Source organism: Myroides odoratimimus (genome assembly GCF_004337635.1).
Taxonomy (GTDB): Bacteria; Bacteroidota; Bacteroidia; order Flavobacteriales; family Flavobacteriaceae; genus Flavobacterium; species Flavobacterium odoratimimum.
Window position 1 is genome coordinate 3067718 of the sequence record NZ_CP037427.1, and the last position, 115343, is coordinate 3183060.

General features: G+C 32.4%; 102 protein-coding genes, 1 other RNA gene and 2 pseudogenes (2 of these 105 running past the window's edge). 42 read left to right on the forward strand and 63 right to left on the reverse strand.

Annotated elements, in window-relative coordinates:
• Both E0Z07_RS13835 and aroB read right to left on the reverse strand, forming a co-directional pair.
• A protein-coding gene (locus tag E0Z07_RS13835) for a type III PLP-dependent enzyme domain-containing protein (protein ID WP_006258807.1) crosses the window boundary here: on the reverse strand, nt 1-809 show its 5' portion. 589 nt of this gene lie to the left of the window's left edge; 809 of the gene's 1398 nt are visible here — the first part of the coding sequence; it begins with the start codon at nt 807-809; its stop codon lies off the left edge, out of view.
• Nucleotides 810-1183: 374 nt separating this feature from the next.
• Nucleotides 1184-2251: a 3-dehydroquinate synthase gene (gene aroB, locus E0Z07_RS13840; protein WP_006258806.1), complete on the reverse strand. Its 1068-nt coding sequence runs from the start codon at nt 2249-2251 to the stop codon at nt 1184-1186.
• A 365-nt stretch (nt 2252-2616) separates the two neighbouring features.
• Between aroB and E0Z07_RS13845 the strand changes: the two genes are divergently transcribed.
• Both E0Z07_RS13845 and E0Z07_RS13850 read left to right on the forward strand, forming a co-directional pair.
• Nucleotides 2617-2847: a hypothetical protein gene (locus tag E0Z07_RS13845; RefSeq protein ID WP_006258805.1), complete on the forward strand. Its 231-nt coding sequence runs from the start codon at nt 2617-2619 to the stop codon at nt 2845-2847.
• On the forward strand, nt 2837-3163 hold the full coding sequence (locus E0Z07_RS13850; protein WP_006258804.1) for a type II toxin-antitoxin system RelE family toxin: 327 nt from the start codon (nt 2837-2839) through the stop codon (nt 3161-3163). The genes E0Z07_RS13845 and E0Z07_RS13850 overlap by 11 nt, the downstream gene beginning before the upstream one ends.
• A gap of 13 nt (nt 3164-3176) precedes the next feature.
• Here the strand turns inward: E0Z07_RS13850 and E0Z07_RS13855 are convergent, their stop codons facing one another.
• From E0Z07_RS13855 to E0Z07_RS13885, 7 genes are all read right to left on the reverse strand, one after another.
• The gene (locus E0Z07_RS13855) at nt 3177-3608 is read right to left on the reverse strand and encodes an arginase family protein (RefSeq protein WP_225602627.1); all 432 of its coding nucleotides are present in this window, start codon (nt 3606-3608) and stop codon (nt 3177-3179) included.
• A gap of 869 nt (nt 3609-4477) precedes the next feature.
• Entirely contained in the window at nt 4478-6436 is a 1959-nt protein-coding gene (locus E0Z07_RS13860; protein WP_006258802.1) for an OmpA family protein, read from the reverse strand.
• Between the two features lie 29 nt (nt 6437-6465).
• Nucleotides 6466-7398, reverse strand: coding sequence for a PorP/SprF family type IX secretion system membrane protein (locus E0Z07_RS13865; RefSeq protein WP_006258801.1), 933 nt, complete (start codon nt 7396-7398; stop codon nt 6466-6468).
• Nucleotides 7399-7406: 8 nt separating this feature from the next.
• Complete coding sequence (locus E0Z07_RS13870) at nt 7407-8699, reverse strand: gliding motility-associated C-terminal domain-containing protein (RefSeq protein ID WP_016361646.1); 1293 nt, start codon at nt 8697-8699, stop codon at nt 7407-7409.
• Between the two features lie 16 nt (nt 8700-8715).
• A complete protein-coding gene (locus E0Z07_RS13875) occupies nt 8716-11253 on the reverse strand; it encodes a hypothetical protein (RefSeq protein WP_225582016.1) in 2538 nt (845 codons plus the stop codon).
• Between the two features lie 10 nt (nt 11254-11263).
• A complete protein-coding gene (locus E0Z07_RS13880; RefSeq protein ID WP_006260399.1) occupies nt 11264-11770 on the reverse strand; it encodes a hypothetical protein in 507 nt (168 codons plus the stop codon).
• A gap of 2 nt (nt 11771-11772) precedes the next feature.
• Nucleotides 11773-19320 (reverse strand): beta strand repeat-containing protein, encoded by a 7548-nt coding sequence (locus tag E0Z07_RS13885; RefSeq protein WP_131540852.1) that lies wholly within the window; start codon nt 19318-19320, stop codon nt 11773-11775.
• On the opposite strand from E0Z07_RS13885, the gene tnpA (E0Z07_RS13890) reads away from it, so the two are divergent.
• From tnpA (E0Z07_RS13890) to tnpC (E0Z07_RS13900), 3 genes are read left to right on the forward strand one after another with little or no spacing between them, the layout of a single operon-like run.
• Nucleotides 19272-19562, forward strand: a complete 291-nt coding sequence (gene tnpA / locus E0Z07_RS13890; protein WP_058699130.1) for an IS66 family insertion sequence element accessory protein TnpA — start codon at nt 19272-19274, stop codon at nt 19560-19562. The two genes, E0Z07_RS13885 and tnpA (E0Z07_RS13890), sit on opposite strands and share 49 nt — an antisense overlap.
• Complete coding sequence (gene tnpB / locus E0Z07_RS13895) at nt 19562-19900, forward strand: IS66 family insertion sequence element accessory protein TnpB (protein WP_081048718.1); 339 nt, start codon at nt 19562-19564, stop codon at nt 19898-19900. The genes tnpA (E0Z07_RS13890) and tnpB (E0Z07_RS13895) overlap by 1 nt, the downstream gene beginning before the upstream one ends.
• 49 nt (nt 19901-19949) lie before the next feature.
• On the forward strand, nt 19950-21524 hold the full coding sequence (tnpC, locus tag E0Z07_RS13900) for an IS66 family transposase (protein WP_058699129.1): 1575 nt from the start codon (nt 19950-19952) through the stop codon (nt 21522-21524).
• 502 nt (nt 21525-22026) lie between these two features.
• Here the strand turns inward: tnpC (E0Z07_RS13900) and E0Z07_RS13910 are convergent.
• Nucleotides 22027-22602 (reverse strand): hypothetical protein, encoded by a 576-nt coding sequence (locus tag E0Z07_RS13910; RefSeq protein ID WP_006260367.1) that lies wholly within the window; start codon nt 22600-22602, stop codon nt 22027-22029.
• Between the two features lie 703 nt (nt 22603-23305).
• On the opposite strand from E0Z07_RS13910, the gene E0Z07_RS13915 reads away from it, so the two are divergent.
• The 10 genes from E0Z07_RS13915 to E0Z07_RS13960 all read left to right on the forward strand — a co-directional run bounded on the left by E0Z07_RS13915 (nt 23306) and on the right by E0Z07_RS13960 (nt 36820).
• Nucleotides 23306-23659: an ISAon1 family transposase N-terminal region protein gene (locus E0Z07_RS13915; RefSeq protein WP_006260368.1), complete on the forward strand. Its 354-nt coding sequence runs from the start codon at nt 23306-23308 to the stop codon at nt 23657-23659.
• Nucleotides 23646-24632, forward strand: a complete 987-nt coding sequence (locus E0Z07_RS13920) for an ISAon1 family transposase (RefSeq protein ID WP_131540853.1) — start codon at nt 23646-23648, stop codon at nt 24630-24632. The genes E0Z07_RS13915 and E0Z07_RS13920 overlap by 14 nt, the downstream gene beginning before the upstream one ends.
• A gap of 301 nt (nt 24633-24933) precedes the next feature.
• A complete protein-coding gene (locus E0Z07_RS13925) occupies nt 24934-26256 on the forward strand; it encodes a tyrosine-type recombinase/integrase (RefSeq protein ID WP_131540854.1) in 1323 nt (440 codons plus the stop codon).
• Nucleotides 26257-26276: 20 nt separating this feature from the next.
• Nucleotides 26277-27320, forward strand: coding sequence for a hypothetical protein (locus E0Z07_RS13930; protein WP_131540855.1), 1044 nt, complete (start codon nt 26277-26279; stop codon nt 27318-27320).
• Between the two features lie 123 nt (nt 27321-27443).
• Nucleotides 27444-27719, forward strand: coding sequence for a helix-turn-helix domain-containing protein (locus tag E0Z07_RS13935; protein ID WP_131540856.1), 276 nt, complete (start codon nt 27444-27446; stop codon nt 27717-27719).
• A 4-nt stretch (nt 27720-27723) separates the two neighbouring features.
• Nucleotides 27724-30129, forward strand: a complete 2406-nt coding sequence (locus E0Z07_RS13940; RefSeq protein ID WP_131540857.1) for a primase-helicase family protein — start codon at nt 27724-27726, stop codon at nt 30127-30129.
• Nucleotides 30130-30455: 326 nt separating this feature from the next.
• Complete coding sequence (locus E0Z07_RS13945) at nt 30456-31046, forward strand: hypothetical protein (RefSeq protein ID WP_131540858.1); 591 nt, start codon at nt 30456-30458, stop codon at nt 31044-31046.
• Nucleotides 31047-31237: 191 nt separating this feature from the next.
• Entirely contained in the window at nt 31238-32824 is a 1587-nt protein-coding gene (locus tag E0Z07_RS13950; protein ID WP_131540859.1) for a type I restriction-modification system subunit M, read from the forward strand.
• Nucleotides 32825-32827: 3 nt separating this feature from the next.
• The gene (locus tag E0Z07_RS13955) at nt 32828-33970 is read left to right on the forward strand and encodes a restriction endonuclease subunit S (protein WP_131540860.1); all 1143 of its coding nucleotides are present in this window, start codon (nt 32828-32830) and stop codon (nt 33968-33970) included.
• Between the two features lie 12 nt (nt 33971-33982).
• On the forward strand, nt 33983-36820 hold the full coding sequence (locus E0Z07_RS13960) for a type I restriction endonuclease subunit R (RefSeq protein WP_131540861.1): 2838 nt from the start codon (nt 33983-33985) through the stop codon (nt 36818-36820).
• A 131-nt stretch (nt 36821-36951) separates the two neighbouring features.
• Here the strand turns inward: E0Z07_RS13960 and ssrA are convergent.
• Nucleotides 36952-37350, reverse strand: a transfer-messenger RNA (tmRNA) gene (ssrA, locus tag E0Z07_RS13965).
• Nucleotides 37351-37570: 220 nt separating this feature from the next.
• Between ssrA and E0Z07_RS13970 the strand changes: the two genes are divergently transcribed.
• Nucleotides 37571-38779, forward strand: a complete 1209-nt coding sequence (locus tag E0Z07_RS13970; protein WP_006260370.1) for an NAD(P)-dependent oxidoreductase — start codon at nt 37571-37573, stop codon at nt 38777-38779.
• A 51-nt stretch (nt 38780-38830) separates the two neighbouring features.
• Here the strand turns inward: E0Z07_RS13970 and E0Z07_RS13975 are convergent, their stop codons facing one another.
• From E0Z07_RS13975 to E0Z07_RS13990, 4 genes are all read right to left on the reverse strand, one after another.
• Complete coding sequence (locus tag E0Z07_RS13975) at nt 38831-40366, reverse strand: serine hydrolase domain-containing protein (RefSeq protein WP_006260371.1); 1536 nt, start codon at nt 40364-40366, stop codon at nt 38831-38833.
• 320 nt (nt 40367-40686) lie between these two features.
• Nucleotides 40687-41535 carry an aldo/keto reductase gene (locus E0Z07_RS13980; protein ID WP_006263629.1) on the reverse strand — a complete coding sequence of 283 codons (849 nt, stop codon included), beginning with the start codon at nt 41533-41535 and terminating at the stop codon, nt 40687-40689.
• A 323-nt stretch (nt 41536-41858) separates the two neighbouring features.
• Complete coding sequence (locus tag E0Z07_RS13985; RefSeq protein WP_006260373.1) at nt 41859-42659, reverse strand: helix-turn-helix domain-containing protein; 801 nt, start codon at nt 42657-42659, stop codon at nt 41859-41861.
• A 73-nt stretch (nt 42660-42732) separates the two neighbouring features.
• Nucleotides 42733-43854 carry a hypothetical protein gene (locus tag E0Z07_RS13990; RefSeq protein WP_006260374.1) on the reverse strand — a complete coding sequence of 374 codons (1122 nt, stop codon included), beginning with the start codon at nt 43852-43854 and terminating at the stop codon, nt 42733-42735.
• Between the two features lie 101 nt (nt 43855-43955).
• On the opposite strand from E0Z07_RS13990, the gene E0Z07_RS13995 reads away from it, so the two are divergent.
• A complete protein-coding gene (locus E0Z07_RS13995) occupies nt 43956-44432 on the forward strand; it encodes a GNAT family N-acetyltransferase (RefSeq protein WP_006260375.1) in 477 nt (158 codons plus the stop codon).
• A 425-nt stretch (nt 44433-44857) separates the two neighbouring features.
• Complete coding sequence (locus E0Z07_RS18060) at nt 44858-45028, forward strand: hypothetical protein (protein ID WP_006260376.1); 171 nt, start codon at nt 44858-44860, stop codon at nt 45026-45028.
• Between the two features lie 121 nt (nt 45029-45149).
• Here the strand turns inward: E0Z07_RS18060 and E0Z07_RS14000 are convergent, their stop codons facing one another.
• From E0Z07_RS14000 to E0Z07_RS14060, 13 genes are all read right to left on the reverse strand, one after another.
• Complete coding sequence (locus E0Z07_RS14000) at nt 45150-45554, reverse strand: hypothetical protein (RefSeq protein ID WP_006260377.1); 405 nt, start codon at nt 45552-45554, stop codon at nt 45150-45152.
• A 106-nt stretch (nt 45555-45660) separates the two neighbouring features.
• Entirely contained in the window at nt 45661-46062 is a 402-nt protein-coding gene (locus E0Z07_RS14005; protein WP_006260378.1) for a RidA family protein, read from the reverse strand.
• Nucleotides 46063-46157: 95 nt separating this feature from the next.
• Nucleotides 46158-47603 carry a TSUP family transporter gene (locus tag E0Z07_RS14010; protein ID WP_006260379.1) on the reverse strand — a complete coding sequence of 482 codons (1446 nt, stop codon included), beginning with the start codon at nt 47601-47603 and terminating at the stop codon, nt 46158-46160.
• Between the two features lie 243 nt (nt 47604-47846).
• Nucleotides 47847-49490, reverse strand: coding sequence for an NADPH-dependent assimilatory sulfite reductase hemoprotein subunit (locus E0Z07_RS14015; protein ID WP_006260380.1), 1644 nt, complete (start codon nt 49488-49490; stop codon nt 47847-47849).
• Between the two features lie 11 nt (nt 49491-49501).
• Entirely contained in the window at nt 49502-51190 is a 1689-nt protein-coding gene (locus E0Z07_RS14020) for a diflavin oxidoreductase (protein WP_006260381.1), read from the reverse strand.
• A complete protein-coding gene (gene cobA / locus E0Z07_RS14025) occupies nt 51180-51992 on the reverse strand; it encodes a uroporphyrinogen-III C-methyltransferase (RefSeq protein WP_006260382.1) in 813 nt (270 codons plus the stop codon). Before cobA ends, E0Z07_RS14020 begins: the two co-directional genes overlap by 11 nt.
• A gap of 12 nt (nt 51993-52004) precedes the next feature.
• Nucleotides 52005-52916, reverse strand: coding sequence for a cysteine synthase A (gene cysK / locus E0Z07_RS14030; RefSeq protein WP_006260383.1), 912 nt, complete (start codon nt 52914-52916; stop codon nt 52005-52007).
• A gap of 28 nt (nt 52917-52944) precedes the next feature.
• On the reverse strand, nt 52945-53727 hold the full coding sequence (locus E0Z07_RS14035) for a serine O-acetyltransferase (protein WP_006260384.1): 783 nt from the start codon (nt 53725-53727) through the stop codon (nt 52945-52947).
• Between the two features lie 16 nt (nt 53728-53743).
• A complete protein-coding gene (locus E0Z07_RS14040; protein WP_006260385.1) occupies nt 53744-54979 on the reverse strand; it encodes a sulfate adenylyltransferase subunit 1 in 1236 nt (411 codons plus the stop codon).
• A gap of 19 nt (nt 54980-54998) precedes the next feature.
• Nucleotides 54999-55901, reverse strand: a complete 903-nt coding sequence (gene cysD, locus E0Z07_RS14045) for a sulfate adenylyltransferase subunit CysD (RefSeq protein WP_006260386.1) — start codon at nt 55899-55901, stop codon at nt 54999-55001.
• Between the two features lie 20 nt (nt 55902-55921).
• Nucleotides 55922-56629 (reverse strand): phosphoadenylyl-sulfate reductase, encoded by a 708-nt coding sequence (locus E0Z07_RS14050; protein ID WP_006260387.1) that lies wholly within the window; start codon nt 56627-56629, stop codon nt 55922-55924.
• A 64-nt stretch (nt 56630-56693) separates the two neighbouring features.
• Nucleotides 56694-57110, reverse strand: coding sequence for an RrF2 family transcriptional regulator (locus E0Z07_RS14055; protein WP_073144814.1), 417 nt, complete (start codon nt 57108-57110; stop codon nt 56694-56696).
• A 556-nt stretch (nt 57111-57666) separates the two neighbouring features.
• Nucleotides 57667-58356, reverse strand: a complete 690-nt coding sequence (locus E0Z07_RS14060) for a hypothetical protein (protein ID WP_006260389.1) — start codon at nt 58354-58356, stop codon at nt 57667-57669.
• 114 nt (nt 58357-58470) lie between these two features.
• Here E0Z07_RS14060 and E0Z07_RS14065 point away from each other — a divergent pair, with 114 nt between their 5' ends.
• Entirely contained in the window at nt 58471-58800 is a 330-nt protein-coding gene (locus E0Z07_RS14065) for a winged helix-turn-helix transcriptional regulator (RefSeq protein ID WP_006260390.1), read from the forward strand.
• Nucleotides 58801-58866: 66 nt separating this feature from the next.
• Nucleotides 58867-59112 carry a VF530 family protein gene (locus tag E0Z07_RS14070; protein WP_006260391.1) on the forward strand — a complete coding sequence of 82 codons (246 nt, stop codon included), beginning with the start codon at nt 58867-58869 and terminating at the stop codon, nt 59110-59112.
• Nucleotides 59113-59194: 82 nt separating this feature from the next.
• On the opposite strand, the gene E0Z07_RS14075 is transcribed toward E0Z07_RS14070, so the two are convergent.
• The 5 genes from E0Z07_RS14075 to E0Z07_RS14095 form a co-directional block, all read right to left on the reverse strand.
• A complete protein-coding gene (locus E0Z07_RS14075) occupies nt 59195-60025 on the reverse strand; it encodes an IS5 family transposase (protein WP_006261049.1) in 831 nt (276 codons plus the stop codon).
• Between the two features lie 89 nt (nt 60026-60114).
• Complete coding sequence (locus E0Z07_RS14080) at nt 60115-60369, reverse strand: hypothetical protein (protein ID WP_006260392.1); 255 nt, start codon at nt 60367-60369, stop codon at nt 60115-60117.
• A gap of 60 nt (nt 60370-60429) precedes the next feature.
• Entirely contained in the window at nt 60430-61239 is an 810-nt protein-coding gene (locus E0Z07_RS14085) for a porin family protein (RefSeq protein ID WP_006260393.1), read from the reverse strand.
• A 38-nt stretch (nt 61240-61277) separates the two neighbouring features.
• Nucleotides 61278-65717 carry an MBG domain-containing protein gene (locus E0Z07_RS14090; protein ID WP_115283924.1) on the reverse strand — a complete coding sequence of 1480 codons (4440 nt, stop codon included), beginning with the start codon at nt 65715-65717 and terminating at the stop codon, nt 61278-61280.
• A 316-nt stretch (nt 65718-66033) separates the two neighbouring features.
• Nucleotides 66034-67707, reverse strand: a complete 1674-nt coding sequence (locus tag E0Z07_RS14095; protein WP_006260168.1) for a tetratricopeptide repeat protein — start codon at nt 67705-67707, stop codon at nt 66034-66036.
• A 134-nt stretch (nt 67708-67841) separates the two neighbouring features.
• On the opposite strand from E0Z07_RS14095, the gene E0Z07_RS14100 reads away from it, so the two are divergent.
• The 4 genes from E0Z07_RS14100 to E0Z07_RS18135 all read left to right on the forward strand — a co-directional run bounded on the left by E0Z07_RS14100 (nt 67842) and on the right by E0Z07_RS18135 (nt 71263).
• Nucleotides 67842-68141 (forward strand): ArsR/SmtB family transcription factor, encoded by a 300-nt coding sequence (locus E0Z07_RS14100; protein ID WP_006260167.1) that lies wholly within the window; start codon nt 67842-67844, stop codon nt 68139-68141.
• 77 nt (nt 68142-68218) lie between these two features.
• Nucleotides 68219-69184 carry an LLM class oxidoreductase gene (locus tag E0Z07_RS14105; RefSeq protein WP_006260166.1) on the forward strand — a complete coding sequence of 322 codons (966 nt, stop codon included), beginning with the start codon at nt 68219-68221 and terminating at the stop codon, nt 69182-69184.
• 676 nt (nt 69185-69860) lie between these two features.
• The gene (locus E0Z07_RS14115) at nt 69861-71048 is read left to right on the forward strand and encodes a calcium:proton antiporter (RefSeq protein WP_006260165.1); all 1188 of its coding nucleotides are present in this window, start codon (nt 69861-69863) and stop codon (nt 71046-71048) included.
• 11 nt (nt 71049-71059) lie between these two features.
• Nucleotides 71060-71263, forward strand: a complete 204-nt coding sequence (locus E0Z07_RS18135) for a hypothetical protein (RefSeq protein WP_158437114.1) — start codon at nt 71060-71062, stop codon at nt 71261-71263.
• Nucleotides 71264-71368: 105 nt separating this feature from the next.
• Here E0Z07_RS18135 and E0Z07_RS14120 read toward each other — a convergent pair whose 3' ends face one another.
• The 4 genes from E0Z07_RS14120 to E0Z07_RS14135 are packed head-to-tail and all read right to left on the reverse strand — an operon-like array spanning nt 71369 to nt 77951.
• Nucleotides 71369-72118: an endonuclease/exonuclease/phosphatase family protein gene (locus E0Z07_RS14120; protein WP_006260164.1), complete on the reverse strand. Its 750-nt coding sequence runs from the start codon at nt 72116-72118 to the stop codon at nt 71369-71371.
• Nucleotides 72073-72954 (reverse strand): endonuclease/exonuclease/phosphatase family protein, encoded by an 882-nt coding sequence (locus E0Z07_RS14125; protein ID WP_006260163.1) that lies wholly within the window; start codon nt 72952-72954, stop codon nt 72073-72075. The genes E0Z07_RS14120 and E0Z07_RS14125 overlap by 46 nt, the downstream gene beginning before the upstream one ends.
• On the reverse strand, nt 72948-74684 hold the full coding sequence (locus E0Z07_RS14130; protein ID WP_006260162.1) for a RagB/SusD family nutrient uptake outer membrane protein: 1737 nt from the start codon (nt 74682-74684) through the stop codon (nt 72948-72950). The genes E0Z07_RS14125 and E0Z07_RS14130 overlap by 7 nt, the downstream gene beginning before the upstream one ends.
• Before the next feature lie 9 nt (nt 74685-74693).
• Nucleotides 74694-77951, reverse strand: a complete 3258-nt coding sequence (locus E0Z07_RS14135) for a SusC/RagA family TonB-linked outer membrane protein (protein ID WP_058699598.1) — start codon at nt 77949-77951, stop codon at nt 74694-74696.
• A 706-nt stretch (nt 77952-78657) separates the two neighbouring features.
• Here E0Z07_RS14135 and E0Z07_RS14140 point away from each other — a divergent pair.
• Genes E0Z07_RS14140 through pstB form a run of 4 tightly spaced genes read left to right on the forward strand, consistent with a single transcriptional unit; the run spans nt 78658 to nt 81975 of the window.
• On the forward strand, nt 78658-79500 hold the full coding sequence (locus tag E0Z07_RS14140) for a substrate-binding domain-containing protein (protein WP_006260160.1): 843 nt from the start codon (nt 78658-78660) through the stop codon (nt 79498-79500).
• A gap of 1 nt (nt 79501) precedes the next feature.
• Entirely contained in the window at nt 79502-80392 is an 891-nt protein-coding gene (gene pstC, locus E0Z07_RS14145) for a phosphate ABC transporter permease subunit PstC (RefSeq protein WP_006260159.1), read from the forward strand.
• Complete coding sequence (gene pstA / locus E0Z07_RS14150) at nt 80382-81239, forward strand: phosphate ABC transporter permease PstA (RefSeq protein WP_006260158.1); 858 nt, start codon at nt 80382-80384, stop codon at nt 81237-81239. Before pstC ends, pstA begins: the two co-directional genes overlap by 11 nt.
• Nucleotides 81229-81975, forward strand: coding sequence for a phosphate ABC transporter ATP-binding protein PstB (pstB, locus tag E0Z07_RS14155; RefSeq protein ID WP_006261292.1), 747 nt, complete (start codon nt 81229-81231; stop codon nt 81973-81975). Before pstA ends, pstB begins: the two co-directional genes overlap by 11 nt.
• 99 nt (nt 81976-82074) lie before the next feature.
• Here the strand turns inward: pstB and E0Z07_RS14160 are convergent, their stop codons facing one another.
• Nucleotides 82075-82245, reverse strand: a complete 171-nt coding sequence (locus E0Z07_RS14160) for an NAD(P)-dependent oxidoreductase (protein WP_262491720.1) — start codon at nt 82243-82245, stop codon at nt 82075-82077.
• 85 nt (nt 82246-82330) lie between these two features.
• On the opposite strand from E0Z07_RS14160, the gene E0Z07_RS14165 reads away from it, so the two are divergent.
• Nucleotides 82331-82879, forward strand: a complete 549-nt coding sequence (locus E0Z07_RS14165; protein WP_006261294.1) for a GNAT family N-acetyltransferase — start codon at nt 82331-82333, stop codon at nt 82877-82879.
• 3 nt (nt 82880-82882) lie between these two features.
• On the opposite strand, the gene E0Z07_RS18065 is transcribed toward E0Z07_RS14165, so the two are convergent.
• The 3 genes from E0Z07_RS18065 to E0Z07_RS14180 are packed head-to-tail and all read right to left on the reverse strand — an operon-like array spanning nt 82883 to nt 84122.
• Nucleotides 82883-83041 (reverse strand): hypothetical protein, encoded by a 159-nt coding sequence (locus E0Z07_RS18065; protein ID WP_016649356.1) that lies wholly within the window; start codon nt 83039-83041, stop codon nt 82883-82885.
• Nucleotides 82996-83481: a hypothetical protein gene (locus tag E0Z07_RS18290; protein WP_006261295.1), complete on the reverse strand. Its 486-nt coding sequence runs from the start codon at nt 83479-83481 to the stop codon at nt 82996-82998. The genes E0Z07_RS18065 and E0Z07_RS18290 overlap by 46 nt, the downstream gene beginning before the upstream one ends.
• 20 nt (nt 83482-83501) lie before the next feature.
• Nucleotides 83502-84122 carry a hypothetical protein gene (locus E0Z07_RS14180; protein WP_006261296.1) on the reverse strand — a complete coding sequence of 207 codons (621 nt, stop codon included), beginning with the start codon at nt 84120-84122 and terminating at the stop codon, nt 83502-83504.
• Between the two features lie 234 nt (nt 84123-84356).
• Between E0Z07_RS14180 and E0Z07_RS14185 the strand changes: the two genes are divergently transcribed.
• Nucleotides 84357-85040 carry a CPBP family intramembrane glutamic endopeptidase gene (locus E0Z07_RS14185; protein WP_006261297.1) on the forward strand — a complete coding sequence of 228 codons (684 nt, stop codon included), beginning with the start codon at nt 84357-84359 and terminating at the stop codon, nt 85038-85040.
• Here the strand turns inward: E0Z07_RS14185 and E0Z07_RS14190 are convergent.
• Together E0Z07_RS14190 and E0Z07_RS14195 are read right to left on the reverse strand one after the other, a co-directional pair.
• Nucleotides 85030-85719 (reverse strand): hypothetical protein, encoded by a 690-nt coding sequence (locus E0Z07_RS14190; protein WP_006261298.1) that lies wholly within the window; start codon nt 85717-85719, stop codon nt 85030-85032. The two genes, E0Z07_RS14185 and E0Z07_RS14190, sit on opposite strands and share 11 nt — an antisense overlap.
• Nucleotides 85720-85901: 182 nt before the next feature.
• Complete coding sequence (locus tag E0Z07_RS14195) at nt 85902-86456, reverse strand: lipocalin family protein (RefSeq protein ID WP_036496835.1); 555 nt, start codon at nt 86454-86456, stop codon at nt 85902-85904.
• A 217-nt stretch (nt 86457-86673) separates the two neighbouring features.
• On the opposite strand from E0Z07_RS14195, the gene E0Z07_RS14200 reads away from it, so the two are divergent.
• Nucleotides 86674-87672 (forward strand): OmpA family protein, encoded by a 999-nt coding sequence (locus E0Z07_RS14200; protein WP_006261300.1) that lies wholly within the window; start codon nt 86674-86676, stop codon nt 87670-87672.
• 168 nt (nt 87673-87840) lie between these two features.
• On the opposite strand, the gene E0Z07_RS14205 is transcribed toward E0Z07_RS14200, so the two are convergent.
• The 5 genes from E0Z07_RS14205 to E0Z07_RS14220 form a co-directional block, all read right to left on the reverse strand.
• Entirely contained in the window at nt 87841-88605 is a 765-nt protein-coding gene (locus E0Z07_RS14205) for a hypothetical protein (RefSeq protein ID WP_006260147.1), read from the reverse strand.
• 129 nt (nt 88606-88734) lie between these two features.
• Nucleotides 88735-88872, reverse strand: coding sequence for a hypothetical protein (locus tag E0Z07_RS18070; RefSeq protein ID WP_006260146.1), 138 nt, complete (start codon nt 88870-88872; stop codon nt 88735-88737).
• A gap of 88 nt (nt 88873-88960) precedes the next feature.
• A complete protein-coding gene (locus E0Z07_RS14210; protein ID WP_006261302.1) occupies nt 88961-89779 on the reverse strand; it encodes a GLPGLI family protein in 819 nt (272 codons plus the stop codon).
• A 216-nt stretch (nt 89780-89995) separates the two neighbouring features.
• A complete protein-coding gene (locus E0Z07_RS14215; protein WP_006260144.1) occupies nt 89996-90784 on the reverse strand; it encodes a PhzF family phenazine biosynthesis protein in 789 nt (262 codons plus the stop codon).
• An 18-nt stretch (nt 90785-90802) separates the two neighbouring features.
• Nucleotides 90803-91333 (reverse strand): NAD(P)H-dependent oxidoreductase, encoded by a 531-nt coding sequence (locus E0Z07_RS14220; RefSeq protein ID WP_131541094.1) that lies wholly within the window; start codon nt 91331-91333, stop codon nt 90803-90805.
• Nucleotides 91334-91435: 102 nt separating this feature from the next.
• Here E0Z07_RS14220 and E0Z07_RS14225 point away from each other — a divergent pair, with 102 nt between their 5' ends.
• Nucleotides 91436-91810, forward strand: coding sequence for a winged helix-turn-helix transcriptional regulator (locus E0Z07_RS14225; protein WP_016649346.1), 375 nt, complete (start codon nt 91436-91438; stop codon nt 91808-91810).
• A 5-nt stretch (nt 91811-91815) separates the two neighbouring features.
• Here the strand turns inward: E0Z07_RS14225 and E0Z07_RS14230 are convergent, their stop codons facing one another.
• The 6 genes from E0Z07_RS14230 to E0Z07_RS14255 all read right to left on the reverse strand — a co-directional run bounded on the left by E0Z07_RS14230 (nt 91816) and on the right by E0Z07_RS14255 (nt 97887).
• Nucleotides 91816-92064, reverse strand: a complete 249-nt coding sequence (locus E0Z07_RS14230) for a hypothetical protein (RefSeq protein ID WP_006260141.1) — start codon at nt 92062-92064, stop codon at nt 91816-91818.
• Between the two features lie 182 nt (nt 92065-92246).
• Nucleotides 92247-93269 carry a cytochrome-c peroxidase gene (locus E0Z07_RS14235; RefSeq protein WP_131540862.1) on the reverse strand — a complete coding sequence of 341 codons (1023 nt, stop codon included), beginning with the start codon at nt 93267-93269 and terminating at the stop codon, nt 92247-92249.
• Between the two features lie 79 nt (nt 93270-93348).
• A complete protein-coding gene (locus E0Z07_RS14240; RefSeq protein ID WP_006260139.1) occupies nt 93349-94215 on the reverse strand; it encodes an MbnP family protein in 867 nt (288 codons plus the stop codon).
• Between the two features lie 25 nt (nt 94216-94240).
• Nucleotides 94241-96229 carry a TonB-dependent receptor domain-containing protein gene (locus E0Z07_RS14245; RefSeq protein WP_006261307.1) on the reverse strand — a complete coding sequence of 663 codons (1989 nt, stop codon included), beginning with the start codon at nt 96227-96229 and terminating at the stop codon, nt 94241-94243.
• A gap of 5 nt (nt 96230-96234) precedes the next feature.
• Complete coding sequence (locus E0Z07_RS14250) at nt 96235-97131, reverse strand: hypothetical protein (protein WP_131540863.1); 897 nt, start codon at nt 97129-97131, stop codon at nt 96235-96237.
• 426 nt (nt 97132-97557) lie between these two features.
• Complete coding sequence (locus tag E0Z07_RS14255; RefSeq protein ID WP_131540864.1) at nt 97558-97887, reverse strand: hypothetical protein; 330 nt, start codon at nt 97885-97887, stop codon at nt 97558-97560.
• A gap of 484 nt (nt 97888-98371) precedes the next feature.
• Between E0Z07_RS14255 and E0Z07_RS14260 the strand changes: the two genes are divergently transcribed.
• Nucleotides 98372-98899, forward strand: a complete 528-nt coding sequence (locus tag E0Z07_RS14260; protein ID WP_006260134.1) for a hypothetical protein — start codon at nt 98372-98374, stop codon at nt 98897-98899.
• Between the two features lie 88 nt (nt 98900-98987).
• Here E0Z07_RS14260 and E0Z07_RS14265 read toward each other — a convergent pair whose 3' ends face one another.
• A complete protein-coding gene (locus E0Z07_RS14265; RefSeq protein ID WP_131540865.1) occupies nt 98988-100787 on the reverse strand; it encodes a WG repeat-containing protein in 1800 nt (599 codons plus the stop codon).
• Complete coding sequence (locus tag E0Z07_RS14270) at nt 100784-102001, reverse strand: hypothetical protein (RefSeq protein WP_006260130.1); 1218 nt, start codon at nt 101999-102001, stop codon at nt 100784-100786. Before E0Z07_RS14270 ends, E0Z07_RS14265 begins: the two co-directional genes overlap by 4 nt.
• A 253-nt stretch (nt 102002-102254) precedes the next feature.
• Here E0Z07_RS14270 and E0Z07_RS14275 point away from each other — a divergent pair, with 253 nt between their 5' ends.
• Nucleotides 102255-103271: a PTS transporter subunit IIC gene (locus tag E0Z07_RS14275; protein ID WP_006260128.1), complete on the forward strand. Its 1017-nt coding sequence runs from the start codon at nt 102255-102257 to the stop codon at nt 103269-103271.
• Between the two features lie 181 nt (nt 103272-103452).
• Here the strand turns inward: E0Z07_RS14275 and E0Z07_RS14280 are convergent, their stop codons facing one another.
• Nucleotides 103453-103854 carry a hypothetical protein gene (locus E0Z07_RS14280; RefSeq protein WP_233445984.1) on the reverse strand — a complete coding sequence of 134 codons (402 nt, stop codon included), beginning with the start codon at nt 103852-103854 and terminating at the stop codon, nt 103453-103455.
• A 133-nt stretch (nt 103855-103987) separates the two neighbouring features.
• Here E0Z07_RS14280 and E0Z07_RS14285 point away from each other — a divergent pair, with 133 nt between their 5' ends.
• Both E0Z07_RS14285 and E0Z07_RS14290 read left to right on the forward strand, forming a co-directional pair.
• Nucleotides 103988-104302 carry a transposase gene (locus E0Z07_RS14285; RefSeq protein ID WP_016361605.1) on the forward strand — a complete coding sequence of 105 codons (315 nt, stop codon included), beginning with the start codon at nt 103988-103990 and terminating at the stop codon, nt 104300-104302.
• Nucleotides 104303-104352: 50 nt separating this feature from the next.
• Nucleotides 104353-105063, forward strand: a complete 711-nt coding sequence (locus E0Z07_RS14290) for a DDE-type integrase/transposase/recombinase (RefSeq protein ID WP_262711050.1) — start codon at nt 104353-104355, stop codon at nt 105061-105063.
• On the opposite strand, the gene tnpC (E0Z07_RS14295) is transcribed toward E0Z07_RS14290, so the two are convergent.
• Genes tnpC (E0Z07_RS14295) through tnpA (E0Z07_RS14305) form a run of 3 tightly spaced genes read right to left on the reverse strand, consistent with a single transcriptional unit; the run spans nt 105027 to nt 107279 of the window.
• The gene (tnpC, locus tag E0Z07_RS14295; RefSeq protein WP_058699129.1) at nt 105027-106601 is read right to left on the reverse strand and encodes an IS66 family transposase; all 1575 of its coding nucleotides are present in this window, start codon (nt 106599-106601) and stop codon (nt 105027-105029) included. The two genes, E0Z07_RS14290 and tnpC (E0Z07_RS14295), sit on opposite strands and share 37 nt — an antisense overlap.
• Nucleotides 106602-106650: 49 nt before the next feature.
• Nucleotides 106651-106989 (reverse strand): IS66 family insertion sequence element accessory protein TnpB, encoded by a 339-nt coding sequence (gene tnpB, locus E0Z07_RS14300; protein ID WP_081048718.1) that lies wholly within the window; start codon nt 106987-106989, stop codon nt 106651-106653.
• A complete protein-coding gene (gene tnpA, locus E0Z07_RS14305) occupies nt 106989-107279 on the reverse strand; it encodes an IS66 family insertion sequence element accessory protein TnpA (protein ID WP_058699130.1) in 291 nt (96 codons plus the stop codon). Before tnpA (E0Z07_RS14305) ends, tnpB (E0Z07_RS14300) begins: the two co-directional genes overlap by 1 nt.
• Here tnpA (E0Z07_RS14305) and E0Z07_RS18295 point away from each other — a divergent pair.
• On the forward strand, nt 107231-107557 hold the full coding sequence (locus tag E0Z07_RS18295) for an IS3 family transposase (protein WP_233445985.1): 327 nt from the start codon (nt 107231-107233) through the stop codon (nt 107555-107557). The two genes, tnpA (E0Z07_RS14305) and E0Z07_RS18295, sit on opposite strands and share 49 nt — an antisense overlap.
• Before the next feature lie 19 nt (nt 107558-107576).
• Here E0Z07_RS18295 and E0Z07_RS14315 read toward each other — a convergent pair whose 3' ends face one another.
• Nucleotides 107577-109628 (reverse strand): TonB-dependent receptor domain-containing protein, encoded by a 2052-nt coding sequence (locus tag E0Z07_RS14315; protein ID WP_233445986.1) that lies wholly within the window; start codon nt 109626-109628, stop codon nt 107577-107579.
• A 355-nt stretch (nt 109629-109983) separates the two neighbouring features.
• Between E0Z07_RS14315 and E0Z07_RS14320 the strand changes: the two genes are divergently transcribed.
• Complete coding sequence (locus E0Z07_RS14320) at nt 109984-110700, forward strand: hypothetical protein (RefSeq protein WP_131540867.1); 717 nt, start codon at nt 109984-109986, stop codon at nt 110698-110700.
• A gap of 158 nt (nt 110701-110858) precedes the next feature.
• Here E0Z07_RS14320 and E0Z07_RS14325 read toward each other — a convergent pair whose 3' ends face one another.
• Together E0Z07_RS14325 and E0Z07_RS14330 are read right to left on the reverse strand one after the other, a co-directional pair.
• Nucleotides 110859-111626, reverse strand: coding sequence for a methyltransferase domain-containing protein (locus E0Z07_RS14325; RefSeq protein WP_016649335.1), 768 nt, complete (start codon nt 111624-111626; stop codon nt 110859-110861).
• 241 nt (nt 111627-111867) lie between these two features.
• Nucleotides 111868-112269 (reverse strand): annotated as a pseudogene (locus E0Z07_RS14330) (MFS transporter); the annotation flags it as partial.
• Between the two features lie 67 nt (nt 112270-112336).
• On the opposite strand from E0Z07_RS14330, the gene tnpA (E0Z07_RS14335) reads away from it, so the two are divergent.
• From tnpA (E0Z07_RS14335) to istA, 4 genes and pseudogenes are all read left to right on the forward strand, one after another.
• A complete protein-coding gene (gene tnpA / locus E0Z07_RS14335) occupies nt 112337-112624 on the forward strand; it encodes an IS66 family insertion sequence element accessory protein TnpA (protein WP_131540868.1) in 288 nt (95 codons plus the stop codon).
• A complete protein-coding gene (gene tnpB / locus E0Z07_RS14340; protein WP_115660758.1) occupies nt 112624-112962 on the forward strand; it encodes an IS66 family insertion sequence element accessory protein TnpB in 339 nt (112 codons plus the stop codon). Before tnpA (E0Z07_RS14335) ends, tnpB (E0Z07_RS14340) begins: the two co-directional genes overlap by 1 nt.
• Before the next feature lie 49 nt (nt 112963-113011).
• Nucleotides 113012-114499, forward strand: a pseudogene (tnpC, locus tag E0Z07_RS14345) (IS66 family transposase); the annotation flags it as partial.
• A gap of 136 nt (nt 114500-114635) precedes the next feature.
• Nucleotides 114636-115343, forward strand: partial view of an IS21 family transposase gene (istA, locus tag E0Z07_RS14350; protein ID WP_006260108.1) — the 5' portion only. The gene runs 840 nt beyond the window's last position; 708 of the gene's 1548 nt are visible here — the first part of the coding sequence; it begins with the start codon at nt 114636-114638; its stop codon lies off the right edge, out of view.

Consider the following 115343-nt stretch of genomic DNA (forward strand, 5'->3'; position numbering starts at 1 on the left):
GAATCTTTAATAGGGAATCCTCCTCCGATATTTAAACTATCTAATGTAGGACATTCTTTCTTTAAAGTGATATAAACTTTCAAACATTTTACTAATTCATTCCAGTAATACGCAGTATCTCTAATACCTGTATTGATGAAAAAGTGAAGCATCTTAAGTTCTACCTTAGGATTTTCAGCAATTTGTTTTCTGTAGAATGGTAAGATACTCTTGTACCCTATTCCTAAACGTGAAGTATAGAATTCAAACTTTGGAGATTCTTCAGAAGCAATACGAATACCGATTTTAAACTTCTTGTTGATTTGTTCTTGTAATAGATCAAGCTCCTCATAGTTATCAATAATAGGAATAGTATTCTCGTGTTTATTATTGATTAGATTTGCGATATTATCAATGTATTGCGCACGTTTAAATCCGTTACATAATACGAATGTATCTTTGTTGATCTTACCAGTCTCTAATAAATTCTCTACAATGTTTACGTCAAAAGCAGAAGATGTCTCTACGTGGATATCATTCTTGAATGCTTCATTAAGTACATAAGAGAAGTGAGAACTTTTAGTACAGTAGCAGTAGTAATAGTTTGCTTTGTACTTATTCTTTTCCATCGCTTTTCTAAAGATAGTCTTTACATTGCTAATGTTCTCAGAGATTTTAGGTAAGTAAGTGAATTTTAATGGTGTTCCGTATTTTTCAACTAACCCCATTAAATCAATATTGTGAAATTGAAGATTATCTTTGTTTAATTTGAATTCTTCTTGAGGAAAATAAAAAGTTTGGTTGATTAAGTCAACATATTTTGTGTTCATGTCTTTTTCTTTTAATAATGGTTAAAAAAATTCTTTCTCAATTAACTTGATTGTCTTGCATCTAAATTAGTCAATTATTATCGGACTAGATAGTTATGCCTTCATAAAAACAATCAAAATTAAACTACATTGATTTTCAAACTCGAATATTGGCAAATACTATTGGCAACTTATCTCTGAATCTAAACGAATTAAGAGCCTCCTTAGAATACTTGATAATGCCATATACATAATTGGCCTTTTGTCTGATGACAAAACGCCTTACTTTGTGTCTTGCAGACACACAGAATCTAATATATAAAACATCTATTTTCACGACCGCAAATGTAACAAAATATTGGAATGAAAAAGGAAAAAGTAATTGTTTTTGAACCTTAATTCAAATAAGCCTCTAACCCCTTTACTACTAACTCTTTGCTCACTTCTATATCATAGATAGCAGAGCCTATTTTATCTAATAATACACAACGTATATTACCACCGTAGTTCTTTTTATCAAACTTCAACCACTCTAACGAGTTTTCGATGTCTTCACTTGACAGTTCTACAACGCCATATATAGTGTGTGTAGTTTCTTTTATATCTAAATATTCTACCTCTGTTAAATAGCCCAATTCTTTAGAAATATAAGCCTCCGCTACCATACCTAGTGCAACAGCTTCTCCATGAAGTAACGTCTCTTTATCTTCATTCATTAAGTAATAACTCTCTACGGCATGACCTACCGTATGTCCAAAGTTTAAAATCTTGCGAAGACCATGTTCCTTTGGATCCTGTGTCACCACAGTATTCTTAATGGTTACTGAATGATGAATAAGCGTTTCTAAATCATTAAAATCAACATTCGCAATATCCTTAAGATACGCATAATATTTGGCATCAAATATCAAGCCGTGCTTTAACATTTCAGCATATCCAGCCTTAATTTGTCTAGCCTCTAAAGTTTCTAAGTAATTTACATCGATGATCAGCATCTTAGGCATAGCGAATGCACCTATACAGTTCTTGATACCATTTAAGTCCACTCCAGTCTTTCCTCCCACAGAAGCATCTACCATGGCTAATAATGAAGTAGGAATGTTGATAAAGTCTATTCCACGCATAAATATAGAAGCGATAAAACCTCCCATATCTGTAATCACCCCACCTCCTACAGTGATAATGATACTCTTGCGATCTCCTCCTAGTTCTAACATAGTCTGGATCACACCAGCACAAGTATCTAATACTTTATTCTCCTCACCTGCTTCTACCTCTATTATTTCGAAGGGCACATCTGTAGGCAAGTTACTTAAAAAATAAGGCAAACAGTGTTCATAACAATTAGAATCCGTCAAGATAAAAAGCTTACTATAGCCATTGTTATTTAAATATGAACCTAAATGTTCGTATCCTTCTTGTCCGAATAAAATATCGTAATGCTCTGTTGTTATGTTTTCCATTTTATATTATTTATGCTATACAAAATAAAGTATAAATATTTGAAATATGAGTGCTAATATGTTTTTTTAACGATTTAATAGTAGAGCAAGAAAATGCTTGTGTTTTAAAGCTATTATAAATACTATTTTTTTTTAAATCACTTAAAATGTATAGTATTTATTTCTAGATATTAATAAGGATAGAGGCAAATGATAAATTAGTTTTTTTACAGCCAAATTTGTAATTTTGTCTGTATATTTAATATTATAAATTTGATTTTTTACTATAAAAATAGTTGAGTCAAAATTAAAGATCCGTTAGTGACTTTTCTTCTTAAAAGAATTCACATAAATAACTAATAGTATAATTTTTAAAACATTAAGCCATGATAACTAATGATGTATATATCGTAGAGCCTTCTACACCTGAAGAAGCTAAAGCTCTTAAGGCTTTTGCTAAGGCTTTAAAAATAAAAATTACAAAACAAAATACTGAGGACACAGATTCAAAAGAAGATATTAAAACAAATTTAAAACAAGCTGTAACAGAACTTAATTTAATAAAAGAGGGAAAACTTAAAGGGATCTCTGCCAAAGATTTATTGGATGAGTTATAATATTATAGCAACTCCTAAGTTTCTAAAAGAAGCTAAAAAGCTTGGAAAGAAATACCATTCATTGAAAGAAGATCTTTCTCTTTTAATTGAAGAATTACAACAAAATCCCATGCTCGGAACTGCAATAGCTAATAATTGTTATAAAGTACGCATAGCTATAAAGTCTAAAGGTAAAGGTAAAAGTGGCGGAGCTAGAGTTATTACACATCTTGTAATCGAAAATGATAATATCTATTTGCTTTCTATTTATGACAAAAGTGAATACGACTCAATAAGTGATAGTGAGATTAAAGAGTTACTTAAACTAATAAAATAACAGCCCCCCTTTCTTAAAGAAACGTTTCTATAATATCTCTTACATTCTCAATAAACTCATTAGTATAAACACCTAAAGGATCTAAGTCTGGATCAAGTATCGCGATCTCCAATCCCACACATCTTTTATCCTGAACCAAAGGTTTAAGTATTTCTTTTAACTCCCTATAGCTCAACCCGTCTTCTTGTATACAGTCTACCACAGGCATTATCTTATCGTTTAGGACATCCACATCTAAATGAATAAAGTACCCGTCTAAATCATACTCTTCAGCGCGCATCAAAAAATCTGACACAACTCTCTTTATACCATAATTTCTTAATTTAGACAAAGGATAATAAACAACCTTAGACTCTTTTATAGGCTTTTCATATTCTTCGTCATACTCTCTATTCCCAACACAAAACACGTATTTTTCTTCAATATAAGGCTTGTTGTTTTGAATATTAGTAAGACGTTCATGACCAGTATAATACCAATTCTACCTCCTACACCCTCTTTTGTCCTATCTGTTTTTTTACTACCTTTGCCTACAGTAAAGGCTTTGACTCAATGGCTATTATTGAGAATATTCTTCTATTCAAAGTCTGGTACATCTCACTAAAAAGAAAGCACAAATCACAGCTTTCAAAATCTCAACTTTAAAATTTTAACAAGTTTTTTAACATCGTAAATTCACTGCGAATCGAGTATTCATGCGGTCTCCGTTGTGGTTTGTTCGGAAGGTGTTCGGAAAACACCCCCTCTTTCCGAACACTTTGCAAAGAACTTCCGAACAACGTCCAAACAACCTTCCCGAAAGCCTTGCTGTCACTAGCTTTACCACGTGCTTAGATACGCTAAAAAAAGCTTAAATGTTAATATTTTTAACAACTGTGATTTGTCCTGTTTTTAGAATTTATAGTGGTTGCAATATTCTCACAATGAGATAATTATGGCCTATTAATTTTACTAGGCATACCTAATTAAAACTAATATGTAGGCTTCCTTGGATCTTTATTGATAAATATGTTTGATTTTTTAGAGATTCTCTTCACAGATATACTAACAAAAACATGTTCTATTTCATGTCCTAAAGTTTATTTCCTAATTCTTTAGATGTATATTATTTTTCCTTAATCATTATAACCATAATATACACTTGATGTATTTTAATTTTTTGATAATAGTTTATTAAATAAAAAAGCTCCCTTCACAGGGAGCTTCTTAGGCTAATACTGTTGTTTTAGATCCAACAGTGGGGATCGGTCGAAAAAAAAAATTGATTTGTTGTTTTATTAAACTACGTATTCAAAAATTGATATTTTAAAAAGTCTAGAGTTCGATAATTATAAACTCGCTACGTCTATTTAACTGATGTTCCTCTACAGAACATGGCACTCCATTGCTACACTTATTCTGTAGCTGTGTCTCTCCATATCCTTCTCCTGTAATTCTACTTCTCTCAATGCCTTGATTCACCATCCACTCTACTGTAGACTTAGCTCTGCGATCTGATAACTTAAGGTTGTAGTCATCATTTCCTCTACTGTCAGTATGTGAGCGAACATCTATCTTCATCGTTGGGTATTCTTTTAATACCTCTACTACTTTGATTAGCTCTGCCGCTGCATCTGGGCGAATATTAGATTTGTCAAAGTCGAAGTAAATAGGATTTAGCTTAAGCTTCTTAAATAAGTCATCGTTTACTGTCACTGGTTCTAAAGTCTTCTCTAGTCCGATATCTACTCGTTTTACTCCTTGTTGACGTTCTACGATAAATACAACTTCAACTGTATTATACTCCTCTTTCTCAGCTTTAATACGGTATTTCCCTCCACAATCTAATAAATTAGACAGATAATATCCTTTTGCATCTGTGATTATCGTATCTGTCTGCTGATAAAGAGCATCTGATAAAATCACTCTAGCATTAACTAATGGCTCTTTAGTCACCTTGTCATACACTATTCCTTCAAGGGCTTGCTTACAAGGTTTTTCTTTAAAGAAATAGATATCATCTCCTCCACTAGCCCCTGGTCTATTAGAACTTATAAATCCCTTGTGAGATTTGCTGTCTATATACAAACCGAAATCGTCAGATGGACTGTTAATTGGCGTTCCCATATTAGCAACTTGACCAATGCTTCCATCTACATTAATCTTAGCTACAAACATATCTAATCCTCCTAATCCAGGATGACCATCTGATGCAAAAAACAAGAAGTAGTCTTCTGATATAAATGGAAAAGTTTCTCTACCTGCTGTATTTACTTTAGCACCGATATTCTCTACATTGCCATACTCCCCTGTAGGATAAATAGCTACTCTAAAGATATCTGATTGCCCCAATGTTCCTTTTCTGTCTGAAGAAAAATAAAGCCACTTACCATCCGGTGTCAAACTAGGATGGGCTGTATTGAAATAATCCGAGTTAAACGGAAGTTCCAATACTTGTCCCCACAAGCCATCCGCGCCTTTAGTGGCTTTATATATTTTTAATAAAGATGATTTGTCCTTATTGTTTCTTCTCTTTCCCTTTTCACTAGAGTTATTTCTAGTAAAGTACATCGTATTACCATCCTTTGTAAAGACAGCTGTTGCATCATTTACTCTAGAACTTATCTCTTTAGCGAACTGCTTAGGCTCTGAGAAAGTCCCATCAACGTTAATCGTACTACTGTACAAGGCTGTAAAACTCTCATTAGTCCACTCATGAATAGCCTTATCTACTTCTTGATTACGAGCTGATGTAAAAATTAATTCATTGCCTAATATAGCAGCTCCATAATCCGAAAACTCTGTATTAATACTCAAAGCCTTTATATTATACAAATCTTGTTTGTCTTCTATCTTTTGCAAGTAATCCTTATTCTCTTGAAAAAGTTGTGCTCTAGAATCGTTTGCCTCTAATTTAGAGAATTCCTCCATTTTTTGCTTAGACTTGTCATAACTCTCAACAGATTTAAGCGTCTGTGCATAACGATAGTAATATTCTGATGGAATTGGCTCTTTTCCTTTATCGCCATACTCTCCATCAAATAGTGTTTCATACCACTTATTAGCCTCAGGTAACTTTCCATTAAAATAATAAGCATCGGCTAACTTCTTTAGCATATCTGCATTAGTATATCCCTTGTTTGCGATGCGCTCATAAATCTTAATTGCATCTACATAAGCCTGAGTTTGATATTCCTTATTCGCTTTCTTCTCTGCTACTTTCTGTCCATAAGTACTAATACCTACGAAAAGCAACATTGTCAATAAGCTTATTTTTAATAGCTGTTTTTTCATAGTTTCTCTTTCTTTATAGCTAATTTTCCTTAGAAGAATCGCGGTGCATTAATTGTACTACGACGATTAAATAGTTCAAATCTTAAGAAGATTTCGTGTGATCCTGAGTTATAACGTTGAAGAGCAGTAGTCTCAAAGTCATAAGAATATCCTACAAATAGATTTTCATTGACTTGGAATCCTGCCAAGGCGCTCACTGAAGCATCCCAACGATAAGCTCCTCCTAAAGTAAATTTATCATAGAATAAAAAGTTAGCTGTTAAATCAACCTGTAATGGTGCTCCACTTACTGCCTTAACTAAAGCTGCTGGCTTAATTAACAAGTTCTCACTCACATCGAATACATATCCTCCCATTAAGTAGAAGTGCATCTTCTGACGCATCGTCGTGATGTCGTTATCATCATAGCGATCCGTAGTTAAGAAGTTCGGAACTGATAACCCTACATAAGCTTTATCAGAGTATAAATAAACCCCTGCTCCAATATTAGGATTAAACTTATTATTAATATTCTCTTGACTTACAGGATCAGTAGGATTATGTATGTTAAGCTTTGTATAATCAACACTTAATAGATTAGCAGTCGCTTTTAACCCGAATGCTAATTTATAATCAGCGTTTAAGTCAATAGCATAAGCTAAATCTACAGAGATATTATTCTCATCCATCGCTCCTAGACGATCATTGGTAAAGTTCACTCCTAGTCCTAATCCACTTTCTCCAAGAGGTGTAGACACAGACACATTTGCTGTCTTAGGTGCTCCATCTAGCCCTACCCACTGTGTTCTATACATCCCAAACACGTTTAATGTCCCACGACTTCCTGCATAAGCTGGGTTGATCATATTAGTATTATACATATATTGGGTATACTGTGGATCTTGCTGAGCTTGCATAGTTTGGAAGCAGCCTATTAGCAATAGACTGATTCCAAATTTCTTTATATTTTGTTGAATACTCATAACTCTTTTTACTTATTACTTTCTAAATGTAGATAACCCGATTTCTTAATCATACGAGAGCCACTAGCGTCTTTATACTCATAACTTACGATGTAGAAATAAGTACCTGTAGGTAATTTCTCCCCTTTATTTACAGTAACACGTCCATCAGAGTATCCTCTAAACACATTACCTGCACTGTCATAACTCTTCGTATCATATACCTTAACTCCCCAACGGTTGTAAATCTCTACTGTATTATTAGGGAATCTGTTAATATTATCTATAATAAAGTAATCATTCTTACCGTCTCCATCAGGAGAAACAAGGTTATAAATAACGATATCTCCGTCTAAGATTAGATCTGTATTCACAGTAGCTAATGTAAAGAATCCGTACCCTTTAACACTAGTAGGTGTAGTGATCTCTTTTTTCTCTAGATCCACTACTCCTCCTTCGTCTACCCAAAGCTGTTGCTTAGCATCCCATCGTACGATGTGTAATTCTTTCTCTGGGTTCACTAATAACTCTTTTGGTGTAGTACGCTCATCCCAACTTAACGTCAGCATGATATCTCCTTTGCTGTTATCACTTCCTTTATCTACTGTCCAGTACTCGCGCTCATCTAATAAATTAATCACTCCTGACTTTGCACTACGCGCTCTAAAGAAGTTCTTATCGTCTAAATTATACTTCCCTTCATACGCATCCTTTACATGCTCAGGAGCAGTGATTCTAGCATAACGGTATAGTCCTTTATCTCCTTTAGGGTATTGGAATTCCTCATTACCTATCTTCTCTACATAGCCTTCTGCATGGCTTTTATCTGTTGGATGAAGTGCTTTTGCTCCTTGGTGGAAGGTTAGCATCCCTGCTAGTGAATCTACCTTAATAATACCATCTTTAAAGTCTACACTACCTCTTACGTTAGCCTCGTTCTTTAGGTCAAAGGCCATGTCTTTAGTTGAATTGTCTAGTACTACATTAAAGAAATTAGAAGGTTGGCTTCCTGTGATATGTTGAGCTCCTTTTGCTTCTTCAAAAGGAGTGAACACAGCTTTAGAACCTTTGGCGTTAGTGCTGTGATCATATATATTGTCATTGTTAAAGTTGCTGTAGTAATAAACCGTTCCATCATTCTTTACATACCCTTCTTTTGTATTGTCAAAATCATAGATAGTAGACATGACTCCTCCTTCGGCTATCGAAATCTTTCCTTGGTTTACCATTACTTGGTCTTTCTTAGCTTGCTGGGCTACTACTGTAGCTGGCAATGCTAAACCTAATAAAGCAACTGATTTATATAATTTTCTTGATTTCATAGTTTTTATTTTATAATTAATTAGCTACTGCTTGATTTAACAACATCGGATTAGTAACAGCAGAACAATCATTTACTTTGATCTCAAACTCATTTGATGTGTCTGAACATTGATTGTTAGTTACATTTAATCGAATGCGTAAACCATTTAATTCTTTACTAGCATGACTAACTTTAATTGTTTTTCCCTCAAGAATAATTCTATTTGAAAAAGTAGTATTATCTAATTCTTTCCAATTTGTTGTTCCAGTTGTAGTGTATTCCCATTTATAATTTGAAACATTTGTAGTTATAGATACTTTAGCAGAGTCAAAGTTTTCACAAATCACAATATTGTCAATATCCTTACTTACCTCTGGCAAGGCATTAATCACAATAGTAAATTCTTTTTTAGGACCTATACATCCATCTTTTCCCTCTGCTACAAAATATTTATAAGTACCTACAGCAGTTGGACTAGGAACATCTGATAATTCAACTTGATTACTATCAAAATAAACCAATTCATAACCTTTATCTTTTCCTGTAGCAGATAACTCATTTTCTAATACTAAAGGCTCTCCAAAACATAACTCTGTATTCTTAGCAATAGGTGAAGTAGTTACTTTTTCAATACTGATTTCTAACCTAGCATAACAACCATCCTCCATATCTGGTACCATCACATAATACATTTTTCTACTGCCATCACTGTTAACTGAAAAATCTCCAGTTACTAAACCATCATTAGATGTATAACTTGTCGGTACTTTACTATAAAACTTAGCTCCAGGAGGATATATATTTATAATTTCACTTCTATCAAATCCTGTTGTTGGTACAGAACAAAAAGCCTTAAATTGCATAATTCCATCTTCTACAGGAGGGTTACAGTTTTGCAAGAAGTCTGTTGTAACACTTATCTTAGAAATAAAATCATCATAAACAGGACCTGCACAAACTCCGTTTCCATAATCTCTCACTAAGTCTGAGTTTACCTTTGATTTTGATGTAGCTCCTTCTCCTGATATTTTACCATTGATCTTTACATCTAATCCACACACATTGGTAGATAACAATACACAATTATCAGATACTCTAAATCTATATTTTAATTGCGCTAACAGCTTTTCTTTTGTTGTATCTAAAGGTAAATTTCCAATATCCCAAACAATTTTACCCCCTGCTGTAACACTTGGATCATTTGTACCTCCAGTAGGGGGTACCCAAGTAACACTTCCTGATGCATCTAGATCTGGCACTATCTCCGCATCTAAGAAATGTAGATTAAAAGGTACAGGTATTTCAATTTTAGAATTATTAACTGCTTCTGTTCCTTTGTTATAAACATCTAGCTCAAATTCAAACTCTTGCCCAGGAGTGATTGTTCCATTATTTAATGGTTTTACACCTCCATAATTAGTTGCTTTATTCTCTCCTACTACATCAGGAACATAAGCATCTACAGCAAACACTATATTAAATATGATGTATGTATCTTGATTTGATCCATATGAAAATGAAGTTGATGACTGATTATTTCCTATGATTTGATTACTAGTATTATTTAACTCAAACATAGAAATATCCATTCCTGTATTATTGATTAAGTTTGGATTTCTTGGGTTTCCTCCTGTATGAATTGAAGAATTAAAAAAGTTATTAGTAGAGTTACCTCCATGGCTTAAGTCTTGATAGCTATTAGAATTTCTTTTTTGAATCTTAAAATAGTCCCCAGAGATATCCTCATCTCCTTCACCCGCCATCATTCCAATTTTTACATTTACATCTCCATTTTGGGTAGCTCTAAAACCACTCACTGGTAAAATAGCTGCACCTGTTCTTTTAACCATATAACCATAACCATCAAAAACAGTAATATCTCTCCACTTCATCGAAGTGTTTTTATAAATAACAACCATTCCCCATCCTCCATAGAATCCAGTTCCTCCTCCTTTCCCTTCTTTTAAGGCAATGTCAGCCACAAAATAATTTGAAGCCCCATGTTCACGAACATAATCAGTTACATCAGCATAAGCCGCATACATAGCTCCTTCTGATGTAGAGGGGTAATATATATCAGTATCTTTTGCTGTTATTTGTATATATGATTGGTTTTTAGCTTTTAACTTAACTTTACGTTTATCCAATCCGTCGAAAGTCAATGGACTATTTGTATTCCTAACATCTATATCATGAGCACGTCCCGTCCAATATAAGCCTGCATATACAATTTCAGTACATTCACCACCTGGTAGAATTAGTTCTGCAGAAGATGAATTTATCGTATTTCGATCATTGTCAATGTCTACATAGATCATCTCATTATTATTTCCCCCTTGCTTTCCACTATTTGCATAATTTTTTAAAGTAAGGTTAGTATTACCAATCATGGTAAAATCTCCTTGCAGATTATAATTCTTTACATTAGTATAAGGCATTGGAGCCTTCGGTGACTCACGTGGTTTAAAATCTTTTACAACTTGTGCATACCCCAAGTTACTTCCTAGTACTAAAAAACTTAATAATAAGAGAGTTGATAGATAAGCACTTATTTTTTTTGAATATTTTTTCATAGCTTTTCCATTAACTTGGTTGATCCATTGTTGAATACAGAATTTCAACATCTTGTTTTTCGTTTAACTTTTGTAATAAATCAATAAACTCTGTTTTAATTAACTCTTTATCTAATTCTCGATATGATCTAATGTAGATGTATTTAAGACTTTCTAATTGAATAATTAAATCTTTGGGAACAACAATTTGCTGCTTTCCATCCCATTTAATATTTATTAAAATAACCTCTTTTAATTTATCTTTATAAACATTGCTTAAACCAATAAAGTCACTAGTGTCTTCAATAGACATTTCAACTATCTCTTTAGAGTTTCCTTGGTGAATTTTAGCTTGCTTATCAAATGCTATAAACATAGAGGTTGGTGCACCATTAGCTAGGTAATTAAGATCATTAGCTTGTGAATCAGTTAATTTAATAAGTTTCTGATTGTATTCGAAAATAGCACTTTGTGCTTGTGCTTTGATTCCAAAGCACAAGCCAAAAGCTATTATTATATATAAAATATTATTTTTCATAATTAATTATCTTCATTAACAGAGAATACAATGTTTATAAAGCTTCCTATATTTACATTAGCGGTATCATTTACTTTATATGTCATTAATCCTTCTGCATTAATACTTACAATAGTAAATACTCCTTCTGTTGCATAAGTCACATGAAAACCTAGCTCTGATGCAGGTAAAACTGGTAAAGCTGATGCTCCAGTACTACTCATTACAGGGCTTCCAAATTGTTTCTTATAAATAGCATACATATCTATTGTACCTGTACGAGTTGTATTATTATATGTAACGCCTTCTTGTTGGGCTTGACTCTCTGCTGTAGGAACCATTACTGAAGGCATATAGAAGAACTTAGGCATCGCTGCTTTTAAAGCTTTTATAACGTCTCCGTTTTTATCTACTGCTAATAAATGCTGAGTAACCCCTTCACTTTCATTAACTGCTTGCGTTTTTTTCTTATCAAGCCCCGTTAAAGCAAGCGTATTATCAGTAGTAGTATTAATAGCTGTTTTTTTAGTTAATAAACCTCCTAATTGGATATTAGTATCTGCTTTAGTAAGTCCATTATTAGCTGTAACTATCTCCCCTACATCAGTCTGGTTTTTCCAAGTAGGAACTCCTGTATTATCTGTAACCAATACTTGATTATTACCTGCATTAGCTATGTCTTCTGGTTTTATCGTTCCGTTTTGGATATGATCTGTTGTAATTTTATTATTAGCAATATTTAGTTTGACATCAGTTAATAATGATTTAGTAGCTGTTGTTGCTATTGCATTACTATCAGTACCTATAACAATTACACCATCTGTTGTTAATGTTTTAGCATCAACTACCTTATCAACTGTTACATCTGGTGTGCCTGGAATCCAAGCTTGTGTTGTTTGGTCATAAATTAAGGTTTGTGCATTAGAAGGTTTAGTATCACTAACTGGCGTACCTTGGATAGCTTGTACTACTGTTTTACCTTCTTTTAGTACAGCATCTCCTTCTAAAATTAACTCTGCCTCTTCTCCATTAACAGAACTTACTATAGCTGTTTCCCTAGTTACAAGGGTATTAGAAGTAGCAGACTTTTTATTAACCCACTTAGTTGTAGCTGTATCTCCTGTTCCTTCTGTTACTAAAATTTGTCCATCTGTTCCTGGTTTAATTTTGTCAGTCGTAATTCCTTTATCTGCAATTTGGATACCGGCATCAGCTAATAACTTATCAGTTCCATTTGCTCCTGTTACAAACTCAAGTCCTCCTGCTAACGATAAATCACCTTTTGTATTATCTACTGTAGTTTTTAACTCTTCTAATGCCTCTTGTACATTTGTTGATGTAAAACCGTTATTACTGTTATCAAAGACAATAGCCTTAGCATTGGTATCAATACTTGTGATTGTATCTCCTTTAGCATTTTTAAAAGTATACACTCCGTCTAATACTTCTACTTTTGTTGTATTAGCATCAATGATAACAACATCTCCTGCTACTGTAGTATGGGTATAGGTACCGTCGTTATTATTTACTAATGTATCACTTGTTCCGTCTAACTTAGTTTTTAACTCTTCTAATGCCTCTTGTACATTTGTTGATGTAAAACCATTAGCGCTGTTGTCAAAAGCAATAGCTTTTGCATTAGTATCAATACTTGTGATTGTATCTCCTTTAGCATTTTTAAAAGTATACACTCCGTCTAATACTTCTACTTTTGTTGTATTAGCATCAATGACAACAACATCTCCTGCTACTGTAGTATGCGTATAGGTACCGTCGTTATTGTTTACTAATGTATCACTTGTCCCGTCTAACTTAGTTTTTAACTCTTCTAATGCCTCTTGTACATTTGTTGATGTAAAACCATTAGTGCTGTTATCAAAGGCAATAGCCTTAGCATTGGTGTCAAACGTTACTGGTGTGCCATCGCCATTGTCATAAGTATAAGTACCATCGTTATTATTGGTTAAGCTTCCTTTAGAAACTGTTCCTAATACTGTATTGTCATCCGATTTTAAAGTAATAGTTCCATCATTATTATCAACTAATGTTACACCTGCACCTGATCCTACTTTACTTAATAACTTATCAATTGCATCTTGTACATTATCTGCTCCTAACTTAGATTTACTATCATCAAAGGCAATAGCTTTTGCATTGGTATCAATAGAAGTGATTGTATCTCCTTTTCCATCTTTGAAAGTATACACTCCGTCTAATACTTCTACTTTTGTTGTATTAGCATCAATGATAACAACATCTCCTGCTACTGTAGTATGGGTATAGGTACCGTCGTTATTATTTACTAATGTATCACTTGTTCCGTCTAACTTAGTTTTTAACTCTTCTAATGCTTCTTGTACATTTGTTGATGTAAAACCGTTATTACTGTTATCAAAGACAATAGCCTTAGCATTGGTGTCAATACTTGTGATTGTATCGCCTTTAGCATTTTTAAAAGTATATACTCCGTCTAATACTTCTACTTTTGTTGTATTAGCATCAATGACAACAACATCTCCCGCTACTGTAGTATGCGTATAGGTTCCGTCGTTATTGTTTACTAATGTATCACTTGTCCCGTCTAACTTAGTTTTTAACTCTTCTAATGCCTCTTGTACATTTGTTGATGTAAAACCGTTAGTACTGTTATCAAAAGCAATAGCCTTAGCATTGGTGTCAAACGTTACTGGTGTGCCATCGCCATTGTCATAAGTATAAGTACCATCGTTATTATTGGTTAAGCTTCCTTTAGAAACTGTTCCTAATACTGTATTGTCATCTGATTTTAAGGTAATAGTTCCATCATTATTATCAACTAATGTTACACCTGCACCTGATCCTACTTTACTTAATAGATTATCAATTGCATCTTGTACATTATCTGCTCCTAACTTAGATTTACTATCGTCAAAAGCAATTGCTTTTGCATTGGTATCAATAGAAGTGATTGTATCTCCTTTTCCATTTTTAAAAGTATACACTCCGTCTAATACTTCTACTTTTGTTGTATTAGCATCAATGATAACAACATCTCCTGCTACTGTAGTATGGGTATAGGTACCGTCGTTATTGTTTACTAATGTATCACTTGTCCCGTCTAACTTAGTTTTTAACTCTTCTAATGCCTCTTGTACATTTGTTGATGTAAAACCATTAGTACTGTTATCAAAGGCAATAGCCTTAGCATTGGTGTCAAACGTTACTGGTGTACCATCGCCATTGTCATAAGTATAAGTACCATCGTTATTATTGGTCAAACTTCCTTTAGAAACAGTTCCTAATACTGTATTGTCATCTGATTTTAAGGTAATAGTTCCATCATTATTATCAACTAATGTTACACCTGCACCTGATCCTACTTTACTTAATAGATTATCAATTGCATCTTGTACATTATCTGCTCCTAACTTAGATTTACTATCGTCAAAAGCAATAGCTTTTGCATTGGTATCAATAGAAGTGATTGTATCTCCTTTTCCATTTTTAAAAGTATACACTCCGTCTAATACTTCTACTTTTGTTGTATTAGCATCAATGATAACAACATCTCCTGCTACTGTAGTATGGGTATAGGTACCGTCGTTATTGTTTACTAATGTATCACTTGTCCCGTCTAACTTAGTTTTTAACTCTTCTAATGCCTCTTGTACATTTGTTGATGTAAAACCATTAGTACTGTTATCAAAGGCAATAGCCTTAGCATTGGTGTCAAACGTTACTGGTGTACCATCGCCATTGTCATAAGTATAAGTACCATCGTTATTATTGGTCAAACTTCCTTTAGAAACAGTTCCTAATACTGTATTGTCATCTGATTTTAAGGTAATAGTTCCATCATTATTATCAACTAATGTTACACCTGCACCTGATCCTACTTTACTTAATAGATTATCAATTGCATCTTGTACATTATCTGCTCCTAACTTAGATTTACTATCGTCAAAAGCAATAGCTTTTGCATTGGTATCAATAGAAGTGATTGTATCTCCTTTTCCATTTTTAAAAGTATACACTCCGTCTAATACTTCTACTTTTGTTGTATTAGCATCAATGATAACAACATCTCCTGCTACTGTAGTATGGGTATAGGTACCGTCGTTATTGTTTACTAATGTATCACTTGTCCCGTCTAACTTAGTTTTTAACTCTTCTAATGCCTCTTGTACATTTGTTGATGTAAAACCATTAGTACTGTTATCAAAGGCAATAGCCTTAGCATTGGTGTCAAACGTTACTGGTGTACCATCGCCATTGTCATAAGTATAAGTACCATCGTTATTATTGGTCAAACTTCCTTTAGAAACAGTTCCTAATACTGTATTGTCATCTGATTTTAAGGTAATAGTTCCATCATTATTATCAACTAATGTTACACCTGCACCTGATCCTACTTTACTTAATAGATTATCAATTGCATCTTGTACATTATCTGCTCCTAACTTAGATTTACTATCGTCAAAAGCAATTGCTTTTGCATTGGTATCAATACTTGTGATTGTATCTCCTTTAGCATTTTTAAAAGTATACACTCCGTCTAATACTTCTACTTTTGTTGTATTAGCATCAATGACAACAACATCTCCCGCTACTGTAGTATGCGTATAGGTACCATCGTTATTGTTTACTAATGTATCACTTGTCCCGTCTAACTTAGTTTTTAACTCTTCTAATGCCTCTTGTACATTTGTTGATGTAAAACCGTTATTACTGTTGTCAAAAGCAATAGCCTTAGCATTGGTGTCAAACGTTACTGGTGTACCATCGCCATTGTCATAAGTATAAGTACCATCGTTATTATTGGTTAAGCTTCCTTTAGAAACTGTTCCTAATACTGTATTGTCATCTGATTTTAAGGTAATAGTTCCATCATTATTATCAACTAATGTTACACCTGCACCTGATCCTACTTTACTTAATAGATTATCAATTGCATCTTGTACATTATCTGCTCCTAACTTAGATTTACTATCGTCAAAAGCAATTGCTTTTGCATTGGTATCAATACTTGTGATTGTATCTCCTTTAGCATTTTTAAAAGTATACACTCCGTCTAATACTTCTACTTTTGTTGTATTAGCATCAATGACAACAACATCTCCTGCTACTGTAGTATGCGTATAGGTACCGTCGTTATTGTTTACTAATGTATCACTTGTCCCGTCTAACTTAGTTTTTAACTCTTCTAATGCCTCTTGTACATTTGTTGATGTAAAACCATTAGTGCTGTTATCAAAGGCAATAGCCTTAGCATTGGTGTCAATTTCTCCTATGACATCTCCTTGTGAGTTTTTAAACTCATATTTATTTGTAGTTGTATTTAAAGATACAGATACTTCTTTTGGATCAATTGTTACTCCTGTCTCTCCTAATTTTGGTTGACCATCAGCACCGATTTGACTCTCATTATAATAAGTAAAGGTCCCATTCGTATTTGGAATCAATAGAGTTACAGTCTCATTACCTTTTACTACTTCATCTAATGTTTTATAAATAACATTCCCTTGATCATCTGCTACACCTACACGATTATTTTCTCCTGTACCTGCATTTAATTTATCTGATGTAACTGCTTTATTACCTAATTTTTCATTAGTTATTCCTTCGTCTGCTACTTGAATAGTAACATCAGCTAATAATGCCTTAATCCCAGTGGTTTTAGCCAAAAATTCTAAACCACCAGACACTACCAAATCTCCTGTGGTACCAGCTACTTCTGTAATTTTATCTAATAATTTCTCTATAGCTTCTTGAACATTTGTTACTCCAAGATTTGTAGTATTATCATTATAAACAATTGCATTTGCATTTGCATCAATCTCTCCTATAACATCTCCTTGTGAGTTTTTAAACTCATATTTATTTGTAGTTGTATTTAAGGATACAGATACTTCTTTTGGATCAATTGTTACTCCTGTCTCTCCTAATTTTGGTTGACCATCAGCACCGATTTGACTCTCGTTATAATAAGTAAAGGTTCCATTGGTATTTGGAACTAATAAAGTTATAGTCTCATTCCCCTTAACAATAGTACTGAACTTTGAATTATCAACATTCTCAAACTTCTGAGTTACTTTATTCCACTCTTGGAAAATAACATCACCTGTTGTTTGGTCATAAACAATCTTAGTAAACCCTCCTTTACTCTCTGTGACATACTTGATATAATCATTGATTGTATTAAAGGTACGACCATCTACTTCTACTGGTTGTTTTACAATTGTTTCAAATTGATTTACAACACTTGATGGAATATCTACAAGTGTAGTGGTTCCGTCTTCACTTGTGTAGGTGTAAGTTCCATCTTGATTGTCCACTAAAGTAGTTATAGTCTCATTCCCCTTAACAATAGTACTGAACTTTGAATTATCAACATTCTCAAACTTCTGAGTTACTTCATTCCACTCTTGGAAAATAACATCACCTGTTGTTTGGTCATAAACAATCTTAGTAAACCCTCCTTTACTCTCTGTGACATACTTGATATAATCATTGATTGTATTAAAGGTACGACCATCTACTTCTACTGGTTGTTTTACAATTGTTTCAAATTGATTTACAACACTTGATGGAATATCTACAAGTGTAGTGGTTCCGTCTTCACTTGTGTAGGTGTAAGTTCCATCTTGATTGTCCACTAAAGTAGTTATAGTCTCATTTCCCTTAACAATAGTGCTGAACTTTGAATTATCAACATTCTCAAACTTCTGAGTTACTTCATTCCACTCTTGGAAAATAACATCACCTGTTGTTTGATCATAAACAATCTTAGTAAACCCTCCTTTACTCTCTGTGACATACTTGATATAATCATTGATTGTATTAAAGGTACGACCATCTACTTCTACTGGTTGTTTTACAATTGTTTCAAATTGATTTACAACACTTGATGGAATATCTACAAGTGTAGTGGTTCCGTCTTCACTTGTGTAGGTGTAAGTTCCATCTTGATTGTCCACTAAAGTAGTTATAGTCTCATTTCCCTTAACAATAGTGCTGAACTTTGAATTATCAACATTCTCAAACTTCTGAGTTACTTCATTCCACTCTTGGAAAATAACATCACCTGTTGTTTGATCATAAACAATCTTAGTAAACCCTCCTTTACTCTCTGTGATATACTTGATATAATCATTGATTGTATTAAAGGTACGACCATCTACTGTAATAGGTCCTTTAGTAATTATCTCTTCAAAATTATTAATTACGCCCCCAACAACATCAATAGCATAAATTCCTTTAGATAAATTTAAAGGATCAACATTAGAAGGAATAATATCATTATTAGCAATCAAGTATTCTTCTGAAACATAATACTGCTTATTAGCTACAGTAATAATCGCAGTTTTACTCTCATTTGCAGTAATTACTTCTTTAATAGAAACTTCTTTCCTTTCTCCTTCTTTAGTTATATATGTAAGTTTATCACCATCATAATAAACATTTCCTCCTACGTATCCACCCGACCAAGCCCATATTTCATAAGCTAACGTAAGGTAGTAAGTTTGCTTGAAATAATAAAGAGATGAGCAAACAAGAAATAATGTACTCTCATGTAGAGGATTGGAAAACAAGTGGATTAACGCAATCAAGATACTGTGAAAGTGTCGGAATTAAATTAGCAACCTTTAGTTATTGGGTGGTTAAGTATAAGGCAAAGTCAGAGTCAACGCAATTAGACAATAATTTTATAACTGTAACAAAAGGTCAAGTCATCAATACTCAGGAATATGAGATAGTATATCCCAATGGTGTAAAGTTACGTCTACAAACGGATAATCTTAGTGAACTATATTCATTAGTAAACTTAGTGTAATGTTTAGTTTGAGTAGTTCTAATCAATTTCATTTGTATAGACAAGCTTGTGATATGCGCAAGAGTTTTGATAGCCTTTGTGGACTTGTCCAGAATGAACTTAATCAAGTAGCTCATAGTGGAAGTGTCTATATATTTATCAATAGACGCTGTAATCAAATGAAGCTCTTGCATTGGGAAGCAGGAGGCTTTGTACTATACCACAAGCGCTTAGAACAAGGAACTTTTGCTTTTCCCACGCATAGTAAAGCTCAAATAAGTTGGACTGATTTAGTACTGATGATAGAGGGAATCCAGGTTATCAAAAGTAACCAAAAAAGGCGTTTTTTATTGAAGTAAAACAGGTTAAAACCTTGTATATTCTGGGCTTTTGACGTATTTTTACTTCATGGAAATAGACTTAGAAAACTTATCGAAAGAACAACTTTTGGCGCTTATAAAAAAGCAGTCTAAGACTATTTCCAAACAAGACAAAATAAATACTAAGTTAGAGCAAAAGACATCTAAGTTAGAGCAAAAGACATCTCAGCTAGAACAAGAAAAGCAAGAACTCCAACGCTTAGTAGATCTTTTACGACGCATGCAATTTGGACAAAAACGCGAGCGTTTCGAAGACCCTAATCAAACACAGTTACCTTTAGAGGTTCAGCAAGCAGTCCTGGAAGAACAAGAAGAAGTAATCAAACAAGAGATCACTTATTCTCGTCAGAAGAAAAAACATCCAGGAAGAGCTAAACTACCCGATCATTTACCTGTAGAAGAAATAGAAATCTACCCAGAGGGAGATTTATCTGATAAGATTTGCATTGGTAAAGAAACTACAGATGTCTTAGATTATGTTCCAGGTTACTTTAAAATAAAACGTTACATCCGATATAAATACGCCACGAAAGACAAAGACAATACGCAAATCAGTATTGCACTGCTTCCAGAGCGAATTATAGATAAAGGAATACCTTCTGAAGGATTATTATCTACAATACTTGTTGACAAATACGTAGATCACCTTCCGCTATATAGACAGAAGCAACGCTTTTCAAGAGAAAATATCGATATAGCTTCTTCTACTATAGATGGCTGGGCAGCTCAATGTATGGATGCTTTAAAACCACTATATGAAAAGCTTCTGCTGGACATCAAAAATGAAGGATATCTTCAAGTTGATGAAACCACCATCAAAGTCTTAGATGAGAAAAAGAAAGATAAATCTCATCTTGGGTATTATTGGGTGTATCACGCACCTATATCCAAACTCGTAATGTTCAATTACAGTCCCACACGTAGTGGTAGCGCTGCACTACCTGTATTAGAAAACTTCAAAGGATATCTGCAAACCGATGGTTATAGCGGATACAAAGCCTATGGAGCTAAGTCTGGTGTAGTTCATCTGGGCTGTTGGGCACACGCTCGTCGTGAGTTTGAAAGAGCTCTTGACAATGATAAGACAAAAGCACAGCATGTACTTGTAGAAATACAAAAACTATATGCTGTAGAAAGAAAAGCAAAAGAACAAAACTTAACCCCAGAGCAAATTAAAGAACTTCGATTAGAACAAAGCTTACCAATCATCAATGAACTGGGTAAATATATGTTTGTTCAAATGAAACTCGTACTTCCTAAAAGTCAAATAGGTAAAGCTTTTGCTTACTCACAAACTAGATGGGATAATCTTAGTGCGTACTTATATGATGGAAACTTACAGATAGACAATAATCTCATTGAAAATGTAATTAGACCAGTAGCTATTGGACGTAAAAACTATCTCTTTGCAGGATCACACGATGCAGCTCAAAGGGCGGCTATGGCGTATACGTTTTTTGCTAACTGCAAAAAGCACGATATTAATCCATACCAATGGCTTAAATATGTTCTAGAAAATATTCAATCTATCAACCACAAGAACATTACAGATTTATATCCTCATAACTATAAAACATTAAACTCAAACGTTGTAGAAGAATAATTATATCTCACAAGATGTACTTGCTCGGGTGCATACGAAGTCTGCACAAGAAGATAGTAACATACTAAAACATATAAAACTCCAAGAATAACACTAACAATAGCACTGTAATAATTAAATATCTTTATCTGTTCTATCTCTTCACTTATATAATAGAAATAGCCAATAATATAGATAAATGATAATAAGCTGACAATGTATTGTAAATAAAACAAGTACTTTGATCGATCAAATAGTACATAGAAAAAAATAGGTCCATTAAATAAATTTAATAAAATGGATATACAAAAGAATTCAGCTGTAGAAAGATAATTGTAAAGTAGCCCAACCAAAAAGTTAATAGACAATAAAATGCTAACTTCTACTAATCTTTTTTCATATTGGACAAAGAGTTTAATTCTCTTTATCAAAACAATATAAACAACAGCTATAACAAGGAATATAAAATAAAACATATAATAAATTATTGTAACTAATCTTATTTTTTAATAGATAACCTACATTAAAATACTCTTGTTGAATTATTTTCTTTTTTATACGAAATAAAATAGATTAAAATGCTAATAATAAATACTGTAAAAGCTATAATCTCAATTAAAATTGATGATTTAGCAGCAAATACTTCTAAGTCTTCAATATAATATTTAAGTATAAAGACTTGAGAAACTAAAAAAATTACTTTAAGAGTAAACAAGAAGAAAACAACATTTAATAACTCTCTAAAACCAATAAAAAGATTGAGAATATTAGCTTTATTAATCAAAACAAATAAACTAAAGATTACTGTATAAAATATAAAAACAGTAAATTCTAACCATGGTTGAAAGTTTAAAAAAAAAGTAAAACAAACAAGTGCATTTAATATTAAGAGCATTTTAACTTCATGTCCAAACACATTCTTATTTTTCTTAGCATAAACATTTAGTATAATGAAAAGAGAAATAAAAGGTAAGAAACTAAACTTGCTGTCTTGTTTTATAAGTTTAAATAAACCAATAGATAAAGCAGCTAGTGAATAAACTAAATTTATAAAAATCAAACTAAATCTAGTCTTAAAAAATATAAGTTCGTTTTTCATAAAATCTCTTTTTAATAGCACTACAAAGTATGTGAATTTTACACAAAAAACATTAAGAATAATCGCATTTAATGAATTAAATATTTTATATACACATATTTTTCCTTATAAATATCTTAAAAAAGTAGATTAAAAAAACATTATATATTTAATAGAATAAATCCTTAAAATAAAACCACATTGAAATAAGGAAAAAACTATAAAAGTGTAAATAATGTTAATTTAATTTTTTAACATATCTCTATCTACTTGTAACTACACAATCAGATGATCCTAATAAATTGAAACGTTATAGAATGTACTAAAAGTGACTATATACAACATCTATTAACTAAAAATAATCCATATCAGAAAAAGATCATGTATCAAGTATGATAGTTGTAAAAAATATAATTCATAATAATGATACAAACTTAACTTGAACATTAAATCATACATACTTTTTAATGAGCTTAAATTATACTAACTCTGTAAGAAAAAATAAGTTCAATCTAATTTCTGATCTTATAAAATAGTATTGTATAATCTTTAGGTACTAGTTTAAACAATTCATCATTCTATATCCGAAACTCTTTAAGTTTATAAGTAATTCAAATATGATATCTTTTAATAAAATTGGTTAAACATTTAAAATAAATCTAATATCTAAAATGGATCAACGTTAAAAGTTGGGGAGGAAAGTGTAAAATAATATCTTTGTGCTATGATGGATAGCCAAGAAATACTAAAACTAATCTTACCTACTTACTTAGTAGAACACTTCAATATTACTAAAGTAGAAGAATTAGAGACCAAACTACATATCTACTTTGAAGAGAAGAATGATTACGGAAATCAATGTGCTGAAAGACAGCTTATTTCTAAAGGTTTCCATAGTATGATTACTATTGAAGACTTCCCGTTACGAGGTAAATCAGTTAAACTACACGTACAACGTCGTCGTTGGACAGATAAACAAACAGGAGAAATTATATCACGTGATTGGAATATCATCGCAGAAGGAACACGAATGACTACAGAGTTTTCGGAGTTCTTAAAAAAAATTGGCCGATACTAAAGTACTTAGCTGTAAGGCTATTGGTGAATTATTTGGGGTTAAAGGAGAGAAGTTTCAACGCCAATACAAACATAAAACTAGTGGTTTCAAACAATGGGATCAACAAGAACATGCACAAGACTGGCTACTCTACCCAGAAAATATAACTAATCAGTTGTCCATAGACGAAGTATGTTTATCTATGGGAGAATTGTACACTATACTGACTTCTAAAGCAGGTAAAGGTCAGAAAAAGACCATTGTAGCGATAGTTAAAGGAACAAAATCAGATACTGTAATAAAGCATCTATCTAAACTACCTAAAAAACTTAGAGATAAAGTTACCGAGATTACTTTAGATATGGCAGGGGCTATGAAACAGATAGCTAAGAAGTGCTTCCCTAAAGCTGTGCAAGTAATTGATCGTTTTCATGTACAAAAGCTTGTAAGTGAAGCTGTACAAGATATTAGAATAAAATATAGATGGGCTGAGCTTGACGCTGAGAACACTGCTGTTTTAAAGGCTAAGGAAGAAGGCGTTATATATAATCCTGAAATACTTAGTAATGGAGATACTAAGAAACAACTTTTAGTTCGCTCACGTTCTCTACTTTATAAAAACCAAATTAATTGGACATCTGACCAACAAGAAAGAGCTAAGGTACTATTTGAATTATACCCAGAGATCAAACAAGCCTATCTACTTGCTAATAACCTTAGACAGATATATAATCTACAAATAGATAAAGAAATAGCTATGACTAAGCTAGCTCATTGGTTTAATGATATTGAAAAAGCTTCACTCAAACACTTTAGTACTGTTTTAAAGACTTTTAATGTACACTATAACGAAATCATCAATTACTTTATTAATAGAAGTACAAATGCTTCTGCGGAATCATTTAATGCCAAAATTAAATACTTCCGTATGATGTATAGAGGTGTTAGGGATAAGAAGTTTTTCCTTTTTAGATTAACTAGACTTTTTGCCTAGTCCCCAACTTTTGTCACTGATCCTCTAAAATACAGTTTTTAGTATCTATTGAATACAAAAAAAGCCTAACTATTTAAAAGTAAATAGTTAGGCTTTTTTCTGTGGAGTCGCCGAGAGTATTGCTAATGAAATTGTTTGAAATTATTTTAAACTAACTAAAACATAATTCTGTTATTAATCAGTATGTTACAAGTATAAATGTTTTTTAAAGTTACATTTTGTTTTAACTGATTTAATTTTTGTGTGCAAGTTGTGTGCAAATTTATTAAATTTGAGTTTATACATTCAAAAATATTTAATAATGTCTGCTGTAACATTCTCTTATCGTTCTACAAAAGAAAAAGCACCTTTAGAAGTTCGTTTATCATTTCGGATTGATGGAAGTAAAAACCCTTACTCTTTTTATTGTCGTTCTAAAATTATTGTTGAAAAAGTTTATTGGAAAAATTTACATACTAAAACTGATTTTCCTAACTACAGAGATATTGACAAACAAAATGAAGTAAAAGAAATAAAAAACAAGCAGTTTGCTATAAATGAAGAAATTGAAAATATCAGAACTCATATATTAACGGCTTTTGATTTAGTACCAAGCGATGAGGTTTTAAAAGTAGTAAATAAAAAATGGTTAGAATACCAAATTGATATTTATTACAACCCTCCTAAAACTGAGGAAGAAGAAGAACAGGCTAAAATTCCAACAGACTTAATCAGTTATATTGATTATTATTTAGACTATCGTAAACACGAAATTTCTGAATCATTACGTAAAAAAAACAATGTTGTTAAAAACAAATTGATTCGTTTTCAAAAGGAACGAAAAAAAACAATTTTGATTAAAGATGTCAACGATAAATTCAAACAAGAGTTTGTATCATATCAAAAAAATAATGGGTACTCTCAAAATACAATACAAAGAGAGTTAGTATTTATAAAGACCTTTTGCAGACACGCTTCATTTCAAGGCTTACAAACTCATCAACAAATGGAAGGTTTACGAATAGATAGAGAAAAAGTAACTCCTATTTATTTAACTTTTGAAGAGATAGAACAAATAAAAGAAACTAATAATTTACCTGAGTATTTAGATAATGCCCGAGATTGGTTAATAATTAGTTGTTATATGGGGCAAAGAGTATCGGATTTTATGCGATTTAAAAAAGATATGATTCGTATTGAAAGTAATGAGATGTTTTTAGAGTTTACTCAAGTAAAAACTAAAAAACCTATGACAGTACCAATACACCCAAAAGTTATTGAAATACTTGAAAAGAGAAACGGAGATTTTCCAAGACAAATATCAGATGTGAATTACAACTTATATATAAAAGAAGTTTGCCAACGAGCTGGACTTACACAAATTATAAGTGGAAGTAAAAAAGTAGAAACAGCACCAAAGAGTAAACAATATAGAAAAGTATCAGGAGAATTTCCTAAATATGAACTTATAACCTCCCATATTGGAAGGCGTTCTTTTGCAACTAATTTTTATGGAAAAATACCTACTACCTATTTAATTTATACCACAGGACACAGTAGCGAAGCAATGTTCTTAGCATATATCGGAAAATCTAATAAAGATTTAGCAAAAGAAACAAATAACTATTTTAAAAATTTAGGTTAATAAAATTAAACACAATTATAATGAAAGCTGAAGTTACAATCAAAAACAATTTTTATCTATATCTACACTTAAACGAAGATTTTAAAAAAGCATATAATGATTTAATGAATAAAAGTTCTTTATTTATAGAGTTTGAAAATGATATTGCTTTCATGTCTGAGTTTCAAAATGAATTTAGTAAAACTGACACTACTCCAAACGTTCATAAGTATTTAAGATTAATTTATACCGAAAAACAAATTTTGTCAACGATTTATAAAAGCCACGGTATCGACAGCAGAGGCGAATATACTCCTTTAGAAAGTGAATTAGACAAAAGAAAAAATCAACTTTATAAATTAATAAATGATAGTAAAGAACCTAAAGAATGTTACACTCACAAAATAGAGGAAACAAATATTTATAAACAATTTAAGGCTATAGAAGAAATTTTAAATCGTTTCAAAGAAATGAAAGGTTTTGATACGTCAGTAGATAGTTTAGTTAAACAAGCAGAAGAGTTTGGTAAAGGTTTAATTTCAGAAATACAAAATATAAATTACGAGCCGATAAGAAATAGAATAATTGAAGTTATAATAAAGGATAAAGAAAACTTTAATTCTTATCTAAATGGCTACAACAACAGAAATTTCAAGGCACAAGAGTTTAACGATAATTACGCAAAAGCTAAAATGTATTTAAATAATTATTTGAAACAAATTTTAGAAACAAAGAATCAACAAGTTAAAACTGAAAAGTTAGATGAATCTAAAAATATTAATATTTCTTTAGAAGATTTTTTATTCAATCCATCTGATAAACATAAAATACCTTTAATTGTTGAAAAATTTAAAAATGAAAAAGGTAAAAGTATGGCTATCGCCATTTATCTACTTAAAGAATTAAATATTTTTAATTATGAATTAAACAGCAAAACAAAAGGTAGAGCAAACCTTGCAATATTTCTTAATCCAAATATAAAAATGAATGGAGTAAATATGCATTTTACCTCTAACACTTATAATTTAAAAAGTTTATACCCAGATGATTTAAACCAAACAAAACAATGGTTAAATGGTTTATAATGGTCTAACCATTTACAACCATTTGATTTACTTTATTATACAATCAATTATATTCAATTTAGCATTTCCAATTGGAGGTAAAACCCTGACGAGGGTTAATGTTTAAGTTGAATATGAAATTAAATGGAGAATTTATTATTAAGTCCAATTAACACGGACACACTTATTGAAAAAATAGCTCAAAGAACAGCAGAACTATTAATTAATCAAACACCTCAACGTCAGGAAACCGAAAAAGAGGAACTTTTGACACGTTCAGAAGCAATGCAGTTTCTTAAAATTACCACTGCAACTCTTTGGAGGTACGAGAAGAAAGGTAAAATCACTTCACACGGTATTGGTGGGAAACGCTATTTTAAAAAATCGGAGTTAGAACAAAGTTTAATCCAAAAAAAATAGAGCTATGAGTACACAAAATACAAATAGCTCTAATATTCTTGTAGCTGAGAATATGAGTAAATATACGGATTTTATAACAGTATGGCAAACAGACTTTACTTCACGAATAAAACAAGCCTTAAACAGTCAAAAGCACGTTTTTACAATAAATGATGCTATTGAAAAAAGTGAAGGTAGACGTACACCTTTAGATAATGTATTTATAGAGCATTTTAAATTTATAAGCTTAAATCCATTAGGAAAAAACGATTACTTCAAGTATCTAAATAGTTATAAAAACGGTAAAAAGCTAGATGAAAAGTATTTTAAACACGATTTAGAATTATTACATCAATTATATAAAAAGGTAGATGAAAACCCAAGTTATACACCATTTTCAAAAAACAATTGGGAAAAGTACGTTTTGTTTATGCTTCTAAAGTTCACAGGTTTGTATGAACCCGAAAAAATGGACGAAGTTTTTAACGTTAAAATCGATGAAAATCGGGAATACAATCCAATAACATCTTTATCACGTCCTTTACGTGGAATGTTACCACCATCACTTAAATTAATAGAATTTGACATTTACAGAGCGTATCCAACTTTTATTGATTTAGAGTTAGATATTAGCCGAAATGAAGACGTTTACAGCTTAATAGACAAACGAAAGTTTAATAAACTAATAAATATTCATAATGAGATTGAAGGCACTTCAATTGAAAGCGTACGCAATGAATTAAGATGTGTTTATGATAATCGAGCTGATGAGGTTATAACAGAAAAACGCTTTTATAATAAAGGGCAAATGTTTCGAGATTTAACTAAATACGAAGCTCACTATATCAACGAATTTGTAAACGCTAATAACATTGTAAAATATGTACGCCTTCACGATGCAGTAATTGTTTTAGAAAATACAGAAATAACTCAAACAGAATTTGAAACGGTTAAATTTACTAGTAAAGAGGTAAAACCGCCAGCAGTTGTAAATGATATGAAAAGTTTTTATCAGATAGATGCAGATAATAAAGTAATTACCGAACCTGTATATTATAAAGAGTTTTTTGAACAAGAAAACTTTGTTCGAGTATCGGAACAGGATAATGACAAAGTAACCATTTTTAGAGATAGTAATAATGTGGTAATACCGTTTAATTATAAAACTGATACCGTTTCGTTTTTATCTAAAAACATAAACGAATACGACACGAGAGAGGTTGAAAACAAAATATCTAAAGACCATAACGGTATTTATAGTGGTTTTTTATTAATACCTCCAAAAGAACTTATTTACTATTCAGATTCAAAAAATGAATTTGGAATACCATTTAAAAATGGTTTTTGTAAATACACTAAAGGGGATGAACAAACGCAAATTTCAGGGTATAAAGAAGTAAACGGATTTTTTGCACAACATCCAACACAAGAAAAAAACTTTAAGTTTAAAGAATATGCTGAACCTTGTGAATTTGAACGTTTTCTTACTATGGTTTCAGTTGCAAAAGACCCATTAAGTGAACAGCTCACAGATGAAGAAGAAAATACAAGAATGCAGTTCTTTAAAATGTTTGGTTATTTATGCCATAGCTACAAAGACCAAAGTTTTAGCCCTGCAATCATTTTATCAGATGAGGGAGCTAATGATATTAGCCGAAAAGGCGGAAGAGGAAAAACTCTAATTACTAAAGCTTTACAGAATGTTAGAAATACCAAAATTAAAGGAGGTAATGAGTTTGATGGTAGTTACAGACACAAGTTTGCAGACCTTGAACAAGAACACAAAATCTATGTTATTGATGATGTATTGGCTGGTTTTAATTATGATGACCTTTATACTAATATTATTGGAGATATTACCTGTGAACGTAAAGGAAAAACAGCAATAACAATTCCTTTTAAAGATGCACCTAAATTTGTAATAACAACAAATTGGGCGGTTCGTTATGACACAGAAGCAACATCAACACATAGACGCTTTTTAGAGTTTAAATTAACTGATTATTTTAATCTTGATAATACACCTAATGATGTTTTTAACCATAGGTTATTTGAAGATTGGGATAATGAAGAATGGAATCGTTTTTACAATTTTGTTTATGCTTGTGTAGGTTATTATTTAGAGTTTGGTTTGGATGCACCGAAGTATGATAAAGAAGAAGATAATTTCAAAGCTCATTTCTCTAATAATGTAATTTTAGAAGAGTTTGAACGTGTTTTTAGCATAGTTTCAAGCAATAATAAAAGTTTTAATGTCAGTACCTTTATTCGTCAATACAAAGACCTTGAAAATCCTCTTAAAAATGAAGGTTATTTCCATAAAAACAACACTAAAAAATTGATTGATGTTTATATAAAATACAACAAATTAAACTTTGAGTACAATCAAGCGCAAAGAAAATGGTTTAATAAATCAAATTTTTATATGTAGTTGTAACAATTGTAATATAAAAACAATGCTAATTACGATTATAAATATCATAATGTATTGATAATCAATAGTAATTACGGTAGTGACAGTAAATAATAATGTATCGTGTGAAGAAAAATAATGTACTGAAAAAACAATGTACTTAATTTATAACTATAAAAGATACAGATTAACTGTCATTACCGTAAATCTAAAAATAAAGTGCTAAATAACAATATGTTATAATAAAAATGATTGTAACATCAATTGTAAACCTATTACATTGTTTACGAATGATAGAAAACCAAAGTTCTCTAAACATTTAGGTTTCAAAAAACAGAACAAACATGCCTAAAAAAAACACATTTCCAACTTTATATGATGAGGTTTTACAGCTAAACATTACCAAGCTTAAAGAATGGGAATACCTTAACCCTAACCAAATTCAAAATGGTACTATTAGCTGGAACAGAAACAAAGATAAAATTGCAAGTATTTCAGTAACAGCAAACACAAAAAACGAACAACCTTTTATTGAATTAGATTATAACTATAATGATAAACCCATAAATTATAAAATAAATTTAGTTCGTGTATCATCTAATTTAGGTAAAGGCTTTATTTGGTATTTTCTTTGTCCAAGAACAAATAAGCGATGCAGAAAAATGTATTTAGTAAATCGATATTTCGCACATCGTGAAGCTTTTAAAAACGCAATGTATGAAACGCAAACATATAGTAAACTAAACAGAGAAGTTATTAAAAAATTCAGTCCTTACTTAAAACAAGATAACCTTTACTCTGAATTATATAAAAAGCATTTCAAAAAAACCTATGCTGGCAAACCAACAAAAAAGTATTTACGTTTAATGAGAGAAATACAAAAAGGCGAAAGCATACCTTATGAAGAAATAAAAAAAAGTTATATTCGGTATTAGTTTATTAGATTAACTATTTACAGTTAGCCATATTTATTGTTTATAATTTACTCTTAAACTCTTGATGTAATAATCAGGAGTTTTTTATTGCTTTTAATTATTAGTTATAATACAGCTTATCTATTGGCATTAGTTTTTTGACTAATGTTCCCTTTTTTCTTATCTTTCACACTTAAATAAAAACACTAAAAATGTCTGAAGAACAAAAACGAATCCTAGAAAGCAAACTTTGGGATATTGCCAATATATTGCGTGGTAAAATGAATGCAAATCAATTTCAAGATTACATCTTGGGATTTATTTTCTACAAATACCTTTCAGAAAAAATATTGACAGAAGTAAACGAAGTATTAGCTCCTGATGGAATTACCTATTTTGATATAGAAGAAGGAACAACGCAAGGCGATGCTGATTTAGAAGAACTAAAAGCAATTTTAGTAGAAAAGGTTGGCTATTTCTTAAAGCCTTCTGAATTGTTTTCATCTATAGCTAAAAAAGGAAATGCAAAAGCAGAAGATGATAACGAAGAAAGTATTGACGTTTTTATCTTGGAAGATTTAGAAAAAGTTTTACGCAATATAGAACGTTCTACACTTGGAACTGAATCGCAAGATGATTTTGATAACTTATTTTATGATATTGATTTAAACTCGCAAAAAATAGGTAAAACTCCGTTAGAGCGTAACCAAACAATTGCGAAAATAATGAATGCTTTAAACGAAATTGATTTTGATTTAGCTAATACAGAATCGGATGTTTTAGGCGATGCGTACGAATATTTGATTGGTAAATTTGCCGAAGGTGCTGGACAAAAAGCTGGCGAATTTTATACACCTCAACAAGTTTCTACCATTTTGGCACAACTTGTAACTGCTGATAAAACTAAACTTAAATCGGTTTACGACCCAACGTGTGGTTCAGGTTCTTTACTTTTGCGTGTGGCAAAACAAGTCGATGAGGTTGGTCAGTTTTTTGGACAAGAAATGAACAGAACAACGTACAACTTGGCACGAATGAACATGATTTTGCACGATGTTTCGTATTTAAAATTTGATATTAAAAACGATGATACATTAGAGCGACCACAACACAAAGAACAAGAATTTGAAGCTATTGTTGCCAACCCTCCTTTTTCTGCTAATTGGAGTGCTAATCCTTTGTTTATGGACGACGAACGTTTTTCACAATTTGGAGCATTAGCACCAAAAGGAAAAGCAGATTTTGCTTTTGTACAACATATGTATCATCATTTAACCGAAAACGGAACAATGGCAACCGTGTTACCGCATGGCGTTTTGTTTAGAGGAAGTACAGAAGAAAAAATTCGTAAACATTTTATTGAAGAATTAAACGCTATTGATGCTGTAATTGGTTTGCCCGCTAATATTTTTTTTGGTACAGGTATAGCCACTTGTATTTTGGTATTAAAAAAATGCAGAAAAGACAACGAAAATATTTTGTTTATAGATGCAAGTAAAGGTTTTGAAAAACAAGGCAACCAAAACGTTTTATTGCCACAGCATATAAATGCGATTGTAGATACGTTTAAAAACAGAACAACGGTAGATAAATTTTCGTACTTAGCAACGCTTGATGAGGTACGCAGTAACGATTACAACTTAAATATACCTCGTTATGTAGATACGTTTGAAGAAGAAGAAGCGATTGATATTAATGTCATTGCAGAAGATATAAAACAGTTGGATATTGATTTACATGCCAACCAACAAACCATTGCCGATTTTTGTAAGCAACTAAACATTAATACACCTTTTTAAACGATGGAAAATTTACAACCAAAATTGAGATTCCCTGAGTTTAGAGAGGAATGGATTGAGAAAACTATAGGAAAAGTAATTAAATTTAGGAATGGAAAAGGACATGAAAAAGTAATTGATTCAAATGGAGATTTTATTGTTGTTAATTCAAAGTACATTTCTACTGATGGTTTTGTTTCAAAATATACAAATGAATTAATTTCACCTTTGTTTAAAAATGACATTGTTATGGTTATGAGTGATTTGCCAAATGGTAAAGCATTAGCTAAATGTTTGTTAATAGAACAAGATAACTTATATACATTAAATCAACGAATTTGTGCTTTAACCCCAAATCCACTTCAAAATAATCCATTTTTTTTAAAACACATAATTAGTAGAAATTCTTATTTCTTAAAATTAGATGACGGTGTTAATCAAACAAACTTGAAGAAAAACGAAGTGTTAAATTGTCCTTTAACTATCCCAACCCTACAAGAACAAACCAAAATCGCTGATTTTTTAGGTGCAGTAGATAAGCAGTTGGATATTTTAAACCAAAAGAAAGAAAAACTAAATCTTTACAAAAAAGGCGTAATGCAACAATTGTTTTCGCAACAAATCCGTTTTAAAGACGATAACGGAAACGATTTCCCTGATTGGCAAGAGAAAACGTTGGGCGAGGTTTTAAAATATACTCAACCTAATAAGTTTATTGTAAAATCAACAGATTATAACAATTTGTATAATATTCCTGTATTAACTGCTGGTAAATCTTTTTTATTAGGATATACGAATGAAACGGATAATATTTATAAAAATATACCTTGTATTATTTTTGATGATTTTACAACTTCAAGTCAATTTGTTGATTTTGAATTTAAAATTAAATCTTCTGCAATGAAAATTTTAAATACAATCGGAAATGATAACATAAAATTTTTATTTGAATTAATAAATACAATACATTTTCCAACAGGAGATGAACATAAAAGGTATTGGATTTCTGAATACTCGAAGCTCAAATTATCTATTCCAACAATAGAAGAACAAACTAAAATCGCCAATTTTTTATCTGCTATAGATAATCAAATAGAAGCGGTAGAAAACCAAATAACCAAAACAGAAACGTATAAAAAAGGATTATTACAACAAATGTTTGTGTAAATTTTACAACTTATGACTGCCCAATCAGAACAAGCACTAGAAAATAAAATGATTAAACAATTGGTTAGCAATGGTTACGAGCGTGTAAAAATTACTAACGAAGGTGATTTAGTTGTCAACCTAAAAAAACAACTAGAAAAGTTTAATCATACTACATATTCAGATTCAGAATTTAAGCAAATCTTAAATCATTTAACCAAAGCATTAAATCCGTTTGATAAAGCAAAGGTTTTACGAGATAAGTTTTCGTTTAAAAACGATGATAATGAAACCGTTTACGTGGATTTTTTAAACATGGAACATTGGTGCAAAAACGAATACCAAGTAACCCACCAAGTAACGATGCTCGGCAAATACGAAAACCGTTATGATGTTACAATTTTAATCAACGGTTTGCCATTGGTACAAATCGAATTAAAAAAACGTGGTTTAGAAATTAAAGAAGCGTTTAACCAAGTGTTGAGGTATCATAAACATAGTTACGGTGCTGGTTTAGGTTTGTTTCAGTACGTGCAATTGTATGTGATAAGCAACGGAGCAAATACAAAATATTACACCTACAGCAAAAACCAAGATTTTAAATTTACATTTTATTGGACTGACGAAAAAAACAAACGTATTTCTGATTTAGAAGATTTTACCAACACATTTTTAGACAAATGCCATGTAAGTAAAATGATAACACGTTATATTGTTTTACACGAAGGCAATAAGCAAATTATGGTTTTACGTCCGTATCAATATTATGCGGTAGAAAAAATAATTGATAAAGTAAAAAACAGCACTACCAACGGTTATATATGGCATACAACGGGTTCAGGGAAAACGCTGACTTCATTTAAAGCAAGTCAAATTTTATCTAAACTGCCAAAGGTAGATAAGGTTGTTTTTTGTGTAGATAGAACCGATTTAGATTATCAAACATCAAGAGAATTTAACGAGTTTAGTCCTGGTTCTGTAGATTCTACAGATAATACTAGGAAATTAGTACAACAATTTGCCGATGTAAATACTAAACTAATTGTAACCACCATTCAGAAATTAAACACCGCTATCAGCAAAGAAAAGCACACCAAAGTAATGAGCGATTTAGCGGATAAAAAAGTGGTTTTTATTTTTGATGAATGCCACCGTTCGCAGTTTGGCGATACACATAAACGCATTGTAAAGTTTTTTAAAAACCATCAAATGTTTGGTTTTACTGGAACACCAATTTTAACTGAAAACGCATATTCAAAAAACGGAGTTAAAAAATTAACAACCGATTTGTTTGGCGAACGATTACACGATTACGTTATTACTGATGCAATCAATGATAATAATGTACTGCCTTTTTCAATAGAGTATGTCGGTAGATACAAATACAAAGAAACATCTAAAAACAATTTAGATATTGAAGTAGAAGCTATTGATACCACCGAACTTTTTGAAAGTGATGAACGTATTGAAAAAATAGCCAATTACATTATAAACAACCACGACACTAAAGCAAAAAACAAAGGCTTTACAGCGATGTTTTGCATTAGTAATACCAAAACCTTAATTAAATATTTCGATGTATTTAGGAAGCTAAAAAACGAAGGGAAACACAATTTGAAAATTGCAACTATATTTAGCTATACAGCAAATGAAGATGCAAATGAAGATAAATCAGGAGAAATTCCTGAAGAAAATTTATACTTCAGCAATGCAAAAGTTGATATTCATACAAGAGATGTTTTAGATAAATACATAGAAGAATACAATAAGGAATTTGGTACAAGCTATTCAACCAAAGACAGCAAATCGTTTAACGATTATTATAAGAATGTAGCAAAACGAGTAAGAGAAAAAGAAATTGACATTTTATTTGTTGTAAATATGTTTTTAACGGGTTTTGATTCGCCAAGCTTAAACACCTTATATGTAGATAAAAATCTAAAATATCACGGTTTAATTCAGGCTTATTCTCGTACAAACCGATTAAAAGGAGAAAATAAACCCTACGGACAAATTGTTGTTTTTAGAAATCTTAAAAAGGCAACTGACGAAGCTATCGAATTGTTTTCTAATAGAAATGCAAAAGAAGTTATTATTGTACCGCCTTTAGAAGATTATATTGAGCAATTTAATGAAGCGGTAACAAAACTTTTAGCCATTGCACCAACGTATCAAAGTGTAGATGATTTTTATTCTGAAACTCAAAAATTACAGTTTGTAAAAGCGTTTAGAGAATTGTTGAGGTTAAAAAACCGCATGGATACGTATGCAGATTTTAATTTTGATGATTTAATATTAGATGAACAAGCGTTTAATAATTACAGTTCTAAGTACCAAGATTTAAAACGAGAAGTAGAAAACGCACCTAATAAAGATTCAATTTTAAACGAAGTTGATTTTCATTTAGAGTTGATTCATAAGGATATTGTAAACGTAGATTATATTTTACGTTTATTAGCCAACTTAGAAGAAGAAGAAATTGAAACAGAAACCAAGAAAAAACGTCAGTCAGAAATTTTATCAATGGTTGATAATGACCCTGTTTTAAGAAATAAACGAGATTTAATAGAACGATTTATTATTGAACAACTACCTGTTATAAGCTCAAAAGAAGATGTTACAGAAGCTTTTGAAAACTTTACGAATACAGAGAAGGTAAAAGAGTTTAACTATCTTGTATTAGAAGAAAATATAAATGAAAGTAAATTAAAAGAAGCTTTAGAAAGCTATATGTTTACAGGTAGATTTCCAACAAATAGTGAATTAGTTGAAACACTAAAAGAAAAGCCATCATTTAGAGAACGTAGAACCATTGGCGAACGATTAATTTCTAAAGTAAATTACTTTGCTGACAGATTTTTGAGAGGATGATATTTTAAAGTTTAAAAGCCTTCTTTTTATTTGATAAAAGTAACTTTAAAAACATTTAGTGTGCAAATTGTGTGCAAAAATAAAACTAAAAAAGCCTAACTATTTAATTATCAATAGTTAGGCTTTTGTTTTAGTGGAGTCGCCGAGAATCGAACTCGGGTCCAAACAAGCAATCAGGAAGCTTTCTACACGCTTAGTTTTTTATTAGATTTTCGACCGTTGGCTTGGCAAAAAACAGCCACCAAAAGCTTAGTTCCTAAGATTTCGAAATGCTAGCGAAACAATAGACATCTCTAGGTTTACTTTACGGTTCCCCTTAACAAAGCGCCATAAACCAAGGCTCTTTAGGAGAATTCAGCTCTTCCACCTGGTGGAAACTAAAGGCAATCTTACTATAATTCAGATTAAGCAGCTAAAGCGTAGTTATTTTCGCCGTTTAAAAAGTTCGTTAGATGATATTTACGAGCAATCTAACAACGCTCGACGTGCTTACTAACTAATTCCACTCGCTGTCAATACCGATCGACCCCAATGATTGCCTTAGTTAGCAATGAAATGCAAAAGTACAATTTATTTTTAAAAAATCAAACAAATACTATTTCTTCCTCTTAGAATATTCACATACTGTATTTTATTCGTCAATACTTATTAAAAACTGTATATAATTCTAAAATTATGATTCAAAATAGTTGTGTGAGTCCGAAATAATTCTATATTTGAAAAACCAACCAAAAAACAAACAAACAAATTATGAAATTAGGAATTATTAAGGAGCGTAAATCGCCTCCTGATAGGAGAGTTGTGCTTTGTCCTAAGCAGGTAAAAAAAGCTTTAGACAAATATAACGAGCTGTCTATTAAGATAGAACATTCAGACATTAGAATTTTTAAAGATGAAAACTATGCTTCTGAAGGATTAGAACTATCAAGTGATATGACAGACTGTGATCTTCTCCTTGGGGTAAAAGAAATTCCTGTTGATTACCTTATACCAAATAAAACTTATGTCTTTTTTTCGCACACAATAAAAAAACAAGAACATAATCGCAAGCTCTTACAAGCTTGTTTAGAAAAGAACATTACATTAATGGATCACGAGACATTTGTAGACGGAAAAAACACTAGAATTATTGGCTTTGGTAGATATGCAGGTATAGTAGGTGCATACAATACGCTAAGAGGCTTTGGGTTAAAATATGAATTATTCGAATTAGCCAAGGCTGAAACCTTACTTCACAAAGAAGATTTAATCTATCGATTAAAAAAACAGTACTTCCCTCCTATTAAGATAGTTGTAACTGGAACTGGAAAGGTAGCACATGGTATTATGGAAATACTAGACGGGATGAAAATGAAGAAGGTTTCTAAAGAACACTTCTTAACCCAAAAGTATGATAGACCTGTATACACACAGATAGGTGTTGAAGACTATTACAAAAGAATAGATGGGACTGAAGGAAACAAACAAGATTTTTATGACCATCCTGAACTATACACTAGTGACTTCGATAGATTTACTCGTGTAGCAGATATCCTGATGACTGGGCACTTCTTTAAAAAAGGAGCTCCTGTTATCTTGACAAAAGAGATGCTAAATTCTCCTTTTAATCAAATTAAAGTAATTGGTGATATCTCATGCGATGTAGATCATGGCCCTATAGCCTCTACATTGAAAGCATCTACTATAGCAGAGCCATTCTATGGATATCATCCAGGGAAAGGTACAGAAGTAGAATTTGACCATCCTGCAGCAATAACAGTGATGGCTATTGATAATTTGCCTTGTGAATTACCAAAAGATGCTAGTGAAGGATTTGGTGAAGTATTTGTAGAACAAGTATTACCTGCCTTCTTTAATGGAGATAAAGATAAAATACTAGAAAGAGCTACTATTACTAAAGGTGGTAAACTAACAGATAGATTTAGTTATTTACAAGACTTCGTAGATAATAAAGAATAAATAGGAAAGGCTATCAGAATAATGATAGCCTTTTTTAGTAAAGAATACTTTTTATTTAAGTAATTGTATTTTAATTAGCATTTCTTGTGCATTCTTATTCTCAGCATCTAGCTCTAGTGATTTCTTATAACTTAATAAAGACATTTTATAATCCTTCATTAGAAAGTAAGCTTCTCCTAAGCTATCGTATAAATTAGCATTATTAGTATCATACTGAATCGCTAATTCAAATACCTTTATTGCCTTATCAATCTCTTTTCTCTTCAGAAAGTTATATCCTAAATTATTTAAATAGAATGACCCTGAGAGATAATGTTCTTTATCTGCTTTTAACGTTTTATACTTCTCTAAAGCTAAACTAAAGTTATTTTTAAACTCTTTTTCTAGCAGGGATACTAGGTTTATCTTAGGATAAGTAATTAATGCTGTTTCTATTTTATTATACAATTCTAACCAATCATCTTGTGCAGCATCCGAAGTATTATTCATCATTATTATCATTCCATAACGTGAATCTGGACAAACAAGAATACCACTTTGTACCCCTATTGACGTTCCTGTCTTTCCATAATAAGCACCTTCCTTCAGACCGTATCCCACATCCCAGAAATATCCTTTATCATCACCGTCTTCTTCTTCTTTAAATAATAATCGAGAGGCTTCCTTTATAAAAGGTTGATTGCTTTGTAACTGAAACTTCATAAACTTAGTTAAGTCAGGTAAACTACTTATCATACCATATGATCCACCTAATAGAGGATTTCTTAGTAAAGGAGCTACTTCCCCATTTTCGTTATAACTTATGGCTAATTGTTTCTTATACCTATCATACTCATTTAAAGAAGTCTGCTTCAAGTTAAGCTCATCCAGCAACTCCTGTAATAGCTCTTTATAAGGCTTGTGATATACCTGCTCTAAAATATAAGTAACTAATTCTGGTCCTACTGAGTTATAGTCGTAGAATGTACCTGGTTTCTTATCTAATTTGACTGTTTTTAATTCTTCTAATAGATCAGACATCGTATAACTAAATGGTCTATTTTCATAATATCCCTCTCTCGTCTTCTTATATATTTCATCTAACTCTTTAGGAGCTCTATCTTGAAGCCCCAAAGTATGTGTTACTAAATTCTGAATGGTAATAGGAGTTCCTTCAAACTGCAAATTTGGATAATCTCCTTTTAAATAAGTTCTGATATCATCATTTAGTGTAATCTTTTGCTCTAGAACCGCTTTAGCGACTAAAGAGCCTGCAAAAACTTTAGAAATAGAAGCAATCTCATAGAGTGTATTATCACTAGGTCGTTGTTTGGACTCTTTATCTAATTCTCCATAATACTGCTGATAAACCTCTCCATCTCTATAAATGGCAATCGCTAATGAGTTGACATTACCTTTCTGAAGAGTGCTCTCAGCATATTGATTTATGATCAGACATAGTTCTTTAAAAGATTTATCTACTCCCTTTTCTTGTGATAATTGTTGAATATTATAGTATTTCCCATTTCTATCTTTATATACATCATTTGCCATTCCTGTAAAAGAAATAAACAAAAACGATAATGGAATAATTAATTTATAGTTCATATTAAGAAGGATTAGGTACTTATATTTTAAAGCACTATAATACGATTTATTTTTTATTAACTAACAAATAATCACTCCTTTCCCCTTCATATAGAACGAACAAAGCCTATAAACACACTCTGTGCCTATAGGCTTTGTTTAACCCAGATTAAGCGATAGACATATAAACGAAAAGTAATTATACAAAATAGCTCTGAATTTAAGAAAAAAGCATACAGTAGTATGGTTTTAGAACAAATGAAAGAGATATGAAGTAGAATTGCTTTGCAGTATTTGGCTAATGCTTAATCTGGGTTTAAAATACTTGATTCGTTTTGATATTAAACTACATAGTCAGGCCATTCATTAGGCACTTCACCACTGAATCCCATTTTAGGTAAATTATTTATTTGATCCATATCTTGATCACTTAACTCAAAATCAAAAATATTCATATTATCAATAATTCTTTCTAGAGTATTAGACTTCGGTATTGCTATTGTATTATGTTGTAAACACCATCTTAAACATACCTGAGAGATTGACTTATTATGTTTCTTTGCAATACTGATTAACACCTCATTATTAAACACTTTACCTCTAGCTAATGGTGACCAGGCTTCTATGACAATATTTTTCTTTTCGCAATATGCTTTTAATTCTGGCTGCCAATACCCTGGATGAAATTCTAACTGATTAATAGCAGGGATAACTTTAGCCGTTTCTAATAAAGCCTCTAAGTGCTCTTCCCAAAAGTTACTTACTCCTATTGATTTTATTTTACCTGCAGCTTGTAATTCTTCCATAGCACGCCAAGTATCTGCATTCACTTTTTTCCAATCATCACCGAAGTTTTTATAATTAGCTGGCCAGTGAATTAAATAAAGATCGATATAATCAAGACCTAGTTTCTCTAACGAAATATCAAGTGCCTTTTTAGTCTCTTCATATCCCATATTCTCTCTCCATACTTTTGTAGTCACAAAGATATCTTCTCTAGGAACACCACTCTCTTTTATACCTTGCCCTACTTCTTCTTCATTCTGATATATAGCAGCTGTATCTAGTAAGCGATATCCTTTATCTAAAGCATTTTTTACTGCTAAAACCCCTTCTGTTTTAGTTGCTTTGTAAGTTCCAAATCCGATTGACGGAATTAGATTCCCATCATTAAGTTTTATTTTATTCATCATGTTTTCTTTTAAATAAATTATTCCAAGTGAACTCCTCTAAAGATAATATAAAAAGTCTTTTTTCGGAAAAACAGAAATTAACTTTAGAAGTAAGATAGGTATATCTTTATAGGTCAATTATAAGGTGCCATTCTTATAAATGACGCTGTGAATATTCACTATAAATTACTTCAATTTATATCTCTAGGTAGTTTTAAAAATTGGAATTATGTAAAAGTAAAGGACTGTATTTTTAACCAATTATAAAATGGATATTAAACAGAATTTAATGGATTATTATAAGATACTCCTCCATATCTAATACTTAGACGAATACAAGTTTATTCCTCTGATTTAAATAGAGGGAAGTTAATCAATTGTTCATCAGAGGATTTTATAAATTCCTTTGGGCTAACCCCTGTAAACTCTTTAAACTCCCTTATATAATGAGATTGATCATAATAATCACTCTGATAAGAAAGTGTCGTTAAGTTCTTAAACTTACTCTCTCTTAACAAATCAAGGCTAGACTGAAATCGCATAATTCTTGAAAACAACTTAGGAGACATTCCTATATATTGTTTTACAAGCCGTTCTAATGTTTTCTCAGAAATATTTATTTCATCTTGTATTTCTTTTAATGATTTTCCCTTTTGTAATAATAGAGAGATATAATCTATCTTTTTATTCTCAAATCTATTATACTGAATCTGCTCTAGAAGAAAAGAAGATAATAAACCTATTTTCTCCTCAATAGTATCCGTGTGTACTAGTTGTTCTAAAAGCGTATTAGGGACAATGTCTTCTAAGGCTATATTTTTATTACTAAATTCAATAGCATCATATTTAAATAACGCCTTTAAAGCTGTAGGTTCTAGATATGCTCCGATTATCCTAAAACTCCCCTCTACACTCTGATCTGTAAACTGACTAAACTGTCCATAGACATAGAGTTGTGGAGCTACTTGATGATATTGATCTAAAAATAAGTTAGGCCTATCTTGATAGATTAAAGTGGGTATACCATCAGGAAGTATCTTAAAAGTTTGTTTTTCTGCCTTATCATTTGAGTTTTCTAATACCCAAAAATAACGGACATAATCTCGTAAGGGCAATATTGGGAGGATCTCTCGATAATGCATAACTAAATCTTATTATTACATCAAAGATACTATATTTTTAGACCTTTAATTTCTTCTTTTATATCAAAGTAATTTATAAGAATTTTTCACTCTCCGTCAACTCAGGAATATAGATTAAAAAATCATTCCCTTTTACAATTCTTAGTAAAGTCTGATCTCCTATTTTTAGTTTGCCTTGAGAAATTGCTTTTTGCAAAGGCTTAAGATCAAAACAATACCAATCATTAGTAGTCACAACACCTAAGAAAGAACTGTATAATTTAAGATCATCCATAGTTTCAGCTGCAGTCTTTCCTATCAGTATTATGTGTAGAGATGTTCTAAAGTTAGCGTCTTCTATATTAAATACTAGATTACCTATATCATATATCTCCATTAAACTTTCTCCTTTAGGGGTATGAACTGCTCCAAACTTAAAAAGGTTTTTCTTACTTGACCAATGTGGAAGTTCTTCTAGTAATTGATGCTTCATTACTTGTATTCTTAAGTGATGTTTACCTCCTAAATAAATCTCTCTACTTAACTTTATTGCTTCTAGGTGCTCTTGCTCCTTTGAAGATAGTTTAGTATTAAGTAATAGATTACTCTTTTCTATAAAATCTTCTGAAAATAGATAGGTATCCTCTTCTAAAGCTAATTTATTTGATGTATCTAACATGTGAGAAAGAACTTTAGCAGTCTCTTTATTCTTTGTCTGCTCTTTTAAATAAGAGATAATCAACCTATCAGCATCTAAATAAACTTGTTCTAAACCATATGTTCTTATCCCTTTTTCAACAATTTTTTTATAGAGATAGAAGTCCTTTTTTCTCTCTAAAAATGAAAAAGTAGAACTGTACTCCTTAATAAATTGCTCAAGTTTCTTTTGAGATAATGTCTTAATCTTATTTTCGATAATACCATTTGAATAAGGATCTATCTCCTGAAAGTAGATATCAAATTTAACTGCATCAATTACAGCATTGACAAAATAAGGTACCTCATTTGTAAAGTGAGTTTCCCCAATCAATACAGAATTAGCTTTGCTCATTTCCGTTACTAAAGCATGCCAACCTTGTCCTTTAAAAGACTCTTTCTCAGCTTCTATATTAAAAGTTGAATAGTTCTTTAATATAATACTATCCATTAATTGTTCTTGGCTAAAAATAGCATTAGTCAAAAAAAAGCAGACTACTATAAATAAATACTTTTTCATTTATATTCTTATATACTCATAAAGAAAACGTTTTCCTCTTAAACTAACAATAAAAAAACAAAAATATTATTCTAAATTGCTTGGCTTAAATTGACAAGAATATGATAACGATACAACCTTATGATCCTAAATACTTTGATGAACTAACTTCTTATGAATTAGACGAGCAACAAGCTACGTTTGCTCTTGTGCCAAAGTATATGCTGACTAATCCTGATATTATGGAGAATACAATGCGTACTCAATATTGTATCTTATCTGATGATACCCCAGTAGGCCTATTCTCTTTAGACCTATCTGATGATCGTTTGATATATACAGAGAATAAAGATTCTATTTTACTACGCGCATTATCTATCATGCCTAATCAACAGGGCAAAGGAATAGCTAAAGTTACTATGCTTCTATTACCTGACTTAGTAAGAGAATATTATCCTACTGTAAATGAAATAGTCTTTGGGGTTAACTATGAGAACGCTCTCGCTTATAATCTATACTTAAAAACGGGTTATGAAGATTCTGGAAGAACGTATCAAGGCATTAAAGGCCCTCAACACTGTATGACTAAAAGTATATAGCCTTTTAAAAACTATACAGTTCTAGTAGGTCGAGACAACTTTTCATAGCAGTGAGTCCGTAGTGAGTCCGTTATGAGTCCGTACTCACTCCGTTAAATATGCTATTTTAACGGAGTCATTACAGACTTAATGCTGACAGAGTATAAACCTATTTACAATTAGATCCAATCAGAAGTACATAAGCTATAGGATAACTAAAAAAGAGCTAACTTGTTTAATTAATAAGCTAGCCATTATCCCTTTATTGAATACTAAAAAGTAAATTATTTCTTTTAAATTTAATTTAGAACACTAGTCGCCTTAAAAAGTAATTTATAGTTTATTTCTTTCTTTTAAAGGTGATTTTTATTGTCTATTTAGCTAAAAAAAGAAGAGCAATACTCTTCTTTTCTTCTTAATTTTGCTTTCAAACTAAAAGAGAACACATGAAAGTTAAAGACAAAGTAGTCGATATAGAAACCAATGAAGAGTACATTATCAAAGATATTATAGAGAAAAATAAGTTTATACCTGAGGACTTATACAAGCTTATTTCTGTAACTACGAAGAAAGAAATTCAAGTTTTTAAAAGTACTTTTGAAACTAGTTTTAAATAACCTTTTAAAGGTTATTGTCACTTTTATAAACCAAAAAATCCTACAAACGCTATTGTCTGTAGGATTTTTTATGGACTATAAAAACAACCTCAAGTGACTTATTAGATATTAAATCTAATGGTTACTTATTTACTATTAGTAATTTTTCATTTGCTAATACTAATGCCTCTTCTGCAGTAGAGACTACAAAAAGTTCATGCCCCCAATACTTAAAGAAAATCTCTTTAAAGTCTATTGCTACTTGGCGTTTTTCTTCATTAGGTTCTACTTGTATCATGGCTAATACATTATTGCGTAGTTGCTCTCTATTCTTTTTCATCCACAGGTTCATTTTCTTCATGTGATCCTTGTTACTCTTAGTATCCTTTACATCAGGTGCGCTCACCTCATTAATCATAACAAATTTTTTACCTGTTTTTAGTAATGCTTCATAGTCATTAAAATACTGATCTTGATCATGTCCTTCATTGACAGATTGAATAATTACTTTTACTATAGGGAATTGCTTTGCATCTAATTGACTCATAAATTTTATTTTTTGTAAAGGACTCCTTTTATGGTCAAATGAAAAATGGACATTCAAAAGAAATAGATGGATTATTCGAAGCACTTTATCTATTTCTTCTAATAGATTAGACCTTAGCTGCCCAAATCTCGATCTCCAAATCAATCTCAGGAAGTCCTAAAGCTGAGATATAAGCTACAGTCATAGAAGGATTTCCAGTTTTAAAGAACTCCCTCCATACGCTATCAAAATAATCCCAATCAATCTCTTTAGTTGCCCAAATATTAACTTTTATAATATCAACCTCTGTTAGGTTTTGGCTTTCTAACAAGGCAGCAATATTGCTAAACGTATTGTCTACTTGTTGATTAAAGTCAATTGGTATCACACCATTACCGTCAGTACCTATCTGTCCAGAGAAAGTATAAATAGTTGCATTTTTAGGCACAATAGTGATATGTGAATAATTCCCTACTGGTCTTGATAACGTTGTTGGAGTAGTTCTAACTACTTTTTGAATGTCTTGCATGGTTTTATTATTAAATATTCTAGTGCAAAACTAGACTAGGAGTTACAAGTAAAATTGTATAAAACCGACAAGTCTATTGTTCTTTCTTACTCATCCTATATAAACTTAATGACTATTCTTAAACTAGCTACAAAAACCAATAATCCTACACAGATATAAGAGATGCGTTTAGGCATTCTACCAGCTAGCCTTGCTGCTAAAGGAGCTGCAAATACCCCTCCTAAAGCTAAGCCTAAGAAGATATACCAATAACCGAATCCCAACTTCGAAAAGAAAACCATAGAAGCAGCAAAAGTTACAAAGAACTCCGCTAAGGATACTGTCCCTACGACATATCTAGTAGGTCTTCCTTTAGTTAGAAGCGTAGAAGTAACTATAGGCCCCCAGCCTCCTCCTCCAAAAGCATCAAAGAAACCTCCTGAAAAGCCTAGAAAACCAACGTATTTGACTTTCTTTCTGATTACTGAGTTTCTTAACGCTAAACTAATTAACCTAATAGCAATAATCATTAAGTATAATGCTACAAATGGATAAGCGATATACTCATACTCACTACCAATATAGATCACAAACAACGACCCTAAAATAGCCCCTACTACTCCAGGAATACTCAGCCAGAGCAGTAGTTTCTTATTTACATTTTTAAACTTGTAGTGTGTGTATCCAGATACTGCACTAGAAAACATCTCTGCAGTATGAATGCTCCCTGATATAGTGGGAAGACTTAGCCCCATAGCCATCATAGCTGAGGCTGAAGTCATTCCATATCCCAATCCTAATGCACCATCAACTATCTGTGCTAAAAATCCAATAATGAAAACATAGTAAAACTCTGAAGGCATACTCGCTAAGCCAGCTTGAATATCATGAAACGTAATAACATTAGATAAAGCATATCCCAATACAAAAACTAACACAAGAGTAGTGAGTCTAAAGATTTTAGAAAAAAGTTGTTTTCTCTCATAATTACGATTGGTCATAACGGATGTTACTCGATTTAAACTATTGAGCTTTTCTCTTAGATTTCCTTTGTGACGTGCTCTATACTGATTTAAATGTTCTATACTATCGCTTACATTATCAGGCACTTCTTCTTCTAAATACTCTCTCATTCTACGAGCCAATACAGGTGATTGACCATTAGTAGATATGGCTATCTTTAGTTGTCCTTTGGTTACGATAGACCCAAGATAAAAATCACATAAGTCTGGCTGATCAGCTGCATTGACTAATAATCCCTTACTATTGGCTAAAGCTTTTATTTCTTGATTTAAGCCAGTATTATTCGTCGCTATTACTACTAAGTCCATTTGATACAAATCTTCTATTAGAAAGCTTCTATGCTTCAATATTAGATTAGCATGGGTGGTTTTTAATTCAAAGAATTCAGGTTTAAAATCAATAGAAACAACCGTAATATGAGTTAGTTCATTTTGTTTTAGCAATGTTTTTGTTTTCTCTAAACCAACATTACCTCCTCCTACAATTAAAAAATTGGAATGAGTCGTTTTTAGAAATATTGGGAATAATGTGTTTTTCATAATCTATTATATTACAACCCTTTAACTATAAAATCATATACTTAAAGAATAAAAAAAGAGATATAAGTCCCTCAGGACCAATCTGGCAGATTGATCTACAATTTGTTTTACAATGTTTAATAGTGATTAAACTACTCTGAGATAAAGTAGCTCTTATAGTTCCTTAGAACAGGAAAGAAGTAATAAAAATGCAACAGACTTTCATTGAATAATTGTTTTGTGGTGGTAGTTTTAGTTTATTTTTTAAGCAAAGAATTTTCTATAGGTAAAGTCCCCAAAAGTTTCTTTAGCTAAAGCTTCTTCTTTGTATTGGCCAAATAAATTATCTAAATGCGATAAGATCTCTTCTTCTTTTATCTTTTTCTTATATAGTTGATTTAATCGAGTACCATATCGGTCTCCTCCTAGCATAAGATTATACTCTTGTGAACCAGTACCTACAAAGCCTATCTCAGCTAAATATGAACGACCACAACCATTAGGACATCCTGTCATTCGAATACTAATCTCTTCTTCACCTAGATTATGTTTAGCTAGTAATGGTTCAACTTTAGAAATTAGCTCTGGTAAATAACGCTGTGCCTCAGCTAAAGCTAATGGACAAGTTGGTAATGCCACACATGACATAGAACTCTCTCTTAGTTTTGAATTTCTCAATTCTATTGCGTGTTCTACCAATAACTTCTCTACTAACCATTTGTCTTCTTCTTCAATTTCTCCAAGTATTAAATTCTGATTACAAGTAAATTTAAAATCGGAAACGGCTAGTTTAGATAAATTATATAAGAACTCTTTTTGATAAGTTTGTACTACACCATTCTCAACAAATAAAGTATAATACCATTTACCATCATGAGCTTGCTGCCATCCATATCTATCATTACGCTCTGTAAATTCATACGCTCTAGCTGGTTGAAGCTGTACTCCTGCTCTATGTTCTAGTTCCTTGACAAAGTTCTCTACTCCTAATCTGTCAAGAGTATATTTTAGACGAGCAAGCTTTCTGTCTGAACGATTTCCATAATCTCGTTGTATAGTCAATACTTCATAAATCAACTTCATCGTATCTTCTTCATTGTCAGAAAAGCCTATAACAGTAGCTAATCTTGAATAGGTTTGCTCATTGCCATGTGTTGTAGATAATCCACCTCCTATAGCAATGTTAAACCCAATCAATCTATCGTCTTCAACGATAGCAATAAGCCCAATATCATTAGCAAATACATCTACATCATTCGTTGGTGGAATTGCAATGGCTATTTTAAATTTCCTTGGAAGGTACTTGTCCTGATATAAAGGATCAGCTTCAATAGATCGATCATAAATCTTTTCGTTATCTATCCATACTTCATAATAAGACTGTGTCTTAGGCAAGAGCATTTTAGATATCTTATCTGCATAATGATGAATTTGCTCAAAAACAGGTGAAACTTGTGGATGAGAACTACAGATTACATTTCTATTGACATCACCACATGCAGCAATAGCATCTAGTTTAGCAAGAAGAAAACCTTGTATTGTATCACTTAATTGGTGCTTTAATAATCCATGTAACTGTATAGTTTGTCTAGTTGTTATCTTTAATACACCTGTACCATATAGTTCTGATATTTCATGTATAGCCAGCCATTGCTTCGCAGAGATTACTCCTCCTGGTATGCGAAGTCTAATCATGAAAGAATACAGCTTATCTAGTTTCTTTTCTGCTCTCTCTTGTCGTCTATCTCTATCGTCTTGGACATACATTCCATGAAACTTAATTAAAGCTTCATCATCAGGCCTTACATTCCCTGTATAATTATCTTTTAAGCTCTGTGCTAACGTACCTCGTAAGCCGTCGCTTTTTTCTTTTATCCCTTCTATAGGAGATAGTTTATCTTGATTCATTTCGTCTTTTTTTAATACACATCTTTTCTATATTGTCCACTTAAAAACATTTCTTCTAAATACTCTTCAGCCGCTTTAAAAGAAGTGTTTTGTTGCTCCATAATGATTTCAACAAGTACACGTTCAACATCTTCACTCATAGGAGACTTCTGCCCACAAACATAAATTATAGCACCTGATTCTATCCAGTCCCACACTTCAATAGCTCTTTCTCTTAGCCTATCCTGAACATATATTTTATGCTTTTGATCTCTAGAGAAAGCAGTATCTAGGTTTGTTAAAACACCACTTTCTAACCATTGTTGTATTTCTGTCTGATAGTAAAAATCACATACAAAGTGCTGTTCTCCAAAGAATAACCAATTGCGTCCTTCTGCTCCACTTGTATCTCTATGTTCAATAAAACCTCTGAATGGTGCAATACCAGTTCCTGGTCCTATCATAATAATATCCTTATTAGAATCAGGTAAATAAAACTCACTATTTCTATGAATATAGAATGAGAGTTCTTGTCCAACCTCTAATTCAGAAAAATAAGAAGAACACAACCCTTGTTTCTTTTCTGCTCCTACCAAGAACTGATCTAAAGCTACAGTTAAGTGTACTTCATCCTCATGAGCTAAATTAGAAGACGAAATAGAATAAAGCCTTGGTACAATCGGCTGTAGAATCGCTTTTATCCCATCTAGTTCTATTGACTTTCTATTAGTATAGATTTCTAAAAGGTCCAATAAGTCAATCCTATCTTCAATAATATCTACTCCTAAATAAGTTGATAACTTATTTATTACCCCTTTTGTAAGCCCTGTAATGCTCACCCCCTCTAACTCTTCATATCTACTCTCTTCGCCCAATAACTTAGCTATACTTATCATTGTACCTAGCTTATTGGGAGGGTAAACCCCTATGGCATCTCCTGGCTGATAGTCTATAGTGATATCACTGCGAATTTCTAGGTGATAGGTTTGTTTATTAGACTCTCTATCGTTCAATAATACATTGTGACTAACTACCCCTTGATACTCCTTTTTTACATTAGGTTTTTCTACTGTAATCTGTGCATTAATGTCTTTATGATTTCCTTCTTCTACAATACTCCCTCTAGATTTCTCTATAGTATCTAAGACTGTTTTAAACCACGTAGCAGTATATTCTTTATAATCTACATCTAACTTTTTTAGAGGTAAAATAGATTGCGCTCCTTGTTGAAGTAATAATTTATCTAGATCTTCTCCTGCTTTACAGAAAAGAGGATAAGAAGAATCTCCTAACGCTAATAAACAATACCTTACGTTACTCAATTCAAGTTTTACTTTAGATAAGGAATCAAAGAATTTCTGAGCAGAAAGAGGTGGTTCTCCTTCCCCTTGTGTACTACAAATAAGAATGATAAAATCTTCTTTACTCAAATCTTCAACTTTATATGTAGCTAAGTCTAAACTCTTAGCTTGTAACTTATTCTGTTTGCAAAGCTTTAGAAGTTCTAGTGCTACTTTCTTACTATTTCCTGTTTCACTTCCATAAAGAATAAGAGGCTTCACTGATACTTTTGAACTTTGATTAACAGCAATTGGATTACTTGGCTGTATCTCATTTTGGGCTAACAAGCCTGAGAGGTAACCATTAAACCAGATTAGTTCTTCTCGCGAATAGTTTTCAACCTGCTTCTGTAAACTTGTTATTTTTTGATCAAATTGCATATTGAAACTCTTTTATATGATTATCAAAATAAGAATAGTATTCTCCTTCTTTTATTTCTTCTTTCCAAGCAAATTGCTCATGTAATTCAACTACTTTACCCACAATAAATAAAGTTGGTACATACTCAAAGGCAATCAGCTCTTTTTCCATAATATCTCTAAAAGAATATACAGTTGTCTTCTGATAGATAGTACTTGCCTGTTGAATAATAGCAATTCCTTTCTCTGACGCTATCCCTTGTGATAGCAAGGCTTGTACTAAATACTTCAGCTTTTGCCCACTCATATAGAATACTAGTGTATCCTCTGTCTTTGCCCAATCTCTCCAAGTATCTTGTTCTATACTAATCGTATCAAATAAAGTCAAGAAACGAACTGCACGACTATATCCTCTACTAGTCAAAGGAATAGCACTATAAGCTGCTGCACCTAATGCTGCAGAAATGCCTGGGATAATCTCATATTTTATTCTATTTTCTTTTAATACTCGCAATTCATCAAGAATATTAGAAAATATAGAAACATCTCCTCCCTTTAATCTAAGTACAGTCATTCCTAATTTAGCATACGAAACCATTAACTCATTAATCTCTTGCTGTGGTGTATGTATCCCTTTAGAACACTGTTTACCTACGTAAATAACCTTTGTCGTCTTATTGACATACAGTTCGATAAGCTCAGGCGAGACTAAACGATCTATCAGAATTATATCTGCCGTTTTTAAATACCGAAGTGCCTTCAGACTTATTAACTCAGGATCTCCTGGACCAGCACCTGCTAGTATAACTTTTCCACTATTCATCACAATCAAGAATTAAAATAGCCCCTCTACTGATAAGTAGCGTTCTCCATTATCATAGTTAAATGTCAATATCTTAGCACCATCTTCTATAGAAGGCAATAATTTTGTAATAGCTGCCAATGATGCTCCTGTAGAGATTCCTACTAGTAAACCTTCTTTTTTAGCAACTTCTTTTACTACTTCAAATGCTTCTTCTTTTGAAATCTTTACAACCTTATCTATTAAATTAAAATCTAATATTTCTGGAATAAAGCCTGCCCCAATCCCCTGTATAGTATGTGGTCCAGAAGGTTCTCCACTTAATACAGCAGAAGTATCAGGTTCTACAGCAATCACTTTCAGATTGGGATATTTCTCTTTTAATACTTTAGATACCCCCGTAATATGCCCTCCTGTTCCGACTCCTGTCACTAAATAATCTAATCCTTCAGGAAAATCTTGAATAATTTCTAATGCAGTTGTTCTACTGTGAATATCTACGTTCACAGGGTTATTAAATTGTCTTGGTGACCATGCATTAGGAATTTCTTGAACTAATTCGGTTGCTTTTTCAATAGCTCCTTTCATTCCTTTTTCTCGTGGAGTTAATTCAAATTTAGCTCCATATATCTCCATCAATTTTCTTCGCTCTACACTCATTGACTCGGGCATAACTAAAATAACATCATATCCCTTAACAGCTCCTACCAGAGCAAGTCCTATTCCTGTATTTCCAGATGTTGGTTCTATAATAACACTTCCTGGTTTTAACAAACCTTGCTTCTCAGCATCTTCTATCATTGCCAAGGCAATACGATCTTTAATACTTCCTCCTGGATTTGTTTTTTCAAGCTTTATCCAAGTTTGTTTTGATCCTGGAAAGAATCTATTTAATCCTATAATTGGAGTATTTCCAATTGTTCCTAAAATACTTTCTACTTTCATTTTATATTCTCTTTGGTTTTTAATTTGGTTACTTTATTATTATTTCATTTATTCTTATGCGATATTGACTATCTAATTCTACATTGGAATTAGCTTCAATAGAGCTTGGTATATGAAGATTTGGTCCTATCCTTGATCCTTTACCAATCGTTATGGCTTTTCCTGTAATAGAAACTCTTTCTCGTATTACAACATTATCTTCAATCACAATAGATTCCTTTAAACACAAATCTAATATCTGTCTATGTTCTCCTAAGATTACTCCTTGGTGTATTCTTACATTATTTCCTATAACTACTGTACTCCCTATCACAACTCCTAAACCATTGATAAGTATTAATTGTTTACCTATTTTTGCAAATGGACTAATATCTATTCCCGTAAGACGGTATCCATATCGATTAGCTATCTGAGGCAAAACAGTTATCCCTAGATCAATAAATACCTGTGAGACCCTATAGAGATACATCGCTAAAAAACCTGAGTTAAAAGCTATTATTTCTGATTTAGACTGAACAGACTTATCATAACTCATATATCCCTCTAAATCAGACTCTAATAATTTATACAACGTTTCTACTTGATTAAAAAACAGTTGTGCTTTAAGACCTGCTTTATCTTTAGTAATAACTCTTTGTAATACCACTTCCAGTTCAAGACACAAAGTCTGTTCTTCAGCTAAAAAACAAGCAAACGATTCATAGTTATAATTGGTAAACAACCAATTATAGAATCGATCTAACCAAGTTTCAAATAGCTCTTTATTAGGTACTCTATTCTTTATTGTCTTGTTATATATGTAGTCCCTCATACTTGTAAAAAGTAGTTTACAAGAACATTAAAGCCCCTACAGTATTATAAGAGGTCTCGTCTACTAGAATAGCATTCCCTGTTTTAGAATTTTCTACAAAAGGATCATAGTTTAATGCTTGATTGGTTTGTAGGCTAACTTGTGCGATATCGTTTAAGCTCACCTCTTCACCTATGTTAAACTCAAGAGTATTTATATCCCACTTTCTATCTATCGATTTGATTTTAACTCGAACACTGTGAAAACGATGTTGTAAAATATACGTTTTACCTAATTGCAGATCTTCTGTATCTAACCAACTTATCCAAGAAGTAAGCTTATTCGTTGCTAAAGGTGCTTTTTGTTCTTCTAAATAAATTGTATCTCCCCTGCTAATATCCAGATCTGCATCAAAATGCATTACAACATTATCACCTGCTATAACATTAGATACATCTCTAAGATTCTTCTCTAACTTTGTGATAGTTGTAGAAATATTACTTGGAAGTATTCTTACCCTATCTCCTACTTTATATTGACCACTTAATACTAAGCCTGCATACCCTCTATAATCTAAATACTCCTTCGTCTGAGGTCTAATAATAAATTGTACTTGAAAACGAGCTTCATTTCTCAATTGGCTTTCTATATGAATGGTCTCTAAGACCTCTAACAAGGTTTTACCCGTATACCAAGGAGTTAGTGATGAAGACTTTACAATATTATCTCCTTGTAGAGCACTAATAGGGATATAAACAACTTCTGTAAAGGTTAATTGACTTCTTAATACTTCAAAGTCTGACTTAATCTCCTCATAAATACCTTCGTTATAGTCTACTAAATCAATTTTATTGATTGCTACAACGACTTTTTTAATTCCCATCAGAGAAGCGATTGAAGCATGACGTTTGGTCTGTTCTGTAATTCCTTTTCTGATATCAATTAATAGGATAATCAAATCGGATACAGATGCCGCAGTAATCATATTTTTAGTATACTGCTGATGTCCAGGAGAATCTGCTATAATAAACTTTCTATTAACTGTAGAAAAGTATTTATATGCTACATCTATTGTAATACCTTGTTCACGTTCTGCTCTTAATCCATCAGTAATTAAAGCTAGGTCAATCGTTTCTTCTCCTATATCTGATTTACTTGCTAAAACGCCTAAATGATCTGTTGAGATACTATTAGAATCATACAGTAATCTACCAATTAAAGTACTTTTCCCATCATCTACATTCCCTGCTGTTATAAATTTTAATGTTTCCATTTTACTTTATTTACTACAATTAAAAATATCCTTTCTTCTTTCTGTCTTCCATAGCTGATTCAGATAATAAATCATCTAATCTAGTCTGTCCTCTCTCGCTTATTCTTGAGTTTTTTATATCCTCAATAATATCGTCTACTGTTATAGCATTAGAAGCTATTGCTGCTGTACAAGTCATATCTCCTACAGTGCGATAACGCACAGATGATTTGACTACTTTTTCTCCTTCAACAGCTGGAGTAAAACTAGAAAGAGCTATTAATTTATCATTGTACTCAATACATTCACGTTCATGAGCAAAGTACAATCCTGGCAATTCAATATCATTTGCTTTAATATAATTCCAGATATCTAGCTCTGTCCAATTACTAATAGGAAATACTCTGGTATTATGCCCTGTCTGCATATTCCCATTGACAATATCCCAAAGCTCAGGTCTTTGGAGCTTAGGATCCCATTGACCAAAATCGTCTCTTAGAGAAAATATCCTTTCTTTTGCCCTAGCTTTTTCCTCATCTCTTCTTGCCCCACCTATGCATGCATCAAATTCATGCTCTTGAATAGTATCTAATAAAGTATAAGCTTGTAGTGAGTTTCTAGAAGGAAAACGACCTTGTGTTTCCTTTAATTTGTACTTTCTAATACTATCTTCTACACTTCCTACTATTAGTTTTTCTCCTATTTGGTCCACTAACTTATCCCTAAATGCAATAGCCTCAGGAAAATTATGTCCTGTATCAATATGGACTAATGGAAAAGGAAATTTACCTGGTCTAAATGCTTTTAGTGCCAGGTGAACCAAGACAATAGAGTCTTTTCCTCCAGAGAACAACAAGGCTGGTTTCTCAAATTGAGCAGCTGTTTCTCTCAAAATATAAATTGCCTCTTGTTCTAAAGTTTCTAAATAATTGTTTTCTATCATATCTGTTAATACTATTTATTCTATTGTTTTAAGTGTAATCCACATTCTTTTTTTGAAGCATCTTCCCACCACCATCTTCCTGCCCTAAAATCTTCTCCTTCTCTTATCGCTCTTGTACATGGGCTACAACCAATACTGATATAACCTTGCTTATGTAGTGGATTATAGGGAATCTGATTTTGCTCTATAAACGCTGTTACTTCCTCTGTAGACCAAGATAGCAGAGGATGAAACTTGATAATTTGATTGTGTTCATCCCATTCAAAAGGAGTCAAGCTTTGTCTATTAGGAGAATGTTCTGCTCTTAAACCTGTAATCCATATTTCTTGATTCTTTAAGGCTTTCTGCAGAGGTAATACCTTTCGAATAGTACAACACTCTTTTCTCAATTCTACAGATTTGTAGAAACTATCTGGTCCATTCTTATTGACAAACTCTGCTATAAGACTACTCTCTGGAAAATAGGCTGTAATATTAATTTTATACTTTGCTAAAGTGAGACTCCATGTATCGTAAGTCTGATCGAAGAGTCTCCCTGTATCTAGTGTAAAAAAAGAAACCTCTTTTTCATCTTTTAAAAGATGGGTGATAACTTGGTCTTCATAACTGAAACTTGTTGAAAACGTTATTGATTCAAAATGTTCTTTTAAATACTTCATCTGTTCTTTAAAGGACAAGGCTTCTAACCCACCCTCAAGCAGTTTTTCATATTGATTTTTTAAACTCATATTATTCTTTTTTTCAATAAACTATAATCTCTATCATTTTAGTAGTCTTTAGGTGTAAATTTTTTTAATCTCCGTCTATAAAGCGTTGAAGCGTAGCTTCTGACATGCTCTTTCTTGTCTTATCTCTAATCTCCATAAACTGTTTTCTCAGATAACAACTTACTTCATCTTCACAGTCATCACATGGTTCATAGTAGTTTATAGATACACATGGTGTCAATGCAATAGGCCCATCAAATATTCTATACAAATCAGCTACTGATACCTCCTTAGGATCTTTAATTAAATAATACCCTCCAGCTAGTCCTTTTTTACTATTTACTAACTTTACTCTCTTAAGCTCTAGTAATATTTGCTCTAGAAACTTCTTCGGTATATTTTCTTTTTCTGCTATAGTAGCTATAGTTAAGTGCCCATTTTGATATACTCTTGCTAGACACACCATTGCTTTTAAGGCATACTTACATCGTTTTGATAACATAGTATAAATGCATAAAAAAAGCCCCTTATCGTTAAATAAGGAGCTTCTATATATTGATTTAATTTAAATACAACGTACGAATAGACTACTCCTCTTTTGAAAAGCATTTACACATACACATTACCATATTTAAATTATTTATTCTCATTTTTTGATTTTTTATTCTTGTACAAATGAAAGGATTATATTTTAATGCGCAAACATTTTTTTATAATTTTTTAAATAATAGCTGAATAATATCTCTCTTTGATTTGAATAAAAACTTCAAACATAAGACCTAACAGACTAAGTACCAACATTTATAACTTAAAATAATAAAATTGTAATAATTATAAATACTAATTATGATTATTGATGATAACCTTTAATTTTCTTGTTTAGAGCAATACTAAACAAGCTACAAAATGTGAATAAATAGAAATAATCATCAAATTTATAACTTGCACTCTTTTAAATTAGATAATAAATAAAGCAAAAATCCCAATTATTACAATTGGGATTTTCTAGAAGACTAATAACTGATATCACGAAGACATCTTACTTTAATCAGGAAAAGTTAGAATAATAACATTGTTACAAAGCCTCCAAAACTATTTTCATTTACTTTTAAAGGACCATAGAAATCTATATTAGCAGCAGCTCCAAAACTAAACTCTTTATAGCTCAGACCTACTCGCCCTTGGATATAACTTCGAGAATGTCCTTTCCACTCTGTTGCATATCCATATAATCCCTGTGCTCTTGTATAAAGTTTAAAAGTATCATTAAGCTTAGGAGTATATTCTACTAAGGCCATTCCTTCATAAGCAGGCTTTGACATAATATCTACTCTTCCATTAAGAACAATAGCCCAATCCTTTTTAACCCAACTATATAATAATCCAGCTGCAGGTTTAACTCCAAACTCTGGATCATAGTGAAACCCAGCAGTTATATCTAATCCTTTCATTACGGTATAGGTTAACTGTCCTTGAATCATCCTATCCTTTACATCTGGCTCTCCCCACTCTCCTACATAATTTACGACACTAAAGAAACCTACTTTAGGTAAACTCTGAAACTTCTTGTTAAGGAGCATATTAAAGGTAACTCCTCTACTTCCTATTAATGTCTCTACATTAATAGGCGGGTTAACTACTACACTGTCTTTATTAACCACTTCATCTTGTTGTTGAGCAACAATTGAAACACTGTAAAACAAACTACTTAAGATAAGCAACATCTTACAAATAGATCGGAATCTCATGTTTTTGATTTAAAATTTAGTTGTAAACCTAAGCTCAATACTTTACTTTTGCAAGTAGTAACACTTTTGTATAGTAATACCATAAATTACTGTATTACTCATAGCCAATCACTTATGACGAAAAATAAAATAGAAAAAGTTGAACACAAATGTACCCTACACGATGTTTTAGAAATAGTTGGGGGAAAATGGTCTATTCCTATCATATTTACACTCTTTGATGGGACTAAACGATTTAGTGAATTAGAAAGAGAAATTCCCAATATTAATACACGAATGTTAGTCAAGGAACTAAAAAAATTACAACAGACAAATATCATCACTAGAGATGCTCTCCCTACTGTTCCTCCTACGGTAAATTATACCTTGACACATAAGGGACAAATGCTAGAACCTATTCTACGAGCATTCTTAAAATGGGGAGAAGAGTTTATTGATAAATAAGCACAAAATAACCTCCTTAATAACATCAATATAGAATCAATTATCTTTGTTTAAAATATACGATATATGCAAGTATCAAAAGACCCATTACACGGAAAGAAACTAGTCGATATTCTAGAAGAATTAGTAGAATACTATAACGGATTCGAGGAATTAGGCAATCAGATTAATATCAGATGCTTCACTCATGACCCTAGCATTAACTCTTCTTTAAAATTCTTACGAAAAACACCTTGGGCAAGAGATAAAGTCGAAAGCCTTTACTTATATGTTCTACGTCAAAAAGCAAAACAACAAAAATCTGAAGAATAAATCCTATTTTATTTCTGTTTTTCAATATAGTTTAATTAAATACCAAAGGTTAGCTTGTAAGAGCTAACCTTTGATATTGAAGTCATCTTGACTTTTTAGTTTTCTGAAATTTCTTTAGTCCTATAACAATAAAAGCCATAAAATTCCACGCCATCCAACTAGAAAGTGTGGTGTCAAATCTATTGAGTAAAGAACGAAAACTATCTATCCAAGCATTTGTTCTTTCAATCGCATATCTTTCTTTGTATAGTTGTTCATCAAAATAATCATCTTCATTATTTTGTCCATTTCGTTTATTAGGACAGATGTTAGCTATTATTTCTTTATCACTCATTATTTTTCTAAGTTTCTGTGAATCAAACCCAGCATCAGCATTAATAAACAATCCCGATAGAGGTATTTCTGCTTTAGTTAATTGATCGGTTATATCTTCAAAATAGATTTCTATATCAAATAAATCATTGTGATTTCCAGCTATCGGTTCTGACATAGCTAAAGGTAAGCCTTGACGATCTGTAAAATATAAGGAGTTTGTCGTCTTACGTTTTTTCCTACCTTGATAAGCTACTTGTTCACCTCCTCTTAAAGCTGTGGTATGGCTTCCATCTAAATCTCCACTTGATAAATCAATAAGAGATTTATTCTTTTTTAATAATTCAGTCCAACAAGATTGCCATACACCAGCTTTACACCAATTACGAAAATGACCAAATACTGTTTTATGACTTAATATTTGAGTGCTAAATAAAGCTTGAACTGGCAAATAACTCCACTGGATACCTGTTTTTAGTTTATACAATATAGCATTAACTATCTCATAAAGTGGAGCTTTTGATTTAAATCCTCTTTTTGGAAGTGGTAAGTGAGGTACTATATCTAATTCTATACTATCTTTGTGGAGTACTTGGTACACGGGGTTGTAGTTTTTGTTTGTTTAGCGACACAAATTTCTATAACCCTTCTTTATTTTACAAAAGTCAAGACGACTTCATTTAAAAGTATCTAAAAACTAATTACGTAGTATTTTTTTCTCTTTTTACGCAGAAGATAATCGTATTGATATTTAACATAAGGCTTTATTTTATAACCTTCTTCTATTAATCGACTCTGAACAGTATCAGAAAGATTATCTATCAGCAATGATTTCTGACCTTTACTAGCGCTATGGTGCAATTTCTCAATAATATCATTGTATTGTTCTAATGTAACATTAAAAGCAATTTCTTTTAGTGTTTCTGGGGTAATTGGTTTATTCATATTTTAAATTGTGAGGATAAGGTGAAATGAGATAAGAGATTTTTTTATAAATCTCTTATATTATAGACTAAATGAATATCTTAACTTAATACCGATATAATAGTCTTTTAAGTTTATGTCTTTATACTTTTCTTGTGTCCATATACTGTGATATTCTAGTGGATTATCATAATTGCTTACATGGCTAATTGGTGTATCTATTCTCTTATTATCTTTAACTAAATTAGTTAATCCTAAATCTAGAAAGACACCTACATATAAGTTTTGTTTATTTCCTAGTTCTTGCTTCACTCCTGTTTCTAACAGCCACGAATACCTTGTAGAAAGGTCTAAATTTCTCTTTTGAGTCTGATTCCCAAATGCTCCAAACCCCATATAATGTGGTCCGTGAAGTTCTGCATCCCAATCTTTATAATACCCTGATGTATGCAAATCATTCATTGTTATTTTACTCTTACTATCCCCTGTTATAATACCTATACTTACTCCAGAACGTATATACCACTTCACTATCCCTTTAGTTTCATATTGTATGGTTAATGGGATTTGAAAGGTATTAAAAGACACGCTTTCTTTTCTATATTTACTATTGTATCTAAATTCATAATCATGATTTTCTATATCTATAACAGACCAATTCTCTTTAACGTTTCGCTGTATAAAATCAAGTTTACTATACTTATAGTTTATTTCTGCTCCCAAGCTCCACTGTGAATTTAAATAATAGCGATACCCTACTCCTATTTGATACCCTAATGATGTATTTGTATCATAATCGTTGTCTGTTTTTAAACTATTTGTAAAGTATCCTCCTATAGAAAAGTCTACCTCTTGTGCAAAGCTTGTTGTACAACTTAGTACAACAAGCATAAATCCATATATATTTTTTCTTTTCACTTTACTTTTAATTAAGGTTTAACCATAAATCTGAATACTTTATTCTGTCCTTCTATCTTAATAATCATAAGATAAACACCTTCTACCAAAGTATTTGGTAATATCACTTCTGAAATCTTATTTTCAAGTGATACTTTGAATAAAAACTGTCCTGTCAAACTATATACAGAACCTATAATATTTTTCAAACTTGACTCTGGATAATCTAGTGCTATTTCCATTACCCCATTTTTCACTACAGGGTTTGGATAGAGTTTAATACTATTAGTATGTGTGTATTTTATCATAGCTGGACAGCTGTGTATTATCTCTCCCTTATCAGTAGTCAACTCTAGACTGTATAAAGCATCTATATCTAATAAATCATCTCTATGATTTCCTACTGAGTACACTTGTTCTGTACCTATCAACTTGCCATTTTTAAACCATTTATACCCCATAAAACGATACCCACCATTAGTCAATGGATTGTTGTTTACTAATAAAGTATTATCGAATTTCTGTATAACTATATCCTCAAAATTAAAAGGTCTTTCTATAGATAAAATGTATCTATTCGTTATTGTTCCACTATGAGACTTTACAACTATCTCTCTGTTATAAATACCTGCTTTAGGGGTATCAATAAAGAAATGATTTCCGATATTCACTGAAGCGCCCTCACTAGTAACCAACTCTACTTCTACTTGTTTATCTATCTCGTCACAATGAAGCATAAATAATTTATTAGAAGATAATTCACCTATTTCTCTACCGTTAATAATCAAGCTATTTATCTCAGCTTTATCACTTTTAATTATTAAGATTTGGCTCACACTCTGAGCAGGTTCATAATTATTATTCCCATCTTGATGAGCAGTTATAACAACGCTACCTGGATGCAATACTTTGACTAAACCAGTGGAAGTCACTGTCGCTACTACAGTAGTTCCAACATTCATATAGGTATAATTTATTGGCAAGTCTACACTACTGTTTGCTATCAATTGAAGCTGTAATAAATTATCATATAACACAGGTGATAAAGCATTAAACTCTATATGTTGGGGAGCCTTATTGATAATTAGTTTTGTTTTTAGAAGTAATGGTATATAATTATCACCTTCTATTAAAGCAGTTACTTCGTATTCACCTGCCTCTGTTTGCTTATTATTCTTATAGGTTACTTTCGTCCCAATAGGTAGCGTACTACTAAGTAAAACTGATTTCTCTTTAGTGTCATAAACATAAGTACCTCCTTTTAATACCATTCCTATGATAGGTGCTTTTTCAATAGTCAAATTAGCTCCTATAAAATCAACTGTATAATTACCATTCGCTTTTAAATCACCTTGAGCTATAGCATAAGTACCAACATCTTCTCCTACTGCACGAGATAAACTGCCTGATAATACAGCAGTCTCTTTATCATTATTTACTAATCCTGATACGGTATAACTTAGACTAGGATCAACTGCTCCATATACCTTAGACTGAGGATTAACTGTTACTGTCAAGACAACAGGAATAATATTCAAATCAGCCCCTGTAAAACTTAAAGCATAATTACCATTCGCTTTTAAATCACCTTGAGTAATAGCATAAGTACCAACATCTTCTCCTACTGCACGAGATAAACTGCCTGATAATACAGCAGTCTCTTTATCATTATTTACTAATCCTGATACGGTATAACTTAGACTAGGATCAACTGCTCCATATACCTTAGACTGAGGATTAACTGTTACTGTCAAGACAACAGGAATAATATTCAAATCAGCCCCTGTAAAACTTAAAGAGTAATTACTATTAGCTATTAGCGTTCCTTGAGTAATAGCATAAGTACCAACATCTTCTCCTACTGCGCGAGATATACTACCTGATAAGACATCAATCTCTTTATCGTTATTTACTAATCCTGATACTGTATAATCAAGCGCAGGATCAACATCTCCATATACTTTAGACTGAGCAGTAGCACTTACAGTTAATAGTGCTGGAGTAATAACCAAATCAGCCCCTGTAAAACTTAAAACATAATTACTATTAGCTATTAACGTTCCTTGAGTTATAGCATAAGTGCCAACATCCTCTCCTGCTATACGATTTAAGCTACCAGATAATACAGCAGTCTCTTTATCTATAAACTGTAATCCTGATACCGCATAATCAAGTTTAGGATCAACTGCTCCATATATCTTAGACTGAGCAGTAGCACTTACAATTAATACAGCTGGAGTAATAACCAAATCAGCTCCTGTAAAACTTAAAGCGTAATTACCATTCGCTTTTAAATCACCTTGAGCTATAGCATAAGTACCAACATCTTCTCCTACTGCACGAGATAAACTACCTGATAATACAGCAGTCTCTTTATCTATAAACTGTAATCCTGATACTGTATAATCAAACTTAGGATCAACTGAACCATATACTTTAGACTGAGGATTAGCTGTTACTGTTAATGGGGCTTTTCCAATTGTCAAATCAGCTCCTTTAAAGACTAATGTATAATTACCATTCGCTTTTAAGTCACCCTGAGTTATAGCATAATTACCAACGTTCTCTCCTACCTCACGAGATAAACTACCTGATAATACATCAGTCTCTTTATCATTATTTACTAATCCTGATATTGTGTAATCAAGCTTAGGATCAACTGCTCCATATACTTTAGACTGAGGAGTAGCTGTTACTGTTAAGACAGCAGGAGTAATTGTTAAAGTTGCAGTATGAAGTACACTTTGATCACATTCACTAATTGCACGTACTGTATAAATACCAGCATTGATAGCATCAGATACTACATTATTTGAAGAATCTACTATTTCATAAGTACCTCTAAAACTATGAGGTAACTCTAATTCTAGTTTATGTGCCTTCCCATCATACACTACACTTTTATCTTTTAAAATATATTCACTACCTAATTTAATATCTCCATTTATCTTCCATCCTTTTTCTTTTATTAACTTATCTCGTTCAGTATTCGCTGTACAGTATTTTAATCCAGTAGCTCCTAAAATCATATTACTATTTATTGTAGATAAATTAGCCCATCCTTTTAATGTAGCATCATAATTATATACAGACATGCCTGAATATTCCAACATACTCAACATACCATACGGACCTATAACCCTAGAAACGTTCCATTTACTCAAATCCCTATTAAAGGAACTCGCTCCTAAAAACATCGACTGCATATCTGTCACATTAGAGACATTCCATCTACTCAAATCTCTATTAAAACTCATTGCGTAAGCAAATACTTGAATCATATTAGTAGCACTAGATACATTCCACTGACTCAAATCACCATCAAAAGCAACTGCGGCATGAAACATACTCTGCATATTTTTTAAACTAGATACATTCCATTTGCTTAGATCACCATTAAAAGAACTTGCTCCGGAAAATATATACTGCATGTCAGTCACCTTCGATACATCCCATTTACTCAAATCTCCATTAAAAGAGATTGCAAAATCAAACATCCTTGACATATCTGTCACCTGAGTAAGATTAGGAATATCTTTACCTATATGAATAAGATTAGAAGCAGACTGAAAAGTTTTATGCATACTTTTCCAAAGTTGCGTCCCCCATTGCTCTACAGTAAGTAACTGCTTTGCATTTGGATCTTCGAAATCCTTAGCTACGTTAAAATATGGAAAATCACCTGTTATCATTACCCTATATTTCCCTTTAGGTAGATTAGATATGACACAATCACCTTTGAAGTTAGGTAGAGGTTTACTTTTCTTATCGGAGTCATCTATATTCTCCCAACTCACATTATAATTATACTTATACTTATTAGTATCTGTATAGAGTTTAATACTACCGTTATCATTAGGCACTTCCCAAGTAGTGATAAATGATTGAGAGTCTGTAGTAACTATATTAGAATCCTTCACCCACGTAAATGCATCAAGGCCTAGATAGTAATAATTACCTCCTAAAGTTAGTTGTAACTCATCAATGACTATATTACTATAGTTCTGACCATTCAGATTAGTCAAATCTATTAATGTATAGCCATTAGTACTTCCTAATGAAGTAACAAAATTATTGGTCTTAGTTTGAGTAAATTTAGTTGCACCACTTAACTTACCAGTGATAGTCAATGATCCTGTTGCATTTAGATTAGTAAACTTATCCGCTACATATACCCAAAAGCGATTTACTTTAAATAAATTAGATGTGGTCTTTATAGAAAAAGAAGGGCTACTAGGACCTACACTATTTGAATTGTCTATGTACTGATTATCATTAACTGTTCCACTCCAGCCTGTCGCCGGATAGTTAACTATATTAAAAGTACTAGTATGTGAAATAATATTAAAAGTTACCCCATTATCAGTAAAACTAGTGGAACCAGCTGACTCTGTTTCAAAAGCTTCGGTACTCGTCTGCGCGAAGAGCATCGGGCTAAAAATTAGAAAGAATAAGAGTAGAAATTTCTTCATAATGTGGTGTGTTAGAATTATACGATATTCCAACCACACTTAGCAATAACAAATTGAAGACAAATACAATTTATTAAGGCGACTAGAGAAATTAAAATCTCTACAATATGCTATTCGTTGAGTGTGGTGAAATTCAGAAATTAGCTTCAGTAGGTAAAAGTATTATAAGTAGGTAAATTCTAGTGTTTAAAGGGGGTGGACAATAGGGTGGACAAAAAATAACCATCCTTAAAATGAAGCCTTTAACACATAAAAAAAAAGCATTACCTATACAGATAATGCTTTTAAAAATTGTATTTTATTTACTTCGGTTAGACTACTCTTTACTAAATAAAGCAGAGTAATCATCTTCATATTTTTTCTTTAATCGCTGTTTTGCTTTTTTAACTGCATCAATAGTTACACCTAAAATATTTGCAGTTTCTTGATTAGTCAATTCCATTTTTTGCAACAACACAATGCGTAGATTAGACTCGGTCAAGTCAGGAAACTGAGTAATAATTTCATTAAAATAGACTGCTTGTTCTTCTCTAAAGGTTTCTTTAAATAAAACCCAATTCTCCTCTGTCATCAGATGAGAACGAAGTAATTCTTCTATAGCAGGACGCTTTTCCTTGAAGATCTCCTTAGAAGAGTGAGAAGCCTTATTTAACTCATGTTCTAATTTTGCTATTTGTGCGGTTTTTTCACTTAGATATACTTGATAAGATGCTAATGATGATTTCGTCTCTTTTAACTTATTCTCTGAATTTATTTTAGATAACTGAAAATCCAATAGCTTCCCTTCATAAGCATATTTTTGAAGCTTTAGAATTCGTTTAGAAAAGAAGTACACCATACACAAGATAAGCGTCAGAAGAACAGTAGTACTCAGCAAGAGTAGTCGTTGATATCTCACTCTTTCTGAGAAGCTTTTTTCCGCCTCTAGCTCCCAGTTTACTCTCTCAAGATTAGTATTCCAATTAATTTTATTAATGACCTCTTCACCTTCCCTAGCTTCTATCACACTGTCTATTTGATCTAACTCCCTTCTATAAAAGAGCTCTTCTGTGTCTATCCTACGAGCCTTAGCGATATCGAGTAAATAAGATATAATTTCTCTTTCAAAGCCTGCTAAGTAGCTTTTAGTTTTAGTAATCTCATAAGAGTTTTTTAAAACTTCTTCTGCAAGATCATATTGCTTGCGATCTATGTATAATTTCCCCAATTGTATCTGACTATACATTAGATTCCTCTCCTCACCTAATTGTTGGCTAATTGCTATATCCTCTTTCAGGTATAACTCTGCTTTCTCTATATCTCCTTGTTTTTGATAAACTGATGCTATACCTCCTAAACTTTTGGCGTATCTAAGGGTGTCCTTATACGATAAGGACGTTTCTTTTGCCAATTCATAGTAATGCATGGATTGCTCTAGACTATCTACTTTAGCATATACTGCTCCTAAGCCCCATAAAATAGCACTGTTATTTAGCTGCTCCTTTTCCCCTTCTTCCAAAGCTTTTCTGTAATAAATGATAGCGCTCTCATTCATATTCATGGTCTCAAAGAAATAAGCTGTACGCAACAAAATATTTTTTGCTTGTACATCTAATACAACACCTTTATTCTCTAAAGTTTTAGCAATCTTGATAAAATAGGGAGAAGCTTCGTAATAATAGTTATAAGAATAATAATAGAACCCAACCTCACTATACACCCATTCCTTCAATGCTACATTAGAAGACTTTTCTACCATAGATACACTTTCTAAAAAAAGTGAAGTAGTAATATCATTAATACTATCAGTTACCTCTAAATGGGATAATCCCTTAAGAATATTTCCAATCACCTTGCGCTCTGCAATATTTCCAATATCGTCTACCTCAACAGTACCTGTCTTATAGTACTCATTGATTAAAATGTCGTATTGCTGATTATCTAAATGCTTAGTGTCTGTACAAGCAACTATAAATAGAAATAGAAAGAAAGTAAATAGTTTGGTGGTCATTACATCTCATTTTGTACAAAAATAATCCTATTTATCACAATACAAATCAATTCATTAAGATATAGTGCAAACAAATACTTTATTAATTCAAATATTTTCATTTCCTTTGTATCGTAAATTCTCGATATATAGAAATGACTGAACTATTTAAAGCTTTATCAAACGAACACAGAGTACAAATCCTAAAATGGCTTAAGACTCCACACGATTTCTTTGAACTAGAAGACATCGAACCTGAAGTACACGAGTTTGGGGTATGCATGAGTGTTATCCAAAAAAAAGCAGGTCTTTCTCAATCTACCACCTCAGCTTATTTAACGAATATGGTAAATATTGGACTACTTACTTCTACTAGAAATGGACAATGGACTTACTATAAACGCAATGAAGATAAAATTGCTGAGTTAGCCAATTATATTCAAAACACTCTATAACAATACTATACAATTCAATCATTAAAGTATTATATTACAACATATCTATAATTCTAGATATCTAAATACCTATAACAATGAATAATATTTTTAAAAACCACAAGACTTTCAATAAGGTCTTCACACCAGGAAAACTATCCTTGGGTATATTTTTACCTTTACAGGTATATAATAATAATATCGCCATTTTTAATCAACACCTAAAGTATATACAGCAGATAGACACTAGCGGTTTCGCAGCTTTATGGGTTAGAGACATACCTGTGTATGACCCCAGTTTTAGAGATGTAGGACAAGTATATGATCCTCTTTCTTATCTAGCATATATAGCAGGTCAGACTACAAATATTGCCCTTGGTACAGCGAGTATAGTATTGCCCTTACACCACCCTATTTCATTGGCAAAGACGACAGCATCTATAGATCAGTTTTCTAATGGTCGCTTATTGCTAGGTGTTGGATCTGGTGATCGCTATGCTGAGTTTCCTGCTTTTAATAAATCTTTTGAAAGAAGAGGAGAATTATTCCGAGAAGTTCTTCAGGATATGCAAACCTTACATACTACAGACTCTCCTAAAATAAACTCTAGTATTACGCAAATGCAAAACCTAGACTTAGTCCCTAAACCTCTGCATAAGCATATTCCTACATTAGTAACAGGTGCTAGTCAACAGTCATTAGATTGGATTGCTACTCATGCTGATGGTTGGATTACTTATCCAGGACCTACTACTACGAATGAGGATACCTTACACTTAGAACAAAAAATAAAAGCTTTTAGAGATTTAATTCCTAATGGAACATTTAAACCGCATATGACAAATGAATGGATAGAGTTAGATGAAGATCCTCACTATCCTAGAACCCCATTAAGAGGAGGTTTTGTTCTTAAAACAGGTAGATTAGGACTTATAGAGCTTTTACATAAATGGCAAGAAATAGGTGTAAATCATGCTGCTATAGGTATACAGTTTGGAAAACGAGATATAGGAGAAACTCTTGATGAATTGGCTAAGGAAGTACTACCTTATTTTAACTACTAGTATCGTAATTAACACCATTTACCTTTTATAATGTGTACTAAGCATAGAAATTATAAAGTAGCTACCTTCTCGTAACTACTTTATAATTCGATCTATTTCATAAATAATAAGATCGTTTTATATAAATTATTTATCTTCTTCTAGCCTATTTACTATAACCATTTCTTTCAATAAATTACTTTAACGAATCGGTTTGAGTCCGTAGTGAGTCCGTTATGAGTCCGTAGTGAGTCCGTTTTTTTGCACAAAATAACGGACTGATTATGAACTTACCCTTTAGTAAACAAACATTCATCTGCAATGAGTAGTAAAGTATTTTCAAAATTTGATAGATACTAACTAATATAGCATACAAGCTTTATAAGAAGCCACACCTATATCATCATAGCAAAAAAAGAAGTACCCTTACACTCTAAAAGCACTTCACTTTTAACCCAAATTCCGCGATAGACATATAGACGAAAAGTAATTATACAAAATAGCTCTGAATTAGTGAGTAAAGCATACTACAGTATGGTTTTAGAACTAATGAAAGAGATGTGAAGTAGAATTGCTTTGTAGTATTTGGCTAATGCGGAATCTGGGTTTAACATATCAACTACTTTTTTTTATCAAATGATAAATTATTAAATTTATAGAGATGGTAATTTTGACCTGTTAAAAAACGAGATTGATTATGACACAAGACAATGTAAACAAAGGGTTATCCTTTGCGAGTATTTTTCCAACGAAAACAAGAATTCGATTAGCTGTGGTATGGTTGATTGTCATCTTATTTATGTTATTCGGAAGTTCTATTACTGGAGATAGTCTATCCCCTCTATTAGCTACTAGTATTTTCTTGATCTTACTATTTACGATAGTAGGAGCTGCTTTTGGTGTAGTAAAAGAAGCGGATGAACTCGCTCATAAATTAGGTGAACCTTTCGGAACATTGATTCTTACTCTTTCGATTGTATCAATAGAGGTAATTTTAATTTCTGCCGTAATGTTAGGCCCTGGAGAAAACCCAACTATTGGAAAGGATTCGATCTTCTCTGTAATGATGATCATTATGAATCTAGTAATAGGGCTGTGTATTCTATTAGGTGGACTAAAGTATGGTGAACAAGAATATAATGCACAGGGAACAATGTCTTACTTAGCAATGATCATTATGCTAGGAGGTATCGGGTTAATGTTACCTAACTTCATTCAAGGTGCTGGTGGAGGGATGTTTAGTGATACACAGGCTATTGTCTTGGCTGTATTTATTATTATTCTCTATGCTGTATTCTTGTTCTTTCAGATGAAAGGATATAGACATCTCTATGTACAACCTCAAAAAGGGTCAATGGAAATTCCATATAAAGATAGAGGCATTGCAGATATTCAATCTACAGATGAGCACCAAACTTCTGCAGGGAATAAAGGAGAGATATGGATACGTTCTATTATCCTAATCGGGATGATATTACCTATCGTGCTTCTTTCTCATAATATGGCTGTAGTAGTAGACTACGGGATTAAAGCCGCTAACCTCCCTACTCTATTAGGAGGTGTGTTAGTTGCCATCATCGTGTTCACCCCAGAGTCAATGACGGCAGTAAAAGCAGCATTAAACAATGAGTTTCAACGCGCTATCAACCTGTGCCATGGTGCCTTCGTTTCTACAGTAGGATTAACTGTGCCTTCTGTACTAATCATTGGGTTAATTACAGGCAAAACAGTATTGTTTGGGATGAATAGTACAGAAACTATTCTATTCGTGATCACCCTATTATTAAGCCTAATGACTTTCTTAGGCAAACGTACTACTCCTATCATGGGTATTATGCACTTAGTATTATTTGCTGTATTTACACTGCTTATTTTCTATCCATAATAACGTATTTCTTGTCAAAAATCATTGGTGGAAAGACTAATCTAGATCCTACAGTAGCTTACTCTACAAGGAGATTCTATATAATCACTTCTGCATTAGTTCACAGACAATACTCTAGTATGTTTTTATCACTAATTCAGACCTATTGTGTATACTTACTTTTTGCTGATAAGTTTACTTACAGATTCTGGACTAAATTAAGGAAGCTAAGCTAATTGGTTCGAGCAAAGTTATTACTTATTTAAGCAACCTTAATTTAATAAAAAAACACTCCTTATGCTTATAAGGAGTGTTTTTGTTTGTGACTATACTAAAGTACTTTATAAGGTAATATCACTAATCATTAAATTATGATCTGATAATGCATTCATCTGATAAGTATCTTGACGAATGATTTTTATTGTACTATTAATTGATCTAATCATAAAATCTATTTTCTTATCGCTTTTATAAGCTGGAATAGTCATCTGATTCATAAATCGGGTCTCTAAATCAAAAGTCGTTTTAAGTTGTTCTACTGATTTAGAATTTATTTCTGCATTAAGATCCCCTGTCAGAAAATCAAAAGCAGACTCTCTTTGTAATTCTGCTATGCGTTTCGTTTGTAATACACGACTTTGTTCATTAGAGCTAGACAGATGAGTTGTTCCTATATTTATCATTTGTGCCTCACCTACATCTATTTTACATACTAATAAACTTCGTTTTTCTTCCTTGTTATCCACAAAAGGTAACTTATAGAAATGTTGTTCTACAATAGGAAATTTAGACAGGATAGCAATGCCGTAATCGCCCCCTTCATAATCTATTGTCTTACCAAAAGCATAAAACATTCCTGTTTTTTCTGCTAAAACTTTTACTTGATTTAAATATTGACCTGAGCGCATAGTATGTACATCTACTTCTTGTAAAGTAACGATATCTACTTCGTCTCTTAAGATTACAGCAGCTAATGAATTAAGATCTATCTTATGATAGCTATCATAAGCTGCTGCAAAATGATGTACATTGTAATTAAGAACTCTTACTTCACTTTTTTTTTTGATGCTTTGGTAGTTGATTCTACCCATCTAAACTCTGTGAAGACTGGATAATGGTCAGAGGCAAATAAAGGTCCTCGCTGAATATCTAGCTCTCTATACTTAATAGGAGCTAAGTCAAACCCTCTCAAGAAAATATAATCAATTCTACTTGATTTAGGAGCTTCTATTTTCCAAGCATTATGCGTATAACCTAATTCTGAACGATACATTGCTGCATCTCTAGTATCGACAAACTTTGATTCTATTATCTTCTGATAAGGTAAGTCTGTTGGAGGTAAATTAAAATCACCTGTGAATACCACTGTTTCTCCTTTAGTGATTTTAGCTAATTCCTGATTAATAACTTCAACACTTCGTTGACGAGCCTCTTTACCCCTATGATCAAAATGGGTGTTTAGATGGATAAATGTTTTTCCTGACTTTTTATCTTCAAAACGAGCCCATGTAGCTATACGAGGTAAAGAAGAATCCCAAGACTTAACTCCCTTTTCATAAGGTGTTTCTGATAACCAAAATGTTCCACTTTCTAAAACTTTAAACCTATCCTTTAGGTAAAAGATAGGACTGTACTCTCCTTTCGTTTCCCCTTCTCTTCCTTCTCCTACATAGTCATATTGTGGAAGTAAATTTTCTAAATCGACTAACTGGTTATGAAGTACTTCTTGCATACCAACAATATCCACATCATTAAAAAAGACAACTTCTGCAACCCATTCTTTTCGATTGCTCCATTGATTTATACCATCATTAGGAGTATCCATCCTAATGTTAAAAGTCATTGCCTTTAAAGTCTGAGGCTCTTTCTCTTGAGCAAAAATACTAGTCCCTATAAATAGGACGCTTAGTAATATAGATCTTACCATCCTGGATTTTGTTTTAAATTCGTATTTAACTGAAGTTCTTGTATAGGTAGAGGGTATAAATAGTCTTTATTCTCATTCCATGTTCTATTCTTATTATTAGGAAATGGATCTATACTATTATTTTGATTTAAATGAATATCAGATCCTAGTTTAGCATAATAGACTCCTTGTACGTTTTCTGTTGGTCTAGAGCCTTCGTATAGGTAAATATCTGTCTTACCATTGTTGTCCAAATCATATTTACCTGGGCCATTAAAATACATTCCTTCAATATTCTGAACTAACTTTTGTCCTTCTTTCCAACGTACAATATCATCCCATCTATGATCTTCCATAAATAACTCTATACGTCTCTCTCGTCTTAATTCTAATAGTAATCCTTTATTAGCTCCGTTTACATTTACATATTGTTTAGCTAAATAAGCATCCGGTTTTGCATTTGCTTCTGCCATTACCATATCAGGCATTCCGACACGCTTTCTAAGCATATTTATAGATAGATCTAAATCACTCTGATCAATAATTCCTAATTCTGCTTTTGCTTCCGCATATACTAATAAAACCTCTGCAAATCTAAATAGTGGCAAATCAACAATAGATGCATTATTCGTATCGTACTGTGCTTCTGCGACATATTTAATTAACTGATAACCTGTAGTAGCTGCAGAAAAATCAGGTGTTAGCTGAATAGTGCTTCCAATTCTGGTATAACCAGGAGTACGTATAGTCTGACTCAATCTCAAGTCTCTATCTTTTACTTCTTCTTGGAATAACATCTTATTATAATCTGAACGATCTGTAAAACGGCTACCATCTTTCATTAAGTAACTATTGATCAAATCTTTTGGCATAGATGGTCTACCATACGAAGCTGCTACTGTATAGTAATTCACATTATGACGAACATTCAGTTCTGTAGAAAACTCTCTAGCAAGAATAATCTCATCACCAATAGCCTTATGAGAAGCAAATAAATTCTGATAATCTTTATCTGGATTTCCTGTAGAGAAAACTTTATAACCAGATTCTTTTATTAATACTTCTGCTGCTTGATAAGCTTGTTCTAAATAAGTCTCATATCCAGGTAAGCCTCTATACTTCATATAGGTTCCTTCATATAAGCCTATACGCGCTTTTAAGGCAAGAGCAGTCCATTTAGATACTCTATACACATCTTTAGTAGAACGCATATTCTCGATTGCGTAATCTAAATCTTTTAACATATTATCTACTACTAGCTTACGTGGATCACGTGGCTTTTGTAAAGCGGCCTCATCCTCTGCCGTTAATAAATAATCATACCATGGCACATCTCCAAAACGCGTTACTTTTTCGAAGTAAAAATAAGCTCTAAAGAATCTCGCTACTCCTCCATAATGTTTAATAAGAGCCTCGTCTCCTACCTTTTCAAAATTGACTAGGAAATAGTTAATATCTCTCAAATTATTCCATGACCATCCGCCTCCAGATGGAGGTACGACTCTCCCTCCTCTCATTTCATCAGATAAAATATTTTGAATAATATTATCGGTTCTATAATCACCATTATATATAGAGGTAGTTGGAAACATTCTGTAAAAAGAATTAGTAAAAAGAATTAAGTCACTTTCTTTTTTAAAGAAGTTCTCACTTGTCACAGACGATATCGGATCTCTCTCTAAGAAATCTTCACTACAAGAACCCAAAAATCCTGCTGCCAAGAGTATGGCAAGTATTTTATATCTTTTCATATTAATTGTTTAGAAATTAAGTTGTACCCCAAAAGAGATAATTTTGGAGAATGGAAAACTTTGTGCATTAGTGCGCTTACGAGCAGAGTTTGGACTATTAAAGTCAAAAGAATTACTAGCTGCTTCAGGATCGATATAATCCGTTAAATTAGTAAATGTAAACAGGTTCTCTCCACTCACATAAATTCTTACTTTATCCATCTTTACTCTCTTCACTAGATCCTGTGGAAGAGAATATCCTAATGTAATATTCTTTAGACGTAAATAAGAAATATCTTGTAAGTAACGATCATTCTGTACACCTAACTGTCTATTACTTCCTAATGATGTATATCCTACTAGACGTGGAAAATAGGCATCTGTATTCTCTGGAGTCCAAATATCATTCGCTAAATCTTGACGAATAAATGAATTATAAGGTCTGTTATAAGGTCCCCAGAACATTCTACTATCCGTATCAGGATACCAATCTTGTTTTCCTACTCCTTGGAAGAATGCAGAAAAATCAATTCCTTTCCAATCAAATGCTAAACGGAAATTATACTGATACCTAGGAGCTGTATTTCCGATCTTACGCATATCTCCATGATTTTCTAAAGTATTTGCTCCTTCACTTACTATACCATCTCCATTTAAATCCTTAAACATAACATCTCCAGGTTGTAGCCCTCCATTGGCTATGATATGAGCAGATACACGAGATTGATCTGCATGATTAGCGATTTGTTCTGGACTAGAGAACAATCCTTCTACTGAATATCCCCAAATCTCTCCTAATTCCATACCTACATAATAATCTGTCAGTAACCCTGTAGGGTTATCAAAGCGCGTAATCTTGGTCTTAGAATCAGATAAACCTGCTGATACAGAATAATTAAAATCACTACCTGCTAATTTAAACGAATCATTATATCCCAAAGAGACTTCAAATCCTTTAGTTCTTAGATCAGCGGCATTTTCGCGTGGAGATTCTGTTCCTAATACTCCTGGTAGTGTTCTTCCTTTAGTTAACATCCCATCTATGTCCTTTTGAAAATAATCAAAACTAACATTCAGTTTATTTTGGAAAAAACCTAGATCAAAACCGATATCAGAAGTAGCTACTGTCTCCCAAGTAATGTCTCTTGGGTTTAAAGAAGGTGCTTGCATATACTCTAACAATGCCCCATCTAATGCATACCCCTTATCAATAGCTTTATTCAATGTTGGAATATAAGCATAAGCACCTATAGCTTGGTTACCTAACTCTCCATAAGAAGCGCGTATCTTAAATTGGTTCCAAAAACCGAAAGTGCGTTTAAAGAAAGGTTCATTCGCTACATTCCATCCCAAAGAAACAGAAGGAAAGAATTGCCATCTCTGTTCACTAGGGAATTTAGATGTCGCATCATATCGACCATTAAGCTCTAAAAGATACTTCCCTGCATAATCATAAGAGAATCGATAAAAATACCCTCTTAAAGCCCATTCATAAGCACTACCTACTACAGTAGGGTTAGAAGATCCTAAACCTAGATTATCTAAATCATCAGAGATTAGGTTCTGAATACTCATGATTCTATTATCAATTTTAAAATATTCTTGGTTATATCCTGCCATAAAATCAAAATTATGATCTCCAAAGTCTAAACGATATTGTCCATAAATATTTAAAGCATTGTAATCCTCTATGGTCTCATTTACATTCAATTTATTCTCTCCAAAGTATTGAATCTGATTCGGAAGAATAGAATATGGAATTAAAGTAGAACGTTCGTTAATATCTCTAGTATTTTTCTTGTAAGCATAACTAGCGTGAACGTCTAAGTTTTTGAGTGGTTTAAAATGAAATGCATTAATCGTCGAAAACTCATCTCTTACAGCAGTTCTATTTGATTTACCATGTAGTAAAGACGCAAAATATCCATCTCCGATAGTGTAATTATTTAACTCAGTACGCCATAGCGCTCCTCCATCAGGATTCACTGGAACATAAGAAGGTAAAGCGTGTACCAACATTTCACTTGTCCATGGATCTCTCCATCCATACTGTGTTCCACCATGTACTAAGTCAGAAGATTTAAAATACTGATTGTTCGTACTAAAACTAATCCAATCATTAATTTTAATATCAAATTTAGCTCTTAAGTTATTTTTCTTATACTTATCATCCTGTACTTTCAATAATCCATCCGCAGAATAGTTTCTATACGAAAAATAACCTTTGACCTTTTCGCTTCCTCCAGAAATACTGATATCATTGATATAAGAATATCTCGTATCCTTCCAGAAGTAATTCCACCAATCTGTACTACCATAATGTACATATTGATCACGACCATTTCTATTTTGGATTTCAACACGAGCTAATGCAGGATTCTCTGAGACTGCTTTTAATTGTTCATAATCGTATTCGTTATACCCTGTATAACTTCGCCCACTACCTGTAATAAAAGCTTGGTCAACAATCTTAGCCGCTAAATAAGGATCAGTTACAAAGTCCGTATTTTGCGTTTGAGAAAGTATATTCATCGTAGAGTTAACACTTACCTTTATTTCTCCTACACCTGGGTTCTTTGTTTTAACAAGCACTACCCCAAAGGCACCTCTAGCACCATATACTGCAGCGGCACCAGCATCCTTTAATACACTTATGCTTTCGATATCATCTGGATTAATATTAGAAAGGCTTCCTTCTACTCCATCAATTAATACTAACGGTCCACCTCCATTAACAGAGTTAAATCCCCTAATATTAATATTCGCTTCAGCATCTTCTTTACCACTTGAATTGGTAATGTTTAAACCTGGAGTAGTTCCTTGTAAAGCAGACACAGCGTTAGAAAGAGGCCTGTTTTTTAAAGCTCTAGTATCTACTTCTGTTACAGAGGTAGTAATATTCTGCTTCTTTTTGTCTCCATAACCAATAGCCACAAGAGTGATGTCTTCTAAATGTGTGTTGAATTGGTCATTCTTTACTGTAATTACCCCATTGGCATAATTCACTGTATACCCCGTCTGCATAGCGATTACTTCTAGTATATCCTGAAGTCTAGCAGCCTTGCCTTCATAGGCGATTAAAGGAGTCTCTTTTAAAGTAGAATCCTCAATGTTCACCTTAGCAGCAACTTTGCTCGCTAATTCTGTTACTACTTTTCCTAAAGTCTCATCCTGTTCTATGACAATAGAAATAAGAGGAGAACTTACTGGTGGTTTACTTTCTTGAGCGACAAGAAAACCTGAATAAAATAGGAATGCTATGTAGCAACAGACCTTAAATTTCTTCATAATTACAAATGTTTAGTTTTTATGTTCTAAACGTACTGCCAATCATTCTTTAGCTTGCATTGTAAAGAATTAAATAAACATTAAGTAATTACTACAAAACAACAATCCCTTAATCTATTTAAAACAATAAGATAACAATAGTAAAATGCCTATAAACTTAAATAAATCAAATATCACCTTAGGATTATTTCTTTTAAACTCTTTAAAAACATAACATTCAAATAGAGCATTATACTTTAACAAATAGTTATATTTTCACTAATTAAATCAGTGTATTTATAAAGTAAATTATTGTGTTAAAGATGGTTCTCATTTTAAGTAAATAGATAAACCTTATGTCATGAAAGAGAATTAGAACTTTACTTCTATTTTATTGAAGATGCTTTCTTAAGTAATAGTGTAGGATTTGTAAAGGAATAAAGTGGGATTCTATTTACCTATGTTTAACCTTCCTTAAATATTAACCTTATAGTAACATTAAAAAGTTTAATCAATACTGCAATTTCATTGCGCAAAATGAGAAAGTCCCTAAAAAATTATTAACTTTCAATATTTACCCCTATCATTAATAAGAGATAACTGATTTTTTGTCACATCTGTTATATTATTAATAAATAACCCTCCTTAACCCTTTGATAACATACCAGTAACCTATAGGTCACAATCACAGAGGTACTTTGTCTCAATGAAAAAACACTATTTATCTATGAGAAAAAGTCTAGTTATTTTTTCTTCTTTATTATTACTTTCCTGTGGAGACAAGGATCATTCTATCAAGATGAAAGGTTCTGACACAGAGGTAAATTTAGCAGTAAACCTAGCAGAGAAATACACTCTAATAGATTCTGACTTTAGTATTGCTATTTCTGGTGGTGGTTCAGGTATTGGTATTACCTCTTTACTAAATGGTCAAGCTGACATCGCTAATTCTTCTCGCCCTTTATCAGACAAAGAGATTGCACAGTTCGAAAACAAGAATATAAAGCTTCGTACTGTCATATTTGCTGAAGATGCTACTGCCTTTGTAGTACATAAGGATCTACCTATAGAAGAAATAGATCTTGAAACTTTAGCTAAAATAATGAAAGGAGAAATCACCAATTGGAAAGAACTTACTTCTGTAGACTTACCTATTAATATCTATGGACGTCAGAGTAGCTCAGGTACACACTCCTTTATTAAGAAGAAGCTAAAGATAGAGTTTTCTAATGCAGCTAAAGAAATGACAGGAAATGCTCAAATCTTAGAAGGTATAAAAACGGACAAATCTGGGATAGGCTATGTAGGTGCAGGTTATATCTCTCACGAGACAGCTACTAATCCTACTGTAAAGATATTGAGTATTAAAGAAACTCCTACTTCACAAGCTTATTCTCCTATAGACTCCAATGCAATCAATAACAGTCTATACTTCTTCCAGAGACCACTGTATCAGTTCATCTTAGAAGATTCGTGGGAAAAGGTAAAACCATTCATTGACTTTGAAAACGGTGAGATCGGAAAACAACTGATCAAAGAACACGGTTATTATATAATAGAACGACCATAATATGAAATATAACGTTAGAATAGGATTAGATGTTACTTTTAAATACATCTTTAAAGCGACTGGTCTTTTAGTGCTTTGTTTATTAGGAGGAATATTAGCCATGTTAATATACAATTCTATTTCCTTCTTTATGGATGTAAAACCCCTTGATTTTATCACAGGGATGGAATGGAATCCTACAGCAAAGAACCCTGTATATGGAATGCTCCCTCTTATACTAAGTACTACCATAGTAACCTTAGGAGCGATGCTTATCGCTATTCCTCTAGGAATAGGTACAGCTGCATTTATATCTGAATACGCTGGTACACGACTAAAGAATATTTTAAAACCAGCTATAGAAATGTTAGCTGCAGTTCCTTCAGTAGTTATTGGTTTCTTAGGAATCGTAGTGGTAAGCCCTGGCTTAGCTGATATGGCAGGCTTACCTAATGGTCTTAATGCCTTAAATGGAGCTATCTTACTAGCGATAATGGCACTACCTACTATTATTACGATTGCAGAAGATGCTATACATGCAGTACCAAAAACATATAAAGAAGCAAGCTATGGTGTAGGCGCTACTAAATGGCAGACTCTTCGCAAAGTAATCCTTCCCGCAGCAGCTCCAGGTATTATCTCTGCAGTCATGTTAGGAGTAGGTAGAGCCATCGGAGAGACCATGACTGTACTTATGGCAACAGGTAATGCAGCGTTAATCCCTACTGGATTCTTTGATTCTGTAAAAACAATGACAGCGACTATCGCTATCGAAATGGGGGAAGTTCCTTATCAAACTACACACTACTATGGGTTATACGCTCTAGCGACAGTTTTGTTCTTCATGACACTTATCGCAAACCTAGTAGGAGAATATTTTATAAATAGATTAAGAAAATACCATGCAGCATAATAAACTAAAACTATCCTCTATCGTAGAATGGGGAACATTAGTAGGAACCACTCTTATCGTGTGCTTTTTCCTTGTTGTAATCATCCTAGAGATTGTGACAAAGGGAATGGGAAGTTTATCTTGGGAGTTTATCTCTACTATTCCTAAAGAAGGAATGACTAAGGGAGGTATTCTTACACCGATTATAGGTACAGTGCTTATTACCCTTATCACGGCTTTATTCAGTATTCCATTCGGTGTATTCTGTGCGATCTACTTAAATGAATATGCAGAAAACAACTGGTTGACTAGAACGATTAGAGCAGCTATACGTAATTTATCAGGTGTTCCTTCTATTATCTATGGACTATTCGGATTAGCCTTATTTGTTCAGACATTATCTCTAGGAACTTCTTTACTAGCTGCAGGATTAACATTAGGACTATTATCACTTCCTTATATTATCACAACTACAGAAGAGGCATTAATGCAAATACCAAATAGTACGAGAGAAGCAGCACTAGCAGTAGGAGCTACTAAATTTGAGACTATTAAAGATGTGGTGATTCCTTCTGCAGTACCAGGTATTCTAACAGGTGTAGTATTAACCCTATCAAGAGCAGCAGGTGAAACAGCCCCCATCTTATTCACAGGGGCTGCGTTTTATATCAGTGATACGAATGGATACCTAAACCAGGAGTTTATGGCTCTGCCTTATCACTTATATATGCTATCGACGCAACATCAGTCAATAGAAGAAGTAAGACCTATTGCTTATGGAACAGCATTAGTGTTGATTATCGTAGTGTTCCTATTAAACTTAAGCGCATTTTATATCCGTTATAAATTCAGAAAAAATGAAAACTAAATTATCTGCTGAGAACTTAAATATTAGCTTTGGAAGCAAACAAGTTTTAAAAAATGTAAGTGTAGAATTTGAAGAAAATAAAATAACTGCCCTTATCGGACCTTCTGGTTGTGGTAAGAGTACTTTACTAAGAAGCTTTAACCGTATGCACGACTTAGTTCCCTATGCTAAAATAAATGGGACTATCAAGTTAGAAGATATGGATATTTATTCTAAAACTATACCTGTAACGGAGATTAGAAAACGCATCGGGATGGTATTCCAAAAAGCGAATCCCTTTCCGAAAAGCATCTATGACAATATTGCTTATGGTCTAAAGATTAATAATCTACCTCATGATAAAAGTGTAATCGAAAAAGCATTAACGGAAGCCTTCTTATGGGATGAAGTAAAAGATGATTTAAAGATGCCAGCTTATCGCTTATCAGGAGGACAACAACAACGTCTGTGTATAGCAAGAGCTGTAGCACTTCGTCCGGAAGTAATCTTAATGGATGAACCGTGTTCTGCACTTGACCCTGTAAGTACAATTAAAATAGAGGAACTTATTCTTCATTTAAAAGAGAAATATACAATCGCTATTGTAACACATAATATGCAACAAGCACAGCGTATCGCTGATCAAACTTACTTTATGTATCTAGGTGAAGTAAAAGAAAGCGGTTTGACACAAGATATCTTTGAGAATCCTAAACACGAAATGACTAAGAATTATATCAACGGTGTTTTCGGATAAAAAATAAAAATGCCAAGTAGACCACTTACCTACTTCGTCATCAATAAGTCTGACTTATTAGAGTAAAAACGGATACCTTATAAGGTATTCGTTTTTTTATTATATATAACTAGACTCTTCCACATACCCTATATGAGGTGTGCATACAACATTATCAAAATGTAGTAACTCATAATTAGTATCATAGATAGGCTCTTGCTCATAGACATCTACTCCGACTAATAGCTTCTGCCTACTCTGAAGCACATTAAGCAATGCTCCGCGTTCGATTAATTCTGCTCCATTAGAATATCTTAACGTTGTTACTTATTCTACTTATTCCTATATTGTTACCTCTATTCTAACTGACTTAAGTATGCTATTTACTCCTATAACGACTTCTTTAAAGAACAATAAACAAGTAACTATTCGCCTTGCAAGCTCAAATGATGCTCATGCTCTACTAGATCTTATCAAACAATATCTAGATAACGCTGAGTATATTCCTATTACTAGTAATGATTTTAATAAGACTATAGCAGAAATAGAAGCTTGGATTGAGAAACTAAATAGTGCTGATAATTCTATAATGTTAGTGGCAGAACACAATGGGCAACTAATAGGGAATTTAGATCTAACAGGACAGCATAGAAAGACACTACAGCATACAGCTGTATTAGGAATGGGAATATTACTAGAATGGAGAAACACAGGATTAGGAACAGCATTATTAAGTAGTGCTGTAGAATGGGCTAAAAGAAATAATACACTTGAGATACTTACATTAGATGTCTATACAGAGAATATAGCAGGAATAGAATTATACCGTAAACAAGGGTTTAAAGAAATAAGCATTATACCTAACTTTATTAGGGACAATGATAGGTACTATGATAATATGAGTATGTGGATGGCGTTGAGGTAGATACTATAGACCTCCATTTTCAATATACTTAAGGTTATACTCTTCTTTCATTGGAGTATTACCTAGCTCTTCATATAAATCTGCTAGCTCTTTATAAATATAGCAAGAAGATACTCCTATCTCTTCGCTAATCTTAAAAGCTTTATAGCTTGATGAATACATTGTTCATCTCGATAAATATATCCTAAATCTTCAGCAATAGCTCCATAATGATTAGACTGTTGAAGCCCTTCTTCTAATACCTCTATTCCTATTTTCGGATTCGTATGCACATAATATAACTCATAATTTCCATAGGATTCACAAGCTACTAAAGGAAGAAACTGACTACTAAACATATTCTCTAATACTTCAATTTGTTCTAGAGTGTTTTTTATAAGCCCTATCTCACTTATTCGTTCAGGAAGTGTTATTCCTACATATACTTCAGATATACCAGTATTCGAAATCTCTAATCCTTTGACAAAAAAATTCCCTTCTTCATCTGGTAATACAGAATATTGAGTAGCTTCAACCTCCCACTCAAGCACATCTTCATTGTCTTTATTAACTACAACAAATACTTTTACTTCTGAATCAATATGTAACTCTCTTACTTTCATAATAAGTAGTTTTTATTCTATTATGGTCTATAAGGAATTTCATTAGGATTGTCTTTAAAGTATTCCATAATGATAAAAAACTGTTTATCTGTAAGTAATAAAGTCGCTAAGTCGTGTCCACCTGATATCAAGTAAAATCTCTCCTTTATAAAGTTATACTCTAGTATAGCATTTACTTCTTTAAAGAAATTCCTTACTGAAGAATCCCATATCAAGTCATTATCTAAATCATACTGTGTATATAAGTTAATTCTTTTATCGTTAATAATAATATCATGAGTATATTCATAATCATCTGCTACTTTTACCTCTAGTTCTAGAGCCCTTTTTCCAAGTATTGCATTTAATTGAGGAAGAAAGAAATCAAAGTTAAACTCTGCCATTTCCTCTGCATCAATATGAGCGAACTTATAGGTCTCATCATCGTGAATATAGAATGACTCGATAATATCTAACTCCAAGGAATCGATTAACTCAGGATTTGCATATTGAAGAAAACCATTCTCTATTAACTCGATTCCAAAGGGAGAAGGTTTAATGGATGGGGCTACTACCTTATTAGAGGTCCTACTTATCGTTCTAATCACGACACTTATAACCAACCATACTACTACACCATATAAAAGATAAGTATAATTCATTTTGAACCTATTTATTGTATAATATTTTATACGATTTGTCCATTCATCGTTAATTGATCATTAGTACTATATTGTCCAAAGCTATCTATACTACTAAATAATAGACAGAAAAATAAAAAACAAACTCTCATATTAAAAAACACTATACAATTCTTTCTTTTACATTACTTTACAGAAAAAACTATCTCTATCTTAGTAAAGATAATGAAAAACACTACTAACTAAACAATTATTATGAAGATACAGCATAAACTTATCTATCCGATTCTATTATATTTTTTATTATATACTGTTATTACAGCTACCTATCTGTCATTAAGCTTTATAGGTAATACAGAGTATCAATCAGTACTAGCCTCTGTGCCTTTAATTATTCTAAGTATCCTTTTAATCAAGAAACATACATTACCTATTCGCGTTTCTTTAAAACTAAACATAGACAGCAAGTCTAAGAAAAACCTAATCAAATACACTAGTCTGTTTGCTTTTATTTTTTTAGTAGTTAATAGTCTACAGATATTCTTATCAGATTCATCAGATATACATCATGAATACTTAGATCAGATTTGGTTCTTGATTTTAATATGTTTACCAATAAAGGCATTAGGAGAAGAAGTTTTATACAGAGGGTTAATCCAAAATTACATTGATAAATACATCAAACCTTCTACTAAAAGTATCAGTCCAGGTAATATAATCACGGCTGTACTAATGACTATTGCGCACTTAGGCTTCTTTTATATTATGCCGTTACCGAATGCCATACTAGCACTTGTACTAGTATTCTTTGCCTCGCTTTTCTTTGGGTATCTTTCTAAAATCACCAATCGTAACATCTTATACTGTACTGTAATTCACACTTTCTTTAACTATATCCGTGTAGTTGTACAGTGCTTTTATATCTCCTTTATTCTTTAACCTTACTACTCCACTTCTCAGATGCTGAAATAACACTAAACCTAAGAGTCGTAAATTCATAATGAAAGTCCTTTCGCTCTCTTTCTTTCATCGCGTCTATATGACGGTTAGGTTTATCTACTTTGCCATATCCCTTGACCATGTCTAACATATCTTTCTGTGTATTCCATAAGGAGAAAGTAGAGACTGTATGTGGAAAACCAATAGAAGCTTTAGCAAATAGTACTCCTGGGTGATCACGAACCAGCATCTCTACTGGTCTCCCCCATTTAATAAACCTTGGTATCTGTAAGAACTTCATCCTAGCCACTGTAACTGCTACAACTGAAGCGGATTGGTCTTCGCTAATACTCACTAGTTCCTCTGGTACAAACCCTGAGACATTTCCCCATTGTCTAATTAATTTTAACTTGAGATACTCTCCTTTTGCAAGTGTTCTACCAATCTTATTATGGATTAAAAAATAATCTAATACACGTTCATCTTCCCATTGGGCAAATATAACTACGTACCTAAGTTTTAATCTAGATAGGGAAAAAATAGGAGAACCTAACACCATGCTAGACATTACTTCTATGTGTAATAAACCCTTTTGTCTCTTTAATCTATGTGAATTAAATAGCAATTTTAGTCTCATCCATAAAGATACTTTCACTAAGTGATAACTATATATAGTCATAGATTTAAACGTTTTTATTACATTATCATTTGTATCCTACCTGTAATATAACGATTTACATTTATAAAAAACATATCCTACAGTAAATAAGGGTTAGATACTCACAACTGTGTTAATAATAAACGTAACTTACATATTCCTAAGCTATATCTATAAAGTCTCTTTAGAGAATACTCTTCTTATTATTTTAAATAGGGATTATTGTTCTTATCATGCTCTACCCATATAAGCTTGCTAGTATCATATCCAACTTCTTTAGCAATTTCTAAATACTTTACTTTCACATCTTCAGGCAAAGTTTTTTCTCTAGATAGAATCCATAAATAATCAAGATTCTTCCCTGCTATTAAAGCATATCGATAATCTTCATCTAAAGCAATGACATTATAACCAGAATAGAAAGGCCCAAAGAAACTAACTTTTAAAGCTGCTGTTCCTTTATCTTTTCTAAACTTTGCTACTCCTTTTGCTACAGACCACTCCTTCTCTACGTAATTATATCCACTATTAAGAACCTCTACATTCCCATCTTTATCTAGACTGTACTGAGCTGAAGTATTATTCAAATCTTTTTCAAATCGAAAGTCAAAACGCGCTATCTCATACCACGTTCCCAAATAACGGTCAACATCAAAATTAGTAACTGGCGTAGCTTTCTCTGGAATATCACTATTATTACACGATATTAAGAAGGTTGCACAAAAGAATAATAAACTGAAACGGATAAAGTAATTCATAATTAGTACATTTTGAGTTTTATCAAAAATAAAAAAAACTACTTTTAATACAACTATATTATTTAGAATTATTTTAAACAACATTTATTATTGAATAAAAAGGTCTATCTATATTAAGTTTTCATTCCTTTTTTGCAATTTAATATCCTATCTATCATTTTTTTACCGATTTTTGAATTGTCAAAAAACAACAATAATCGAATCAAAAGCTCAGATCATGAAAAAAAACACACTTTTATTAGCAATGGCATTAATCGTAATGTCTTGTAACCAAAAGAACAAAGAAGAAAATACCCCCGAAATAACAACTGAACAAACCTCAACAAATGTTGAAGAAATAGACGCACCTAAAGCTGGATTTAATATTGAAGATATAGCTTATAGCAAAGCGGATATAGGTACTTTCCCATTCTTTACCTTACCTAAAGGATTAAAAGAAATGAACAAACCATTTCAGAAAAACTTTGATGTATGTTACTTCCCTATTGATGGAGTAATGACTCCTATTGAAGGAAAACTGTATAAAACTAATGTAACTGCTGTAGCAGGAGAAGAGTTTTCTCAACGCTACTTTGAAAAAAGCTTAGAGGATTATTTAAATTCTATAGGAGCAGTGAAAGTCTTTGAAGGAGAAATCACAGGGGAAGAATATGAACGTTATAATAAGCAAGATCCTAATAAAGGAGATGAAGGAGATATCGGATATACTGGAGAATTAATTAAACTTTATATTATCCGTACACATAATCAAGGAAACGTTTATATCCAATACACGGCTAATAATGCAGGTGGTAAGCTTAATATCTTACAAGAAGAAGCCCTACAGCAGACAATTACTAAAATTACAGCAGACGAAATAGTAAAAGATCTAACAGAGAAAGGTAAATCTATCTTATATATCAACTTTGATATCGATAAATCTATACTTACTCAAGATGGAGAGAAAACAGTTGACGAAATAGCAATAGCTTTAAAGAAAGATCCTTCTTTAAAGATTTCAATTGAAGGACATACAGACAATACAGGAGAAGCATCTCACAACAAAAAACTATCTACCGATAGAGCTAATGCAGTGATGAATGCCCTAATAAAACAAGGCATCGCTAAAGAGATTCTATCTGCTAAAGGCTTGGGTGCAGATAACCCATTAGTTGCTAATGACTCTGATAGCAATAAGGCTAAGAACAGAAGAGTCGAACTAATTCGAGTAAAATAAGACTATATCAATAGTGCTCTCCTTTAAACATGCCCCAATAAGTATTTACCTTATTGGGGCATGTCTTAATGCACAGGCTGTAGGTGGTTTTTATATGAATATCATATTATATATTTGTATCATGTGGTATACACAGAACATAATATGCAATTACCTATTTCTAATACATTAAAATATTCCCTTAAACGTAGGAGGACTAAACTTAATTCGCTTTCCTTCCCATTCAGTTATATTACCAGAACTATCCATAAAGGCAAACTCTATTTCATAATCATTATCTCTTTTAAAACTAAAAGCCCCTGAACACATACCATGCCCTACACTAATAGTATCTTTATAAGCAACTAAATAATAAGTAGTTTCTTCTTTTGTCTTTACATTTTTCATTGTAGTCTTTACTAAGAACTCTGAATCATCTTTGGCAGGATTAGAAAATATCACATTAGAAGAAGGACCACATCCATACATAACGTTTTCTTTCTTTTCTATCTTAGGCTTAGAATCAACCACAGGTTTATCAGTATCTACAGTAGGCAATACCTTATACTTTATGGCTTCATATTCACCCGACTCTGTATTACGTCTTTCTAATTGTTCATGTTGAGGTAGACTATCAATTACTAAGGTATATTCAAGGCCTGCCTCTAACTCTGTCTCAGGCTTTAAGATAGCTTGTGTCAAATTAAAACTGCCTACGTAAGTCTCTGTCACAATTAAAGGCACTATCTTATCACCACTTTTAAGATATATGGGATATTCCTTATTAAGCGCTTTAATGATTAATTGACTGTCAGCATAGCCCTCTATCATAAAGATAGAGTTCTGATTAATGGTCGATCCATTAGGGAAAGCACTTAAGCCAAACGATCCACATTTTGCATAAACAGACATCATGCTAAACAAAGCGATAAGTAAGGTTAAAACTTGTTTCATATTATTACTCTTTATTAATACCTTATCTAAGATAATCTATTCTTATAAAAATTATAGCTAGTAAGCATAAAAAAGCCTATATCAATAGTAATTCCTTTGATATAGGCTTTATATTTTATGTCCAAATAACTACTTCTTATTAGCCATTTGGTTAACTATCTCTTTTAGAAGTGCTTTGCGTTTAACAGCTGCTTCCTGTTCTTTCTTCTTCTTTTTATCTATTTTATCCTTGACAGCCTTTCTATTCGCAGGTGTATTTCTTCCCATTGTTATCTGTATTAGTATATACTCTAGTGCAAAGTTATCATACTCCTATCAATCAGCATTACTTCCATCAGTAATAATTATGACTTAATTAAAAATCTTTTTCTATAGGATTACTACTTAAGATTAGTTTCTGTTTCATCCCTGCTGGATATTGATCTATATTTTTTGCATTTCCTGGATTTAACTCTATCAGTAAATCTACAGCTGTTTTATTATAAAAAACCTTATCTGCTTTCTTAGCTTGTTTTTTAGACACCTCTTCATAATTAGCTAATCCGTCTAAAGCATCCTTAGCTAATTTTATATTTTGGCTATTAGTAAACTCAAAAGTATACTCTCCTGCCGCATCCCATGCCTTAACTACAAAACCAGGTAGATTATTAAACTTATAAGGACCATTTAAGGCAGGAATGTCTGTTGTAAATAAAGCATACCACACACGTCCACCGTAGCTTGTTGTTGCCTCTTGTACCTTATATTCTTCCCATTGAGTTACTTCAGGAGCAGTTGTCCATTTGATACTATTTTTATCCTCTTTGTAATAATACTTTTGTCTACTTTGTTCAAGATAAAACTTATTTTCATCAGCATTACTATATACAGACCAAGCAAAACCAGATTTAAACTGCTTTAGTTTATTCATTATATCCATTCTAGACAATGATTTATCTGTCTTCGAGGTTGCCATAAACTCACTTCGCTGTAGGCTTCCATAATCAGTAAAGCGAGAATTACTTTGATTAATATCTAGAATAGCTACCCCTTCCGTTATCTGATTTGTTTTTTGAGGGTCCTTTACGATTTTTGTGCTATAAAAGAATCTACTGACAGCAATAGAATCATTAGATTCTTGTGCCAAAGTGTTGCCTACCAATGCTAAGGTTAAAATAAGACAAAGTTTTTTCATGATAAATATTTAGTTTTTTAAGTGTTTGTTACTAGACTAGTAAACATATAAAAAAACTTCTAATTACCTCCTGAATATTTAATATTGATTTTATTGCCTTGATAACAATCTAGCACTAATCTCCTTTTATCATTAAGAAATAGACTGTTAATAATCAATAAACTCCCCTAAAATACAAACGAGGATAAGCTTTACTTATCCTCGTTTTGAGTTATATTATTCTATCCCAAACTGTCCCTTAGAATAAACTCTTGCTTTACCAGCTACGATTACTCTTTCGGCTTTATTCTCACAGTATAACTCACCACCTCTTTCTGATATTTGCTTTGCAAAAAGTATATGCTTGCCTAATCGTGATGACCAGAATGGAATAAGAGAACAATGTGCTGATCCAGTTACAGGATCCTCAAGAATAGTAGACTGAGGTGTGAAATATCTAGAAACAAAATCACTCTCTACCCCTGTTGATGTTACTACCACTCCTCCTGGGTCTAGGTTGATTAAATCTAATACAGATTGATTCACTTTAATATTCTTTATCTCTTCCTCTGACTCATAGACTAAGATATAATCTCTAGATTTAAAAACTTCTTTAGGCTGTATATTAAGTGATTTAGCGATAACATCAGGTAATGCTGAAGCCTCTGGCATTCTTGAAGGAAAATCCATATAGTACATCCCATCCTTAACCTCTACGATTAGCTCACCACTCTTGGTATCAAATACAATTCTGTCCTTTGGATAGTTTAATATACTTGATAGACAGTGCGCTGTAGCCAATGTAGCATGACCACATAAGTCCATTTCTATCTCAGGAGTAAACCATCTCAAATGAATACTATCTCCGTTATCAATAAAGAATGCTGTCTCTGCAACCGCATTCTCTCTTGTTATTTTAAATAATACCTCGTCAGGTAACCAACTTTTTAAGGGTACAACACAAGCTGGGTTTCCATGAAAAATATGTTCTGTAAAGGCATCTATTTGATATAATTCTAATGTCATTATCTACTTTTTAAAATATTATATTGTTTCTATAAATTGTACGTAAGGAATTACACTGTTTTTGATGGTTTCTACTGAGCTATCCTGCTCTATACCATAGTATGCATAGAATCCTTGATAGTCAGCCTTAATGTAATTAAAGGTTACTTCAAAAGGGGCTAACAGTTGTTCTAAAGTATATTTATACTTTCCATCTGCACTATATTCCTTCTCATCAATCCCAGCTGTTATAGCTAATCCTATTTTCTTATTACTCATCTTATACCCACTCTGGCTACCATAAGCCCAGCCATAAGTCAGTACCTCATCTAACCACGTTTTAAACAAAGGAGGACAATTAAACCAGTAAAAGGGAAATTGAAATACAATATGGTCATAGGATTCTATCAATTCCTGTTCTTTTTGAATATCAAGTATTCCGTCAGGATATTCACTGTGTAAATTATGAATAAAGTATCGTTCAGGAGATTGTTCTAACTCCTTTAACCATAACTTATTTACAATAGATTCTCCAAAATTAGGATGGATTAAGATCACTAATGTACGCATCATTTCTTAGCATTAATCGTTATTACTACTGCAAAAATAGGGAGTTCAAACAGCTTTTTGTACCTTAGCGCCCAATTGTTAGATACTATCAAAAAAGTAAGTATGACCAAAATTAAGGAGACTTCTACTCACTTCGAAAACAAAAAAGCCCTTGAAAATGAATGTAATGAGGTATATGCCACAAGTATAATTGGAGGGCAATGGACGATGGCTATTTGTTGTTATTTACTTGAAGGGAAGATGCGTTTTGGAGAGATTAAAAAGGTATTACCAAATATTACAGAAAGAGTGCTTACTCTTCAACTACGCAAATTAGAAGAGAATAAGGTTATTATCCGCACTATATATCCAGAAGTTCCGCCACGAGTAGAATACGAACTTACACCTATAGGTCTAAAACTAGCTCCCATCATTAAAGCTCTAGGCAAATGGGGAGCTGAGCATAAAAACCTTGAAGAAGAAACTAAACAAGCGTAACAAAGTTATTTCTCTTGTCTAGATTCTATCTCTTTTCTAATATTTTTAGCAGTAGTGAATAAGTTTATCACAATTGGCAAAAGTGCAAAAGGAACAGCTATTAAAGCATTGAAGCCTTTTGTCAAAGCTCTATATCCCAAGAACACCAAGAGAACAAGAAGCATCCCTACCAATAAACCAGCTAATACTTTTGACTGTTTTTCTTTTTGTTTTAATTCTTCAATACTATAATTTGTATAATCTGCCTTATTCATCTTTTTTAGTATTTAATATCTTATCTAGCTAATAAGTAGTTCAATATAATAATTTGTTACACTCTTTTTTAAGTATTCAATTAAAATAACTATCTATAAAAGAATATTCCAACCAATAAAAAACACTAAATAAAAACTTTATATAACAATCTATAAAAAACTACAAGTCAATAACTAACATATTATTTACCGATAAACTTAGAATCACTTAAAGTAGACATAAAAGCAATTAAAGCTTCTTTCTCTTCTTCACTAAGTGCGATACGGTTGTTTGCCTCTTTGAAAATAGGGTCTAAGTTATCTGCATCTAATACTCCTGTATCAAAGTAATCCAACACCTCTTTTAAAGAGCTAAACTGCCCAAAGCTTCCATAAGGTGCAGTATATTCAATATTTCGAAGAGAAGGTACCCTAAAACTCATATAGTCTTTTAAATTACCCGTTACCCTAGCTCTCCCCGCTTCATTACTATCGAGATTGATAGGAAAACCAATATTTCTAAAACTTTGATCTGTAAAAAGTGCTCCACTATGGCAGCTACTGCACTTCTGAGTAAATACCCTATATCCATAAGCCTCTTGACTAGTAAATTCCTCTTGTCCTAGCTGAACACGATCGTACTTACTATCAGCAGAGATCAGCGTATACTCATACTGAGCGATACTTTTATATATTCTCTCTGGAGTCATAGACTCATCTCCATAAGCTTTTTTAAACAGCTTTTTATACTCTATATCAGTTCCTATTTTATCTAGTACTTCTACGATAGAAGAGTTCATTTCTTCATGTGTAATAATAGGCACGATAGGTTGATTCTCTAATTGAAGTTTACTACCATCCCAATTGTAATATTTCATAAAGAGTAAGTTCTGAATAGGAGGCGCATTGCGAAGCCCTACCCTTCCTTCTATACCTATCGCTTGAGCGTGATGATCTGCATAAGCAGATTCTTGTATATGACAGCTAGAACAGGAGATTGTATTATCCTTGCTCAACCTTGGATCTGTAAACAGTTTTTCTCCTAATTCAACTCCATACTTTGTAGGTTTATTTTTTAAAGCAGCGGAGTTCCACTCTGGAAAACTAGTAGGAATTCCTAACTCTATCTCTGGATTGTCAATCACAATATCTTCATACTCATCCTTATTACAAGAGATTAAGCACAGTAGAAGTAATAGTACACTTATTTTTGTTGTTGTTTTCATTTGTAATAGCAATTATATAAAACCCTTTAGAAGACAAAGAGCTGTTATGTAGATAACAGCTCTTCTATACTTGTACTTCTTATTTTACACTGATAATAGAGAACATTCCAGTAACATCACTCGTTCCATTTCCTCCTAAATTATCTACAAACTTCACCATCTGTACTGCTGTATGAATATTAGGTGTAGCATTATCATTTGGCCCTTTACCTGTACTTAATTTAATTGTATTCGATTTCCCTGTTAATAGTTTATCAAAGTCAGCTTTAATCTTAATCGTTGGCGCAGAACTTCCCACCACTGCATGCGTTGGTAAGTTTAAGACTACCTCTCTATACGCATCTACACCTTGTATTAGTTCACCATTATCTCCATCATCTAGAGTACTTCCTGTGTGTATAGACATCTGCTTTTTATCAGCATCATAGAATCCTTCTATCTTAGTAAAACGATATCCTGTTCCCCATTCCCACATCATCTCAGTATCATTAGCTCCAGCGTTAGCATAAAAAACAGGAAACTTAATTTGATCAAGAACATTTAGATCACTGCGTACACCTAGACCAAATTTGATTTGTTTATACTCTCCTCTAGGGATATTAGTTAATAAGTAATTTAATGTCTCTGTCTTCGCTTGGTTAACAACAGTTGCTCCTTTATCTAAATCATTCACATGATAAGGAATCTCTTTTCCATCATTTTTAATTAGACGAATATTACTAATCACATATTTTAATTCAGAAAATTGATGTTCTTGCCCCTCTGCAGATTTATTAACAGTAGCAGAAGAAGAACTAGCATCACCTAGAACAATTACTTTATCCTTGAATGTATTTGTAAACTCTAAAGTCACATTATTAGCAACAGCGTTACTATCATCATTAGAACAAGAAACAACAGCTAATGAAGCTGCAAATAGTAAAAAGCTCTTTGTTAAATTTTTCATTTGTCTTATTTATTAGGTTTTATTTTTAAAAGTTTATTTTTAGAGACGTGAATACATTACGTCCCATCCTAGGGATATTACCCCAATCTGCATAAGTACTATAGTACTCATTAAGTAAATTCTCTGCTCCTACTTGAAACACTGTTTTAAAGTTTTTGATATAAAAAGTGTAATCAACTGAAGCATTCCAAATCGTGTATGATGGAGTCAAACTCTCTCCGTATTCTGGACTAAAATCTCGTTGTTTCGCATCACCATTGATAGAAGTCTGTATACTAAAATCTCTGAATAGATAGTGTAAAGACGTCTGATAACTAAATGGTCTAATGAAAGGCAAGTTTCCCTTCTCGTTATCTTGACCTCTAGCATACGTCACACCACCTTTCCAATGCAAATCATCCATAATATGATAGTCTGCATTAAGAGCGAAGTTAAACAGCGTAGCATAGTCTAAAGAGGTATATCCTTTTACCCCAACTGATTGATAATTCATCGGACTACCTAAGCTCAATATTCTTCCGATAACATAATTCTTGATATAGAAGTAATTTACCTTAGCTTGTAGTGAGAACTTATCTCCTTTATACCCAACGCTTGCATTTAACTCATTAGAAATCTCATTTTTTAAATTAGGATTTCCGATGTAATCATAGCGATCATAACTATTGTAGATATAATATCCATAAGCTTCCGACACAGAAGGCGCTCTATGCCCATATCCTACACCAACAGAGAAATTAAATCGATTAATATCCATTTCATAACTAGTGTGTAGACTTGGTAAGAACCTTGTCTTCTCTTGTGGGCTTCCTGGATGAAAAATCCAGTTAAACTCTATATACTTTGAGTAATTATAGTTTATTCCTGCTGACCCTCCGAAATTCAGTCTATGATCATCAGAGAACTCTATCGTATTATTCAATGATACCCCTGCATAAGTCGTCGTTACCCATGGCCAACTATACGCAAACATTGTTTGTTTAGAGCGATCCTGTGGGTACATACGCATTTCTGCAATCGAGAGATTATTATAAGCGTTCAATTGTAATTCAGAAGAATACTTTCCACTTTTAAAGTTTGCTTTAGACAGTAACCCGTAAGTAGTACTCCAGCCTGGCATATCCATATGCACCAAATTCTCTGGACGTGTAGTATCATCCATATAATGCTCTATCGCATTAAAATAAGCCTTGGTATCCCAAACACGTATAAATTTGTCCTCAAATAGCTGTTTATAGGATACAGAAGTAATCAATGCACGAGAAAGCCATAAGTCCATTGGTAAAGCAGGGAAACCAACATCTTTAGCAACGTCAAAAATAACATCTGCTCGCAATGAAGATAAACCACCTGTCTTATAAGCCAATCCTAAAGCTGTATTAAATTTTTTGTACTGTGAGTGCTTTACTTCATCGTTATTTCCATCTTTATAATTACTAGCTTCCCGATAAGCAATACTAGCGTCACCAGCTAGTTTTTCACTTGAGAACGAGACATTACCTAGATTAAAGAACTGTTTATTATTAAACTCAAAACCACTTTGATAAGCACCTGTCCATACCTGTCCTATCCCAAAGGCTGTAGTTTTTCGTTTAAGATCAATACTCCCAGCCACAGTAGCTCCGTGCATTCCTCCTTCTTGACCAGATTTAATATCTATAGTAGATAGATTATTACTCTCTACATAAGAAGTAACAGGGTCCATCTTATCTGTACATGCACCAAAAATATGCATCCCATCAATAGTCAAGGTAGAGCGTTCTGTACTCATATTATTCAGCATAGGCTCCCATGCATAAGCCCCTCTTTTGATAAAACTTATTTGTTCTGAAGAAGCCAAAAACTCATCGACAGACACAGCCATTTTCATCTCTGTCTCTATTCTCTTCTTTGCTTGAACTAGCATAGAGATTTCGTCTAATACAGTAGGTATACTATCTTGTAGGCCTTTATTATCTTGTGCTACACTCGCTGTTGTAACCCCTAAGATTAATATGGTAATAAAAGGTTTCATAATAATTAAAATAAAGTATCTATATGTAGTTCACTTTTCTTGCCTTCTACACCTGGTGTAAAGTCACTAGGTACAGTAGTTCCCTTTAGAATACGACCATGTTGGTTTAGCATAATAAAGTTCAATGTCCAGTTACCTGTCATTGTATAGTTCACTACACCATAATAGAACTTATCCTCACGTTGTACTAGATCTTTATTATTAGGAGAAGAGTGATTTCCCATCGAAGGCTCAGGCATTCTAGGATCTAGTAATAAGGTATAATTATCAACTACCGTATAAGCATCTTTTAAACTACTGTTTTCAGCATTAAGTTTATATATCCCGGCTACAAGTTCATTTTCTGCTACCTTTGGTTTTATAGGTGCTACTAATGCTATAATATAATCCTCCTTGTCAATCCCTCTAAAAGAAGTCATATTCAGATTCTTATTGTTTTGCTTTTCAACGAAAACAAGCTGACTCGCTGTTACACTTTGATTCTTATCCTTAAATGTAATCTCCACTTTCCAGTCTCCTTGAGTATTCTCTTGCGTAAAAACAGAAAAACCTTTATAGACTTTCTCTCCTTTATCATACACCAGATCATATAGATTAGGGCATGACTCTATCTTCCCTTCTGCAGTAGTATAGATAGGTAAGAATGTTACTTTTGCATTCTCTACGACTTGCTTTGTAGTTACATCAGTGATTTTCAATCTTACTTCATTATACCCTTTGTACAGATGTCCATTAAGGGCTTCTAGGCTTATTGTATAGTTGTCTTTTTGGATTGAGACCACTTCCTTAAATTCATTATGCTCAGGATTCGTAATATTACTTTCTGATTCATAATCTGTTTTATCAATAGTACAAGCTGTAGTAAACAGAAACAGTACTACTATCCACGTTAAGATTCTCATTGTTACATAAAAGTGTGTACATGACTAGGCGAATCTGTATGATTCTCTTTTATAGATCGAATCATACACTTGATCTTTTAATCCAAAATCAGTGTACAGCATTAAGGACATCATCAAGTGTATTGACAATATCATCGGTTAAACTATTTTACTTATTTTACCCCAAAAGCATATAGTAGATGCTTGCCATCATAGAGATATAGACAGCGTATTTCTAAGTAGATATAGAAACTCTCCTATAAAATCACTTAGCACCATGCAGTACATACTACAAAAGATACAACTGATTATACTGGCGTATACAGATCAGTGTACTATACCAATATCTGATCCACTATACATGAAACGGGATATGATTACTTACTATCTAGACCAACAATCACGTTAGATATAGAAACAAATAATCTACTAAAAGTCAATAGTTTATTAGACAGGAGGTCTAAAAAGGAAATCGTTGAAAGTATAAGTATATACACTATCAAGGCTAAAGAACGCCTTAAACGTATAATTCTTAAATAAATGAATAGATGTGTTATTTACAATATCTTGAAAATAAACCAGCTGTATTTCTGCTGAAGCAAAATTGCTTTTGTTTTTATCTTTACCTGTATCAGAAGCATTAGCCATCTCTTTAGATAGATGACACATTCCATTACATTCTAACTCTGGCTTATCTCTGTTCACACAAAGTTCATCCTTGATATAATCATATAGCACCACATATTCAACAACCGGAAGTACTGGTTTGAATAACATGAATAGGGATAATATGACGATTGCAAATTTCACGAGTACAAAATTCAGACTATTTTTTCAATCTACAAAATCTAGGATTGTTTATGTAAATCAATAGCCTAAAAATGTAAATAGAAGTCCCCTATTTTCGGAGGAATAAGGTATGCTTCTATTTCACCTACTGCATAGATATCCAAAATATAAATGAACTGAATACCATCTCGATTCTAATTAAAACAGAATAAAATTAGATATATTTGAAGTTAAATAGATTCTTGTGATAATTTAGTCTACTATAGCTATAAGAGGTTAATAATCTATTTTCCTTGCACTTTCTAGGAGTTTGCTTGCAGTTTCCTTGGGGTTTCCTTGCCTAGAAGGCTGTTTTGTCGAAGAAACCTGCAAGAATACCCCTAGCAATCCTCAAGCAAAGCAATAGAAAACCTTTTAATATTAGTACTAACTTATCACTAAACTATATTACCTTATTTAATATATTATAAATATGATAGACACACCATTTAACATAAAAGTCTCTAACCTTCATTGGTTAAACAATATAGATGATGAGTCTGATCTATGTGCACATGGAGATGTATTCCTTAAGATTGGAGATGAAGTAATATCTAACGACCTTACCCAAGGGGTTACTGTCTCTGCTACTGCTCTTTATCTATTAAGAAGTCTAACCGAAGACCTAAATGAGTCTAATCATGATAGCCAGCTGATACCATGCTGTGGTTTTTTAATGTATTTTGATGAACAGGAACGCCTTGTTATAGGGGGATGTCCTACTGGAATAGATTGGACTATAGAACATCTACCACATCATAAAGTAAGGCATATATCTGAAAATGGAACGGAAGCTATAATAGATAAAAATGAATACCAAAAGATAGTCTATACTTTCGTAGATGAAATCGAAAACTTCTATAAAAACAGTAGTCCTAAAAAGCTTCCAACTAATAATCTAGAAAAAGATACTTACTTAGCATTATGGAAAGAATGGCGAAAATTAAGAGATAATATATAAAACCACATTACACTAAACAGACACCCCTCCATTGATAGAAATCTATGGAGGGGTGTCTATAATAACTTATGGAGGTATATATTGTCCCTTATTTCTTTTCTTTCTCTCCTTTATAATTATAAGTACCGTCACTTAAGCCCATCATTCTCTTACCAAAATTACTTGATGAAGAGTAACTTCTATTCACAAACTTAGATACTTTCTCATTTTTTAAATTAATTAAACCTAAAGCATCATTTAAGTATACAGGCGCTATTCCATAAGAAAAAGGTCCTTTAACATCATCATACATAAATGGAATAACAGTCTTATTATGTATATCTACAAAGCCCCACTTCTCATTCTGCTTGACAGCAAATAATAAATCACTTGGCAATAAATCAGTCATATCGTCAAAAGCATGTACATCATCATACTGAATAGGTATAACAATCTTTCCTTCTGTATTCATAAAACCAAATTTATTATTCTTCTCTACAACGAAATATCCTTTTTCAGCAGTGCTAACTTTATCTACGTTAGCGATTTTCTGTGGTGCTAGGGTGTTCTTATTTAGTAGATAATATGAAGCATTCGATTCGATTAAAGTAAAATTATACTTATTATTCATCTCATAGTTATCTACCTTCATGATCTTTTTATTCGTTGGATCTACTAATTCCCATGGAGATTCATCATCCTCTTTTATGGCTATAAAATTATTGACTAAGTTCTCCACTTTATAATAAGTAAGGGGTTGCATCTCTAATTTGTCATTCAAATAAAAGTATTGTCTGTTTGTTCTAAAATAACAATCATTAATAAAAGTATAAGTCCCTGAAAATTCTGTTACTAATTTTAGATCTTTATTGTATATCAATGTTTTATCATCTTTATAGACTATAAAGCGAGCACTAGGCATATTATTATTCAATGTCATGGTTATATCTCTTTGATAAGTTTCACTCCCCTTATAAAGAACTATTTTATCTATAGGCTCTCCAAACTCATAATATAGATAAGTAACCTGCTCTGATTTTTTATAATCAGTTGATAATTGCTTCTCTAATGCGTCCATTTTAGCTCCTATATCCTTTTTGAATTGAGAATGTTCCATATTGATATTCTCTTCAGAAAGTACTAGAATCTCTCCAATTTTCTTTATACATAGCTGTAAAAAAAGATCAAACTGATCTGGATGTATACCAGATCGTTGAAATCTATAGCTCTTTACACGTCTTTTATCTTTTAAGATTGCTTGAATATCATCAAACTCTAATTGATTAGAGGAAGTCTTAAGCAGTACACTTTTATCTGATACTTCCACTACCTCTATATCTACTCCATCATATTTCACTTTTTGATGAACTGCAGCAGGAAGTACGATACTATCTAGTTTTTTCATGGTAGAAAAAGGAATCCTAATATCTATCTTATCTACAGCCTTAGTAAGTCCTAGCTCAGTAGTGAAATGTGTATTCACATCCTTCTTCACCTCCATATTCTGTGTTGTACCATCGTGATAATACACCTTTTCTACATAGACAGGAGCCTTGATATCATCTAGAGACCTATAGATCGCAGGGTCTTTTATAAGTTGTATTGTAACAACGTCTTCTGCTATAAAATCTATAAACTGAATATTAGCCTGGATTAATAGATCGATATTAGCATCATACTCCTGTTGATTAAAAGCTAGTTTTAAGGGAGCGACTACAGTAGGTTTACTTGGTTTATCATTGCTTTTGCTAAATAATCTTACAAACCGATTAAGGTCTTCTAAATCACTTTTAAGTAAATCAATATACTCTTGATTAGTAGTAGTAGCGTTATACTTTTTTATATCAACTTGTGCTGTTGTTACCTGCGTAATCAAAAAAAGTATACATATATTTAGGTATGTTTTCATCGGATAATTTTTAATTCGTCTGTATTCTGATCTATGTAGAACATAAAGGATATATTCTCTATATAACTTAGACCAACTGCTTTTAAATACGAAGTTTTATCTAGCGCTTCTAAGTAAGCTAATTTTCCATCATTACTTATGTGCAGTTTGGTTTGTTGTGCGGTTACAACCTTAAAAGGCTTTTCTACTAGATGTTCTAAATCTTCATAGTCTTGATAGGATTTTTGTTCAGTACTATTATAGTTATACGTATATTTCTCTAAGAAAGAATCATATACTAGTTGGGTAATCTGATTAAGATTCTTATCTAATATCAGGGCTGCGTACGCTGCATAGAACTGTTTTATTCGTTCTTCTAAATTCTTTTCTTTACGAAGATCTTTTCCCTTAGACCACCCTGTTAGTTTATAATCAACAGGGGCTGTGAGTTGATGATTAAATCGAATGTCTTTCTTTGTATAGTCTTCTGTACCAAGATAATGAGAATACCTTGTTCCATCATCACTCACAATCGTATCTGTAACATAAGCTTCATTATTAAACACATCAACTGTTTTTATAATATCCCCCTTAGCATTTACATATTCAAGAACCATTTTAGCATAAGATTTTTTGGGAATCTTAGTCATGATATTACCTTTATCATCTATACCAGGCGTAATAATGAAAGACAAATCAATAGATGCCTCTGGATTGAGGATATATTTATTAAGAGTAACCGTTTCATAATGTGAATACCTATCTTTCTTATTTTTAGATAATATAGGAATACCATCTGCAAAAACAGCAGGAACAACATTATAACACTCTACTTGCAATAGACAAATAAGCCCTTCTTTATTTATCATTAATTCATCTGACAAATTAGCAATAGGATTATCAAATACTTTTGAGAAATTGATTTGTATTCTTCCTTTGGTATCCTCAGTTACTTCAGCTTTCGTTTTTGCTTTTACAGTAAACTCAATAGTAAAGCCACGAGTAGCAACCTCATAAATAAGCTCATTATAGCTTTCATCCACTGTTAAGTTATTTGGGTATGTTTTTTCTAAATAGTCGATTAATTTAGTAGTTGTATTTTTAACTGAAGTATCAATAGAACACATCAGATGATCTTCATAAAAATATACATCCTCTAGAGGTATATTATTCCACTGCCCTTTATCATTAGACTTAAAATACCTATTCTTATGATCAAAAAGTATTCGTTTCATACAGTTTCTTATAACTATCCAATGTTGTAATCTTATCTAGTATAACGGGTGACTGAGCCATTATAAAAGAAGGAAAAAGGAAGATGAATAGCAATAATATTGATTTAATAGAAGTATTGAAAATATTCATTTCTTTAATTTGTTAATGAAGACACTAATTTAAGAATAACATTAACATTACTACTATAATTATTAATACTTTCGCATCGATTATAGTACCTTATAATAGGTGCTTTATTAAATTAAATACTTAATGAAACAATTTCTTCAAAGAAAAGACATACAGATTTCAAGCAAGCGATACTTTATCGATGCTATGGGGGCTATGGCCTACGGGTTATTCGCTACTCTACTAGTAGGAACTATTCTAAAGACGATAGGAGAAGAATTTGGTATTTCGTTTTTAAAGGAGGTCGTTTGGCCATTTGCGAACCAGGCGACAGGCCCTGTAATCGCACTAGCCATTGCCTATAGCTTAAGAGCGCCACAACTAGTGTTATTCTCATCTGCAGTGGTAGGTGTAGCAGCGTATCAATTAGGAGGTCCATTAGGTGTGTTTATCGCAACTATTATTGCGGTAGAAATCGGGAAAGCCGTAGCAGGTGAAACAAGGATAGATATAGTGATAACACCAATAGTCACAGTTTTAGTAGGAGTAGCTTTAGCACAATGGATTGGCCCTAGTGTTAATCAGTTGATGCAATGGATTGGACAGGTTATCATCTTTTCTACAGAGGCTAATCCTCTAATCATGGGTATAGTTATCGCTGTGGTAGTGGGTATGGTTCTAACCTTACCGATATCTTCAGCAGCTTTATGCCTGATGTTACAACTAGATGGGCTGGCAGCAGGAGCAGCGACCATAGGTTGTTGTGCTCAAATGATAGGTTTTGCGACTATCAGTTATAAAGATAATGGGCTAAAGGGAGTACTAGCACAGGGTATCGGTACTAGTATGTTACAAGTCCCTAATATTTATAAGAATTGGAAGATATGGATTCCACCAACCTTAGCCTCTGCTATTTTAGGTCCAATAGCTATTTTGTTCTTTGATATGCAAAATACGGCATTAGAATCAGGTATGGGAAGCTGTGGATTAGTCGGTCAGATAGGAACCTTTAATGCGATGAAAGAAGCCTACTCTACTTCCTATATTATATTGGCTATACTAGGTTTACAGATTATATTACCTATGATTTTGTCATACCTAATCTACTATATCATGAAAAAGAAACAGTGGATAAAAGATGGTGATATGAAAATATTTTAATCTAAGAATAATGTACTATACACAAGGAGAATACCATCTACCTCTACTCTATTTTGTGTAGGAAAGTAAATATATAAAGAAGCTGCTTCAATAGATCTATTGAAGCAGCTTCTTTCGTATAAATATCATATTATCTCAAGTCTCAATATAAATTAATAAATACCTAGACTATCTTCTATTATTAATTTAATCGTTCATTTTGTTCTTTTGAAATTACATTCTTTATTCTCTTATTTCCTAATGTATATCTCATACTTATAAAATAGCTCTTAAAATATTCTTGCTTTTTATTAAAGCTATAAGCAGAATTACTAAACCTCATATTAGTATCTGGCTTCAATAAGTCATACGCTCCGATACTTACGTAAAAATCATTAAACGATCTTCCTAAATCAAGGTTAAGAGAGTGTTGAGCATTCACTTTACCGAATATATCCTCGAAGCCATTGTCATAACCGTAAGTTAAGGTTAAAACAGTGTTCTTTTTCTTGTCAAAAAACAGGTTGTTTTTAATGTTGAAATAAAAGTTTGTATTGTCAATTTTTACTGGAATATTATTATACTCTCCTCTAACTTTATACATCTCTAAAGACATACTAAACGAAAAACTCCAATGGTTCTTAAAGAGATTCTTATTAAAATAGAAATTACCTCCTATTTTAGCCCCTAAATAAGCTGGAGTGAAATTAGTAAATTAATTACATAACTTTGGACTTATGAAATACAAGAAATGGAGCTTATCTGAGAAGCTATCAATTTTACAAGAAGCAGAAGAAAATGGGGCAATAGAAACTTGTCGTAAACACAGTTTAAGTACAGGTACTTTCTACTCATGGAAGAAGAAATTCGATTCTCAAGGAGAATCAGGATTAAGACCTGCTGTTTCTGACAAATCAAAAGAACTTAAAAAAGCAGAGCAAGAGAATAAGATTCTTCGTAAACTACTAAGTGATAAAGAAATAGAATTAGAAGTTCAACGTGAACTGTTAAAAAAAAAGTTTGGGACATCCGATCCAAAAAAGATCTGGTAGATTACTTTTATAGTAAATATCAAAAAAGTAAAGCTAAACTAATACATTGGATTGGCTTAAGTGAAAGCACGTACTACTTCAAGGGTTCTGGCAAGTCAAAAGGTAATAAAGCTACTTTATTAACCTATCATAAAACCCAAGGTTGGGTTAACGAACAAACTGTTGTAGAGTCAATTAAAGAGCTTTTAAAGGGTGATTTTATGGATTGTGGTTACCGTATGATGAGCGAGTATCTTAAACGCGAAGGGTACACTATTAACCATAAAAAAGTATTTCGTATCATGAAAAGCGCCAAACTTTTACAAACTCGTATAACTAGAGATCATTCGAATAAGAAGTACGTTAAGCATCGTAAAGTAAAGACTACAAGACCCTTAGAGTGTATTGAAATGGACATTAAGATGGTATGGATACCACAAAAAGGTAAAAATGCTTATTTACTTTCTGTAATTGATGTACACAGTCGTAGAATATTAAAAGACTACTTCAGCTTTAATATTAAGCAGAAGCAGGTAATAGAATTATTGTCAGGGCTTTTTGAAGAGTTAGATTACCCTAAAAATGTGGTTATTAGATCGGATAATGGTAGTCAATTTATTGCCAAGAATGTAAGAGAATATCTTTCCTTAGTAGGTGTATCACAAGAATTTACACACGTAGCAACACCAGAGGAAAATGCCCACATAGAGTATGCACCCGAGCAAGTACATCTTGTGAGATATAATTATTCTTCTACAACGTTTGAGTTTAATGTTTTATAGTTATGAGGATATAAATCTGTAATGTTCTTGTGGTTGATAGATTGAATATTTTCTAGAACATATTTAAGCCATTGGTATGGATTAATATCGTGCTTTTTGCAGTTAGCAAAAAACGTATACGCCATAGCCGCCCTTTGAGCTGCATCGTGTGATCCTGCAAAGAGATAGTTTTTACGTCCAATAGCTACTGGTCTAATTACATTTTCAATGAGATTATTGTCTATCTGTAAGTTTCCATCATATAAGTACGCACTAAGATTATCCCATCTAGTTTGTGAGTAAGCAAAAGCTTTACCTATTTGACTTTTAGGAAGTACGAGTTTCATTTGAACAAACATATATTTACCCAGTTCATTGATGATTGGTAAGCTTTGTTCTAATCGAAGTTCTTTAATTTGCTCTGGGGTTAAGTTTTGTTCTTTTGCTTTTCTTTCTACAGCATATAGTTTTTGTATTTCTACAAGTACATGCTGTGCTTTTGTCTTATCATTGTCAAGAGCTCTTTCAAACTCACGACGAGCGTGTGCCCAACAGCCCAGATGAACTACACCAGACTTAGCTCCATAGGCTTTGTATCCGCTATAACCATCGGTTTGCAGATATCCTTTGAAGTTTTCTAATACAGGTAGTGCAGCGCTACCACTACGTGTGGGACTGTAATTGAACATTACGAGTTTGGATATAGGTGCGTGATACACCCAATAATACCCAAGATGAGATTTATCTTTCTTTTTCTCATCTAAGACTTTGATGGTGGTTTCATCAACTTGAAGATATCCTTCATTTTTGATGTCCAGCAGAAGCTTTTCATATAGTGGTTTTAAAGCATCCATACATTGAGCTGCCCAGCCATCTATAGTAGAAGAAGCTATATCGATATTTTCTCTTGAAAAGCGTTGCTTCTGTCTATATAGCGGAAGGTGATCTACGTATTTGTCAACAAGTATTGTAGATAATAATCCTTCAGAAGGTATTCCTTTATCTATAATTCGCTCTGGAAGCAGTGCAATACTGATTTGCGTATTGTCTTTGTCTTTCGTGGCGTATTTATATCGGATGTAACGTTTTATTTTAAAGTAACCTGGAACATAATCTAAGACATCTGTAGTTTCTTTACCAATGCAAATCTTATCAGATAAATCTCCCTCTGGGTAGATTTCTATTTCTTCTACAGGTAAATGATCGGGTAGTTTAGCTCTTCCTGGATGTTTTTTCTTCTGACGAGAATAAGTGATCTCTTGTTTGATTACTTCTTCTTGTTCTTCCAGGACTGCTTGCTGAACCTCTAAAGGTAACTGTGTTTGATTAGGGTCTTCGAAACGCTCGCGTTTTTGTCCAAATTGCATGCGTCGTAAAAGATCTACTAAGCGTTGGAGTTCTTGCTTTTCTTGTTCTAGCTGAGATGTCTTTTGCTCTAACTTAGATGTCTTTTGCTCTAACTTAGTATTTATTTTGTCTTGTTTGGAAATAGTCTTAGACTGCTTTTTTATAAGCGCCAAAAGTTGTTCTTTCGATAAGTTTTCTAAGTCTATTTCCATGAAGTAAAAATACGTCAAAAGCCCAGAATATACAAGGTTTTAACCTGTTTTACTTCAATAAAAAACGCCTTTTTTGGTTACTTTTGATAACCTGGATTCCCTCTATCATCAGTACTAAATCAGTCCAACTTATTTGAGCTTTACTATGCGTGGGAAAAGCAAAAGTTCCTTGTTCTAAGCGCTTGTGGTATAGTACAAAGCCTCCTGCTTCCCAATGCAAGAGCTTCATTTGATTACAGCGTCTATTGATAAATATATAGACACTTCCACTATGAGCTACTTGATTAAGTTCATTCTGGACAAGTCCACAAAGGCTATCAAAACTCTTGCGCATATCACAAGCTTGTCTATACAAATGAAATTGATTAGAACTACTCAAACTAAACATTACACTAAGTTTACTAATGAATATAGTTCACTAAGATTATCCGTTTGTAGACGTAACTTTACACCATTGGGATATACTATCTCATATTCCTGAGTATTGATGACTTGACCTTTTGTTACAGTTATAAAATTATTGTCTAATTGCGTTGACTCTGACTTTGCCTTATACTTAACCACCCAATAACTAAAGGTTGCTAATTTAATTCCGACACTTTCACAGTATCTTGATTGCGTTAATCCACTTGTTTTCCAATCCTCTACATGAGAGTACATTATTTCTTGTTTGCTCATCTCTTTATTATTTCAAGCAAACTTACTACCTTACGTTAGCTTATGAAATATGGGCTTGGTCGGGTGGATACCACATAGAAGCCTATCACGGTACTTTAAAAAGAGAGGTTTTTACTAAATTTGAATACTTTACTTTTGGACAAATAGAACAAATATTAAAGAAGTACGTAGTATTTTATAATAACAAAAGACTACATGGTTTGCTTGGAAAAATCACTCCAATGGAGAAATGGGAAAAGGACAAACACTTGATTTGTAGCAGAGAAAAAGTAGCCTAAAACATTATACTTTAAAAATTTAAAAATACTCTAGGTTTATAGGGGTCAAAACACCTCCATACCCGTCTCCGTTTCCAAAATTATCTATCGTATTCACAATGACATTATCAATTACAGCATCAAAATTATTAAATAGATTATGGGTCTTCGCATAACCTAATTCTAAATTATAATCATCAAAAAAGGTATAAGTCAAGCCTACAAATGATTTTTTAGTATTTTTAAGGTAAGGGTTATTCACCCTAATTGAATTCGGTGAGTTTATATATATAAACGGATTAAGATTGCTATAAGGAGTACGAGTTATAGAACTAGCAAAATTTAGAGTCAATTGGTGCTCGTCATTTATTCCATACAAAAGGGCTAAAGATGGAAACAAGTTTGAATTACTTATTTTTACAGTTTCAGAATCTGATTTTAAAGTACCTTTTGCTGATAAATATTCATAACGCAAACCAATAAGCAAACCAAAAGATTCTGAAAACAACTTACGGTAATTCGCGAATAAAGCAAAGTAGTCTTCTTTATATTTAAACACATTAGTTTGCCTATCATCAGATACATATTCAACACCATTGTAATTCCCAAAAAAATTGTCACTTTGAATATTACTCTTAGAATAATTAATCCCCGTAGTCAGCTTACTACTATCTTTGAAGTTTTTCTCATAATCTGTCTTAAACTCTATTAACTCAGTAGTATTGTCAGGATTTTGTAGAAACCTCTTTTCTATGTCATTCGCGTAAGAGAACGTATTAAACATATCTCTATTATTCCTAGAATTATAATAGTTAAAATCTGAACTTATATTACTATCTAAAGTATCTAATACAATCTTATGACTCAAATTATAATATACTACATGGTAATTACTTATTTTATCTTTATTTTTTGCAATATTCAAGGAATCTAATTGATTGTTTGTTACATTGTAATAAGAACTAACAATGTCTCTATTGGTTTCGTTATTACTGAACCTAGAGCTAAAACTCATACCTATAGTCTGATTTTTGCTAAGAGTGTAATCAATATTTACATAAGGAGTATAATTTGTTCCTTTTGTAATAGCATTATTTTCTATTTGAGTTTCGTCATTACTTTTAAAGTCAATATAAGAATCATATCTATATGCTTTATTTTTAGAATTTTCTAATTTGACTCCAGAAGTGACTGCCCATTTATTTTTAGAGAAAGCAAGGTATGCTGAACCGTCTTGTGTATTATAGAATGATTGTGTAGACTTAGCATTTAAAACTACTTTAAAAGGCTGTTCCTTTGTTTTGTTTACAATCACATTGATGATTCCATTATCACCAGCCCTATAACTACTCCCAGGATTCTCTATCACTTCAATTTTCTTTATATCTACTGCAGGGATAGACTGTAACATACTCAACGCAACATCATTCCCTCCTACATTTCGACCATTGATCAGAATCGATACGCTCTTGCTATTTTTAATTTTAACTGATTTACCATCTGGAGCAACATTTACAATAGGAACAGTATTTAGAAACTCTAATGTTGATTTATTTTTAGCTAATATTGAATTAGAAATATTGGTCACTTCATATTTATCGAAGTTCTTTTTCATTTTAAGCTTCGACTCTATCATTATTTCTTTCAATTCAGTTCCATAGTCGATTCTAATCACCCCTAAATCAACATTCTCTTTTAAGTTAATTTCTTTTTCAAAGAGTTCATTACCTAAATAGGCTATTTTAAATAGGTATTCCCCTTGTTCTTCCTCTATTTGAAAGAATCCATTCTCATCAGAAATATCAGATTTTAATAGCTTCCCCTCTTTAGTTAATAATAATACTGTTGCAAATTCAATAGAATTACTGTCTGTGGTAAGAACTTGTCCTTTTATTTTAGTTTGTGAAAACAAAAAGAAAGGTGATAAAAAAAGAAAGAACAATAATGTGTTTTTCAAAATCATTTTACGACCACTCATATCAGAGTAGATTTTTTGAACCATATTTACTTCTTCAATCCTATACCTATAGCATTCTGAAAAGTTTCTTTCTTGTCTAATATTTCGTTTTTCTCCTAAACCTAGCTTATTCATTAGTTCTTTTTTTCTAATCACACACTCTTTTTTATTACACCTATTTTTAAATACAAAATTCTTATAAAATAAGAAATAAACACACTTATTTAATCAAATAAATATAAAACATTTAAACATCAAATATATACAGCTTTTTTTATTAGCATAATTTTATCATTATTAAAATAACTATCCTCTCGTTATTATATTCTTGTATACAATCAAAAGAGATTTTATCTAACAAAAAGTAATTCTTCTCTCTTATATACTTAGGAATAGTTATCACTGAAATAATCCGAGGAATTTATCCAATAGTTATTACTACTGACCACTTAAATTATTCAACAAAAAGCACTTCAAAAAGTCTCCTTTTATGCTTTTTTTGTATATTCGACGAATGCAAAAGAATTGTCAAAAAGAATTTTCACCACTATACTCTAAAGATAATGTACTGCTTACCTGGGTCTTCAATATTTCTGGAGGTGCGCTGCTAGTGAGCTTATTTATCTTACTTGCTTTATTGCCCTTATTGGTATCAACACAGATCAAGACATTGGTCATTATAGGTCTATTCTACTACCCTATATGGGCTATAGTATTATATCGCTTTTATCGTTATATAAAAAGTAAAATGGCTGTAGCCATAAGAAATATAAAAATAGATGATCAAGGTATCCACTTTTCTAAAAAAGATGGAAGTACTGCTGAAATTCTTTATGATCAATTAGGGCATTCTTACCGTTCAGAGTACTATGACGTATACTTAGTACCTATAAATAAGACATGGAGGCTAGCTGTAGGAATAGACGGCGTTCAAACTGAAGTTGTATTTGACGGCGCAGATGTTGGGAGCGTATATCAAATCAAAAATGCAAGAGCGTTAAGAGCAAAGTTTATAGAAGGTATTGTCCGCTTTAGACCTGATTTAAAAATAGACCCTTCTGTATTTAAAGAGTTCAGTATTCATCCTCAAGACTTCACCTTTGATGGAAAAAGATATATGAAGCATATAGGACAAGGAGTACTTATCATAAGTGGTATCCTAGTAGTCAGTGTATTGCTTGGGCTGCTTATTATTAAATTGTCTTAGTTATTCGAAATAAAACAGATAAAAACTACAAATTTAATCTTAGAAAGCCTGAACTCTAGCGGATATACACAATGAAGAAAATAGTTTAGTTTATATTATAACACTTAATAACAAAGCCTAATTACGCATTTCTCGTAATTAGGCTTTGTTGTTTTACTCTATTTTTTTATACCATAGAGCAATATTCGCTTAAATGCATATAAAGCAGGTAACTGTTGAAAAGCATCAGCTATTTTTTCTTTAAATGCTTTGATAAATAAAACTTTCTCTTCTTCATCTAATCTTTCTAGATACGGAATCAAGGCTGAACCAGCAATAAATTCATATAAAGTATCGTAATCCTCTGCTATAATAGGATAAACACGTTGAGAGATGTGAAGCTCACTTAATCCTCCATCAAACATAATCTGTGCATACTGATCTAAAGTTAAAACAGGAGGTCTTCTGTTCCATCCTTTTAATTGCGCTTTATAGGGCTGTTGATCTGCCAAATCATAGAGCAGTTTATTTAGTATGTTTTCAGCCTGACAAGGCATTTGTACAGCAAACTGTCCTCCTGCATTTACCTTAGAAATAAGATGAGGAAATAACTCTTCATGATTATCTGACCACTGTAAAGCAGCATTGCTAAAAATCAAGTCCCAAAACTCATCTGCTGAGGTAAATTCTTCTATCGTCTGATGTTTAAATACTAATCTATCTGACTCTAATGGATGGGCTTTCTCTAGCATTTCTAAAGAGGAGTCAATCCCTGTAAACGTAACATGTTTAAACTTGTCTACTAATAAGGCTGTCTGCTCTCCTGTACCACATCCTAAATCAACTGCTTTCATCGATTTAGTTTCTTGAATCATAGTACTTAAATCAAAAAATGGTAAAAAACGAACGTCTTTAAACTTGTTGTATACTGTTGGATCCCAAGGCATATTCTATGTTTTTAAATTGAATATAAAGTTATGAACTCTACACAAAAATAACGGTTACAATATGCTAAAAACAAGGAGGACTTTTTGCGACATTTGTAAAAATAACAGCAATAAATAAGAAATTAATACTAACACAAACAAGGTGTTTCTTCATTCTTCTAATCTTTCAATATCAAAAGATCTCCTATAAAAACATATGCTATGCAATATCCTTTTGATAGTAATTCCATCCCATAAACACTTAGCTTTTATGTTTTTTAAAGCTAAAATAGATAAACACTGCACTGATAAACATCAATAGCGATGCTAATAAAAATGGAGCTCCCGAAAACTCAAAAGGTGCACTCTCGTGAGTGAAATAATAGAATAAGTTAGTCATAACAGGTGGGCCTATTATAGAAGTAACACTCACTAAACTTGTTAAGGCTCCTTGTAATTCACCTTGTTGATCAGAAGGTACACTTTTACTAATTAAGGCTTGAAGGGAAGGACCACAAATACCCCCTAAAGAATACGGTATTAAAAAGACTAACATCATCCATCCTTGATTTGCAAAAGCAAATAATAGAAGCCCTAATGCATAAAATAAAAGTCCTAAATAGATACTTTTTTGCTCTCCTAATTTAGGCGCACTCCATCGTATCCACCCGAGTAACGACATATTTCATAACCTAATGAAAGATAGTAAGTTTGTCTCAAATAATAAAGAGATGAGCAAACAAGAAATGATGTACTCTCATGTAGAGGATTACAAAGCAAGTGGATTAACCCAATCAAGATACTGTGAAAGCGTCGGAATTAAATTAGCAACATTTAGTTATTGGGTAATAAAGTATAAGAATGAAAATATTCAAAATTCATCGAGTAACTTTATCACTATAAATAAAGAGCATATTACTGAGAGCAAAGAATACGATATTATCTATCCTAATGGAGTGAAACTTCGTGTAGAAACGAAAGATTTAAATGAACTCTATTCATTAGTGAACCTTGTCTAATGTTTAGTCTGAGTAGTAGTCACCAATTCCATTTATATAAATCAGCTTGTGATATGCGTAAGAGTTTTGATAGTCTGTGTGGCATTGTTCAAAACGAGCTTAATCAAGTAGCTCACAATGGCAGTGTGTATGTTTTTATCAATCGTCGAGGTAATCAGATGAAACTTCTGCACTGGGAAACAGGAGGTTTTGTGTTATATCACAAGCGATTAGAACAAGGTACTTTTGCCTTTCCATCTCATAACAAGTCACAGATAAGTTGGAGTGATTTAGTACTTATGATAGAGGGAATTCAAGTGATAAAAAGTAGTCAAAAAAGACGATTTTCTATGAAGTAAAACCGTCTTAATTCTTGTATAAACAAGGCTTTTGACGTATATTTACTTCATGGAAATAGACTTAGAAAACTTATCGAAACAAGAACTTTTGGCACTTTTAACCAAAGCTCAAAAGACTATTTCCAAGCAAGAGAAAGTAAATACTAAGTTAGAAAAGAAAGCTACTAAGTTAGAAGAAAAGACCTCTAAACTAGAAGAAAAAAATACGGTACTGGAATATCGAGTAAAGCTACTTGAACGCATGAAGTTTGGTCAAAGCCGAGAACGTTTTGAGGATCCTAATCAAACTCAGTTACCTTTGGATGTTGAACAAGCAGTCTTAGAGGAACAAGAAGAAGTAATCAAACAAGAGATTACCTACACTCGTGAAAAGAAGAAACATCCAGGACGAGCAAAACTTCCTGATCATTTACCTGTAGAAGAAATAGAAATTCATCCAGAAGGGGATCTATCTGATAAGGTCTGCATTGGTAAAGAAATTACAGATGTGTTAGATTATGTTCCTGGTTACTTTAAAATCAAGCGTTACATCCGATATAAATACGCGACCAAAGACAAAGAAGATACCCAAATTAGTATTGGATTACTCCCAGAGCGAATTATAGATAAAGGAATAGCTTCAGAAGGACTTCTATCAACAATATTAGTTGACAAATACGTAGATCACCTTCCGCTATATAGACAGAAGCAACGCTTTTCAAGAGAAAACATCGATATTGCTTCCTCTACAATAGATGGTTGGGTAGCTCAAAGTATGGATGCTTTAAAACCACTATACCAAAAGTTTATGATGGACATCAAAAACGAAGGTTATCTTCAAGTTGATGAGACAACCATCAAAGTCTTAGATGAAAAAAAGAAAGATAAATCTCATCTTGGGTATTATTGGGTGTATCACGCACCTATATCCAAACTCGTGATGTTTAATTACGGTCCTACTCGTGCTAGTAGTGCTGCACTACCGATATTAGAAAACTTCAAAGGATATCTGCAAACTGATGGTTACGCGGGCTACAAAGCCTATGGAAATAAGTCAGATGTTACACATCTTGGGTGTTGGGCACATGCTCGTCGTGAATTTGAAAGAGCTTTAGACAACGATAAAATAAAAGCTCAGTATATACTTACACAAATACAGAAGCTATATGCTGTGGAACGACAAGCTAAAGAACAAAACTTAACACCTGAACAAATCAAAGAGCTTCGTCTGAAAAAGAGTTTACCAATCATCAACGAACTTGGTAAATATATGTTCGCTCAGATGAAACTTACATTACCTAAAAGTCAAATAGGCAAAGCTTTTGCTTATTCTCAAACAAGATGGGATAACCTAAGTGCGTATTTATACAATGGAAACTTACAAATAGATAACAACCTTGTTGAGAATGCTATCAGACCTGTAGCCCTTGGACGTAAAAACTATCTCTTTGCTGGTTCTCATGATGCTGCACAAAGAGCCGCCATGGCTTATACTTTTTTTGCTAACTGTAAAAAGCATGGCGTGAATCCATACCAGTGGTTAAAGTGGAGAATCCAGTGAAATTGACCACCTAATTCCGTTAAAAGTGATCACTTAATTCCGGTGGAAAGTGACCACCTAATTCCGGTGAAATTGACCACCTAAAAAACCAAGTTAAAACATGTCTAAGTATCTTAGCTAAAATGCAAGAGATATGGCTAATAAAAAGATCGACATGTTACAATTAAAACAACTACTACGTCTATATACTCAAGGAGTAAGTAAACTTCAAATAAGTTCCCAATTAGGTCTTTCACGTAATACTGTTAAGAAATATATTACTCTCTTTACGACTTCAAAATTCACTTATGAAGAGATAAAAGAATTAAATGATACAGATATAGAAGATTTATTTGACACTAAAGAATTGGATTCTGATGAAAAAGAAGCAATCTTGTATAAATATTTCCCTTACTTTACTAAAGAACTACTTAAAACGGGAGTAACAAGACATATCTTGTGGCAAGAGTACCTTTTGAAACATCCTGAAGGTTATCGTTATTCTCAATTTTGCTATCATTTGCGAACTTGGCAGAAAAAAACATCTCCTTCTTTACACATGCAACACAAAGCTGGAGATAAGATGTTTGTTGATTACACAGGGAAAAAGTTGTCTATTATTGATAAATCTACAGGAGAAATAACTTCTGTAGAAGTATTTATTTCTATTCTTGGTTCAAGTAGAATGACTTATGTAGAAGCCAGTCTAACTCAAAATACAGAAGATTTTATATCAAGTCTCACCAATTCCTTACATTTTTATCAAGGAGTCCCACTTGCCATTGTACCTGACAACTTAAAAGCAGCTGTAACTAAAAGTGATAAATACGAACCTAAAATAGCTCATAATCTTCAAGACTTT

Bases quoted from the DNA above. Each gene is read 5' to 3' on its own strand.
- E0Z07_RS14000 (WP_006260377.1), bottom strand. From the start codon at position 45,554: ATGAGTCAATTAGATGCAAAGCAATTCCCTATAGTAAAAGTAATTATT.
- E0Z07_RS14115 (WP_006260165.1), top strand. From the start codon at position 69,861: ATGACACAAGACAATGTAAACAAAGGGTTATCCTTTGCGAGTATTTTT.
- E0Z07_RS13975 (WP_006260371.1), bottom strand. From the start codon at position 40,366: ATGAACTATAAATTAATTATTCCATTATCGTTTTTGTTTATTTCTTTT.
- E0Z07_RS13865 (WP_006258801.1), bottom strand. From the start codon at position 7,398: ATGAGTATTCAACAAAATATAAAGAAATTTGGAATCAGTCTATTGCTA.
- E0Z07_RS13945 (WP_131540858.1), top strand. From the start codon at position 30,456: ATGCCTAAAAAAAACACATTTCCAACTTTATATGATGAGGTTTTACAG.
- E0Z07_RS14275 (WP_006260128.1), top strand. From the start codon at position 102,255: ATGAAACAATTTCTTCAAAGAAAAGACATACAGATTTCAAGCAAGCGA.
- E0Z07_RS14180 (WP_006261296.1), bottom strand. From the start codon at position 84,122: ATGAATTATACTTATCTTTTATATGGTGTAGTAGTATGGTTGGTTATA.
- E0Z07_RS14270 (WP_006260130.1), bottom strand. From the start codon at position 102,001: ATGAAACGAATACTTTTTGATCATAAGAATAGGTATTTTAAGTCTAAT.
- E0Z07_RS14245 (WP_006261307.1), bottom strand. From the start codon at position 96,229: ATGAAACCTTTTATTACCATATTAATCTTAGGGGTTACAACAGCGAGT.
- E0Z07_RS14105 (WP_006260166.1), top strand. From the start codon at position 68,219: ATGAATAATATTTTTAAAAACCACAAGACTTTCAATAAGGTCTTCACA.
- E0Z07_RS14060 (WP_006260389.1), bottom strand. From the start codon at position 58,356: ATGAGATTCCGATCTATTTGTAAGATGTTGCTTATCTTAAGTAGTTTG.
- E0Z07_RS14010 (WP_006260379.1), bottom strand. From the start codon at position 47,603: ATGAAAAACACATTATTCCCAATATTTCTAAAAACGACTCATTCCAAT.
- E0Z07_RS14125 (WP_006260163.1), bottom strand. From the start codon at position 72,954: ATGGTAAGATCTATATTACTAAGCGTCCTATTTATAGGGACTAGTATT.
- E0Z07_RS14215 (WP_006260144.1), bottom strand. From the start codon at position 90,784: ATGACATTAGAATTATATCAAATAGATGCCTTTACAGAACATATTTTT.
- E0Z07_RS14165 (WP_006261294.1), top strand. From the start codon at position 82,331: ATGCTATTTACTCCTATAACGACTTCTTTAAAGAACAATAAACAAGTA.
- E0Z07_RS14325 (WP_016649335.1), bottom strand. From the start codon at position 111,626: ATGCCTTGGGATCCAACAGTATACAACAAGTTTAAAGACGTTCGTTTT.
- E0Z07_RS13880 (WP_006260399.1), bottom strand. From the start codon at position 11,770: ATGAAAAATAATATTTTATATATAATAATAGCTTTTGGCTTGTGCTTT.
- E0Z07_RS14100 (WP_006260167.1), top strand. From the start codon at position 67,842: ATGACTGAACTATTTAAAGCTTTATCAAACGAACACAGAGTACAAATC.
- E0Z07_RS14285 (WP_016361605.1), top strand. From the start codon at position 103,988: ATGAAATACAAGAAATGGAGCTTATCTGAGAAGCTATCAATTTTACAA.
- E0Z07_RS13850 (WP_006258804.1), top strand. From the start codon at position 2,837: ATGAGTTATAATATTATAGCAACTCCTAAGTTTCTAAAAGAAGCTAAA.
- E0Z07_RS14085 (WP_006260393.1), bottom strand. From the start codon at position 61,239: ATGCTTGTTGTACTAAGTTGTACAACAAGCTTTGCACAAGAGGTAGAC.
- pstA (WP_006260158.1), top strand. From the start codon at position 80,382: ATGCAGCATAATAAACTAAAACTATCCTCTATCGTAGAATGGGGAACA.
- E0Z07_RS14220 (WP_131541094.1), bottom strand. From the start codon at position 91,333: ATGCGTACATTAGTGATCTTAATCCATCCTAATTTTGGAGAATCTATT.
- E0Z07_RS14140 (WP_006260160.1), top strand. From the start codon at position 78,658: ATGAGAAAAAGTCTAGTTATTTTTTCTTCTTTATTATTACTTTCCTGT.
- E0Z07_RS18070 (WP_006260146.1), bottom strand. From the start codon at position 88,872: ATGGGAAGAAATACACCTGCGAATAGAAAGGCTGTCAAGGATAAAATA.
- E0Z07_RS14205 (WP_006260147.1), bottom strand. From the start codon at position 88,605: ATGAAACAAGTTTTAACCTTACTTATCGCTTTGTTTAGCATGATGTCT.
- E0Z07_RS14200 (WP_006261300.1), top strand. From the start codon at position 86,674: ATGAAAAAAAACACACTTTTATTAGCAATGGCATTAATCGTAATGTCT.
- E0Z07_RS13935 (WP_131540856.1), top strand. From the start codon at position 27,444: ATGGAGAATTTATTATTAAGTCCAATTAACACGGACACACTTATTGAA.
- cobA (WP_006260382.1), bottom strand. From the start codon at position 51,992: ATGAATAGTGGAAAAGTTATACTAGCAGGTGCTGGTCCAGGAGATCCT.
- E0Z07_RS14035 (WP_006260384.1), bottom strand. From the start codon at position 53,727: ATGAGGGACTACATATATAACAAGACAATAAAGAATAGAGTACCTAAT.
- E0Z07_RS13870 (WP_016361646.1), bottom strand. From the start codon at position 8,699: ATGAAATCAAGAAAATTATATAAATCAGTTGCTTTATTAGGTTTAGCA.
- tnpA (WP_058699130.1), bottom strand. From the start codon at position 107,279: ATGAGCAAACAAGAAATAATGTACTCTCATGTAGAGGATTGGAAAACA.
- E0Z07_RS14240 (WP_006260139.1), bottom strand. From the start codon at position 94,215: ATGAAAAATTTAACAAAGAGCTTTTTACTATTTGCAGCTTCATTAGCT.
- tnpB (WP_081048718.1), top strand. From the start codon at position 19,562: ATGTTTAGTTTGAGTAGTTCTAATCAATTTCATTTGTATAGACAAGCT.
- E0Z07_RS14090 (WP_115283924.1), bottom strand. From the start codon at position 65,717: ATGAAGAAATTTCTACTCTTATTCTTTCTAATTTTTAGCCCGATGCTC.
- cysK (WP_006260383.1), bottom strand. From the start codon at position 52,916: ATGAAAGTAGAAAGTATTTTAGGAACAATTGGAAATACTCCAATTATA.
- E0Z07_RS14265 (WP_131540865.1), bottom strand. From the start codon at position 100,787: ATGAAAACATACCTAAATATATGTATACTTTTTTTGATTACGCAGGTA.
- E0Z07_RS14225 (WP_016649346.1), top strand. From the start codon at position 91,436: ATGACCAAAATTAAGGAGACTTCTACTCACTTCGAAAACAAAAAAGCC.
- E0Z07_RS14320 (WP_131540867.1), top strand. From the start codon at position 109,984: ATGCTTTTTTTGTATATTCGACGAATGCAAAAGAATTGTCAAAAAGAA.
- E0Z07_RS13985 (WP_006260373.1), bottom strand. From the start codon at position 42,659: ATGCATTATCGAGAGATCCTCCCAATATTGCCCTTACGAGATTATGTC.
- E0Z07_RS14050 (WP_006260387.1), bottom strand. From the start codon at position 56,629: ATGAGTTTAAAAAATCAATATGAAAAACTGCTTGAGGGTGGGTTAGAA.
- E0Z07_RS14235 (WP_131540862.1), bottom strand. From the start codon at position 93,269: ATGAAAACAACAACAAAAATAAGTGTACTATTACTTCTACTGTGCTTA.
- tnpB (WP_115660758.1), top strand. From the start codon at position 112,624: ATGTTTAGTCTGAGTAGTAGTCACCAATTCCATTTATATAAATCAGCT.
- E0Z07_RS18290 (WP_006261295.1), bottom strand. From the start codon at position 83,481: ATGAAAGTAAGAGAGTTACATATTGATTCAGAAGTAAAAGTATTTGTT.
- E0Z07_RS13915 (WP_006260368.1), top strand. From the start codon at position 23,306: ATGATGGATAGCCAAGAAATACTAAAACTAATCTTACCTACTTACTTA.
- E0Z07_RS13980 (WP_006263629.1), bottom strand. From the start codon at position 41,535: ATGAATAAAATAAAACTTAATGATGGGAATCTAATTCCGTCAATCGGA.
- aroB (WP_006258806.1), bottom strand. From the start codon at position 2,251: ATGGAAAACATAACAACAGAGCATTACGATATTTTATTCGGACAAGAA.
- tnpA (WP_058699130.1), top strand. From the start codon at position 19,272: ATGAGCAAACAAGAAATAATGTACTCTCATGTAGAGGATTGGAAAACA.
- E0Z07_RS14065 (WP_006260390.1), top strand. From the start codon at position 58,471: ATGACGAAAAATAAAATAGAAAAAGTTGAACACAAATGTACCCTACAC.
- E0Z07_RS13845 (WP_006258805.1), top strand. From the start codon at position 2,617: ATGATAACTAATGATGTATATATCGTAGAGCCTTCTACACCTGAAGAA.
- E0Z07_RS14020 (WP_006260381.1), bottom strand. From the start codon at position 51,190: ATGCAATTTGATCAAAAAATAACAAGTTTACAGAAGCAGGTTGAAAAC.
- E0Z07_RS14040 (WP_006260385.1), bottom strand. From the start codon at position 54,979: ATGGAAACATTAAAATTTATAACAGCAGGGAATGTAGATGATGGGAAA.
- E0Z07_RS13955 (WP_131540860.1), top strand. From the start codon at position 32,828: ATGGAAAATTTACAACCAAAATTGAGATTCCCTGAGTTTAGAGAGGAA.
- E0Z07_RS14070 (WP_006260391.1), top strand. From the start codon at position 58,867: ATGCAAGTATCAAAAGACCCATTACACGGAAAGAAACTAGTCGATATT.
- E0Z07_RS13995 (WP_006260375.1), top strand. From the start codon at position 43,956: ATGATAACGATACAACCTTATGATCCTAAATACTTTGATGAACTAACT.
- cysD (WP_006260386.1), bottom strand. From the start codon at position 55,901: ATGATAGAAAACAATTATTTAGAAACTTTAGAACAAGAGGCAATTTAT.
- tnpC (WP_058699129.1), bottom strand. From the start codon at position 106,601: ATGGAAATAGACTTAGAAAACTTATCGAAAGAACAACTTTTGGCGCTT.
- pstB (WP_006261292.1), top strand. From the start codon at position 81,229: ATGAAAACTAAATTATCTGCTGAGAACTTAAATATTAGCTTTGGAAGC.
- E0Z07_RS14120 (WP_006260164.1), bottom strand. From the start codon at position 72,118: ATGGGTAGAATCAACTACCAAAGCATCAAAAAAAAAAGTGAAGTAAGA.
- E0Z07_RS13940 (WP_131540857.1), top strand. From the start codon at position 27,724: ATGAGTACACAAAATACAAATAGCTCTAATATTCTTGTAGCTGAGAAT.
- E0Z07_RS14210 (WP_006261302.1), bottom strand. From the start codon at position 89,779: ATGAAAAAACTTTGTCTTATTTTAACCTTAGCATTGGTAGGCAACACT.
- E0Z07_RS13925 (WP_131540854.1), top strand. From the start codon at position 24,934: ATGTCTGCTGTAACATTCTCTTATCGTTCTACAAAAGAAAAAGCACCT.
- E0Z07_RS13950 (WP_131540859.1), top strand. From the start codon at position 31,238: ATGTCTGAAGAACAAAAACGAATCCTAGAAAGCAAACTTTGGGATATT.
- E0Z07_RS14260 (WP_006260134.1), top strand. From the start codon at position 98,372: ATGATAGACACACCATTTAACATAAAAGTCTCTAACCTTCATTGGTTA.
- pstC (WP_006260159.1), top strand. From the start codon at position 79,502: ATGAAATATAACGTTAGAATAGGATTAGATGTTACTTTTAAATACATC.
- E0Z07_RS13990 (WP_006260374.1), bottom strand. From the start codon at position 43,854: ATGAAAAAGTATTTATTTATAGTAGTCTGCTTTTTTTTGACTAATGCT.
- E0Z07_RS18065 (WP_016649356.1), bottom strand. From the start codon at position 83,041: ATGTATTCATCAAGCTATAAAGCTTTTAAGATTAGCGAAGAGATAGGA.
- E0Z07_RS14055 (WP_073144814.1), bottom strand. From the start codon at position 57,110: ATGTTATCAAAACGATGTAAGTATGCCTTAAAAGCAATGGTGTGTCTA.
- E0Z07_RS14095 (WP_006260168.1), bottom strand. From the start codon at position 67,707: ATGACCACCAAACTATTTACTTTCTTTCTATTTCTATTTATAGTTGCT.
- E0Z07_RS13910 (WP_006260367.1), bottom strand. From the start codon at position 22,602: ATGAAAAACGAACTTATATTTTTTAAGACTAGATTTAGTTTGATTTTT.
- tnpC (WP_058699129.1), top strand. From the start codon at position 19,950: ATGGAAATAGACTTAGAAAACTTATCGAAAGAACAACTTTTGGCGCTT.
- tnpA (WP_131540868.1), top strand. From the start codon at position 112,337: ATGAGCAAACAAGAAATGATGTACTCTCATGTAGAGGATTACAAAGCA.
- E0Z07_RS14185 (WP_006261297.1), top strand. From the start codon at position 84,357: ATGAAGATACAGCATAAACTTATCTATCCGATTCTATTATATTTTTTA.
- E0Z07_RS14250 (WP_131540863.1), bottom strand. From the start codon at position 97,131: ATGAGAATCTTAACGTGGATAGTAGTACTGTTTCTGTTTACTACAGCT.
- E0Z07_RS14230 (WP_006260141.1), bottom strand. From the start codon at position 92,064: ATGAATAAGGCAGATTATACAAATTATAGTATTGAAGAATTAAAACAA.
- tnpB (WP_081048718.1), bottom strand. From the start codon at position 106,989: ATGTTTAGTTTGAGTAGTTCTAATCAATTTCATTTGTATAGACAAGCT.
- E0Z07_RS13930 (WP_131540855.1), top strand. From the start codon at position 26,277: ATGAAAGCTGAAGTTACAATCAAAAACAATTTTTATCTATATCTACAC.
- E0Z07_RS13875 (WP_225582016.1), bottom strand. From the start codon at position 11,253: ATGAAAAAATATTCAAAAAAAATAAGTGCTTATCTATCAACTCTCTTA.
- E0Z07_RS14135 (WP_058699598.1), bottom strand. From the start codon at position 77,951: ATGAAGAAATTTAAGGTCTGTTGCTACATAGCATTCCTATTTTATTCA.
- E0Z07_RS14315 (WP_233445986.1), bottom strand. From the start codon at position 109,628: ATGAATAAGCTAGGTTTAGGAGAAAAACGAAATATTAGACAAGAAAGA.
- E0Z07_RS14190 (WP_006261298.1), bottom strand. From the start codon at position 85,719: ATGACTATATATAGTTATCACTTAGTGAAAGTATCTTTATGGATGAGA.
- E0Z07_RS14130 (WP_006260162.1), bottom strand. From the start codon at position 74,684: ATGAAAAGATATAAAATACTTGCCATACTCTTGGCAGCAGGATTTTTG.
- E0Z07_RS14015 (WP_006260380.1), bottom strand. From the start codon at position 49,490: ATGAATCAAGATAAACTATCTCCTATAGAAGGGATAAAAGAAAAAAGC.
- E0Z07_RS13970 (WP_006260370.1), top strand. From the start codon at position 37,571: ATGAAATTAGGAATTATTAAGGAGCGTAAATCGCCTCCTGATAGGAGA.
- E0Z07_RS14080 (WP_006260392.1), bottom strand. From the start codon at position 60,369: ATGAATAAACCAATTACCCCAGAAACACTAAAAGAAATTGCTTTTAAT.
- E0Z07_RS18060 (WP_006260376.1), top strand. From the start codon at position 44,858: ATGAAAGTTAAAGACAAAGTAGTCGATATAGAAACCAATGAAGAGTAC.
- E0Z07_RS13860 (WP_006258802.1), bottom strand. From the start codon at position 6,436: ATGAAAAAACAGCTATTAAAAATAAGCTTATTGACAATGTTGCTTTTC.
- E0Z07_RS13960 (WP_131540861.1), top strand. From the start codon at position 33,983: ATGACTGCCCAATCAGAACAAGCACTAGAAAATAAAATGATTAAACAA.
- E0Z07_RS14255 (WP_131540864.1), bottom strand. From the start codon at position 97,887: ATGTTATTCAAACCAGTACTTCCGGTTGTTGAATATGTGGTGCTATAT.
- E0Z07_RS14195 (WP_036496835.1), bottom strand. From the start codon at position 86,456: ATGAATTACTTTATCCGTTTCAGTTTATTATTCTTTTGTGCAACCTTC.
- E0Z07_RS14280 (WP_233445984.1), bottom strand. From the start codon at position 103,854: ATGTATAAAGTTAGAGGAGAGTATAATAATATTCCAGTAAAAATTGAC.
- E0Z07_RS14005 (WP_006260378.1), bottom strand. From the start codon at position 46,062: ATGCAAGACATTCAAAAAGTAGTTAGAACTACTCCAACAACGTTATCA.